Origin of the sequence: Limnohabitans lacus, from assembly GCF_030053395.1 — a bacterium.
GTDB classification, from domain to species: Bacteria; Pseudomonadota; Gammaproteobacteria; order Burkholderiales; family Burkholderiaceae_C; genus Limnohabitans_A; species Limnohabitans_A lacus.
Genome location: NZ_JASGBH010000010.1, coordinates 1 through 111608, shown reverse-complemented (window position 1 = coordinate 111608; position 111608 = coordinate 1). Strand labels below are relative to the sequence as shown.

Annotated in this window: 109 protein-coding genes and 1 tRNA gene; 36 read left to right on the top strand and 74 right to left on the bottom strand. The window is 60.8% G+C overall.

Features of this window, described 5'->3' with window-relative positions; genetic code table 11:
• Window positions 1-15: 15 nt before the first annotated feature.
• From QLQ16_RS13570 to QLQ16_RS13550, 5 genes are all read right to left on the bottom strand, one after another.
• Window positions 16-975, bottom strand: a complete 960-nt coding sequence (locus tag QLQ16_RS13570) for an AEC family transporter (protein WP_283225198.1) — start codon at window positions 973-975, stop codon at window positions 16-18.
• Window positions 976-1043: 68 nt separating this feature from the next.
• Window positions 1044-3023, bottom strand: coding sequence for a TonB-dependent receptor (locus QLQ16_RS13565; RefSeq protein WP_283225197.1), 1980 nt, complete (start codon window positions 3021-3023; stop codon window positions 1044-1046).
• A 67-nt stretch (window positions 3024-3090) separates the two neighbouring features.
• A complete protein-coding gene (locus QLQ16_RS13560) occupies window positions 3091-3435 on the bottom strand; it encodes a DUF2946 family protein (RefSeq protein WP_283225196.1) in 345 nt (114 codons plus the stop codon).
• 62 nt (window positions 3436-3497) lie between these two features.
• On the bottom strand, window positions 3498-4031 hold the full coding sequence (gene msrA, locus QLQ16_RS13555; RefSeq protein WP_283225195.1) for a peptide-methionine (S)-S-oxide reductase MsrA: 534 nt from the start codon (window positions 4029-4031) through the stop codon (window positions 3498-3500).
• Window positions 4032-4062: 31 nt separating this feature from the next.
• Entirely contained in the window at window positions 4063-4953 is an 891-nt protein-coding gene (locus tag QLQ16_RS13550) for a LysR family transcriptional regulator (RefSeq protein ID WP_283225194.1), read from the bottom strand.
• A 98-nt stretch (window positions 4954-5051) separates the two neighbouring features.
• On the opposite strand from QLQ16_RS13550, the gene QLQ16_RS13545 reads away from it, so the two are divergent.
• The 7 genes from QLQ16_RS13545 (at window position 5052) to QLQ16_RS13515 (ending at window position 13786) form a co-directional block, all read left to right on the top strand.
• Window positions 5052-6239, top strand: coding sequence for an acyl-CoA dehydrogenase (locus QLQ16_RS13545; RefSeq protein ID WP_283225193.1), 1188 nt, complete (start codon window positions 5052-5054; stop codon window positions 6237-6239).
• A 141-nt stretch (window positions 6240-6380) separates the two neighbouring features.
• Window positions 6381-7031, top strand: a complete 651-nt coding sequence (locus QLQ16_RS13540; protein ID WP_283225192.1) for a TetR/AcrR family transcriptional regulator — start codon at window positions 6381-6383, stop codon at window positions 7029-7031.
• On the top strand, window positions 7028-8146 hold the full coding sequence (locus tag QLQ16_RS13535; RefSeq protein WP_283225191.1) for an efflux RND transporter periplasmic adaptor subunit: 1119 nt from the start codon (window positions 7028-7030) through the stop codon (window positions 8144-8146). Before QLQ16_RS13540 ends, QLQ16_RS13535 begins: the two co-directional genes overlap by 4 nt.
• A 12-nt stretch (window positions 8147-8158) precedes the next feature.
• Window positions 8159-11350 (top strand): efflux RND transporter permease subunit, encoded by a 3192-nt coding sequence (locus QLQ16_RS13530; RefSeq protein ID WP_283225190.1) that lies wholly within the window; start codon window positions 8159-8161, stop codon window positions 11348-11350.
• Window positions 11351-11390: 40 nt separating this feature from the next.
• Window positions 11391-12050, top strand: coding sequence for a protein-L-isoaspartate O-methyltransferase family protein (locus QLQ16_RS13525; protein ID WP_283225189.1), 660 nt, complete (start codon window positions 11391-11393; stop codon window positions 12048-12050).
• Between the two features lie 5 nt (window positions 12051-12055).
• On the top strand, window positions 12056-12385 hold the full coding sequence (locus QLQ16_RS13520; RefSeq protein WP_283225188.1) for a rhodanese-like domain-containing protein: 330 nt from the start codon (window positions 12056-12058) through the stop codon (window positions 12383-12385).
• Window positions 12386-12433: 48 nt separating this feature from the next.
• Window positions 12434-13786 (top strand): TolC family outer membrane protein, encoded by a 1353-nt coding sequence (locus QLQ16_RS13515; protein WP_283225187.1) that lies wholly within the window; start codon window positions 12434-12436, stop codon window positions 13784-13786.
• Window positions 13787-13905: 119 nt separating this feature from the next.
• On the opposite strand, the gene QLQ16_RS13510 is transcribed toward QLQ16_RS13515, so the two are convergent.
• The 3 genes from QLQ16_RS13510 to QLQ16_RS13500 are packed head-to-tail and all read right to left on the bottom strand — an operon-like array spanning window position 13906 to window position 17787.
• Window positions 13906-15264 (bottom strand): 3-deoxy-D-manno-octulosonic acid transferase, encoded by a 1359-nt coding sequence (locus QLQ16_RS13510; RefSeq protein ID WP_348534222.1) that lies wholly within the window; start codon window positions 15262-15264, stop codon window positions 13906-13908.
• Between the two features lie 21 nt (window positions 15265-15285).
• Window positions 15286-16359, bottom strand: coding sequence for a glycosyltransferase family 4 protein (locus QLQ16_RS13505; protein ID WP_283225186.1), 1074 nt, complete (start codon window positions 16357-16359; stop codon window positions 15286-15288).
• A 24-nt stretch (window positions 16360-16383) separates the two neighbouring features.
• Window positions 16384-17787 carry a phosphomannomutase/phosphoglucomutase gene (locus QLQ16_RS13500; protein WP_283225185.1) on the bottom strand — a complete coding sequence of 468 codons (1404 nt, stop codon included), beginning with the start codon at window positions 17785-17787 and terminating at the stop codon, window positions 16384-16386.
• A 162-nt stretch (window positions 17788-17949) separates the two neighbouring features.
• On the opposite strand from QLQ16_RS13500, the gene QLQ16_RS13495 reads away from it, so the two are divergent.
• A complete protein-coding gene (locus QLQ16_RS13495; protein WP_283225184.1) occupies window positions 17950-18450 on the top strand; it encodes a methylated-DNA--[protein]-cysteine S-methyltransferase in 501 nt (166 codons plus the stop codon).
• 6 nt (window positions 18451-18456) lie between these two features.
• Window positions 18457-19374: a DMT family transporter gene (locus tag QLQ16_RS13490; protein ID WP_283225183.1), complete on the top strand. Its 918-nt coding sequence runs from the start codon at window positions 18457-18459 to the stop codon at window positions 19372-19374.
• Between the two features lie 10 nt (window positions 19375-19384).
• On the opposite strand, the gene QLQ16_RS13485 is transcribed toward QLQ16_RS13490, so the two are convergent.
• Together QLQ16_RS13485 and QLQ16_RS13480 are read right to left on the bottom strand one after the other, a co-directional pair.
• Complete coding sequence (locus QLQ16_RS13485; RefSeq protein ID WP_283225182.1) at window positions 19385-20446, bottom strand: RNA methyltransferase; 1062 nt, start codon at window positions 20444-20446, stop codon at window positions 19385-19387.
• An 8-nt stretch (window positions 20447-20454) separates the two neighbouring features.
• Entirely contained in the window at window positions 20455-20676 is a 222-nt protein-coding gene (locus tag QLQ16_RS13480) for a SlyX family protein (protein WP_108286412.1), read from the bottom strand.
• Window positions 20677-20732: 56 nt separating this feature from the next.
• Here QLQ16_RS13480 and pth point away from each other — a divergent pair, with 56 nt between their 5' ends.
• The gene (pth, locus tag QLQ16_RS13475) at window positions 20733-21368 is read left to right on the top strand and encodes an aminoacyl-tRNA hydrolase (RefSeq protein WP_283225181.1); all 636 of its coding nucleotides are present in this window, start codon (window positions 20733-20735) and stop codon (window positions 21366-21368) included.
• Window positions 21369-21372: 4 nt separating this feature from the next.
• Here pth and QLQ16_RS13470 read toward each other — a convergent pair whose 3' ends face one another.
• Entirely contained in the window at window positions 21373-21621 is a 249-nt protein-coding gene (locus tag QLQ16_RS13470; protein WP_283225180.1) for a YfhL family 4Fe-4S dicluster ferredoxin, read from the bottom strand.
• Window positions 21622-21739: 118 nt separating this feature from the next.
• Here QLQ16_RS13470 and QLQ16_RS13465 point away from each other — a divergent pair, with 118 nt between their 5' ends.
• The 6 genes from QLQ16_RS13465 to QLQ16_RS13440 all read left to right on the top strand — a co-directional run bounded on the left by QLQ16_RS13465 (window position 21740) and on the right by QLQ16_RS13440 (window position 26848).
• On the top strand, window positions 21740-22582 hold the full coding sequence (locus QLQ16_RS13465) for a 3',5'-nucleoside bisphosphate phosphatase (protein ID WP_283225179.1): 843 nt from the start codon (window positions 21740-21742) through the stop codon (window positions 22580-22582).
• Complete coding sequence (locus QLQ16_RS13460) at window positions 22579-23475, top strand: DMT family transporter (protein ID WP_283225178.1); 897 nt, start codon at window positions 22579-22581, stop codon at window positions 23473-23475. The genes QLQ16_RS13465 and QLQ16_RS13460 overlap by 4 nt, the downstream gene beginning before the upstream one ends.
• Before the next feature lie 6 nt (window positions 23476-23481).
• Entirely contained in the window at window positions 23482-24105 is a 624-nt protein-coding gene (locus QLQ16_RS13455) for an L-threonylcarbamoyladenylate synthase (RefSeq protein WP_283225177.1), read from the top strand.
• Between the two features lie 28 nt (window positions 24106-24133).
• A complete protein-coding gene (locus tag QLQ16_RS13450; RefSeq protein WP_283225176.1) occupies window positions 24134-24802 on the top strand; it encodes a site-2 protease family protein in 669 nt (222 codons plus the stop codon).
• A gap of 36 nt (window positions 24803-24838) precedes the next feature.
• The gene (locus QLQ16_RS13445) at window positions 24839-26158 is read left to right on the top strand and encodes a tryptophan--tRNA ligase (RefSeq protein ID WP_283225175.1); all 1320 of its coding nucleotides are present in this window, start codon (window positions 24839-24841) and stop codon (window positions 26156-26158) included.
• Window positions 26159-26242: 84 nt separating this feature from the next.
• On the top strand, window positions 26243-26848 hold the full coding sequence (locus QLQ16_RS13440; RefSeq protein ID WP_283225174.1) for a response regulator transcription factor: 606 nt from the start codon (window positions 26243-26245) through the stop codon (window positions 26846-26848).
• Between the two features lie 48 nt (window positions 26849-26896).
• Here the strand turns inward: QLQ16_RS13440 and QLQ16_RS13435 are convergent, their stop codons facing one another.
• The 6 genes from QLQ16_RS13435 to QLQ16_RS13410 form a co-directional block, all read right to left on the bottom strand.
• Window positions 26897-27061 (bottom strand): hypothetical protein, encoded by a 165-nt coding sequence (locus QLQ16_RS13435; protein ID WP_283225173.1) that lies wholly within the window; start codon window positions 27059-27061, stop codon window positions 26897-26899.
• A gap of 78 nt (window positions 27062-27139) precedes the next feature.
• Window positions 27140-27230, bottom strand: a tRNA-Ser gene (locus QLQ16_RS13430).
• 37 nt (window positions 27231-27267) lie between these two features.
• Window positions 27268-27723: a hypothetical protein gene (locus tag QLQ16_RS13425; protein ID WP_283225172.1), complete on the bottom strand. Its 456-nt coding sequence runs from the start codon at window positions 27721-27723 to the stop codon at window positions 27268-27270.
• A gap of 31 nt (window positions 27724-27754) precedes the next feature.
• A complete protein-coding gene (serS, locus tag QLQ16_RS13420; protein WP_283225171.1) occupies window positions 27755-29062 on the bottom strand; it encodes a serine--tRNA ligase in 1308 nt (435 codons plus the stop codon).
• 118 nt (window positions 29063-29180) lie between these two features.
• Window positions 29181-30113 (bottom strand): 4-hydroxy-3-methylbut-2-enyl diphosphate reductase, encoded by a 933-nt coding sequence (ispH, locus tag QLQ16_RS13415; protein WP_283225170.1) that lies wholly within the window; start codon window positions 30111-30113, stop codon window positions 29181-29183.
• Entirely contained in the window at window positions 30113-30556 is a 444-nt protein-coding gene (locus QLQ16_RS13410) for an FKBP-type peptidyl-prolyl cis-trans isomerase (RefSeq protein WP_283225169.1), read from the bottom strand. Before QLQ16_RS13410 ends, ispH begins: the two co-directional genes overlap by 1 nt.
• A 130-nt stretch (window positions 30557-30686) precedes the next feature.
• Here QLQ16_RS13410 and radC point away from each other — a divergent pair, with 130 nt between their 5' ends.
• The gene (radC, locus tag QLQ16_RS13405; RefSeq protein ID WP_283225168.1) at window positions 30687-31358 is read left to right on the top strand and encodes a RadC family protein; all 672 of its coding nucleotides are present in this window, start codon (window positions 30687-30689) and stop codon (window positions 31356-31358) included.
• 57 nt (window positions 31359-31415) lie between these two features.
• Window positions 31416-32405 (top strand): adenosine kinase, encoded by a 990-nt coding sequence (locus QLQ16_RS13400; protein ID WP_283225167.1) that lies wholly within the window; start codon window positions 31416-31418, stop codon window positions 32403-32405.
• Here the strand turns inward: QLQ16_RS13400 and QLQ16_RS13395 are convergent.
• The 3 genes from QLQ16_RS13395 to QLQ16_RS13385 are packed head-to-tail and all read right to left on the bottom strand — an operon-like array spanning window position 32402 to window position 35543.
• Window positions 32402-33091: an ABC transporter ATP-binding protein gene (locus tag QLQ16_RS13395; protein WP_283225166.1), complete on the bottom strand. Its 690-nt coding sequence runs from the start codon at window positions 33089-33091 to the stop codon at window positions 32402-32404. The genes QLQ16_RS13400 and QLQ16_RS13395 overlap by 4 nt on opposite strands.
• The gene (locus QLQ16_RS13390; RefSeq protein WP_283225165.1) at window positions 33084-34316 is read right to left on the bottom strand and encodes an ABC transporter permease; all 1233 of its coding nucleotides are present in this window, start codon (window positions 34314-34316) and stop codon (window positions 33084-33086) included. The genes QLQ16_RS13395 and QLQ16_RS13390 overlap by 8 nt, the downstream gene beginning before the upstream one ends.
• Window positions 34317-34328: 12 nt before the next feature.
• Entirely contained in the window at window positions 34329-35543 is a 1215-nt protein-coding gene (locus tag QLQ16_RS13385) for an efflux RND transporter periplasmic adaptor subunit (protein WP_283225164.1), read from the bottom strand.
• A 126-nt stretch (window positions 35544-35669) separates the two neighbouring features.
• On the opposite strand from QLQ16_RS13385, the gene purT reads away from it, so the two are divergent.
• Complete coding sequence (purT, locus tag QLQ16_RS13380) at window positions 35670-36806, top strand: formate-dependent phosphoribosylglycinamide formyltransferase (RefSeq protein ID WP_283225163.1); 1137 nt, start codon at window positions 35670-35672, stop codon at window positions 36804-36806.
• An 88-nt stretch (window positions 36807-36894) separates the two neighbouring features.
• Here the strand turns inward: purT and uppS are convergent, their stop codons facing one another.
• The 29 genes from uppS to QLQ16_RS13235 all read right to left on the bottom strand — a co-directional run bounded on the left by uppS (window position 36895) and on the right by QLQ16_RS13235 (window position 71304).
• Complete coding sequence (gene uppS, locus QLQ16_RS13375; RefSeq protein ID WP_283225238.1) at window positions 36895-37590, bottom strand: polyprenyl diphosphate synthase; 696 nt, start codon at window positions 37588-37590, stop codon at window positions 36895-36897.
• 182 nt (window positions 37591-37772) lie between these two features.
• Window positions 37773-38324 (bottom strand): transcription termination/antitermination protein NusG, encoded by a 552-nt coding sequence (gene nusG, locus QLQ16_RS13370; protein ID WP_283225162.1) that lies wholly within the window; start codon window positions 38322-38324, stop codon window positions 37773-37775.
• A 155-nt stretch (window positions 38325-38479) separates the two neighbouring features.
• On the bottom strand, window positions 38480-38776 hold the full coding sequence (locus QLQ16_RS13365; protein WP_283225161.1) for an H-NS histone family protein: 297 nt from the start codon (window positions 38774-38776) through the stop codon (window positions 38480-38482).
• A gap of 108 nt (window positions 38777-38884) precedes the next feature.
• Window positions 38885-40174: a hemolysin family protein gene (locus QLQ16_RS13360; protein WP_283225160.1), complete on the bottom strand. Its 1290-nt coding sequence runs from the start codon at window positions 40172-40174 to the stop codon at window positions 38885-38887.
• 124 nt (window positions 40175-40298) lie between these two features.
• Window positions 40299-41126 carry a symmetrical bis(5'-nucleosyl)-tetraphosphatase gene (locus QLQ16_RS13355; RefSeq protein ID WP_283225159.1) on the bottom strand — a complete coding sequence of 276 codons (828 nt, stop codon included), beginning with the start codon at window positions 41124-41126 and terminating at the stop codon, window positions 40299-40301.
• A 24-nt stretch (window positions 41127-41150) separates the two neighbouring features.
• Entirely contained in the window at window positions 41151-41789 is a 639-nt protein-coding gene (locus QLQ16_RS13350) for a Smr/MutS family protein (protein WP_283225158.1), read from the bottom strand.
• Between the two features lie 30 nt (window positions 41790-41819).
• Entirely contained in the window at window positions 41820-42224 is a 405-nt protein-coding gene (locus QLQ16_RS13345) for a group II truncated hemoglobin (protein ID WP_283225157.1), read from the bottom strand.
• A 19-nt stretch (window positions 42225-42243) separates the two neighbouring features.
• Window positions 42244-44745: an ABC transporter permease gene (locus QLQ16_RS13340; protein ID WP_283225156.1), complete on the bottom strand. Its 2502-nt coding sequence runs from the start codon at window positions 44743-44745 to the stop codon at window positions 42244-42246.
• A 134-nt stretch (window positions 44746-44879) separates the two neighbouring features.
• Entirely contained in the window at window positions 44880-45767 is an 888-nt protein-coding gene (locus QLQ16_RS13335) for a formate dehydrogenase accessory sulfurtransferase FdhD (RefSeq protein WP_283225155.1), read from the bottom strand.
• Between the two features lie 71 nt (window positions 45768-45838).
• The gene (locus tag QLQ16_RS13330) at window positions 45839-46180 is read right to left on the bottom strand and encodes a hypothetical protein (RefSeq protein WP_283225154.1); all 342 of its coding nucleotides are present in this window, start codon (window positions 46178-46180) and stop codon (window positions 45839-45841) included.
• A gap of 14 nt (window positions 46181-46194) precedes the next feature.
• Window positions 46195-47352: a formate dehydrogenase subunit gamma gene (locus QLQ16_RS13325; protein WP_283225153.1), complete on the bottom strand. Its 1158-nt coding sequence runs from the start codon at window positions 47350-47352 to the stop codon at window positions 46195-46197.
• A gap of 18 nt (window positions 47353-47370) precedes the next feature.
• Window positions 47371-47607, bottom strand: a complete 237-nt coding sequence (locus tag QLQ16_RS13320; protein ID WP_283225152.1) for a hypothetical protein — start codon at window positions 47605-47607, stop codon at window positions 47371-47373.
• 2 nt (window positions 47608-47609) lie between these two features.
• Window positions 47610-48212 carry a formate dehydrogenase FDH3 subunit beta gene (fdh3B, locus tag QLQ16_RS13315; protein ID WP_283225151.1) on the bottom strand — a complete coding sequence of 201 codons (603 nt, stop codon included), beginning with the start codon at window positions 48210-48212 and terminating at the stop codon, window positions 47610-47612.
• 10 nt (window positions 48213-48222) lie between these two features.
• Window positions 48223-51183 carry a formate dehydrogenase subunit alpha gene (locus QLQ16_RS13310; RefSeq protein WP_283225150.1) on the bottom strand — a complete coding sequence of 987 codons (2961 nt, stop codon included), beginning with the start codon at window positions 51181-51183 and terminating at the stop codon, window positions 48223-48225.
• A gap of 29 nt (window positions 51184-51212) precedes the next feature.
• Window positions 51213-51419 carry a formate dehydrogenase gene (locus tag QLQ16_RS13305; RefSeq protein WP_283225149.1) on the bottom strand — a complete coding sequence of 69 codons (207 nt, stop codon included), beginning with the start codon at window positions 51417-51419 and terminating at the stop codon, window positions 51213-51215.
• Window positions 51420-51628: 209 nt separating this feature from the next.
• Window positions 51629-53581, bottom strand: a complete 1953-nt coding sequence (locus QLQ16_RS13300) for a TRAP transporter large permease (protein ID WP_283225148.1) — start codon at window positions 53579-53581, stop codon at window positions 51629-51631.
• The gene (locus QLQ16_RS13295; RefSeq protein ID WP_283225147.1) at window positions 53578-54204 is read right to left on the bottom strand and encodes a TRAP transporter small permease subunit; all 627 of its coding nucleotides are present in this window, start codon (window positions 54202-54204) and stop codon (window positions 53578-53580) included. Before QLQ16_RS13295 ends, QLQ16_RS13300 begins: the two co-directional genes overlap by 4 nt.
• Before the next feature lie 71 nt (window positions 54205-54275).
• The gene (locus tag QLQ16_RS13290) at window positions 54276-55430 is read right to left on the bottom strand and encodes a TRAP transporter substrate-binding protein (protein WP_431310420.1); all 1155 of its coding nucleotides are present in this window, start codon (window positions 55428-55430) and stop codon (window positions 54276-54278) included.
• A 108-nt stretch (window positions 55431-55538) separates the two neighbouring features.
• On the bottom strand, window positions 55539-56165 hold the full coding sequence (locus QLQ16_RS13285) for a TorD/DmsD family molecular chaperone (RefSeq protein ID WP_283225145.1): 627 nt from the start codon (window positions 56163-56165) through the stop codon (window positions 55539-55541).
• Between the two features lie 6 nt (window positions 56166-56171).
• Window positions 56172-58265: a 4Fe-4S binding protein gene (locus QLQ16_RS13280; RefSeq protein WP_283225237.1), complete on the bottom strand. Its 2094-nt coding sequence runs from the start codon at window positions 58263-58265 to the stop codon at window positions 56172-56174.
• On the bottom strand, window positions 58225-58842 hold the full coding sequence (locus QLQ16_RS13275; protein WP_283225144.1) for a DUF3306 domain-containing protein: 618 nt from the start codon (window positions 58840-58842) through the stop codon (window positions 58225-58227). Before QLQ16_RS13275 ends, QLQ16_RS13280 begins: the two co-directional genes overlap by 41 nt.
• Window positions 58839-59396, bottom strand: a complete 558-nt coding sequence (locus QLQ16_RS13270) for a DUF3305 domain-containing protein (protein ID WP_283225143.1) — start codon at window positions 59394-59396, stop codon at window positions 58839-58841. Before QLQ16_RS13270 ends, QLQ16_RS13275 begins: the two co-directional genes overlap by 4 nt.
• A 14-nt stretch (window positions 59397-59410) precedes the next feature.
• A complete protein-coding gene (locus QLQ16_RS13265; RefSeq protein ID WP_283225142.1) occupies window positions 59411-60901 on the bottom strand; it encodes a sensor histidine kinase in 1491 nt (496 codons plus the stop codon).
• 65 nt (window positions 60902-60966) lie between these two features.
• Window positions 60967-63756 (bottom strand): formate dehydrogenase subunit alpha, encoded by a 2790-nt coding sequence (gene fdhF, locus QLQ16_RS13260; protein WP_283225141.1) that lies wholly within the window; start codon window positions 63754-63756, stop codon window positions 60967-60969.
• On the bottom strand, window positions 63753-65462 hold the full coding sequence (locus QLQ16_RS13255) for an NADH-ubiquinone oxidoreductase-F iron-sulfur binding region domain-containing protein (protein WP_283225140.1): 1710 nt from the start codon (window positions 65460-65462) through the stop codon (window positions 63753-63755). Before QLQ16_RS13255 ends, fdhF begins: the two co-directional genes overlap by 4 nt.
• A 6-nt stretch (window positions 65463-65468) precedes the next feature.
• Entirely contained in the window at window positions 65469-66767 is a 1299-nt protein-coding gene (boxA, locus tag QLQ16_RS13250; protein ID WP_283225139.1) for a benzoyl-CoA 2,3-epoxidase subunit BoxA, read from the bottom strand.
• A gap of 309 nt (window positions 66768-67076) precedes the next feature.
• A complete protein-coding gene (boxB, locus tag QLQ16_RS13245; RefSeq protein WP_283225138.1) occupies window positions 67077-68504 on the bottom strand; it encodes a benzoyl-CoA 2,3-epoxidase subunit BoxB in 1428 nt (475 codons plus the stop codon).
• A gap of 90 nt (window positions 68505-68594) precedes the next feature.
• Window positions 68595-70253, bottom strand: coding sequence for a 2,3-epoxybenzoyl-CoA dihydrolase (gene boxC, locus QLQ16_RS13240; protein ID WP_283225137.1), 1659 nt, complete (start codon window positions 70251-70253; stop codon window positions 68595-68597).
• A gap of 136 nt (window positions 70254-70389) precedes the next feature.
• A complete protein-coding gene (locus QLQ16_RS13235) occupies window positions 70390-71304 on the bottom strand; it encodes a helix-turn-helix transcriptional regulator (protein ID WP_283225136.1) in 915 nt (304 codons plus the stop codon).
• A 194-nt stretch (window positions 71305-71498) separates the two neighbouring features.
• On the opposite strand from QLQ16_RS13235, the gene QLQ16_RS13230 reads away from it, so the two are divergent.
• The 3 genes from QLQ16_RS13230 (at window position 71499) to QLQ16_RS13220 (ending at window position 75738) form a co-directional block, all read left to right on the top strand.
• Window positions 71499-73067 carry a 3,4-dehydroadipyl-CoA semialdehyde dehydrogenase gene (locus QLQ16_RS13230; RefSeq protein WP_283225135.1) on the top strand — a complete coding sequence of 523 codons (1569 nt, stop codon included), beginning with the start codon at window positions 71499-71501 and terminating at the stop codon, window positions 73065-73067.
• Between the two features lie 64 nt (window positions 73068-73131).
• The gene (locus QLQ16_RS13225) at window positions 73132-74697 is read left to right on the top strand and encodes a benzoate-CoA ligase family protein (protein ID WP_283225134.1); all 1566 of its coding nucleotides are present in this window, start codon (window positions 73132-73134) and stop codon (window positions 74695-74697) included.
• Window positions 74698-74823: 126 nt separating this feature from the next.
• On the top strand, window positions 74824-75738 hold the full coding sequence (locus QLQ16_RS13220; RefSeq protein WP_283225133.1) for an EamA family transporter: 915 nt from the start codon (window positions 74824-74826) through the stop codon (window positions 75736-75738).
• Here QLQ16_RS13220 and QLQ16_RS13215 read toward each other — a convergent pair.
• Entirely contained in the window at window positions 75704-76642 is a 939-nt protein-coding gene (locus tag QLQ16_RS13215; RefSeq protein WP_283225132.1) for a LysR family transcriptional regulator, read from the bottom strand. The two genes, QLQ16_RS13220 and QLQ16_RS13215, sit on opposite strands and share 35 nt — an antisense overlap.
• Window positions 76643-76744: 102 nt before the next feature.
• Here QLQ16_RS13215 and QLQ16_RS13210 point away from each other — a divergent pair, with 102 nt between their 5' ends.
• A complete protein-coding gene (locus tag QLQ16_RS13210) occupies window positions 76745-77764 on the top strand; it encodes a Bug family tripartite tricarboxylate transporter substrate binding protein (protein WP_283225131.1) in 1020 nt (339 codons plus the stop codon).
• 22 nt (window positions 77765-77786) lie between these two features.
• Window positions 77787-79496 carry an N-acyl-D-amino-acid deacylase family protein gene (locus tag QLQ16_RS13205; RefSeq protein ID WP_283225130.1) on the top strand — a complete coding sequence of 570 codons (1710 nt, stop codon included), beginning with the start codon at window positions 77787-77789 and terminating at the stop codon, window positions 79494-79496.
• Between the two features lie 90 nt (window positions 79497-79586).
• Here QLQ16_RS13205 and apbC read toward each other — a convergent pair whose 3' ends face one another.
• Window positions 79587-80675 (bottom strand): iron-sulfur cluster carrier protein ApbC, encoded by a 1089-nt coding sequence (gene apbC / locus QLQ16_RS13200; protein WP_283225129.1) that lies wholly within the window; start codon window positions 80673-80675, stop codon window positions 79587-79589.
• 98 nt (window positions 80676-80773) lie between these two features.
• On the opposite strand from apbC, the gene metG reads away from it, so the two are divergent.
• From metG to QLQ16_RS13180, 4 genes are all read left to right on the top strand, one after another.
• Window positions 80774-82858: a methionine--tRNA ligase gene (gene metG / locus QLQ16_RS13195; RefSeq protein WP_283225128.1), complete on the top strand. Its 2085-nt coding sequence runs from the start codon at window positions 80774-80776 to the stop codon at window positions 82856-82858.
• Window positions 82859-82872: 14 nt separating this feature from the next.
• Complete coding sequence (locus QLQ16_RS13190) at window positions 82873-84552, top strand: SulP family inorganic anion transporter (RefSeq protein ID WP_283225127.1); 1680 nt, start codon at window positions 82873-82875, stop codon at window positions 84550-84552.
• Window positions 84553-84616: 64 nt separating this feature from the next.
• A complete protein-coding gene (locus tag QLQ16_RS13185; RefSeq protein WP_283225126.1) occupies window positions 84617-84820 on the top strand; it encodes a DUF3460 family protein in 204 nt (67 codons plus the stop codon).
• Between the two features lie 20 nt (window positions 84821-84840).
• On the top strand, window positions 84841-85692 hold the full coding sequence (locus QLQ16_RS13180) for a segregation and condensation protein A (RefSeq protein ID WP_283225125.1): 852 nt from the start codon (window positions 84841-84843) through the stop codon (window positions 85690-85692).
• A 3-nt stretch (window positions 85693-85695) separates the two neighbouring features.
• Here QLQ16_RS13180 and QLQ16_RS13175 read toward each other — a convergent pair whose 3' ends face one another.
• The 4 genes from QLQ16_RS13175 to QLQ16_RS13160 form a co-directional block, all read right to left on the bottom strand.
• Window positions 85696-86694 (bottom strand): NAD(P)H-dependent glycerol-3-phosphate dehydrogenase, encoded by a 999-nt coding sequence (locus QLQ16_RS13175; RefSeq protein ID WP_283225124.1) that lies wholly within the window; start codon window positions 86692-86694, stop codon window positions 85696-85698.
• A gap of 13 nt (window positions 86695-86707) precedes the next feature.
• A complete protein-coding gene (gene secB / locus QLQ16_RS13170; protein WP_283225123.1) occupies window positions 86708-87172 on the bottom strand; it encodes a protein-export chaperone SecB in 465 nt (154 codons plus the stop codon).
• Window positions 87173-87298: 126 nt separating this feature from the next.
• Window positions 87299-87559: a glutaredoxin 3 gene (gene grxC, locus QLQ16_RS13165; RefSeq protein ID WP_283225122.1), complete on the bottom strand. Its 261-nt coding sequence runs from the start codon at window positions 87557-87559 to the stop codon at window positions 87299-87301.
• Window positions 87560-87571: 12 nt separating this feature from the next.
• Window positions 87572-87973, bottom strand: a complete 402-nt coding sequence (locus tag QLQ16_RS13160; RefSeq protein WP_283225121.1) for a rhodanese-like domain-containing protein — start codon at window positions 87971-87973, stop codon at window positions 87572-87574.
• 114 nt (window positions 87974-88087) lie between these two features.
• Between QLQ16_RS13160 and gpmA the strand changes: the two genes are divergently transcribed.
• The 3 genes from gpmA to QLQ16_RS13145 all read left to right on the top strand — a co-directional run bounded on the left by gpmA (window position 88088) and on the right by QLQ16_RS13145 (window position 91159).
• Window positions 88088-88825, top strand: a complete 738-nt coding sequence (gene gpmA / locus QLQ16_RS13155) for a 2,3-diphosphoglycerate-dependent phosphoglycerate mutase (RefSeq protein WP_283225120.1) — start codon at window positions 88088-88090, stop codon at window positions 88823-88825.
• Window positions 88826-88949: 124 nt separating this feature from the next.
• Window positions 88950-90398: a S41 family peptidase gene (locus tag QLQ16_RS13150; protein WP_283225119.1), complete on the top strand. Its 1449-nt coding sequence runs from the start codon at window positions 88950-88952 to the stop codon at window positions 90396-90398.
• 5 nt (window positions 90399-90403) lie between these two features.
• Complete coding sequence (locus QLQ16_RS13145; RefSeq protein WP_283225118.1) at window positions 90404-91159, top strand: HesA/MoeB/ThiF family protein; 756 nt, start codon at window positions 90404-90406, stop codon at window positions 91157-91159.
• A gap of 4 nt (window positions 91160-91163) precedes the next feature.
• Here QLQ16_RS13145 and QLQ16_RS13140 read toward each other — a convergent pair whose 3' ends face one another.
• Window positions 91164-91664, bottom strand: coding sequence for a thermonuclease family protein (locus QLQ16_RS13140; protein ID WP_283225117.1), 501 nt, complete (start codon window positions 91662-91664; stop codon window positions 91164-91166).
• Window positions 91661-92233, bottom strand: coding sequence for a MarR family winged helix-turn-helix transcriptional regulator (locus tag QLQ16_RS13135; protein ID WP_348534221.1), 573 nt, complete (start codon window positions 92231-92233; stop codon window positions 91661-91663). The genes QLQ16_RS13140 and QLQ16_RS13135 overlap by 4 nt, the downstream gene beginning before the upstream one ends.
• A gap of 121 nt (window positions 92234-92354) precedes the next feature.
• Here QLQ16_RS13135 and QLQ16_RS13130 point away from each other — a divergent pair, with 121 nt between their 5' ends.
• From QLQ16_RS13130 to QLQ16_RS13115, 4 genes are read left to right on the top strand one after another with little or no spacing between them, the layout of a single operon-like run.
• Window positions 92355-93314: a Bug family tripartite tricarboxylate transporter substrate binding protein gene (locus tag QLQ16_RS13130; protein WP_283225116.1), complete on the top strand. Its 960-nt coding sequence runs from the start codon at window positions 92355-92357 to the stop codon at window positions 93312-93314.
• Window positions 93315-93332: 18 nt separating this feature from the next.
• Entirely contained in the window at window positions 93333-94298 is a 966-nt protein-coding gene (locus QLQ16_RS13125; protein ID WP_283225115.1) for a Bug family tripartite tricarboxylate transporter substrate binding protein, read from the top strand.
• A 7-nt stretch (window positions 94299-94305) separates the two neighbouring features.
• A complete protein-coding gene (locus tag QLQ16_RS13120; protein WP_283225114.1) occupies window positions 94306-95634 on the top strand; it encodes a sulfatase family protein in 1329 nt (442 codons plus the stop codon).
• Between the two features lie 23 nt (window positions 95635-95657).
• Window positions 95658-97340, top strand: a complete 1683-nt coding sequence (locus QLQ16_RS13115) for a SulP family inorganic anion transporter (RefSeq protein WP_283225113.1) — start codon at window positions 95658-95660, stop codon at window positions 97338-97340.
• Window positions 97341-97363: 23 nt separating this feature from the next.
• Here the strand turns inward: QLQ16_RS13115 and QLQ16_RS13110 are convergent, their stop codons facing one another.
• From QLQ16_RS13110 to nudB, 13 genes are all read right to left on the bottom strand, one after another.
• Window positions 97364-97807 carry an SRPBCC family protein gene (locus QLQ16_RS13110; protein WP_283225112.1) on the bottom strand — a complete coding sequence of 148 codons (444 nt, stop codon included), beginning with the start codon at window positions 97805-97807 and terminating at the stop codon, window positions 97364-97366.
• A gap of 30 nt (window positions 97808-97837) precedes the next feature.
• On the bottom strand, window positions 97838-98533 hold the full coding sequence (locus QLQ16_RS13105) for an aspartate/glutamate racemase family protein (RefSeq protein ID WP_283225111.1): 696 nt from the start codon (window positions 98531-98533) through the stop codon (window positions 97838-97840).
• Between the two features lie 311 nt (window positions 98534-98844).
• Entirely contained in the window at window positions 98845-99351 is a 507-nt protein-coding gene (locus QLQ16_RS13100) for a hypothetical protein (protein WP_283225110.1), read from the bottom strand.
• A 72-nt stretch (window positions 99352-99423) separates the two neighbouring features.
• Window positions 99424-99876, bottom strand: coding sequence for a GNAT family N-acetyltransferase (locus tag QLQ16_RS13095; protein ID WP_283225109.1), 453 nt, complete (start codon window positions 99874-99876; stop codon window positions 99424-99426).
• 4 nt (window positions 99877-99880) lie between these two features.
• Window positions 99881-100354, bottom strand: coding sequence for a pyridoxamine 5'-phosphate oxidase family protein (locus QLQ16_RS13090; RefSeq protein WP_283225108.1), 474 nt, complete (start codon window positions 100352-100354; stop codon window positions 99881-99883).
• Between the two features lie 359 nt (window positions 100355-100713).
• A complete protein-coding gene (locus QLQ16_RS13085) occupies window positions 100714-101808 on the bottom strand; it encodes a DNA glycosylase AlkZ-like family protein (RefSeq protein ID WP_283225107.1) in 1095 nt (364 codons plus the stop codon).
• A gap of 35 nt (window positions 101809-101843) precedes the next feature.
• Window positions 101844-102056, bottom strand: a complete 213-nt coding sequence (locus tag QLQ16_RS13080) for a DUF4287 domain-containing protein (RefSeq protein ID WP_283225106.1) — start codon at window positions 102054-102056, stop codon at window positions 101844-101846.
• 49 nt (window positions 102057-102105) lie between these two features.
• A complete protein-coding gene (locus QLQ16_RS13075; protein WP_283225105.1) occupies window positions 102106-102921 on the bottom strand; it encodes a DUF429 domain-containing protein in 816 nt (271 codons plus the stop codon).
• Between the two features lie 4 nt (window positions 102922-102925).
• Window positions 102926-103348, bottom strand: coding sequence for a BLUF domain-containing protein (locus tag QLQ16_RS13070; protein ID WP_283225104.1), 423 nt, complete (start codon window positions 103346-103348; stop codon window positions 102926-102928).
• Between the two features lie 2 nt (window positions 103349-103350).
• A complete protein-coding gene (gene folE / locus QLQ16_RS13065) occupies window positions 103351-104079 on the bottom strand; it encodes a GTP cyclohydrolase I (RefSeq protein WP_431310421.1) in 729 nt (242 codons plus the stop codon).
• A gap of 84 nt (window positions 104080-104163) precedes the next feature.
• Window positions 104164-105387, bottom strand: coding sequence for a cardiolipin synthase ClsB (gene clsB, locus QLQ16_RS13060; RefSeq protein ID WP_283225102.1), 1224 nt, complete (start codon window positions 105385-105387; stop codon window positions 104164-104166).
• A gap of 4 nt (window positions 105388-105391) precedes the next feature.
• Window positions 105392-106141: an endonuclease/exonuclease/phosphatase family protein gene (locus tag QLQ16_RS13055; protein WP_283225101.1), complete on the bottom strand. Its 750-nt coding sequence runs from the start codon at window positions 106139-106141 to the stop codon at window positions 105392-105394.
• Window positions 106141-106602 (bottom strand): dihydroneopterin triphosphate diphosphatase, encoded by a 462-nt coding sequence (gene nudB, locus QLQ16_RS13050; RefSeq protein WP_283225100.1) that lies wholly within the window; start codon window positions 106600-106602, stop codon window positions 106141-106143. Before nudB ends, QLQ16_RS13055 begins: the two co-directional genes overlap by 1 nt.
• A gap of 41 nt (window positions 106603-106643) precedes the next feature.
• Here nudB and QLQ16_RS13045 point away from each other — a divergent pair, with 41 nt between their 5' ends.
• Complete coding sequence (locus tag QLQ16_RS13045; protein WP_283225099.1) at window positions 106644-107237, top strand: ABC transporter ATP-binding protein; 594 nt, start codon at window positions 106644-106646, stop codon at window positions 107235-107237.
• A gap of 174 nt (window positions 107238-107411) precedes the next feature.
• On the opposite strand, the gene aspS is transcribed toward QLQ16_RS13045, so the two are convergent.
• The 4 genes from aspS to QLQ16_RS13025 form a co-directional block, all read right to left on the bottom strand.
• Window positions 107412-109229, bottom strand: a complete 1818-nt coding sequence (gene aspS / locus QLQ16_RS13040) for an aspartate--tRNA ligase (protein ID WP_283225098.1) — start codon at window positions 109227-109229, stop codon at window positions 107412-107414.
• Window positions 109230-109284: 55 nt separating this feature from the next.
• Entirely contained in the window at window positions 109285-109959 is a 675-nt protein-coding gene (locus QLQ16_RS13035) for a DUF502 domain-containing protein (RefSeq protein WP_283225097.1), read from the bottom strand.
• Between the two features lie 21 nt (window positions 109960-109980).
• Window positions 109981-110289, bottom strand: a complete 309-nt coding sequence (locus QLQ16_RS13030; protein WP_283225096.1) for an FmdB family zinc ribbon protein — start codon at window positions 110287-110289, stop codon at window positions 109981-109983.
• A 103-nt stretch (window positions 110290-110392) separates the two neighbouring features.
• Complete coding sequence (locus QLQ16_RS13025) at window positions 110393-111508, bottom strand: high affinity choline transporter 1 (RefSeq protein WP_283225095.1); 1116 nt, start codon at window positions 111506-111508, stop codon at window positions 110393-110395.
• Window positions 111509-111608: the final 100 nt, after the last annotated feature.

Here is a 111608-nt window from a genome sequence, read left to right as displayed (position 1 = left end):
GCCGCCTGAACCCGTTCAGACTGTGGGCAGCAAAGGCAACACCGCCATCACCAACGACACACTGACCAAGGCCATGGCGGTGGAGACGGCCACGCCGGCGGTGACGGTGTCTTCCTCTTTGCGGTAACGCTGCGAGAACAAAAACACATTGGCCCCGATGGGCAAAGCGGCCACCACCACCATCACCGACAGGTGCAGGCCGCGCATGCCCAGCGCCCATCCGACACCGGCCATGAGCAAGGGGTGGACCACGGTCTTGACCAGAGACAAACGCAGCGCCTCTTTCAGCCGCACCCCGATCGCCGTTTGCGACAAGGTGATGCCCACCAAGACCAGGGCCACCGGGCCGAAAGCGCTGCCCAGCAACTGCAAGGGCTTGTCGACCACCGGATGCAAGCCCCAGCCGGTTTGGGCATAGAGCAGGCCTGCCAAGATGGGCAAGGGCACCGGGTGAAAAATCGCGCTGCGCATGGCCTGCAGCACGGTGGCCAGCATGTGGCGTTGCTCGCCACTTTGGGCCGCTTGTTCGTGCGCCATTTGCAACTCCAGCACCAAGGTGGCCATGGTCAACAAGACCAAAGCGTGCAAGGAGATCAAGGTGAACAGCAAGACCAGGCCCTCTTGCCCATAGGCCAGGCCGATCAGCGGCACGCCGATCATCAAGGTGTTGCTGAAGATGCCCGCCAAGGCCAGCACCGAGGCCCGCGAGTCTCGGCCGTAGACCATCAGCATGGCGAAAAACAAAGCCGCTGCCACCGCGAAATACTGAAATACAGGCCGCAGCTCCAGCAGCTCCAAATGCACCGAGCTCATGGTGCGAAACAGCATGGCTTGGGTCAGCACCAGAAACACCAAGTTGGACAGGTCCCGCACGGCTTCCGGGCGCACCAGCTTGGCGCGCCCGGAAATGAAACCGATGAAGATCAGCAAGACCACGGGCAGCAGCGACGACAGGACGGGGTGGTCAAGGTTCATGCTGCTGATTATCGAGGCCCCTCATGGCGGTAACCCATCGGGTACCACGTAGAGCTGCCGCCCAGCCCTCAGAAGCTGGCCTGCACGCCCAGCTTGAGGCTGCGGCCCGGCAATGGCGATTTGCCAAATGCGGTGGTGGTCAAGATCGAGCTGGCGCTGTAGGCCAGCTGGTGGGTCAGGTTGTCCAAACGGGCAAACCACTGCAGCACCGTGGTGTCGAGCTTTTGACGATAGGACACACTGGCGTTGACCAAGGTGTAGGCCCCGGTGGCCACACTGCCATCGGGCACGCGCTGTTGCGCGGCATGCCAGTCGGCACCCACTTTGGCGCTCCAAGGACCTTGACCATAAACCAGCGTGGCCCCCAAGCGCATGGGTGCGATGCGTGGCAAAGGTTCCCCCGTGCGGATGTTGGTCGCCCGCACGGTGTCGGCACGCCAGTCGAGGTCCAGCGTGGACGCGTTTTGCCACAAGCGCTGACGACCGTTGGCTTCGATACCCCTGAACTGGGCCTTCACGCCTTGGTAATGTTGAACAGGCAAGTCTTCCTCGATCGCGCTGGTGTTCATCAAGCCAATGTAGTTGGCAAACTGGCTGGCAAATGCCGTCACCGCCATGCGGTTCGGACCCGACTTCCACTGCAGACCCCAATCCATGCTGTTGGATTTTTCAACGCCCAAGCTGCTGCTGCCCACTTCCCAAGCATGGGTCGCCAAGTGGGGGCCGTTCGCAAAAAGTTCGTAATCCTTGGGGGCACGCTGTGTCATGGCGGCGTTGCCGCTCAGGCTCCAAGTGGGCGACAACTTGAGCACCGCACCCGCTGCAAGGCTGAAAGGCGAGAAATCGCGGGTGCCGACCTCGAAGCGGTCCAGCGCGGGGTTGCCCAAAGACTGCACCCGCACCGATTCCCAACGCGCGCCGGCATTGAATTGCCCCCAAGTGGTGGGCAACTCCTCGTGCACAAACACGGCCTGACTGCGCGTGCGGCTAAAGGGTGCAAAGGCTTCCTCGCCCACGGCTGAAAAACGGCCCGATTCCACCTGAAAGCCCAAGACACCCTGCCAGCCGGCCACCGGGCGATGCCGCGCCTCCACACGCAGGTCTTGCCCCTTGTTGGCAAACAAGGTGCCCGCCGCACCGTTGTCAAACTCGGTGTGTTGGTAATCGGTGTGGCTCAGGCGGGCTTTGACACGGTCAAACCAGCCCGGCAGTTGGCGCACTTGCCCTTCAAGCGCATAACGGGTGGTCTTCATGCCGATCGTCACCTGGTCTTCGGCCACTGTGCCGTAATCGCTTTGGTAAGTGTTGACCGAGGCGCCCAGGTAGCCATGGTCCCAGAAGGTGCTGGCCCCGATGGCGCCGCCACGGGATTCGCTGGCCGAATTGCAAATGCGACGGGCTTGGGCGGGTGAGCCCGGCTTGTCGCAGGCCAAGGACACGGGCACCCGCACATCGCCGGTACGGCGATCGAAGCCGTCAGCATGCACAGCCCAGCGTTCATTGCCCGATTCCAAAAGGGCTGCGGCGCTTCGCTCTGCATTGCCTGTGGCCGCTTGCAACTGCGCCTTGCCCGACACGCCAGACAAGCCCTCACGCGGGATTCGGTTGTCGATCACATTGACCACCCCGCCCACCGCGCTGCCGCCGTATTGCAAGGCCGCCGCGCCGCGCAAAACCTCGATGCGCTCTGTGGACAACACATCGAGCGGCACCGCATGGTCATAACTCAGGGCCGACACATCCAGGCTCGAAGCATTGTTGTTCAGCACGCGGATGCGGTCGCCGTCCAAGCCGCGGATGATGGGGCGGCTGGCGTTGGGGCCGAAGTAGGTGCTGGCGACGCCCGGCAAGCCGTTCAGGGTTTCGCCCAGCGTGCTTTGCCCGCGTTCGAGCAGATCGCTGCGGCCCATGGCGCTGGCAGGAACGGCGGTTTGCGCGCTGCCCAAAGGGTTGCCGGTGATGATGACTTCGCCAGGCGCGGTTTGCGCCATGGCCGAGCACAGGGCGCAAGCGCCAGCCAGTGCCGAAAATTTGAAATGTGTCTGCATGGTCTGAATTTGAAAAACAAGAACGCGTCTGATCGCCACACGGGCAGATCAGACGGGGATCGTGGGTTCAAATCCAGACAGGGGGTGCGCGCGCCTGTGTGGGCCACCAGGGTTCGGCCGAAAACGTCGATGCTTCTCGAAACACCAGCGCAAGCGCCGGCAGTTGCACCAACACGGGGACCGCAGGCCAGATGGGCAGTGCACTGGCATGGGCCAAATGGTCCAGCACCTGGCACAAACCGGAGCCCATGGCATGGCCATCGTCTTGATCAGCGGCAGCTGCGGACACCGCCGTGACTTGCTGCACCTGGTGCGCGATGCCGTGCCACTGCCCCCAGATCGGCGCCCACAGCAATGCCGCGACCAGCCAAAGGGTCAAGGCAAATCGGCTGCGAAACAAGCGACTGATCATGCGAGGGGGTAGCTAGAACTCAAACAGGCTGAGCTGTCTGACGGGTTGGGCGAATGCTGATTTTATGCCCGCACCAAACGGGCAAAGGTCTGGCGGAACTTGGCCACTTTGGGCGCGGCCACGGCCAGGCAATAGCCTTGGTCAGGGTTGCGCTCGAAAAAGTCTTGGTGGTAGTCCTCGGCCGCGCTGTAATTGGCCAACGGCAACACTTCGGTCACGATGGGCTGGCCAAAAGCTTGCGCGGCGGTCAGCTCGGCGATCAAGGCATGGGCCACCTCGGCCTGCGCGGGTGTGGTGAAGTAGATGCCGCTGCGGTACTGCGTGCCGCGATCGTTGCCCTGGCGGTTCAGTGTGGTCGGGTCGTGGATGACAAAAAGAATCTCCAGCAACTCGCGGGTGCTGACTTGGGCAGGGTCGTATTGCAGCTTGACCACTTCGTTGTGGCCTGTGGTGCCTGTGCAAACGTCCTCGTAGCTGGGGTTCAGCGCGTGGCCGTTGCAATAACCCGACTCCACATCGGTGACGCCACGCACCTTAACGTACACCGCTTCCGTGCACCAAAAGCATCCGCCGCCGAGCACCAATGTCTCTGTCATGTCATCTTCCTTGTCTGATACAGCTGGGCCATTATCCGGCTCGGACAAAGTCGGCGCTGACCGCCTGCACGAAGTCCTTGAGCGCCATCTGGTCGCGGCCGCTGCGCCACAGGCAGCGGGTGTCGTAGCGCACATCGGCCTGCGCCAAGGGCACAAAGGCCACGCCCGCCAGCGCCGACTTTTGCAAAGCCTGCGGCACCAGCGCCACCCCCAGGCCCTGGGACACCAAGGACACCACGCTCAGCCAGTGGCGCAACTCGTGCACGGCGGGGGGCAGCCAACCGGCCTGTTCGCATTCGCTCAAGATGCGGGCGTGGTAGTCGGGCGAGACGGTGCGTGAAACCACCACCAAAGGCTCTCCGCGCAACTGGTCCAGGCCCAAGCTGCTGGCCTGCGCCAAGGCGTGCGATTGCGGCAAACAAGCCACCAAGGGCTGGCTGACCACCAAGACCTGGTCAAAACCGGGCGGCACGCGGGGGGTGTGGACAAAGCCCACATCCAAGCGGTCGCGCACCAGCTCGGACAGCTGCTCGCTGGAACTCATCTCCAACAGCACCAGCTTCAGGCGCGGGTGGCTGGCCTGAAAGCGCGCCAGCAACTGCGGCAGCCCGCAATACAGCATGGTGCCGGCAAAGCCGATGTGCAGCTCACCGGCTTGGCCCTCGGCCACCTCGCGCGCTTCGCGGGCGGCGTCGCTCGCCTGCGCCAGCAGGGCGCGGGCTGCAGGCACAAAGGCCTGCCCAGCGGCTGTGAGCTGCACGCCCCGGCTGTTGCGGGTGAACAGCTGCGCTCCCACCGACGCTTCGAGCTGCTGGATGTTGAGCGACAGCGGTGGCTGCGAGATCGACAGCCGCTGGGCCGCCCGGCCAAAGTGCAGCTCTTCTGCCAAGGCCAGAAAATAACGGAGGTGACGGAATTCCATGTATTAAAAATTTATATTGATGAATCCATAATCAATATTAGACAGCTATTCATGGTGCCCTGACAATCGGGCTCAGGACTTTTTTACGGAGACACCCCATGGCCAACCCCAAAAACACCTTCAACTGGGAAGACCCCTTTCACCTCAGCGCCCAACTGACCGACGACGAGCGCCAGGTCAGCGAAGCCGCCCGCGCCTATTGCCAAGAGCGTTTGCTGCCCCGCGTCAAGGACGCTTTTCTGAATGAAACCACCGACCGCGCCATCTTCAACGAGATGGGCGAGCTGGGCCTCTTGGGCGCGACCATCCCCGAACAATACGGCGGTGCGGGCCTCAACTACGTTTGCTACGGCTTGGTCGCTCGCGAAGTCGAGCGCGTGGACTCGGGTTACCGCTCCATGATGAGCGTGCAGTCGTCCCTGGTGATGGTGCCGATCAACGACTTTGGCACCGAAGCGCAAAAACAGAAATACCTGCCCAAGCTGGCCCGTGGCGAGTGGGTCGGCTGCTTTGGCCTGACCGAACCCAACCACGGCTCCGACCCCGGCAGCATGATCACCCGCGCCAAGAAAGTGCCCGGTGGCTACAGCCTGTCGGGCGCCAAGATGTGGATCACCAACAGCCCCATCGCTGACGTGTTCGTGGTGTGGGCCAAGGACGATGAAGGTGCGATCCGCGGTTTCATCCTTGAAAAAGGTTGGAAAGGCCTGTCGGCCCCTGCGGTGCACGGCAAGGTCGGTCTGCGCGCTTCGATCACGGGTGAAATCGTCATGGACGAGGTCTTCTGCCCCGAAGAAAACGCCTTTCCTGAAGTGCGTGGATTGAAAGGCCCCTTCACTTGCCTGAACAGCGCGCGCTACGGCATCGCTTGGGGCGCCTTGGGCGCTGCTGAAGACTGCTTCTTCCGTGCCCGCCAGTACGTGATGGACCGTCAGCAGTTTGGCCGCCCCTTGGCCGCCAACCAGCTGATCCAGAAAAAACTGGCCGACATGCTGACCGAAATCAGCTTGGGCCTGCAAGGCTGCCTGCGCCTAGGCCGAATGAAGGACGAAGGCACCGCCTCGGTGGACCTGACATCGATTCTCAAGCGCAACAGCTGCGGCAAGGCACTGGACATCGCTCGCCTGGCGCGTGACATGATGGGCGGCAACGGCATCAGCGCCGAATACGGCGTGGCCCGCCACCTGGTGAACCTGGAAGTGGTCAACACCTACGAAGGCACACACGATGTGCACGCCCTGATCTTGGGCCGCGCCATCACGGGCATCGCAGCGTTCTCCAACTGAGCACGCTCACGACCTGCCAAACCCAGGGGCTTCGGCCCCTTTTTTTCGACCTGCGCTTGACGCCAACGTGCGGCGCAACACCTTGACGCTGTGGGACCCAGGCTTTACATTACTAACCAATCAGTCATTAATTGATTTTTTGTGAACGCCACAGAAACCCACGCTCCCCACAAACGCGAACGCCGCAAACAAGACCGCCCCGGAGAACTCCTGGAGGCGGCTTTGGATTTGTTCGTCGAAAAAGGCTTTGCGGCCACGCGTGTGGAAGAAGTCGCCGCCCGCGCCGGTGTGTCCAAGGGCACCTTGTTTTTGTACTTCCCCAGCAAGGAAGAACTCTTCAAGGCGGTGATCATGGAAAACGTGGCCCGCCCCGTGGCCGAGGGCATCAGCGAGGCCGAGTCCTTTGAAGGCAGCAGCGGCGATTTGCTCGAATGGATGATGCTCGAATGGTGGCGCCGCTACGGGGCCACCAAAGCTTCGGGCATTTCCAAACTCATGATGAGTGAGGCGGGCAACTTCCCCGCCTTGGCCGACTTTTTCCGCAACACCGTGATCGAGCCCTCCCACGCCTTGGTGCGCTTCATCTTGCAACGCGGCATCGACCGCGGTGAATTTCGCGCCATGGATATCCATGCGGTCATCCATTCGGTGATCTCCCCCTTGATCTTTTTGGTCATGGAAAAACATGCGCTGGGCGCTTGCGGACAAAGCCCGCATGCGCTGGTGCCCGAAACCTTTTTATCCAACCACGCCGACCTGTTGGTCCGCGGCTTGAAGCCTGAAACCCCATGAAAAAATCTACCCTCTGGATCCTGTCGGGCGTGACGCTGGCTGTGCTGGTGGCAGGTGGTGCCCGCCTGATGAGCCAGCGCAAAGCGGCCACCGCAGCCGCGCCTGCCGTGGTCGTCCCCACACTGGAATTGGCCAAGTCCGACGTCTTCACCGTCAAGACCCAAGCCCTGGCGCTGGGTTTGCCGGTGTCGGGCGCACTCAAAGCCAGCCAAAGCGCCTTCCTCAAGGCCCGCGTGGCCGGTGAACTGGTGAGCCTGTCCGTGCGCGAAGGCGATACCGTGCAAGCCGGCCAAGTCGTGGCACGCGTGGACCCGGTGGAATACCAGGCCCGCCAGCGCCAGGCACAGCAACAAGCTGACTCGGCCAAAGCGCAGGTGGACATTGCCCAGCGCCAATACGACAACAACAAGGCTTTGGTGGACCAGGGCTTCATCTCGCAGACCGCGCTGATCACCTCGCAAGCCAGCTTGAACGGCGCCAAAGCCACCCACATGGCCGCGGTGGCGGCGCTGGATGTGGCCAACAAAGCCATGGACGACGCCAACTTGAAGGCCCCTTTCACCGGGCAGATTGCCCAGCGCTTGGTGCCCCAAGGTGAACGCGTGGCGATCGATGCCCGCATCGTCGAGATCGTCAACCTCTCGCAACTCGAACTGGAAGCCGCCCTGCCCGCCAACGACGCGGCCCAGGTGCGCGTGGGCATGAAAGCGCAGCTGCAAGTCGAAGGGCTGAGCCAGGCGGTCGAAGCGCGCGTCTTGCGCATCAATCCCAGCGCCCAAGCGGGCAGCCGCAGTGTGTTGGTTTACCTGGGCGTGGCCGGTCGCGAAGGTTTGCGCCAAGGCCTGTTTGCCGAAGGCGCTTTGGGCACCCAGACCGTGCAGGCCATGGCCGTGCCCTTGACCAGTGTGCGCACCGACAAACCCCAGCCCTATGTGCAGGTGATCGATGGCCAGGCCGTGCGCCATGTGGGCGTCAAGACCGGCGCCCGCACCGAAGTGCAAGGCCGTGCGATGGTGGCCGTAGAAGGCCTGACCGAGGGCATGCAAGTGCTGGCCGCCAGCGCAGGCGCGGTGCGCGAAGGTGTGCAGATCAAATTCACGGCTGCGGCCCAATAAAAGGCCTCCAGCATGTGGTTCACCCGTGTCAGTCTGAAAAACCCCGTTTTTGCCACCATGGTCATGTTGGCCTTGGTGGTGCTGGGCCTGTTTGCCTACCAGCGCCTCAAAGTTGACCAGTTCCCCAACATCGACTTTCCGGTGGTGGTGATCAGCACCGAATACCCCGGCGCATCGCCCGAGATCGTCGAGAGCGAAGTCTCCAAAAAGATCGAAGAAGGCGTCAACTCGATCGCCGGCATCAATGCCCTGACCTCGCGCAGCTACGAAAACCAGTCGGTCGTGGTGATCGAGTTCCAGCTGCACATTGACGGTCGCAAAGCCGCCGAAGACGTGCGCGAAAAAGTCGCCTCGATTCGCCCGAACCTGCGCACCGAAGTCAAAGAACCCAAGGTGCTGCGATTTGACCCCTCCAGCAAAGCCATCTGGTCGCTGGCCGTGGTGCCCGACACCACCCAGGCCAAAGCCCCCACGGCGGTGGAGATGACCAACTGGTCCGAACAGGTGCTGAAAAAGCGCCTCGAAAACGTGCGCGGCGTGGGCTCGGTCACCTTGGTGGGCGGCACGCGCCGCGAGATCAACCTGTACCTGCAACCCTCGGCCATGGAAGCGCTGGGCGTCACCGCCGACCAGGTGGTGGCCGCCGTGCGCAACGAAAACCAGGACCTGCCGGTGGGCGCGATCCGCTCGCTCGAGCAAGAGCGCATGGTGCAAGTCGAGTCGCGCATGAAGCGCCCCGAAGACTTTGGCCAGATCATCGTGGCCCGCAAAGGCGGCTCGCCGGTGCGCCTGTCGCAAGTGGCGCGTGTCCAAGACGGTGCTCAAGAGGTCGAGTCGCTGGCGCTCTACAACGGCCAGCGCACCTTGCTCTTGTCGGTGCAGAAGTCGCAAGACGAGAACACCATCCAGGTCATCGACGGCTTGATCAAGACCGTGGCCGAGCTGAAAACCCAGCTGCCGGCGGGCATTCGCCTGGAGCCCATCACCGACAGTTCACGGCCCATCCGTGTGGCGGTGGACAACGTTCGCCGCACCCTGATCGAAGGCGCCATCCTGACGGTGCTGATCGTGTTCCTGTTTTTGAATTCCTGGCGCTCCACCGTGATCACCGGCTTGACGCTGCCGATCTCGCTGATCGGCACCTTCATGTTCATGAACATGTTTGGCTTCACCATCAACATGATCACGCTGATGGCGCTGTCGCTGTGCGTGGGCTTGTTGATCGATGACGCCATCGTGGTGCGCGAGAACATCGTGCGCCATGTGCAAATGGGCAAGGACGCCTACAAGGCCTCGTTGGAAGGCACGCAGGAAATTGGCCTGGCCGTGCTGGCGACCACGCTGTCCATCGTGGCGGTGTTTTTGCCGATCGGTTTCATGGAAGGCATCATCGGCAAGTTCTTCCACGAGTTCGGCATCACCATCGTGGCGGCGGTGGGCATTTCGATGTTCGTCAGCTTCACACTCGACCCCATGCTCTCGAGCATCTGGCACGACCCCAGCATTGAGGCGCACGGCAAGCACCACGCCCCCGTGACCCTGTACGACAAAACCATCGGCCGCGTGACCGGCTGGTTTGACACCGGCACCGACAAGCTGTCGGACGCTTACCAAAAAATTCTGGCTTGGTCGCTGGTGCACAAGCGCAAGACCGTGCTGATGGCCATTGGCGTGTTCGTGACCAGCATCTTCATGGTGCCGCTCTTGGGCACCGAGTTCGTGCCCAAGGCCGACTTTTCAGAAACCAGCGTGAGCTTCCAGACGCCCGTGGGCAGTTCTTTGGAAGCGACCGAGGCCAAGGCCCGCCAAGTGGAAGCCATCGTGCGCGAGTTCCCTGAAGTGCGTTACACCGTGACCACGCTCAACACCAGCAACGCGCTGGGCAAAAACAACGCCAGCATGTATGTTCGCCTGGTGGACCGCAAAGACCGCCAACGCAGCGTGGACCAGATGTCGGCCGCCTTGCGCGAGCGTTTGCTGCAAGTGCCGGGCATCACCGTCACCCATGCCGGTTTGCTCGACAGCGTGGGCGGCAACAAACAAATCGAGTTTTCGATCCAAGGCCCTGACCAGCGCGAACTTGAACGCCTGACCCTGCTGGCCATGGACAAGCTGCGCGCCATACCGGGACTGGTCGATTTGGACTCCAGCGTCAAAGCCAACAAGCCCACCATTGCCGTGCAAATGCGCAGCACCGCTGCCTCGGACCTGGGCTTGGGCACCGCGCAAGTGGCTGGCCCCCTGCGCACCTTGGTAGCAGGCCAAACCGTGGGCAACTGGCGTGCGCCCGATGACCAAACCTACGACGTGAACGTGCGCCTGTCGCCCGATGCGCGCAACAACCTGCAAGACCTGGAACGCCTGCCCTTTGCCCTGAGCGCCGCCGATGGCAGCACCCGCACCGTGCGCCTGGGCCAGGTGGCCAAGGTGAGCGAAAGCACCGGCTCCAACCAGATCAACCGCCGTGACCTGACGCGCGAAGTGGCCATCAATGCCAACGTGTACCAACGGGCCGCAGGCCAGGTCTCGGGTGACATCAAGGCCGTGATGGAAGGCCTGAACCTGCCCCCGGGCTACCGCTATCAGTTCAACGGCTCCACCAAGAACATGGCCGAATCCTTTGGCTACGCCCTGTCGGCCCTGGCGTTGGCGGTGATCTTCATCTACATGATCTTGGCCAGCCAGTTCAAGAGCTTTCTGCAGCCCCTGGCCCTGATGACCGCCCTGCCCCTGACACTGATCGGTGTGGTGCTGGCCCTGATGGCCTTCCACTCGACTTTGTCGATGTTCTCCATCATCGGGGTGATCATGCTGATGGGCCTGGTGACCAAGAACGCCATCTTGCTGGTGGACTTTGCCATCCGTGCCCGCGAAGATCAGACGGACACGGACGGCCGCCGCATCCCCGGCATGGAACGCAGCCAAGCCCTCTTGATGGCCGCCAAAGTGCGCCTGCGCCCGATTTTGATGACCACCTTGGCCATGATTTTTGGCATGGTGCCGCTGGCTTTTGCCCTGACCGAGGGCTCTGAGCAACGCGCCCCGATGGGCCAGGCCGTCATTGGCGGGGTGATCACTTCTTCGCTGTTGACGCTGGTGGTGGTGCCGGTGGTGTACTGCTACATGGATGATCTGGCGCAATGGCTGCGCCGAAAAGCCGGTTTGGCCCCTGCGCGTCAGGGCTCTGTGGGCACAGGCCAGTAAAATCGGCCCGATATTGATAAACCCCTCAGGAGTAGAAAAAATGGATTTGAACCAGGCCCGCTTCAACATGATCGAACAGCAAATCCGCCCTTGGGAAGTGCTGGACCCTCAGGTGCTGGACTTGTTGTCGGTGGTTCGCCGCGAAGACTTTGCCCCGCTGGCCCACAAGGCGCTGGCTTTTGTGGACATGGAAATCCCACTGGGCACAGCCGCCAACCAGGTCATGTTGGCCCCACGTGTGCAGGCCCGTTTGCTGCAAGAGCTGGCCCTGAAAAACACCGACAAAGTGCTTGAAATCGGCACCGGCTCCGGCTTCATGGCCGCTTTGATCGCCAGCCAAGCCGCCAGCGTGCTGTCGCTCGAGATCGACGCCGACCTGGCCACCCGAGCCCAAGCCAATTTGCAAAAAGCCGGCATGCACAACGCCACCGTGCGTGCGGCAGACGGCACCCAAGGCGCTCCCGCCGACGGCCCGTTTGACGCGATCTTGCTCAGTGGCTCGGTGGCCCAAGTGCCCACCGCCTTGCTGCAACAACTCAAAGTCGGTGGTCGCCTGGTCGCCATCGTGGGTGACGAGCCCATGATGCGTGCCACCGTGGTCACCCGCAGCAGCGACAGCAGCTTCACCACCGCCGAGCCTTGGGACGTCAACGCCCCCCGCTTGAGCGGTTTCACCGAACCCTCTCGCTTTAGCTTCTGAGCCCCATGCAACAGATCACCCCCGCACAATTGAAGGACTGGGCTGCCGAGCAAAGTCAGCGCCCGGTGCTGCTGGACGTGCGCGAAGCCTGGGAACTCCAAACCGCGAGTGCCCGGCCTGACAGCCTGGACCTGGTGCACATGCCCATGCAAACCATTCCAGCCCGTTTGGACGAACTGGACCGGACACGCCCCATCGCTTGCCTGTGCCACCACGGTGCGCGCAGCCAGCAGGTCGCCCACTTCTTGGCCCAGCAAGGCTTTGAGGTGGTCAACGTGGCCGGCGGCATCCATGCCTGGTCCATGCAGGTCGACCCTACAGTGCCCGTGTACTGAACGCCCTCCTCGCGCTTCGCCTTTTTCAGGTTACCCAGAAAGATCTCCATGCAGACACAACGCGCTTCCTCCTTGTTCCAACGACTGCCGCTGGCCGTGCTTTTGTCTCTGGCTTTTGCCGGCACCAGCCAGGCCCAAAGTCTGGTGGACATGTACGAGATGGCCAAGGGCTATGACGCGGGGTACCAGGCGGCCAAAGCGCAATACCTGGCCAACCAAGCCAAGGCGGATCAGGGTAAATCGGCTTTGTTGCCGACTTTGGGGTTGAATGGCGGTGCAACGCGTTCAGATCGTTCATTGACACCCCAATCCAGTTCCTCCGACTACAGTTACACCACCCAAACAGCGGGCCTCAATGCAAGCCAGCCCCTTTACCGTCCTGCCAACTTTGCCGCTTACCAGCAAAGTCAAAAAACACTCGAGATTGCGCAAGCCGCGTTGAACCAAGCAGAACAAGACCTGATCGTGCGCACGACACAGGCTTACTTCGAAGTCCTGGCTGCCCAACAAAGCCTGACCTTTGTGCAAGCGCAAAAGTCTGCTGTGGCCGAGCAATTGGCCAGCGCCAAGCGCAACTTCGAAGTCGGCACCTCCACCATCACCGACACCCGCGAAGCCCAGGCCCGCTATGACCTGGTCATCGCCCAGGAAATCGCCGCCGACAACGATTTGCGCGTCAAAAAAGTGGCACTTGAATTGCTGGTCGGCAAATCCGGCATCACCCCTTTGAGCTTGAGCCCCCAAGCCAAGCTGCCCCCCGTAACGGGCGCCAATGCCGACGAGTGGATCGCGCAAAGCCTTCAATCTCACCCTGGCATCCAACAGGCCCGAGTGAACCTGGACATTGCCAAACTGGAGACCACCAAGGCCGAAGCCGGCCACAAGCCCACGGTGGATTTCACGCTGGGCTACAACGTGCAGAAGAACATTGGCGGGACATCGGTCACCCCCATTTCAGGCCAAAACCAGATCACCATCGCCAGCGCCGGCATCACCGCCAGCATGCCGATCTTTGCTGGCTTTGCCACGCAAAACCGCATCCGTGAAACCGTGGCCTTGGAAGACAAAGCCCGCAACGATTTGGAAGGCGCGCAGCGCCAAGTTGCCCAAGCCACGCGCACCGCCTATTTGGGCCTGCAATCGGGTCTGGGACAGGTCAAGGCCCTCGAAGCGGCCGAGTCCTCCAGCCAAGCGGCCCTGGATGCCAACAAACTGGGCTACCAAGTCGGTGTGCGCATCAACATCGATGTGCTCAACAGCCAAAGCCAGCTCTACCAGACCAAGCGCGACTTGGCCAAAGCCCGCTACGACGTCTTGCTCGGCCAGCTCAAACTGCGCCAAGCCAATGGCACGCTGAAGGCCGAAGACCTGCAAAGCATCAACGCCTTGCTGCAGAAGTAAACCGCCTCTTCAACCCTCAGCCCTGTCCATCCCCTGCGGTGGGCGGGGCTGAACTGTTTTTGAAGCACTGGATTGCCGCGCTTCGCTCGCCATGACGAATGACAAGATTTGCGGCAGTTTCAAGCGCCGTGGCTCAAGCCGCCGACTTGTGAATCGCTGAGTTGGCGGACGATCTCTTGCGCATAGCGATCGGCTGCACCCCGCCCTTGCGCCACCATGTCCAGCCCCGCTTGCTGCGCCTGCGCCAGAGCGGCGCGGTCGCTCAGCCAAGCCAGCGCCTGGTTCAGGGCACCGTCCATGTCGGCCACGCGCTGCGCAGCTCCAGCGGATTGGGCTTGTTCAGAAGCCTCTGCAAAATTGAAGGTGTGTGGCCCCATGATGATGGGGCAGCCAAAGGCCGCCGCCTCGATCAGGTTTTGCCCGCCCAAGGGCATGAAGCTGCCGCCCAACAAGGCCATGTCGGCCGCATGGAAGTACTGCGGCATCTCCCCCAAGCTGTCGCCCAGCCAAACCTGCGCATCCGTGGCCTGCGCAGGCCAAGCCCCATCGGCAGGCAAGGCGCTGCGCCTGAACACCGAGCAGCCCTTGGCCACCACCTGTTGGTGCACTTCGTCAAAGCGTTGGGGGTGGCGCGGCACCAAAAGCCATAGAACCCCCGCATCGGCAAAGGCTTGCATCCGTGCTGCGTTGGCGGCCAACGCCTCCAGCCACAGGGCTTCTTCGCCTTCTCGCGTGCTGGCCAGCATGATCACGGGGCGCGGCTGGCCCAGGCGTGACCATTGGCTTCGCCACCGCTGCGCGTTGGCCTGCGCCACAGGCTGGGGCTGCACGTCAAATTTGAGGTTGCCCAGCACCGCATCGACCCGCGCACCCAAGGCCCGCAAACGCTTGGCATCGGCATTGGACTGCGCCAGCACGCCACGCAAGCCTCGGTAGGCCGGGCCAGACAACCAAGACCAACGCTGGGCCGAGTGAAACGATTTGTCGTTGAGCCGGGCATTGGCCAAAAACAGCGGCACACCATGAATGCGGCAAGCCTGCACCAGCGAGGGCCAAACTTCCGTCTCCATCAACACCCCGCAGTGCGGCTGGTGGCGTTGCAAAAACCGACGGGTGGCCTCGGGCGTGTCCCAAGGCAGCCAGGCTTGGACATCGCCGGGCTGGAGCAGGGCTTGGCCCTGCGCCCAGCCGGTGGCGGTGCTGTGCGTCAGCAGCAAGCGCATGCCGGGCATGTGCTGGCGCAAGGCGTGGACCAGCAAAGCAGCCGCACGGGTCTCGCCCAGTGACACGGCATGCACCCAGACAGCGCCCGCCTTGACAGGGGTGTCATACACGCCAAAACGCTGGGGTACCTGATGCAAATAGCCGGGCTCTTGCTGACCTCGGCGCTGCAATTTACGGCGCAGCAGAGGCTGCAAAGCCCCCATCAACAGGCCGTAGACGGCCAAAGCACCGCGCTCTCGCCAGGACAAGTTCACTGGTGACAAGGTCGTCAAAACTCAGGCACCTGCAAACAGCTGGGCATACACGCGGCCAATGCCTTCGGCTTCTTTGGCCAAAGAAAACTGGTCCACCACGCGCTGACGCGCCGCTTGGCCCATGCGCAGGGCTTGCTCGCGGTCGCTCAAGACTTGGCGCACGGCTTGTGCCAGACCGGGCGCATCGCCCGTGTCCACCATCTCGCCGGTTTGTCCGGGAATGCTCAGCTGGTCAAACGCGCCGGTGCGCGAGCACACCAGGGCGCATTCGGTGGCGGCCGCCTCAAAAGGCGTCAAGCCAAAGGGCTCGTAACGCGGACAGGCCACACACAGCAGGCAGCGCTGGTACCACAGGTGCACCTGCCCCGCTGGCACTTCGCCCAAAAAGACGATGCGCTCGGACAAGCCTGCGGCGGCGATTTTGGCCTTGAGCGCGTCTTGATACGCCTGGTGCTTGGGCTGGGCCAAACCGGCGATCACGGCAGTGGCGCCGGGCAGGTGGGGCAAGGCCTCAATCATCGCGTCCACAAACACATCGCTGCCCTTGTCGGGGCGCACACGGCCAAACACGCCAATGCCGTACTCACCGGGCAGGCCGGAATCTTTCCAGGCCGTGCGCTTGTCGGCGGGTGGCGAAAAACGCGACAGGTCAATGCCGTGGGGCACCACCGCCGTGGTGTTGGGCACAAACGATGCGGCCAAGGGCGTGGTGGAGATCACCGCGTCCATTTTGGAAATCAACCAACGCGGAAAGGCCCCATGCAGGTGTTGCGCCGCCGAAGTGAAGACCAACTTGATGGGCAAACGCAGCACATCGCGCGCAAAAATCGCGGCCATCATTTCCGGGTCGCGGCGCACATGCCAGATCCGAAACGCTCGCCCCTCAGGCGGCTTGCGCGAGAGATGGATGGCCTCGCGCAGCGTCATGCCGTCGATGCCGTTGGACATGCGGGTGCCGCAAAAACCCAAGCGCCACTGGTGCGCCTGCAGCGGCACCAAGGCGTTGATGGTGGCCGACACGCCGGTGTAGCGTTCCTTGAGGTTGAACACAATGACCTCAGGGTCTTGGCTGAGCACGGCGTTGGCGGGATGCATCTCGGGCTTTCGAAAAAGACGGGGTCAGTGCGCAGCAGCGCCGATCTGCGCATCGGGCTTGACCGAGCGCAGCAGTGCCAGCATGTCGGCTTCGATGCGGTGCAGCGCCGCTTCGGTCTGGCCTTCAAAGCGCAGCACCAGCACCGGCGTGGTGTTCGACGCCCGGATCAGGCCAAAGCCATCGGGCCAGTCCACACGCAGGCCGTCGATGTCTGACACTTTGGCGGGCGCGCTGAAGGTGCTGCCGGCTTTGGCTTGCAGGGCACGCGTCACGCTGTGTGGCTCGCCTTCGGCGCAGGCCACGTTCAGCTCAGGCGTGCTGAAGCTGCTGGGCAGCGCGTTGAGCACCGCGTTGGCATCGGGACGCTTGCTCACGATCTCGAGCAAGCGGCAACCGGCATAGGTGCCGTCGTCAAAACCGTACCAACGTTCCTTGAAAAAGATGTGGCCACTCATCTCGCCGCCCAATGGGGCTTGGCCGCCTGCGGCCTCCACCTCTTTCATCTTGGCCTTAATGAGCGAATGACCGGTCTTGTACATCAGCGCTTGGCCGCCAGCGGCTTCGATGGCCGGGGCCAAGCGCTGCGAGCACTTCACATCAAACAAGATCGTGCCGCCGGGCACGCGCTGGAGCACGTCTTCGGCAAACAGCTGCATCTGGCGGTCGGGGTAGATGTTGTTGCCGTCTTTTGTGACGATGCCCAATCGGTCGCCGTCGCCGTCAAAAGCCAGGCCCAATTCGGCACCAGTCGTTTTGAGGGCTTGCATCAGGTCTTGCAGGTTTTCAGGCTTGCTGGGGTCGGGGTGGTGGTTGGGGAACTCGCCATCGACCTCGCTGAACAACTCGATCACCTCGCAGCCCAGGGCACGGAAGATGCCAGGCGCCGAAGCACCTGCGATGCCGTTGCCCGAGTCCACCACGATCTTCATGGGGCGCGACAAGCGGATGTCGCCCACGATGCGCTGGGTGTAGTCGGCCAGCACGTCCAGGTGTTCCACGCTGCCACCGGCTTGGAGCTGCCAGGTCTCGGCCTCGATCATTTGGCGCAGGGCTTGGATCTCGTCGCCATAAATGGCGCGACCGGCCAGCACCATCTTGAAGCCGTTGTAGTCCTTGGGGTTGTGGCTGCCTGTGACCTGGATGCCGCTTTGGCAGGCGGTGTTGGCCGCAAAGTAGAGCATGGGCGTGGTGGCCATGCCGATATCGATCACGCGGATGCCCGCCGCCACTAAACCGCGAATGAGCGCTGCCGACAAAGCAGGGCCACTCAAACGACCATCGCGCCCCACCGCCACGGTGGTATGCCCTTCGGCCCGCGCAGCGGTGCCAAAAGCCTTGCCCAGGCCCTCGGCGACTTGTTCGTTCAGGGTGGCAGGCACGATGCCGCGGATGTCGTAGGCTTTGAAAATCGAAGGGGTGACTTGCATGGGGACAAAGAGGTGAAAAGAATTGAAAATCAGCGAGAGGCTGATCTAGACATTCTGACTCCATTGTAGGCGGCGGCGGTTCGAAACCGGCCCGAAACCGAGCCTGAGCGGCGCCACAGACGCCCAGCTTCCGCCCCAAGATCTGCCCTTAACATGGACACCATGACGCCTTTGCAAAGTTTGCGCATCGACAGCCCCTTGGGGCCCATCACCTTGGCCGCCACCCCCAGGGGTCTTTGCGGCCTGTGGTTTGACGAGCAGCGCCATGGCCCCAGCGCGGCAACCATTGCGCTTTGGCCGCAGACACCTGAAGCCCCGGTGCTGCAAAGCGCAGCCCAGCAGGTGCAGGCCTACTTGGCAGGGCAGCCCCAGCGCTTTGACCTGCCGCTGGACCTGTCGCATGGCACGGCTTTTCAACAAAAAGTCTGGCAAGCCTTGCTGCTCATCGACGCTGGCCAGACCGCAAGCTATGGCGAGCTGGCCCGACAATTGAACAAACCCCAAGCCGTGCGGGCGGTGGGCGCTGCGGTGGGCCGCAACCCCATCAGCCTGATCGTGCCTTGCCACCGCATCGTGGGCTCACAAGGCCAGCTGACCGGCTATGCTGGCGGGCTTTGGCGCAAAGAAGCGCTGCTTCGTCTTGAAGGCCACTTGGCCAGCTGAACCTGCATGAACACACCCAACGCCAAAGGCTGGCTGGCCGATTTTTTGATCCTGTCCGCCATCTGGGGCTCCTCGTTTTTGTTCATGCGCCTGGCCTCTGCCGAACTGGGCGCCCTGCCCACAGCCGCCTTGCGCGTGACCATCGCCGCTTTGTTCCTGCTGCCCCTGCTGTTGGCCAAGGGCCATGGGCCGACCTTGCGGCAACACTGGAAACCGATTTTCTTTGTCGGACTGCTCAACAGCGGTATCCCGTTTGTGCTGTATTCCTTTGCGGTCTTGCACATCAGCACGGGCTTGTCCTCGATCTTGAACGCCACCGTGCCTTTGTTTGGGGCGCTGGTGGCCTGGGCCTGGCTGGGCGACAAACCCACTGTTTCGCGCAGCGTGGGCCTGGCCATCGGTTTTGGCGGCGTGGTCTTGCTGGCGGGTGGGCAAGCGAGCTTCAAGCCCAATGCCTCGGGCATCGCGCCAGCCTGGGCCGTGCTGGCCTGCCTGGCCGCCACCACCTGCTACGCCCTGTCGGCCAGCTTCACCAAAAAGCACATCCCCAGCTTGCCGCCGCTGGTGACGGCCACGGGCAGCCAGCTGGGTGCCAGCCTGGCCTTGGCCGTGCCTGCCCTGTGGTTCAGGCCCGAGCACCTGCCCAGCGCCACCGCCTTGTGGTCGCTGATCACGGTGGGCGTGCTGTGCACCGGGGTGGCTTACATCTTGTATTTCAAGCTGATTGAAAATGCCGGCCCTGCCCGGGCCCTGACGGTGACCTTCTTGGTGCCGGTTTTTGCCATTGCCTATGGCGTGCTGCTGCTGGGCGAGTCGGTCACCGCCTGGATGGTCGCTTGTGGTGCCGTGATTTTGGTGGGCACGGCGCTGTCCAGTGGGCTGGTCAAGCTGCCGGGGCGTTGGACAGGGAAAAGTCGGACCTGAAGGTACCGACCTACGGGGCAGTGGGAGTCGCCAACTTCAGCCCCGCAATGGCAATTTTCACGGGCTGCACGCGCTGCACATCCCGCGCCCGCAGCTGGCCGCAGCCGCCGTCCACATCCTGCCCCGCTGACTGGCGCAGCTTGGTCAGCACGCCGCGCTGGTGCAAGGTGCGGGCGATCTCGGCGGCGCGCTCCCAGCTGGGCCGGGCATAGGGCAAGTCGGGCACTGCGTTGTAGGGGATCATGTTCATCAGCGCGTATTTGCCCTGGAGCAAACGCACGATGCCTTCGATTTCTTCTTCGCTGTCGTTCACGCCCTCGATCAGCGTCCACTGGTACTGGATCGGGTAGCCGGTCGCACGGGCATAGGCCTCACCGGCTTCCACCAAGTCTTGCGGGTCAAAGCGTGGCGCACGCGGCAACAGCTGCGCCCGCAGATCGGCCCGTGTGCTGTGCAGCGACAGCGCCAGCGCGGGCTTGACACGGCCTTGCGGCAAACGCGCGAACACCCGCTCGTCACCCACCGTGGAAAACACCAAATTCTTGTGCCCGATGTTGCCCACCGTACCCAAAAGGTCGATGGCCTCCATCACTTGGTCCAGGTTGTGCGAAGGCTCACCCATGCCCATGAAGACCACTTTTTTGACCGGCCTGAGTATGCGGGCCAAGGCGACTTGCGCCACGATCTCAGCACTCCCCACCTGGCGAATCAAGCCCTCGCGGCCGGTCATGCAAAACACGCAGCCCACCGCGCAGCCCACTTGGCTGGACACACACAGGCCATCGCGGGGCAGCAACACGCTCTCTACCGTCTGACCATCATTCAGCCCCACCAGCAAACGGGCCGAGCCGTCTTGCGCGGGGTGCTGTTCACGCAAGGTGGCCAGGCCTGCCAAGGTGTCACTGAGCGAGGGCAAGGCATCGCGTACGGTCGTGGGCATGAAGCTTTCCAGCGGCCTGCGACCGCTGTTTTGGGGCTTGGCTTGCGTCCACAGGCGCAGCACACGCTGCTCGTGACGTTCGTTCGCACCCAAGGCGCGCAAATGGTCACGGATGTCCTGAATGCTCCACATGGCAGGGCTCAGTAATGTGGCGGGATCTCGTCGCGCAGGTTGCGCACTTCAGCGCCGCCACCCGACTCGGGCAGGCGATCACGCATCTGTCGCAGCTCCTGAATCAGCGCGTCAATCTGTTGCTGCTGGCGATACACCTGCGCGTTGAGCTGATCGAGCAAGTCTTCGGTAAAGCCCGCCTTGATCTCCAGATCAACCAGGCGGTTTTCAATAGGGGTTGGAATGTCCATGGGCTGTATTGGACCTGATTTTTGCAAGGCCCTGCACCCAAGGATAATCACACCCCATGATCAAACTCCTGGTTGGCCTGGGCAATCCTGGCTCTGAATACGAAGACACCCGCCACAACGCCGGTTTCTGGTGGATCGACGCGGTGGCCCGCGAGCTCAAGGTCTCGCTGGTGCCCGAGCGCAGCTACCACGGCCTGATGGCCCGCACCACCGTCAAGGGCCAGACGCTGTGGCTGCTGGAACCTCAGACCTTCATGAACCTGTCGGGCAAATCGGTCAGCGCATTGGCGCGGTTTTTCAAAATCCAGCCACAAGAAATTTTGGTGGCGCACGACGAGCTGGACATCGCCCCCGGCGAAGCCAAGCTCAAACTGGGCGGCAGCCATGCGGGGCACAACGGTTTGCGCGACATCCACGCCCAGCTGGGCACAGCCGACTATTGGCGCTTGCGCATTGGGGTGGGCCACCCGGGCGTGAAATCCGAAGTGGTCAGCTGGGTGCTCAAAAAACCCATGGCCGAGCACCGTAACGCCATCGAAGACAGCATTGCGCGCTCGGTGAAAGCCTTGCCTTTGCTGCTGGACGGCGAGATGGAAAAAGCCATGGCTCTGATCCACACCAGCAAGCCGCCGCGCCCCAAACCACCCAAGCCCCCCAAAGCGGTGCCGCCTGAGGCCACAGACGCGGCTTGATCGCTCACTGACCCTGCAAGCGGCGGTACTTGGCCCAGAGGGACTCTGGCGCTTCGATGTGCTGCGGGTTCACTGGAATGCAGGCCACAGGGCAGACCTGCACGCACTGGGGCTCGTCGAAATGGCCCACGCACTCGGTGCATTTGGCGGGGTCGATTTCGTAAATCTCCGGCCCCAGATAGATCGCCTGGTTCGGGCACTCGGGCTCGCACACATCGCAATTGATGCATTCGTCGGTGATCATCAAAGCCATGTGCTTGGCTCCTCAGGGGTCGCATTCGGGTTCATGTCCCCCATTATCGGTCAGGCCCTGCGACCCGCCCAGCGGCAGGGCTGTTGGCAAGGCCTAAAATAGACGCGTGAAAACCTACATGAACGCAGACCTGCACTGCCATTCCGTTGTCTCTGACGGCACCCTCACCCCCGAAGTTCTGGCCGAACGCGCCAAAGCCAATGGGGTCGAGCTCTGGGCCTTGACCGACCACGACGAAGTGGGCGGCCAAGACCGGGCCCTGGCCGCCGCCCGCGCTTGCGGCATGCCCTACCTCACCGGCACCGAGATCTCGGTCACCTTCGCCAACCAAACCGTGCACATCGTGGGCCTGGGCTTTGATGCCCACCACACGGGCCTGGTCGAAGGCCTGCGCCGCACGCGCGGTGGCCGCAGCGAACGCGCCCAAGAAATGTCCGATGGCCTGGCCAAAGTCGGCATCTTGAACGCCTATGAAGGTGCCCTGCAGTACGTGGGCAACCCCGAATTGATCTCGCGCACCCACTTCGCTCGCCATCTGGTCGAGACCGGCGTGTGCTCAGACACCCCCGAGGTGTTTCGCAAATTCTTGACCGAAGGCAAGCCGGGCTACGTGCCGCACCGCTGGGCCCGCCTGCAAGACGCGGTGCAGTGGATCACCGATGCCGGCGGCATGGCCGTGATCGCGCACCCTGCACGCTATGGCTTCACGCCCAACGAAGAGTACGCATTGTTCAGCGAATTCAAGACGCACGGCGGACGCGGCGTGGAGGTCATCACCGGCAGCCACTCCTCGCAAGAAGCGGTGCGCTACGCTGAAACGGCTTTGGAGTTTGGCCTGGCTGCATCGCGCGGCAGCGATTTCCACAGCCCCACCGAAAGCCGGATCGATCTGGGCACCTTGCCCCTGCTGCCTGGCCAGTTGACCCCTGTGTGGGAACTGCTGGCCGATCGCATCCAGTGAGAAGGCCCACCCACAACACCTTGCAAGGCATCGGCCTGGTGGTCTTGGCTTTGGCCTGTTTTGCCACGCTGGACACCACCACACGGCACATCAGCGCCAGCATTTCTTTGATGGTGGCGCTGTGGTTTCGCTACGCCATCCAGGCCTTGATCACCACCGTGGCGGTTTGGCCCAGCCGTGGCCGCAGGGTGTTCTTGACGCGTCACCCCCGCTTTCAACTGGCCCGTGGCCTGCTGCTGTTTGCCTGCTCCATCCTGGCGTTTTTCAGCCTCAAGTACATGCCGGTGGGCGAGTTCACGGCCATTGCTTTGCTCGCCCCTTTGGTCATCACCGTGTTTGCCGCGTGGAAGCTGAAAGAAAAAATCCGCCCCATGCGTTGGGCGCTGGTGGCCGGCGGCTTCATCGGCACCTTGGTCATCATCCGGCCGGGCACGCACCACTTTGACTGGACAGTCCTGTTGCCCCTGATGCTGGTGGGCACCAACTCGGCCTTCCAGATCCTGACCAGCCACATGGCCAAGACCGAAGACCCGATCACCATGCACTTTTACACCGGCTGGATCGGCACCACCTTGGCCACCGTGGCCCTGCCCTTCGTGTGGGAGATGCCCGCCGACTGGACCGTCTGGTTGCAGCTCTTGATCATGGGTGTGCTGGCCTCGATTGGCCACTTTCTGTTGATCTTGGCTTATGCCCGCGCACCTGCGGCCACGCTCACGCCCTACATGTACGCGCAGATCGCTTTTGGCGTGATCGGCGGCTGGGTGGTGTTCAACCATCTGCCTGACCAGTGGACCTTTGCCGGCATGGCCCTGATCGCAGTCTGCGGTGGGCTGGGGGCCTGGCTCACCGTGCGCGAGAGCCGCGTGACCATCGAACCGATTGAATCCTGAATTGCCATGGCCCAGTTTTTCAGCGTCCACCCCGACAACCCTCAAGCCCGTTTGCTCAAGCAAGCCGTGCAGTTGCTCAACCAAGGCAGCGTACTGGCGGTGCCCACCGACTCCAGCTATGCCCTGGTCTGCCACCTGGACGACAAGGCTGCGGCCGACCAGCTGCGGCGGGTGCGCGGCGTGGACGACAAACACCACCTGACCTTGCTGTGTCGCGACCTGAGCGAGCTGGCCAATTACGCCCGCGTGGACAACAAACAGTTCCGCATCATCAAGCAAGCCACGCCTGGGGCCTTCACCTTCATTTTGGAAGCGACCAAAGAAGTGCCCCGCCGCGTGAGCCACCCGCAGCGCAAAACCATCGGCCTGCGCGTGCCCGATCACAAAGTCCTGCAAGACCTGCTCGAGCTGCACGGGGCCCCCCTGCTGGCCGCCACCTTGATCCTGGCCGGCGATGACGGGCCGCTGAACGTCCCCGAAGAAATCCGCGAACGCCTGGAACACCAAGTGGGCGCCGTCATCGACGCCGGCGCCTGCACCCTGGAGCCCACCACCGTGGTCGACATGACCGGTGACAGCCCCGAAGTCTTGCGCCAGGGACAAGGCGATCCGGCGCTGCTGGGGCTGTGAGCGGCTTGAGGTCTGAGACAATCGGGGAGTGAACATTTCTGACCTCATTCAAACCGTCCTGATCTACGCCCTGCCGGTGATCTTTGCCATCACCCTGCACGAAGCCGCACACGGCTACGCCGCGCAGCGCTTGGGCGATTCGACAGCGGCCATGTTGGGGCGTGTGACGCTCAACCCGCTGCCGCACATCGACCCCATGGGCACGATCTTGATGCCACTGCTGCTGTACTTCAGCACCGGGGGTGCATTCCTGTTCGGTTATGCCAAACCGGTGCCGGTGCGCTTTGACCGATTACGCCACCCCAAGCGCGACATGGTCTGGGTGGCCTTGGCCGGACCTGCGGCCAATTTGCTGCAAGCGCTGCTGTGGGGCATCGCGCTGTATGTGCTGGCGGGTGCCGGCATCACCGAGCGCTTTTTCATCGAGATGTGCAAAGCCGGCATGCTGACGAATGTGGTCATGTTCGCCTTCAACCTGTTCCCCCTGCCCCCGCTGGACGGTGGCCGCATCTTGGTGGGCTTGCTGCCCTGGCGGCAGGCGCTGTTGGTGTCCAAAATCGAGCCCTGGGGCTTTTTCATCGTCATGGCGCTGGTCATCTCCGGTGTGGTCAACAGCCTGTGGATGCAACCGCTGATCGGCATCACCTTTGACCTGCTCAAACTGACCCTGAGCCCCTTGGCCGCGCTGATCCGCTAAAGCCTGAGCCCTGCACCTTATTTGTTGACATTCACCATGACCACTTCCAACCGCACCCGCGTCCTGACGGGCATCACCACCACCGGCACGCCCCACCTGGGCAACTATGTGGGCGCCATTCGCCCCACCGTGCAGGCCAGCCGCAACGCCAACACCGATGGTTTTTATTTCCTGGCCGATTACCACGCGCTCATCAAGTGCGATGACCCGGCCCGCATCCAGCGCTCCACGCTGGAGATTGCCGCCAGCTGGATCGCCTCAGGCCTGGACACCGACAAGGTCACCTTCTACCGCCAGTCCGACATTCCCGAAATCCCAGAGCTGACCTGGTTCCTGACTTGCGTGACAGGCAAAGGCGTACTCAACCGCGCCCACGCCTACAAGGCGGCGGTGGACAAAAACAACGCTGCGGGCCACGACACCGATGCCGACGTGACCGCAGGCCTGTTCATGTACCCTGTGCTCATGGGCGCCGACATTCTGATGTTCAAGGCGCACAAAGTGCCGGTGGGCCGCGACCAGATCCAACACATCGAGATGGCCCGCGACATGGCGTCCAGTTTCAACCACTTGTACGGCGAACACTTCGTCTTGCCCGAAGCCGTGGTCGAAGAATCCGTCGCACTGTTGCCCGGTCTGGATGGCCGCAAGATGAGCAAGAGCTACGACAACACCATCCCGCTTTTTGCACCCGCTGCGCAAATGCGCAAGCAGATCGCCAGCATCGTGACCGACTCCAAGGCGCCTGGCCAAGCCAAGAGCACCGAGGGCTCGGCCCTGTTCCAGATTTACCAAGCCTTTGCCAGCGCCGAAGAAACCGCCGCACTGGCCCAGGCCTTTGCCGACGGCATCGCTTGGGGGGATGCCAAGCAAGTGCTGTTTGAACGCATCGACCGCGAAATCGCGCCCATGCGCGACCAGTACCAAGAACTGATCCACAACCCCGCCAAGCTCGATCAAATCTTGCTGGCCGGCGCTGACAAAGCCCGGCAGATGGCGACGCCGTTCATCCAAGAACTGCGGCATGCCGTGGGCTTGCGCGCTCTGGCCTCTGGCAGCCGTGGTGCGGCCGTCAAAGAGGTCAAAGTGGCCTTGCCCAGCTTCAAGCAATACCGCGAAAAGGATGGGCTGTTTTATTTCAAGCTGGTCGATGCCCAAGGGCAAGTGTTGTTGCAAAGCCATGGCTTTGCATCGCCCAAAGACGCCGGACAGACCATTGGCCGCTTGCAGTCTGAGGGGATAGATGGCCTGCCCGCTTTGAGCGCTTGGCTTGAACCCCTGAGCCCGCAAGCACAATCTCTGCTGGCAGAAAACCTCGCGTTGTTGCAAACTGCCAACGAAAAAACAAAGAAATGATTTTGTCGATTTCAACAATATTTCTGCAAAACTACGAAATAACTGCTATCCTTATACTTTCCGACTAACACCGAGATTCAAATCATGACTGTTTACGTCATCGACGACCATCCACTGATGCGCGACGCGCTGACCATGCTGGTTCATCGCGTCAAACCGGGCCTGAAAATCATCCCCATTCCCAAGCTGAACGTGGTCGAATCCACGGTCGAAAAAAACGGAGCGCCGGAATTGTTTTGTTTGGATTTGCAATTGCCAGACACACTGGGCATGTCCGGCGTTCAACTGATCAAAGCCAAATACCCCGATGTACCCTTGGCCGTCGTGACCAGCTCCAGCGCCAGTGAATTCGAAGAACGTTGCATGCAGGCCGGTGCCGACGTGTTCATCGAAAAATCCAACAGCCCAACGCAAATCATTGCTGCACTGCGTGCCTTGCTGGTCACAGATGAAGCGTCTGCAGACGAGGCCGCCAATCCTGCCGCTGGGCCCACGAAGCTGTCCAAGCGTCAAAAGCAACTGATTTTGATGTTGGACCAAGGCCTGTCCAACCGCGACATTGCCGAAAAGCTCGACATCAGCGAACACACGGTGAAGGTCCACTTCTGGCGCCTGTTTCGCCGCCTGGGCGTCAACAGCCGCACACAGGCGCTGCACTTTGCCCGCACCAACGGCTGGTTGGGTATATAAACCCTGGCCATCGGCCTCAGAAAAAAGCCCCGATCTTCGGGGCTTTTTTTATTTCTTGTTGATGATGTCCGGCGTCACTGCATCGAGCACATTCACGGTGGTCTTGACACCGTACACCACAGCAGAGCCTGCCGCATCGGCGATGGCCAGCAATGTGCAGCCAGACAAAGCCAAAGCGCAGAGCACCACAGCCAGCGATTTCAAAAATTTCATGGTCAATACCTTATTTGTTCGTCGTTGTTTCGATTCAAATTTGCCAAGAAAAAACCCCGCATGGCGGGGTTTTTGTGTTGGCGGAGCAAGAGGGATTCGAACCCTCGATACGGTATAACCGTATACCGGATTTCGAGTCCGGCGCATTCGACCACTCTGCCATCGCTCCTGAGTATCTTGTCGAGCCTGTGATTCTATCAGACCCCTCAGGGCTTTTTGGGCGACATCACTGGGGCATTGCGTGGTGCCATGGTCAAGATGACTTGGCTGTTGACCAGCATGCCGCCATCGATCAATTCCACCGTGGCAGTTCGCTCTTGGCGGGTCAAGACCAGCAAACTGGTTTTGCCACGCACTGCTGAGACCACCGTCCAACCCTGTGCAGGGTAGGTGTCCAAGAAGAAGGCATAAGCCGCATCTGGGTTGCGCCCCACATCGAGCACCACACGCCCGACCCAGCTGTCCCCCGAACCGATGATGAGCGACTGATCGCCCAGCAAGCGAGCGCCTGTGGGCAAACTGAGTTGCCCCAGCAACTGGTTGGCATGGGGGACCTTGCCATCTGCACCCAGGCTGACAGAAGGCGCAGGTGGCGCGCTGGAGCAAGCCGACAGAAAAACCACCAGCAACGCCGCAGCGATGAAAGTCAAACGTGAGGTCACAGGCAGTCTCCTTGAAGGCATTCGTCTGAGGTCAAGCGCTCAAGAGCGCCTGCCCCCCCATGTAGGGGCGCAGCACCTCGGGCACCGTCACGGAGCCATCGGCATTTTGGTAATTCTCGAGGACCGCCACCAGCGCACGGCCCACGGCCAGGCCAGAACCGTTCAAGGTGTGGACCAGTTCGTTCTTGCCTTGCGCGTTTTTGAAACGGGCCTGCAAGCGGCGCGCCTGGAAGGCCTCGCAATTGGACACCGAGCTGATCTCGCGGTAAGTTTGTTGCGCCGGCACCCAGACCTCCAGGTCGTAGGTCTTGGTCGCGCCAAAGCCCATGTCACCGGTGCACAAGCTCATCACGCGGTAAGGCAAGCCCAGCTTTTGCAAGATGGCCTCGGCGTGGCCGGTCATGGCTTCGAGGGCTTCATAGCTTTTTTCGGGGTGCACGATCTGCACCATCTCGACTTTGTCAAACTGGTGCTGACGGATCAGGCCGCGCACATCGCGCCCGCCGCTGCCGGCTTCCGAACGGAAGCAAGGCGTGTGCGCCGTCAACTTGATCGGCAAGTCGCTCTCGGCCACGATTTCATCGCGCACCACATTGGTCAACGTGACTTCCGAGGTCGGGATCAAATACAGGGCCTGGCTTTCCTCGCCCTCTTGGCCGCCTTTGTTGGCAGCAAACAAATCGGCTTCGAACTTGGGCAACTGGCCGGTGCCGCGCAAGGTGTCGGCATTGACAATGTAGGGCGTGTAGCACTCGGTGTAACCGTGCTCACGGGTTTGCGTATCGAGCATGAACTGCGCCAAAGCGCGGTGCAGTTGCGCAATCGGGCCGCGCATGAAGGTGAAGCGCGAGCCTGACAATTTGACACCCGTGTCAAAGTCCAAGCCCAGCTTCTCGCCAATGTCCACGTGGTCTTTGACTTCAAAGTCAAACGCACGCACGGCACCCCAGCGGCGCACCTCCATGTTGCCGTGCTCGTCCTCGCCCACAGGCACGCTCTCATGCGGCAAATTGGGCACCGCCAAGAGCAGGCTCTGCAACTCGGCTTGCAGCACATCCAGGCGTTGGGCCGAAGCCTCCAGCTCGTCTTTGATGGCGCTCACCTGGGCCATCACCGCATCGGCTTCGGCGTGTTGGCCTTTGCCCTTGAGCATGCCAATTTGCTTGGACAGGCTGTTGCGCTGGCTTTGCAACTCTTCGGTGCGGGTCTGCAGCGTTTTGCGCTCGCCTTCCAAAGCGCGGAAGGCGTCCACATTCAGGAATGGCTGGGGATTTTTACGGGTCTGCAAACGCGCTACGGCAGCGTCCAGATCTTTGCGGAGAAGAACAATATCAAGCATCCCCGCATTGTAGTGAACCCCGCTGGCACTCACGTTTGGGGACAGGATCGTCAGGCTTGGCCCGCGATGACATCAGCGCTACATGGGCAGGAGCGCCGCGACAAAGTCTTCCCGTTTTTCAATCCAGCTTCAGACCTTTGGGCAGAGGGAACTTGATGGTTTCCTGGATGCCATCCAAGGTGCGCACCGACACCGCACCCAAATCGCGCAGGCGATGGATCACCGCCTGCACCAGCACATCGGGGGCCGAGGCACCTGCGGTCAGGCCCACTTTGTTCTTGCCGTCAAACCAGGCGGGGTCCAGATCGGCCGCGCTGTCCACCATGTAGGCGGGTGTGCCCAAACGGTCGGCCAGCTCGCGCAGGCGGTTGCTGTTGGAGCTGGTGGGGCTGCCCACGACGATGACCACATCGACCTGCGGGCTGAGCAATTTGACCGCGTCTTGGCGGTTCTGCGTGGCGTAGCAAATGTCTTGCTGCTTGGGCTCGCGCACCTGCGGAAAACGCGCTTTGACCGCCGCCACGATCTCGGCCGCATCGTCCACGCTCAATGTGGTCTGTGTCACCACCGCCAGTTTCTCGGTCTGGGCCGGCTGCGCCTTGGCCACATCGGCCACGTCTTCCACCAAGTGGATGCCGCTGTCGAGCTGGCCCATGGTGCCTTCCACCTCGGGGTGGCCCTTGTGGCCGATCATGATGAACTCGTAGCCTTCTTTGTGCAACTTGGCCAGCTCCACATGGACTTTGGACACCAAGGGGCAGGTCGCGTCAAAAATGCGAAAGCCACGGCGCTCGGCCTCTTGCTGCACCGCCAGGCTCACGCCGTGGGCGCTGAAGATCAGCGTCGCACCTGGCGGCACTTCGGACAACTCTTCAATGAAAATCGCGCCCTTGTCTTTGAGGTCGTTGACCACATAGGTGTTGTGCACGATCTCGTGGCGCACGTAAATCGGACGCCCGAACTTGACCAGCGCGTGCTCGACGATGTCGATCGCCCGGTCCACGCCTGCACAAAAGCCACGCGGCTCGGCCAATAAAATTTCAGAAGTCATCACAGCACCCCGATCAGTTGCACTTCAAAGGTCACGGGCTGACCCGCCAGTGGGTGGTTGAAATCAAACAACACCGCGCCGTCATCGCCCACCTGCACGACCGTGCCGGCATAGGTGCCCATGCCATCGGGCGTGGGGAACTGCACCACATCACCAGCGGCATATTTTTCCATCGGGTCACCCAGCTCGTTGAGCAGCTTGCGCGCCACCCACTGCTGCATGTCGGGGTTGTGGTCACCAAAGGCCTCGCCAGCGGGCAACTCCAGCACCGTGCGGGTGCCCTCGGCCAGGCCCATCAGGCGCTGCTCCATGGCCGGGGTCAGCTCGCCCGAGCCCAACGACAAGGTGGCGGGCTTTTCCAGGAAGGTGTTGATGATGTCCCCCTGTGGCCCTGCCAGGCGGTAGTGAAGCGTCAAAAAAGAACCGGGTTGGACTGTGGACATAAGGGTTTTCTGGAATGCCGCCGAAGCGGGCAAACGGGCATAAAGAAGCCACTATTGTAAAAAGCCAGGCTGACCCGTCCCCTTCATGGGGGCTTGTGGGCCCCAAGGCTGCGCCAGGGAGGGGTTTCAAATGGGCATCAAGGACCTGCCGCCAGATGCGCGGCCACGTGAAAAACTGCTCGATCGTGGCCCCCAGGCCCTGAGCGATGTGGAACTCTTGGCCATCTTGCTGCGCACCGGCATGGCCGGCAAAAACGTGTTCGAGCTGGCGCAAGAGCTGCTGTCTGGCGGTGGCATTGCCGGCCTTTTGCAGGCCACACCGGGCTCGCTGAAAGTGGTCAAAGGCCTGGGGCCGGCCAAACAAGCCGAACTGCTGGCCGTGTTTGAAATCGCCCGCCGCGCCCTGAGCCAGCGCCTGCAAGAGCGCGAAGCCTTTCACACCCCCGACGCGGTCAAGCAATACCTGCAACTGCAGCTGGGCCACAAAAACCACGAAGTCTTTGCCGTGCTCTTCCTGGACAGCCAAAACCGCATGCTGGCCATGGAAGAGCTCTTTCGCGGCACGCTCAGCCAAACCAGCGTCTACCCGCGCGAAGTCGTCTTGCGCGCCCTCCACCACCAAGCTGCCGCCGTGGTGCTCTCGCACAACCACCCCAGCGGCTCGGTCCAACCCAGCCGGGCCGACGAAGCCTTGACCCAAAACCTCAAAGCTTCCTTGGCCTTGGTGGATGTGCGCGTGCTGGACCACATCATCGTCGGCCAAGGGCAATCGCTGTCGATGGCCGAACAAGGCCTGCTGTAAGAAACCGCGCTCGGATGGGGCCGGTAAACTCACGGCTTTTGATATTCTGAGCCGACCATGTCCCATTACCACCTCTACGCCATCGGCAATGCCTTGGTCGATACCGAATACGAAGTCTCTGACGCTTTGTTGCAGACCATGGGCGTGAGCAAACGCCACATGACCTTGATCGACACCGCGCAACGCGCCGAACTGCTGGGCCATGTGCAAGGGCTGCACGCCCGTCGCACCGGTGGTGGCTCGGCCGGCAACACGGTGGTGGCGCTGGCCCAGCTGGGCGGCAAAGCGTTTTACTCTTGCCGCGTGGCCGATGATGAACTCGGCGCTTTCTACAGCCAAGACCTGCAAGCCAACGGCGTGGCCACCAACCTGACCCACACCGCCGCCCAAGAAGGCCAGACCGGCAGCTGCATGGTGCTGGTCACGCCCGATGCCGAGCGCAGCATGTGCACCTTTCTTGGCGCGACTTCGCAACTGGACGCGAGCGCCTTGCACCCGCAAGACATCGCTAAGTCCAAAATCTATTACATGGAAGGCTACCTGGCCGCTTCGCCCACGGGCCTCGAAGCCGGTGTGAAAGGCCGCCAAATCGCCATCGAGCACCAAGTGCAAACCGCCTTGACCCTGAGCGATGTGAGCATGATCAACTTCTGCCGCCAAGGTCTGGAAGCCATGATCGGCAACGGCCTGGACTATTTATTTGCCAATGAAGAAGAAGCGCAAACCTGGTGCGGCACGACCGATCTGGACACCATCATCGGCCAGCTGTCTCAGCTGGCCAGCACCGTGTGCCTGACACGCGGCCCCAAAGGCTGCATCGTGGTGCAAGGCGAGCAGCGCATCGAAGTGCCCGCCGTGCCCACCAAGGCCGTGGACACCAACGGCGCAGGCGACATGTTTGCCGGGGCCTTTTTGTACGGCATCACGCATGGCCAAAGCCCGGCGCAAGCCGCCGCATTGGCCAACCGAGCCGCCGCTGCCGTGGTCAGCCAGCACGGCAACCGCCTCACAGCCGCACAACTGAAAAGCATCGCCACACAGGCTTAAGCCTGAATCAGGCCATCCACCACCTGGATGGTCTTGTCACAGCGCTTGCCCAGTTCGGGGTTGTGCGTGACCAAAAGCACCGTGGTGCCCTGCTCCTGGTTGATGCGGCGCAGCAGCGCAAACACCGCGTCCGCGCTTTTGGTGTCCAGATTGCCGGTCGGCTCATCGGCTAAGAGCAAGGCCGGGTTCATGGCCAAAGCCCGTGCCAAAGACACGCGCTGCTGCTGCCCGCCGCTCATGTTGCCGGCCATGTTGTTCTTCCAGGGCGTCAGGCCCACGCTCTCCAGCAGGGCTTCGGCCCGCTCGCGCATGGCTGGATTGGGGAAACCCGCCGCACCCAGCAGGGGCAGCATCACGTTCTCAAGAGCCGTGAAGGCCGAGATCAGGTGGTGGTACTGGAACACAAAGCCAATGTGGTGCCCGCGCAAGCGCGTGAGGGCCTGGTCGGCCAACAGCGTGGTTTCTTCGCCCGCCATTTGCAACAAGCCTGTTGTCGGCCGGTCCAGCAAACCGATGATGTTGAGCAAAGTGCTCTTGCCCGAGCCCGACGGCCCCATGACCGCGCAAAAGTCGCCCCGGTGCAGCGTCAGGTCAATGCCGTGCAGCACCTCGGTCTCGATGCCGGTGCCCACATTGAAAGCCTTGCGCACCCCCTGCAAGCGCACCACCACCTCCGAATCATCCATGAATGGCCTCCACCGGGTCCAGCCGCGCCGCCCGCAAGGCTGGTGCGTAAGCCGCAGCCAAGCCCGTCAGCGTGGCCAGTCCCAGCGCCAGCACAAACAAGGTCGGGTCGAGCACCAGCGCAAACAGCGGCGTGCCATCGGCATTCAAGGCCATGTGCTGCCACAACACCAAACCCAACGCCCCCACCGCACAGCCCAGCACCGCGCCGCCCCAGCCCAGCAAACCGCCTTGCAGCAAAAACACCCGCAGCACCTGCCCGCGTGAAATGCCCATGGCCCGCATGATCCCGATCTCGCGCGACTTTTGCACCACCGACACCACCAACACACTGGCAATGCCAAAGGCCACCGACAGCCCTACAAAAAAACGGATCGCCGTGTTGGCTGTGCTCTGCGCACTGACGGCCGCAAAGAACTGCGCACCGGTCTTGATCCAGCTGTCGGCCTGCACCCCGGTGGCCGCCTGAATGCGCTGAGCGATGACTTCGGCCGCATACACATCGCGCACCGTGACTTCGATGCTGCTCACACCGCCCAGCAAGCCCAGCAGGCTTTGTGCCGTGCGCAAGCTCACAAAGGTACTGCGCTGGTTGGCACCCTTGTTGCCCAGGTCAAACACGCCGCTGATGGTCAAGGTGGTGGCCACGCCCGCCGCATTGGCCACGCGCAGCTTGTCGCCCACATCCACGCCCAAGTCGCTGGCCAGATCGGTGCCGATCAGCATGTCCTGCCCCGTCAAGCGTGGGGTGCCGCGCACGATTTTTTCGGGCAACTTGACGATCTGGAAATACCCCTCGGGCTCTACCCCCGTCAGGCTGATGGCTCGGCTGGCACTGCCGCGCACCGCCAGCGCCGAACCGCTGACCACCGGAGCCACCACGGTCACGTCGGCCATCTCGCGCACATGCGTGATCAAGGACTGCCACTGATCGATCGACTTGAGCCTTTGCAGTGGCGGCTGCACGATGGCGGCATCCACCTCGCTGGGCGTGGCCGGGCGCAAAGTGCGCGTGACCTCTTTGGGTGGCAAAAGCTGAATGTGCGACTGCGCCGACAAGACCCGTGCGATGAAGTTGCCCTGCAAACCTGCCAGCAGCGCCGACATGAACACGATCACACCCACCCCAATGGCCACACCCACCAAAATGAACACCGTCTGCATGCGGCCTTCACGCAAAAATCGGATCGCCACAATCCATTCAAAAGGCAACCAGGGCTTGAACATGCTCACGCCTGCTCAGGGCTGAGTCCGCACGCGCTGGCCTTGGCGCAAGGTATAGGGCAAAGCGATCACCGCATCGCCCTCGCTTAAACCGTCCAGCACCTCCACCCACGCGCCACCGCGCAAGCCAAGCCGCACCGGGCGGCGCACCGCATGACCTTGCTCGCTGAGCCAAACCCAGGGAGCTGCCAAGTTGATGTCGTTGACATGCCCCACTGGCAGCGCCAGCGCTTGCGGCTTGCGCGCCACCTCCATGTCCACCGACACCGTCATGTCTTGCTTGAGGAATGGCACCGGCTCGGGCAGATCCAGCTTGACCTCCGCCGCGCCCGTCTGGGCATTGATGCCGGGGTTGATGAAAGCCACCTGAGCTTTGAATTTTTGCTGCGGATAGGCATCGGCCGAGGCCAGCGCCTGCTGCCCCACTGCCATCAAGCGCAAATTCTTTTCATCGATCTGCACCACCAGCTGCATGGCCCCCTCGGGCGACAAAGTCATCAACACCTTGCCCGCTTGCACCACATCACCCACCTCCACGCTGCGGCCAATCAGCTGGCCACTCACAGAAGCCTTGATCACCGCATAGCGGGCCTTGGCGCTGACCACCTCGGCGTTGGCCTGCGCCTCGGCCACAGCGCCCACGGCCAAGCTGTGCTCAGCGCCACCAGCCTGGGTCGAGGCCACTTGTTTTTGTGCAGCCAACACCTGGGCATCGGCCAAGGCCAAGGCCTTGCGCGATTCGTCCAGCGCCGCCTGGCCAATGAAGCCCTGCTCGAACAAAGTCAGATTGCGTTGCCAGCTGGCCCGCGCCGTGTCCAGACTGGCCTGCGCCTGCCGCAGGGTCTGCTGCAGCACCGGCCCTTGCACGTCGTTCAACTGCCGCAACCGACCCTGCGCTTGCATCACGGCCAGCTCGGCCTGCCGCTTTGCAGACTGCAACTCGGTGCTGACCAATTCGATCAGCACATCCCCCACTTTGACGGCCTGTCCTTCGGCCACAGGCACACGCGCCACGGTGCCGGTGATTTGCGCACCAATGTCCACCCGGTGCGGCGTCTCTACACGGCCACTGGCCACCACCGTTTGCAGCAAATCACGGCGTTGCACCGCCTCGGTCTGCACATGCGGACCCATCCACCAGCGCAGCAAAGCCACGCCCAGCAACAGGGCGAGTAAGCCCAACCACAATTTGCCGCCATGTCGGCGCATCCAAGTCCAAACAGCATTCATGCGAACCATTGTGGGAAGCTGCTTGGCGGTTACACATGATGCAGGTCAAGAACACCGCATGTGCAGGTTGTGTGTCAGGCAACTGAGCAACAATGGTGTTGTCCCCTTATCTACCCCTTTACCCTTATGAAAAAAATACTGCTTTTGGGTTCCGGTGAACTCGGCAAAGAATTCGTCATCAGCGCCAAGCGCCTGGGCTGCCACGTCATCGCCTGCGACAGCTATGCCGGCGCCCCGGCCATGCAAGTGGCCGACGAGTTTTGCGTGTTCAGCATGCTCGACGAAGCGCCACTGCGTGCAGCCATCGCCAAATACCAACCCGACCTGATCGTCCCCGAGATCGAAGCCATCCGCACCGAAGTGCTGCTCGATGTGGAAAAACAAGGCTTTGAAGTCATCCCCAGCGCCCGCGCTGCCAACCTGACCATGAACCGCGACCGCATCCGCGACGTGGCCGTGGGCCTGGGGGTGCGCACCGCCAAATTCAGCTATGCCGAATCGGCCGAAGAGTTGATGGCCCGCGCCACCGAAATCGGCTTTCCCGTCGTCATCAAACCCGTCATGAGCTCGTCCGGCAAAGGCCAAAGCGTGGCCAAGACCGCCGCCGACATCCAAGCCAGCTGGGACTACGCCTGCGCCGGCATGCGCGGCGACCGCCAGAAAGTCATCGCCGAAGAGTTCATCCATTTCGAATTTGAAATCACCCTTCTCACCGTGCGCCAACGCCATGGACAAACCCTGTTTTGCCCGCCGATTGGCCACGTGCAAGAGCGCGGTGACTACCAATACAGCTGGCAACCCCAAGGCATGAAGCCCGAGCAAATCCAAGCCGCACAAGACATGGCCGAAAAAGTCACCACCGACTTAGGGGGAGCGGGCTTGTTTGGCGTGGAGTTTTTCGTCACGAAGGACGAAGTCATCTTCAGCGAACTGAGCCCCCGCCCGCACGATACCGGCATGGTCACGCTGATCAGCCAGAACCTGAGCGAGTTCGACCTGCACGCCCGTGCTGTACTGGGCTTGCCGATCCCCGTGATCGAGTGCGTCGAAGGCGCCAGCGCCGTGGTGCTGGCCGACAAGGAAGGCAAAGACCCGAAATTCACTGGCGTGGAAGCCGCGTTGAGCGAACCCGGCGTGGACGTGCGCATCTTCGGCAAGCCCACCACCCGGCCCTATCGCCGCATGGCCGTGGCCTTGGCCAAAGGCCCAGGCGCCCTTGAACGTGCCCGAAATGCTGCCGCCCAGATCCACGTGCTGGTCTGATCCCGCACCAACGCCACTCGGTTCAGCGCTTACGGGCGCTCAGGCAGATCACGGCAGATGCAGGCTCAGGCGTGCGGCTAACGCCCCATCAGATGGGCGCCGACGAACCAAATCGGCGGTCACGGTGCTGAAACCAGTCGATGGCCTTGGTCAAGCGCTTGGGGGTGAAGTCGGGCCACAGGTCATCGGTATAGAAGAGCTCGGCATAGGCCGCTTGCCAGAGCATGAAGTTGCTGATGCGCGACTCACCGCCGGTGCGGATGAGCAAATCCACCTCCGGGGCATAAGAGGTGCTCAGGTGTTGCGCCAAGGCTTCTTCCGTCAAATCTTGCAGACTTTGACCGGGGTGGGCGCTTTGCCATGCCTGCGCAGCCTGGATCATGTCCCAGCGGCCACCGTAGTTGGCACACACCGTGAGGGTGATGGCTTGGTTGGCCGCAGTCATGGTCTCTGCCCGAACAATGAGCTCTTGCAGCGCTGGAGAAAAGCGTGATTTGTCACCGACAACTTTGAGGCGAACGCCGTTCTCATTCATGCTGTCAACCTCTTTTTGCAAGTAGGTCATGAACAAGCTCATGAGGCTGGAGACTTCTTCTTCAGGGCGTTTCCAGTTTTCGGTGCTGAAGGCAAACAAACTCAGATGCGCAATGCCCTGCGCCGCGCAGCTGCTGACGATGTCGCGCACCCGCTTGGCCCCTGCTGCGTGGCCCAGGGCTGCAGGCAAGAAGCGTTTTTTGGCCCAACGACGGTTGCCGTCCATGATGATGGCAATGTGCTGAGGCAGTGGGTTATGGGGCGTGGGCGTGGACAAAGGACGAATACAAGTGAATGAATATAGATTTTAGTGGCCTTGCCTGACGGTGGGTTTAAACAGGGGACCGGCGCACCGGGCTCACGCCATCCAGGCAGAAACTGCGGGTGGAGACACGGCAGCCCTTGCGTGAAAAGCAACGCGATGGCCCCCAGTCAAACGTCGGTCACTTCGACCTGGTGGTGCTCCACCTGGACCACGGTAGGGCGGCCAAGGATTTCAAAGAGAACGGCGACGCGTTTGCTGGACACACTTTGGATCAGCCCTTCCACATCACCCAAGGCCGTGTGTTTGAGGCGCACGGTTTGACCGGCCTTGAGGTTGCTCAATTCAACAAGCGTGGCTTGGTTGCGGTCTTCTTCCATGAGGCGAATGCGTCGCACGAGGTCATCATGGAGCAAGGCCGGCTCAAACCCAAAGCGGACGATTGTGGCCACGCCTTTGGTGCTCCGCACGACCGAGATGCTTTGCTCTGCCCGACGGGGTCGAAAAAGGATGTACCGCGGGAACATGGGCTCAAACAACGCGACAGGACCTTGCTCGGTTTTTTTGAACTTCTTGTAGCGGGGCAAATAAGCTTCAAATGACTGCTGCTCGAGATTGAGCTGAGCGATTTGCTCTTGCCTTGGTTTGGTATAGGCCAAATACCAACGGTTTTGCTCTGGATTTTCTTCAAGGTTCGGCAGATGGGATGGCACAAGGGACATGAATCAAGAGAAGGGGCAATATTTCAGATGGATTTTGATCGACTTTATCACTGCTTTTGAAAAAGTTTTGCGTTTTAAAAAACCAATAAAAAACCCCGCCTGGGCGGGGTTGGTGACACCAGTTTAGTCGTGTCTGTGAGGGCAAGGCCGGAAAGTCAGGCGATCAAAAACTGATTGCGGTCTTTGCCGTCGATCCATTTAGGGGCTTTGCCACGGCCAGTCCAAGTTTGACCGGTGGCAGGGTCACGGTATTTGGCAGCCACTTTGCTGGCAGGCTTGCTGGCAGCTTTGGCACCACGACCTGGAAAAATGTCATTGGCCGTCAAGCCATACTCGGCCACCAGTTCGCGCACTTTGGCGACGGCTTCCGAGATTTCGCGCTGACGGGCAGCGGCAATCGCTTGTTCGAGGGCTTCACGCTGTTGCAAAAGATCTTTGTAGCTTTGGCTCATCACAACTCCTGAATAAATAATAAAGATGCTTGAATATACCCGATTTAATTGAATTCACATGTGATTTTCAATTAAATCGAATGAGCACAAAAGATTATGAAAAAAGCATTAATGCTTTCGGGTGGCCAACACTTTGTCAATACGCCTGCCATCCAAATCGACGATTTCAAATACCCAGTCGTCCAATTCAATGCATTGGGTCACCACGGGCAGTTGTCCCAATACATACAAAAGCAATCCCGCCAGCGTGTTGTAACGGCCTTTGTCCTCGGCAGGTAAATCCTTGATGTCCAAACGCGATTTGAGCTCATTGACAGGCATCAGACCGTCCAGCAGCCAGCTGCCATCGGCCCTTTGGTTAGCCCAGGCATCGGTTTGGGTCTCGGGTTTGAGCTCTCCGGTGATGGCTTCAAGCAGGTCAAGTGGGGTCAACAAGCCCTGCACTTCGCCATATTCGTCCACCACAAACATCATGCGGCTGGGCTGGTCGCGCATTTGCTCGAGCAGTTCCATGCCGGTCAAGGTTTCGGGCACAAAGTGTGCGGTCTGCGCGTGGTGATCCAAGGTGAGCGCATCGTCGGCAGGCAAAGACAGCAATTGCGACACACTGATCACGCCCTGCACGTGGCCGAGGTTTTCGCGGCAAACGGGGTACCACGAGTGATTGCCCTCGACGCGCATCTGGTTGATGCGCTCCATGGCTTGGCGGGTGGTCAAGCTCGCTTCTAGCCACTGGATGTCACCACGCGGTGTCATCATGGAAGTCAACGGCCGGTCGTCCAGGTGGAACACATTGCGCACCATCTGATGCTCGTGCTCTTCGATCAGGCCCGCGCTCACGCCTTCGGCCAGACTGGCGGTGATTTCTTCTTCGGTGACTTCCTGGCTGCCCTTGCTGTCGATCCGCATGAGTTTGAGCATGCCTTGCGTTGACAGCGAAAGCAGCTTCACAAACGGTCCAGCCACCTTGGCGAGCCAGGCCATGGGGCGAGCGACCACACGGGCTACAGGCTCGGGGTAGAGCTGCCCGATGCGCTTGGGCACCAGTTCCCCAAAAATGATGGTGGTGAAGGTGATGAGGGTCACCACAATGGCCGTGGCACTGACGCTGGCCGCCGAGTCGCTGAGGCCCCAACCGACCAGCACCTGCGCCAACGATGCGCTGAATGCAGCTTCGCCCACAATCCCGTTGAGAACACCGATGGAGGTGATGCCCACCTGAACTGTGGAGAGGAATTGCGTGGGTTCTTCTAGCAGCTTCAATGCGGCCTGCGCACCTTTGTCACCGCTTTCTTCCAAGACCGCCAAACGCGCCTTGCGACTGGAGGCCAGCGCCAACTCCGACATGGCAAACACGCCGTTGAGCAAGGTGAGAAAAGCGATCAGCAAAAAGTCCATACCGCCATTGTGCCAAGGATGTGCGGCAGCCCCCCTTTGCGGTCATTTTGCGTGGCGGCCAGGGCGATAGGTCCAGTGCCATCTGATCGCCATTGCGCGCGATGCATGACGGCAAAGCGGTGGATCACGCCGCTTGCTGAGCCTGGGGACAGTTGACCTGAATCAGTTCGTGCGCCCCACTGGCCTGCCAACGCAAGGCGCTCAGGCAGCCGCCCCAGACGCAACCGGTGTCCAGCGCCAGCACATCCATGCGGCCCAGCCAACCCAGCGTGGACCAATGACCGAAGGCGATGGGCACCTGCGCGGTTTGCCGACCCGGCACATCGAACCAGGGCATGAAGCCTGCAGGGGCAGCGTTGGCGCCTTCTTTGGCCTTGAATTCCATGACGCCATCAGCCGTACAAAAACGCAGGCGCGTCAACGCATTGACGATCACGCGCAGACGGTCGATGCCTTGCAGATCGTCGCGCCAGGCATCGGGCTGGTTGCCATACATCTGGTGCAAAAACTCGGTCAACAATGGACTGCGCAAAACGTCTTCGAATTCTGCCGCGAGGGCCAATGTTTGATCGACTGACCATGCTGGCAAAACACCCGCGTGGACCATCAAGATGCCGTGGGCATAAATGGCCATGCGCTGGTGACTCAGCCAATCGAGCATGGCGCTGCGATCTGGGGCTTGCAGCAAGTTGTCCAGCGTGTCTAGGCGCTTGTAGGGGCTGGCCCCAGCGGCCACGGCCAGCAGGTGCAGGTCATGGTTGCCCAACACGCACTGCACCGATGAGCCCATGGCCATCAGGCGGCGAAGCACGCCGGCTGAATCAGGTCCGCGGTTGACCAAGTCGCCCAGCACATACAACTGGTCTCGGCTGGGCGAAAACGCCACTTGCTGCAGCAAGCGCTCAAGGGGCCCGTCACAGCCTTGGATGTCACCGATCAAATAAACAGACATGGAGAACTCAGCCGATCCAGTGGTTCAACCTGCAGGCTTGAGCAGCACCACCAAGGCGCCTGCACCGCCCTCAGCGGGTTTGGCTTGCACAAAGGCCATGACCTGGTTTTTTTGCACCAGCCAGCTGTGCACCTTGGACTTGAGCACCGGCGTCTTGCCGGGTGAGCCCAGACCTTTGCCGTGCACCACGCGCAGGCAACGCAGGCCATGGCGATGGGCATTGCGGATGAATTCGGCCAAAGCCACACGCGCCTCCTCGGTGCGCAGGCCGTGCAAATCGACCTCGCCTTGTATGGCCCAGTCGCCTTTGCGCAGTTTGTGCGTCACATCGCGCCCGATGCCGGGGCGGCGAAAGCTCAGCATTTCATCGGTGTCGAGCAAAGTGCTGGCGTCGAACTCGTCGCTGAGTGCATCGCGCAGCACAGCTTGCTCGTCTTTTTGGCGCTGCTTGGCCACAGGTGCGACGATGGTTTTGGGAGCCGGTGCCCTGGCCGACTCGGGCATGCGCTTGACTGTACCCACCGCCCGCTCAAACAGCTTGGTTTCGGCCTCGCGCTGACGCTCCGCTGCAGCGCGGGCAACGGCTTCGGCCTGCGCCTTTTCTTGGGCCACGGCCAGTTGTTTCTGGACCTTTTTGAGGTCTTGCAGCGAGTTGATTTTCACCAGATGTCCTGTGTGCTTGAGGCGTGGCGATCAAGCGCCACGGTTGCGCATCCAGTCGGCGGTCTGGAAGAAACTTTTGACCAAGCGTTCACGCAAGACCGGGTCGACACCGGTTTCGCCCATGGCCTGGTCCATGCAGGCGAGCCATTGGTCGCGCTCGAGGATGCCGATTGAAAAGGGCATGTGCCGCATGCGCAAGCGCGGGTGGCCAAAACGTTCAATGTAATGATCGGGTCCGCCAAGCCAGCCAGACAAAAACCAGCTCAGTTTGTCTCGAGCGTCTTGCAGCGTGCTGCCGTGCGCAGCCCGCAATGCGGCGTAGGCCGGCTCCAAATCCATCAGGTCATAAAAGCGGTCCACCAGAGCCCGAACGCGGTCTTCACCGCCGATCCATTCAAAGGGCGTGTCGAACGGCGGTTTTTCTTCGATTTGCATAGGTGGCTATTGTGCCGCTTCACAGCGCACGCAAAGTTTGCATCACAGGCTGGCGCAGCACCCCAGACAGACTCAGACTGCCAGCCACCCAAGCCAATAGGGCACCCAGCGCCCCTCCGGCCAGTGGCGCCCAAAGTGGTGGCGCCCAAGCGAATTCAAAGGCAAAGCGGGCCAGCGCCCAGCCCACCACCAGCGCCATGCTGCTGGCCATGAAACCGGCCAGCCAGCCAATACCCAACAACTCGGTGCGCTGCACTTGCGCCAGCAGCTGCCGGCTGGCACCCAGCGCACGCATGATGGCGTATTCGTGCTCACGCGCCTGCCGGCTCGCGCCCACAGCCGCCAACAAGACCATCACACCTGCCGCCAAAGTAAAGCCAAACAAATACTCCACCGCACGGATGACTTGGTCCATCACACGCTGGACTTGGGCCAGGGTGCTGCGCATGTCCACGCTGGTGATGTTGGGAAACTGCTTGACCAAGGCGTTCTCAAAACCATTGGCACCTTCAGGGCTGCGAAAAGCGGCCATGTAGGTCATAGGCAAGTCGGGCATCTGCGCCTGCGGAAACAACATGAAAAAGTTGGCCCGCATGGACGCCCAATCCACCTTGCGCAACGAGGTGATGCGGGCCTCGCGCGATTGCCCAGCGATGTCAAAGCGCAAGGTGTCGCCGAGCTTGAGGCCCAGGGTCTCGGCAATGCCTTGCTCGACACTGAGCCCATCGGCTTCGCCGCTGACCCAGCGACCGGCCGTGAGGGGGTTGTGTTCGGGCAAAGTGTCGCTGTGCGAGAGGTTGATCTCGCGGTCGATCAAGCGTTTGGCGCGGTCCGCGGTGAAATCGTTGGGGCCCACTTCGCGCCCGTTGATGGCCACCAGCCGCCCACGGATCATGGGGAACCAGTCGGGCGATGACACACCCGAGGCTTGCAAGCTGGCCAAAAAATCCTGCGCTTGTTCGGGCTGCACGTTGATCACAAACCGGTCGGGCGCATTGGCCGGTGTGGCCTGTCGCCAGCTGGCCACCAGATCGGTGCGCAGCAGCACCAGCAAAGCCAGGGCCAACAATCCAACCGACAAAGCGCTGACCTGCACCACCGCAAACACCGGCCGCGCCGCCACCTGGCGCGTGGCCAAGCGCAGCCAAGCCGGGGCTTGCTCGCCAGGCACTGTGCGGCGCAGCAAGCCCAGCGCCAAAGCCGCCAGCCCAGCAAAGACCAGCAAGGCCAGCGCAAAGCCGCTCACCGTGATGAGCCCCAAGGTCAAGCTGCGGCTGACCATGAGCAGCGTCAAGGCAAAACCGGTAAGCCCCATGGCCAGCACCAGCACGGAGCTGGTTTGCAGGCCCCCCAGGTCACGGCGGATCACGCGCAGGGGCGGCACCTTGGCCAATTGCAGCACCGGGGGCAAGCCAAAGGCCACGAGCAAGGTCAGGCCCATGCTCATGCCCATGAGGGCAGGCCAGGCGGTGGCGTTGGGCAGTTGCGTCTCGACCAAGCCAGCCAAGAGCTGCACAAAGCCCAGGTGCACGCCGTAACCGATCAACACGCCCAGTGCGCTGGCGATCAGGCCTGCGCCCAAAAACTCCAAGCCGTAGCTCAAGCTGAGTGTGCGCTGGCTTTGACCCAACACCCTCAAGAGGGCACAGGCGTCGAGTTGCCGCTCGGCGAAACTGCGCGACGCCAGCGCCACAGCGACCGCACAGAGCAATGCCGCCAACAAGGCCACCAAGTTCAAAAACTGCGAAGCGCGGTCCAAGGTCTGGCGCATTTCGGGGCGGCCGGTGTCCAGCGACTCGATCTGCACGCCGCGCACATGGCGGGCATCGACCTCGGTCTTGGCCCAGGCCACAAACGCATCGGCTTGGGGCCCCGCCACAGCCATGCGCCAGGTCACGCGGCTGGCCGGTTGCACCAGTCCAGTGGAGGGCAAATCGGCCGCGTTGAGCATGACACGCGGCGCAAAGTTCATGAATCCCGCGCCACGGTCGGGCTCGCGCACGATGGTGGCGCTGATGCGCAACTGGCGATCGCCCAAGCCCAGCATCTGGCCGGTTTGCAGGTTCAAGGCTTCAAGCAAGGCCGGGTCCACCCAGACCTCTCCGGCGGGTGGGATGCGGACTGGGCTGGCACTGACTTCCAAGCGACCGCGCAATGGGTAACCGGGCTCCACGGCCTTGAGGGCGACCAGCCGACTGGCACCGCCCTGCTCGGGCAAGGCCCGTGCCATGGTGGGGAAGCTGACGTTGGTGTTGGTTTGAAGGCCCAGCTGACGGGCTTGCTGTGCAAAGGCTTCGGGCGTGCGTTGGTCACTGACCACGACCGCGTCACCGCCGAGCAGTTGCCGCGCGTCGCGCCACAAACCGCCTTGCAGGCGATCGGCCAAAAAACCCACCGCTGTGAGCGCGGCCACCGCCAAGGCCACCGAGAGCATCAACAGCCGCAATTCGCCAGCCCGCAGGTCGCGCCACAACTGCCGGGCGCCCAGCGCGAGTCCGTGTTTCCATCCTTGTGAGTTCATGCAGCGACCTTACCGCACATTGCAATCACGGCAAGGGCCAATGGAATTGGCAAGGCCATACCATCACCCGGCACGTTCGACTGCATCCACCGAGGGAACGTCAGCAGCCCAATCGCTGAACCGTGCTCAGCGATTCAGCTGACTTGGACCAGCTCGGGTTGCCAAATCAGGCGCTCGGGGGCGCTGAAGCACAAAAAGCGTTTATTGGTGGCGCGGCCGATGGCGCACAGGCCCAGGCGCTTGGCCACATCCAGCCCCATTTGGGTGATGCCGCTGCGCGAGACCACCACCGGGATGCCCATTTGGGCGGACTTGATGACCATCTCGCTGGTCAGGCGACCGGTGGTGTAGAACACTTTGTCTTGGCCACTGATGTCGTTCATCCACATCCAGCCCGCAATCGTGTCCACCGCGTTGTGGCGGCCGACATCCTCGACAAACTTGAGCATCTCATCGCCCTGAAACAAGGCACAACCATGCACCGAGCCAGACGATTTGTAGGTGGTTTCCTGCAAGCGGATGGCATTGACCAGACCGTACAGCTGGCCTTGGGTGATGCGGGCTTCGGGTAAGGCGATCTCGTCGATGTGGGCCATCAGATCGCCAAAGACGCTGCCTTGGCCGCAACCGGTGGTGACCACGCGATCTGCGCTGCGCTGCGGCGCCAGTCTGGCACCTGGTCTTGTTTTGACAGCGGCCACGCCGGGTTCACCGGTTTCGCCCACGCCGATCGTCCAATCGACCGTGATGGACTCGATCTGCTCGACCGCGTCGATCAAGCGCTGGTTGCGCAAAAAGCCCAGCACCAGGTGCTCGGGCTCGGCGCCCAGGGTCATCAGCGTGACGAGCTCTTTCTTGTCGAGGTAAATCGTCAGCGCCCGCTCTGCGGGGATGGCGGTGTCTGAATGTTCGCCAAATTCGTTGCACACCTGCACCGTCCGCGTGAGGGACTCATGCGATTGGGTGATGCGGGGTTTGAGGGCCACAGGGGCCTCGGTGGATTCGGTCAAAACAGCAGGCATGGCAGGAGCCTAACGCAAAAATCCCCCGCCGGTGAGGACGGGGGACAAACAGGGATGGGCTCGAAAAAAGATCAGCCTTTTTTGGCCGGTGCGGCTGCAGGCGCTGCGGGTGCGGCAGGGGCTGCGGGGGCCGCTGCTTGCTCGGCTGGCTTGTAAGCACCTGGGTCCACACAAGCGGGTGTCGCGGTGGGTGGGTTGGTTTTGGCACCGGTCGTTTTGGCCGTCTTGTAGTAGTGGGCCGCGACTTTTTCTCGCGACTTGCACAGCTGGAAGTCGGCCACTTTGTTGCCGTGGGCAGTTTTGGCAGCCGCTTCGGCGGCCTTGGCCTTGGCTTCGTCGCTGGGTGCGGGCAGTTTGGCAACAGCGCCAAAGCTCAGGGCCAGCGCGGACAAAACAAGCAGGGTCTTTTTCATGGTTTTGCTCCTGTTCAAGCCGATGCGGCCTTGGAGGTGGCAGCCGGTGCTGCCGCTGTGGGGGGCGTGCGTTGGGCCGGGATCTTGCCGGCTTTGATGTCGTCGTACCAAAGCTCGTGGTGTTCTTTGGCCCAGGTCTCGTCCACATAGCCTTCGCGCATGGCGCTGTAGGCGCCGCGCATGCCGATGGTACCCATGTAGATGTGTCCCAAGAACATCGCCATCATCAAGAAAGTGGCCACAGCGTGCACCATGTGGCTGATCTGCATGGTGGCGCGCTCATAGACCAAGCCAGGGATCAGATTGTCGAGCACCAAGCCCGAAGCCACCACCACCAGACCGAGGAAGAACACACCCGACCAGAACAGGATTTTTTCACCGGCGTTAAATCGGTGCGAAGGCACTTCGGTACCCGACACCAAACCACCGCCTTTGAGGATCCAGGTCAAGTCTTCTTTGCTGGGGATGTTGTCGCGCACAAAGGTCACGATGACGATCACCAAGGACACCGCAAACAGCGGGCCTGCAAAGTTGTGGATGTTTTTCAGCGCATACGTCAGCCAGCCAAACAAGGCCGTGCCGATGACAGGCAAGATGAAAAACTTGCCAAAGGCCATAACGATGCCCGAGATGGCCAAGGCGCAAAACGCGATCGCATTGGCCCAGTGGGCCGAGCGCTCAAAAGGCGTGAAGCGCTCGATCTTGCGGCCGGTCTCCTGACCATGCAATTCGATGGTGCCTTTGCGCCAGTAAAACAGCGCAATCGCGCCCAGCACGATCAAGATCAGCGAACCGCCGTAGGGGATCAGGTACTGGTTACGCACCTGGCGCCAAGCTTCACCGGCGTTGGTCAAACGCGAGCCGGGGTACTGCACAAATTTCTGAATCAAATTGCCGGCTTCAGGGGCTTCGCTCGCCGGCAAGCTGCTGTAACCCGTCACGCCCTGCCCCACCTGACGCCACATGGGCGCGTTGTTGCCGGGCTGGACCTGAGCACGCTCGGCATTGCTCTGGTGTTTGTATTTCGGATCGGTATCGGCGCTGGGTGCGACTTGGAAGATGTTGGCGCTTTTAACGCCCATACCCTCGGCTGCCGGTGCTGGGGCTGCCGTTTGGGCCGCAGCGCCCAAGGCCAACAAGCCCAGACCCAAAGTGATGATCAAGCGACGCATGATCGGCTCCTCATGCGCTCACTTGGGAGCGCGTTGGTGATCGTTCATGCCGTAATTGGCACGGGCCTTGAGGTGGTTGGACCAACTGTCGTGGTCGCCAGCCTTCCAACCTGGCTCGGTGAAGGCGGCCACACCGGTGCCTGCTTGCGCAGGTTGATCGCTGCGGATGCCCATTTTGTCTTGTGGTTTTTCGCCGCAGGCCGACAAAGCCAATGCAGCGCTCACCAATGTGGCAGAAACCAATGTGCGTTGCATGATCAGGCTCCTTGCTTGGCGGCTGTGCCGTAGGCGGTGCCCCAGCCCCAGACTTCAGCGCCCTTGCCACGCTGGACCACGCGGCTGCGGAAAATGTCAGAGACCACGTCGCCGTCACCGGCCAGCAAAGCCTTGGTCGAGCACATCTCGGCACATGCAGGCAGCTTGCCTTCGGCAAGGCGGTTGCGACCGTATTTGTCGAACTCGGCTTGGCTGCCATGCTCTTCGGGGCCGCCGGCGCAGAAGGTGCACTTGTCCATCTTGCCGCGCACACCAAAGGTGCCTTGACCTGGGAACTGTGGCGCGCCAAAGGGGCAAGCATACGAGCAGTAGCCGCAGCCGATGCAGACGTCTTTGTCGTGCAAGACCACGCCTTCGTCGGTCTTGTAAAAACAGTTGACGGGGCAAACGGCCATGCAAGGCGCGTCAGAGCAGTGCATGCAAGCCACCGAGATGGACTTCTCGCCAGGCACACCGTCGTTGAGTGTGACCACACGGCGGCGGTTCACACCCCATGGGACTTCATGTTCGTTTTTGCAAGCGGTGACGCAGCCGTTGCATTCGATGCAGCGCTCGGCATCACAGATGAATTTCATTCGTGCCATCGTGTTCTCCTCAAGCCTTCTCGATGTTGCAGATGGTGGTCTTGGTCTCTTGCATCATGGTGACGCTGTCATAACCGTAGGTGGTGGCGGTGTTGACCGCTTCGCCACGCACCACAGGGGCTGCACCCTTGGGGTAATAAGCCAGCATGTCGGCGCCTTGCCAGCGACCTGAGAAGTGGAAAGGCATCCACACCGTGCCGCTGTCCACGCGCTCTGTCACCATGGCTTGGACGTTCAAACGGGCCCCGGTGGCGCCGAGCAACCAGACGCGGTCGCCATTGCGAATGCTGCGATCGGCCGCCGTCTTGGGGTTGATCTCGACATAGGCTTCTTGCTGCAGTTCGGCCAGCCAAGGGTTGGAGCGGGTTTCTTCGCCGCCGCCTTCGTACTCGACCAAGCGGCCAGAGGTGAGGATGAGCGGGAACTTCTCGTGCGCCTTGTCGGCGATGTTTTTGTCCTGCACGGTTTTGTACAGGGTGGGCAGACGCCAGAAAGCTTTCTTGTCGTCGTGCGTGGGGTACTTGGCCATCATGTCTGGGCGGGTGCCATACAGCGGCTCGCGGTGCTGCGGGATGGGATCGGGGAAGTTCCAGACCACGGCACGCGCCTTGGCATTGCCAAAGGGGTGGCAGCCATGGTTTTGCATGAACACACGGATCATGCCGCCTGAGCTGTCGGTCTTCCAGTTCTTGCCTTCGGCCTTGGCTTTTTCAGCATCGGTCAACTCGTCCCACCAGCCCAGCTTTTTCAGCAGGATGTGGTCAAGCTCTGGATAGCCCGTGGTGATGTCCGCGCCTTTGGAGTGCGAGCCATCTTCAGACAGCAAGCTTTTGCCTTCGCGCTCCACACCGAAGTTGGCGCGGAAGTTGCCGCCGCCGTCCATGACGTGTTTGGAGGTGTCGTACAGGTTGGGCGAACCGGGGTGCTTGAGCTCGGGTGTGCCATAGCAAGGCCAAGGCAGGCCGAAGTAGTCACCACCAAAGTCGTAGCCGGTTTCTTTGTCTTTCCCGCCTTTGGCCTTCAGGGTCTTCACATCGAACACATGCATGTTCTTCATGTGCGCCTTCAGGCGCTCGGGACTTTGGCCGGTGTAACCAATGGTCCAGACGCACTTGTTGATCTCACGCAGGATGTCTTCGGGCACGGGCTCGTCCATGCCTTTGACTTTTTGCATCTTGTAGTTTTTGGACAGTTCTGTTGCAAAGCCCAGTTTGCCGGCCAGCTGATGCATGATCATGTGGTCAGAGCGGCTCTCCCACAGCGGGTCGATGACCTTCTCGCGCCACTGCAAAGAGCGGTTGGACGCGGTGCAGGAACCACTGGTCTCGAACTGCGTGGCAGCAGGCAGCAAGTACACAGCACGGTTGGGGTTGAGGTCTTCGGCTTTGCCGGGCATGGCTGCCATGGCGGCAGTGGCCGATGGGTAGGGATCTACCACCACCAACAAGTCCAACTTGTCCATGGCGCGTTTCATCTCCAGGCCACGGGTCTGTGAGTTGGGGGCATGGCCCCAATAGAAGACGCCGCGCAGGTTGCTGTCTTGGTCGATCAGTTCGTTCTTTTCAAGGACACCGTCGATCCAGCGGGAAACGGTGATGCCGTTTTTACCCATCATGGCGGGGCTGGCGAATTGCTTTTTGATCCACTCGAAGTCCACGCCCCACGCGTTGGCAAAGTGCTTCCACGAGCCTTCGGCCAGACCGTAGTAGCCGGGCAGCGAGTCGGGGTTGGGGCCGACGTCGGTTGCGCCTTGCACGTTGTCGTGGCCACGGAAGATGTTGGTGCCGCCGCCGGTCTTACCGACGTTGCCCAAGGCCAATTGCAAGATGCACGATGCACGCACGATGGCATTGCCGATGGTGTGCTGGGTCTGACCCATGCACCAGACGATGGTGCCGGGGTTGTTCTCATGCAGCATCTTGGCGATCTTGAAGACTTGCTCTTCTTTCACTCCGCAAGCTTCTTCCACTTTGTCGGGTGTCCACTTGGCCATGACATCGGCCTTGACGGCGTCCATGCCGTACACGCGGTCGTTGATGTATTTTTTGTCTTCCCAGCCGTTCTTGAAGATGTGGTACAGCACACCGAACAGGAAAGGAATGTCGGTGCCCGAGCGGATGCGCACGAACTCATCGGCCTTGGCGGCGGTGCGGGTGAAGCGTGGATCGACCACGATCATCTTGCAGCCGTTTTCCTTGGCATGGAGCATGTGCAGCATGGACACGGGGTGGGCTTCTGCGGCATTGGAGCCGATGTACAAAGCGACCTTGCTGTTTTGCATGTCGTTGTACGAGTTGGTCATGGCGCCGTAGCCCCATGTGTTGGCCACACCGGCCACGGTGGTGGAGTGGCAAATGCGGGCCTGGTGGTCGCAGTTGTTGGTGCCCCAGAAGCTCACAAACTTGCGCAGCAAATAGGCTTGTTCGTTGTTGTGCTTGGAAGAGCCCACAAAGTAGACGCTGTCAGGGCCACTGGCTTTTTTCAGCTCCAGCATCTTGGCGCTGATCTCGGTCAGTGCTGTGTCCCAGCTGATGCGCTCGTATTTGCCGTTGACCAGCTTCATCGGGTAGCGCAGGCGGTATTCGCCGTGGCCGTGCTCGCGCAAAGCAGCGCCCTTGGCGCAATGGGCGCCCAAATTGATGGGCGAATCGAACACGGCTTCTTGGCGAACCCAAACGCCGTTTTCAACCACGGCATCGACGGCGCAACCGACCGAACAGTGGGTGCACACGGTGCGCTTGACTTCGACCTTGCCTTTGCCGATGTTGTCCACACCAGCGGCCGCATGGGCTTTTTGCACAAGGCTCAGTTGCGAAGCGGCCAGGCCCACGCCGACGCCCAGACCCGAACGGCGCAAAAAGCTGCGGCGGTCCAAAGTAGGCAGCGCTTGCGACAAACCGCGGCGCAAGCTGTGGATGAAGGGGGAAGAATCGGCACCGGCTGCGGTGCTGGACTTTTTGGTCAACAACATCGAGGTCTCCAGTTGGGGGATTTGATAGATCAGATACGGGTGGTCTTGTAATACTGCTGAACGTGTTCGCTCAGCGTGTATCCACCACCGCGCTCGGGCTTGGGCAAGGCGTTTGTCGCGGGCAATTGTTTTTGAATCACGCCCGGCAAGACGCTGCTGGCCGCGGCCACAGCACCAACGGTGGCCGCGCCTGCAAACATGCTGCGGCGAGAAAGATGAGAAGTTTTGGAAGACATGAAAGACTCCAGAAAAGTTACACGAAAACCCAGCCCAACTTAGGCACTGTTTTGCATAGGCCAAATGGTAGCCAACTTGATCCAGTTTCTCAAAGTAGAAACCCTTACAAGCAGTCGCCTACAGAACTCAAATCACGCCTCGAGTCTGAAAAAAACGCGCAGCATGTTCATGCTGCGCGCTCTGGCTAACTGACTTTTTCACAATCAGATCATTTGTACAACACTTCAGGCAACCACATACCGATGGCGGGGAAAACGTACAACAAGACGATCGCGAAGACTTGGATGGCCATGAAAGGCAGCATGCCGGCGAAGATCTGGTTCAAGGTGACATGCGGTGGGCTCACACCCTTCAAGTAGAACGCCGCCATGGCCACGGGTGGACTCAGGAAAGCAGTCTGCAAGTTCAAAGCCACCAACAAACCAAAGAACAGCGGGTCGATGCCAAAGTGAGGCAACAAAGGGATGAAAATCGGCATGAAAATCACGATGATCTCTGTCCACTCCAATGGCCAGCCCAGCAAGAAGATGACCACTTGCGCCAGGATCATGAACTGCACCGGGGTCAGGTCCATGCCCAGCACCCAAGTGTTGATGATCTCCTGACCACCCAGCAACGCAAACGCCGCAGAAAAGATGCTGGAGCCTACGAACAACCAACACACCATGGCGCTGGTTTTGGCCGTCAGGTAGACCGACTCGCGCAGCACCACATAGTTCAGACGTCGGTACGCTGCAGCCAGCAACAAACCGCCCAACGAACCCATAGCAGCCGCCTCGGTGGGCGTGGCCAATCCAAACACGATGGTGCCCAGCACCGCCAAAATCATCAGCGCCAAGGGGAAGAAAGACCCCAACAGCATCTTGAAAATTTCCAGACGAACAAAGCTGAAATAGGCGTAGAAGATGGCCAGTGCCACAGCGCAGCTGGCCAGGGCAATCCAAAACGACGTTGGCGCAGGCTCGCGTTCTGCGGGGCTGACTGGACTTTCTGCCGATGCACTGACCGCGGCAGGTGCAGCGTCTTTGGCAGGCTCTGCAGCCGTCACCGCATCGGCCTTGGCCACTTCGGCCGTACCCGGTGGGGGTTTCAAACCTTCGGCTTCGGGTTCAGCCAAGCCGCTGACGTTGTCACCCTCTTCTGAAGTCTCAGCCGAATCTGCCAGCTCACCGCCCATGGCCACCACACCTTCGACGGTTTCGGGCGGCAAAGGTGCAGTCACTTTGAGGTAGATCGTGCCCATGATCAAAGCCACCGCCAAAGCAGGCAACAAGGCAATGCCCAAATGGTTGAGCAACTCACGCATCGGCACAGCCGCATTGCGCTTGCCTTTGATGGCACCGATCAGGCCTGGCAAAACATTGCTGCTGACTTCTTTGGACACCACTTGTGCAAAGGCAGGCAAAGGCACGATGCGGTCTTCAGCCGACATGGGAGGAGCCATGCTCGGTTTGATCTTGGCGATGACCACGACGTACAACACATACAAAGTGGCCAGCATCAAGCCTGGGAAAAACGCACCGGCGTACAACTTGACCACCGACACACCCGCGGTTGCGCCGTACACAATCAACATGACCGACGGCGGAATCAAAATACCCAAACAGCCCCCAGCGGTGATGGCACCTGCCGACAGCTGCACGCTGTAACCTGCGCGCAGCATGGCGGGCAAGGCCAACAAGCCCATCAGCGTCACCACAGCGCCCACAATGCCGGTGGCCGTGGCAAAGATGGCACAGGTCACGATGGTTGCAACGGCCAAGGAGCCCGGCACGCGGGCCATGGCCAGGTGCATGCTCTTGAACAATTTCTCGATCAGGTTGGCACGTTCGATGAGGTAACCCATGAACACAAACAAGGGGATCGAGATCAGCACGTCATTGGACATGACCGAATAAGCCCGCTGCACCATCAGGTCAAGGGTTTGCTGAACCGCCAAATCAGGGTTTTGGCTTTTGTAGGCGATCCACGCAAAGATCATGCCCATGCCCATCAAGGTGAAAGCCGTTGGAAACCCCAACATGATCGCCACCACCACCAAAGCCAGCATCAACAAGCCCAAGTGACCATTGGTCATCTCAGAAGGTGCAGGCAACAAAACAAAGGCCGACAACACGACCAAGGCCATGATCGTCAGGCCGAACCAGACTTCTTTTTTCATTTGTGAGTTCCCTTGCCTGCTGTCACCAGCACATCCAGCTTGGCGATGTCTTCGTCTTTGACGTTGACCATTTCTTTGAGTTTTTCAACATCGACTTCGTCCACATCATCACCACGCGATGGCCATTCACCTTGCTTGATGCAAACAATGCAACGGACGATTTCCACCAAGCCCTGAGCCAACAGGAATGCACCCGCGATGGGCAAGATGGTCTTGAAGGGGTACACCGGCGGCCCGTTGGCCGTGATGTTGGAATGCTCGTTGATGGCCCAGGATTCAGCGGCAAAACCGTAGCCAGCGTAAGCCAACGCCACGACACCTGGAATGAAGAAAAGAATGTACAAAATGAGGTCAAACCAGGCTTGCACGCGAGGTGGAAAAAATCCGTACAACACGTCACCGCGCACATGGCCATTTTTAGACAGGGTGTAAGCACCGGCCATCATGAAGAGCGACCCGTACATCATGCTCATCACATCAAATGCCCACGGGTGGGGATCGTCCAGCGCATAACGGGAGAAAACCTCCCACGAAATCATGAGCGTCAAAGCAACGATGAGCCAAGAAAAAAACTGGCCAATCCAGGTGCTGACCCTGTCGATGAAAAGCAATAAATTCTGCATAAGTCAATCACATAAATAAATCAGCCATCCGGTGTTGCCGGATGGCTGATGGGGAGGCTCAACTTAAAAAATCAGGCCTTTTTGGCGCCGAAGAAGTGGTTCACGGCCATGCGGCGGCTGATGTTGGTGTCTTGGTCCCACTTCACAGCACGTGCTGCGAATGCTTTTTGCGAAGCCACGATTTCCTTGAACAGTGGGTTCTCAGCAGACTTCTTCTCGAGGATTTCAGACCAAATTTTCAGCTGCTCTTGCAAGATCGCGTCAGGGGTTTTGTAGAACTTGACCTTGTCTTTGGTTTGCAATTCCACGTAGTCCTTGGAGTAACGATCTACAGCTTTCCAAGACATGTCAGCAGACGCCGCTTCGGTGGCGCCAGCGATCACGGCCTTCAGCTTGGCAGGCAAAGCGTCGTACTTGGTTTTGTTGAACATGATCTCGAAGGTCTCGGCGCTCTGGTGGTAGCTTTGCAGCATGCAGACCTTGGAGACGTCAGGGAAGCCCAAAATGCGGTCAGAGGTGGCGTTGTTGAACTCAGCGCCGTCCAGCAGGCCACGGTCCATCGCAGGGACGATCTCGCCGCCTGGCAGTGCGTTCACGGCAGCACCCATGGCGGTGAACAGGTCAATGGCCAGACCGTTGGTACGGAACTTCAAGCCCTTGAAGTCAGCCGATTTGGTGATCGGCTTTTTGAACCAACCCAGTGGCTGGGTGGACATGGGGCCGTACAAGAAAGACTGCACGTTGCCGCCGATGGAGGCGTACAACTTGGCCAGCAGCTCAGCGCCACCACCGTATTTGTGCCAAGCCAAGATCATGTTGGCATCCATGCCGAAAGCAGGACCCGAGTTCCACAGGGCCAAAGCGTTTTGCTTGCCGTAGTGGTAGCCCAACACACCATGACCACCGTCCAAAGTGCCTTTGGACACAGCTTCGAGCAAACCGAAAGCGGGCACCACGGCGCCAGCAGGCAAGACTTCGATCTTCAGATCGCCGCCGGTCATGTCGTTGACTTTTTTGGCGTAGTCGAGCGCGTACTCGTGGAAAATGTCTTTGGCAGGCCAAGTGCTCTGCCAACGCATGTTGATCGGGCCGGTCTGGGCTGTGGCGATCATGGGCGCGGACATGGCACCAGCGGCAATGGCTGCGCCTTTGAGCAGGTTACGGCGGCGTGGGGTTTGGTTGTCTGTCAAGATGAATCTCCATTCGTTGTGAAACTTCCAAGCCATGCGTGCGGCCCGGTCGTTTCATTATTGAATGCCGATTTCCAATGCAGCTAAGTACAAACCCGCGAAAGGCCCGTCTTATTTCTCAACAGGCTTTGTAGTTTTTTTCAATCAGGCCATCAAATCAAAGCCCTGCACTTCCACGCTCAGGAAAGCCTCTGTGAAAGCGGCCACACGGGCATAGAAATGGGCTTGCGGATGCTGCATCAAGACCTGACACAACTGCGACACCCAAGGCTGCAGGTGCTGCGAGAAAAAGGCTTGCTGATGGCTCAGGTTAGAGACCGACACGTCTTCACCTGCAATCAAAAACCGCATCACTTCCAGCACATAGGCCACGTGGTCCTCGGTCTCGGACATGTCGTCGCTGCGACCCAAACCCAGTGCGGCCAAATCGTCACGCAACTTGACCAGCGGTTTTTCATTCAAAAAACCGCTCAGGTAATGGGACCCGAACAGGTACACCTCGGGCTTGCCCACCCCCCCGAACAAAGCGGTGTACTCGGCCGCCAGCTGCGGCTGACTCAAATCGCGCGCCGATGCCACGAGCTCTCGCCAAGACTCTTCGAGAAAAGCCCCGGCATTGGGCGCCTCGGTCACGGCCACCCGAAGTTGTGACAGCAATTCAGGCGAAGGTGCTTGGTAATAAAGCGCGGAAAGCAGACCGTAAATTTCGGCACGCGCGGTTTCTTCGTCCAGCGATCGGCTGGCTGGGGACAAATGCAATTCAGAGCTCATGGCCAATCAATTCAGGGGTTTGTCGCCCGCCATGCGGACCTGGTTTTCATCGGTGAACATGTCCACCACGCGGCAGTCGCCGCACATCTTCAGTCGCTCCAATGCCGGGCCCTGGAACATGCTGTGTCCCGCCAGTCGGCCCAGCATGGTCTCGATGGCCTTGACAGTGCCAAAGGGCTTGCCGCAGCGCACGCAGCCATAAGGCGGGCTGTTGTGCATCACGCGGGCTTGGGTGCGATCGGGCAAAAGCGAGAAACGCGACTGCAAGCTGATGGCGTTTTCGGGGCAGGTTTTGGCACACAGGCCACACTGCACGCAGTTCTTTTCGATGAACTTGATCTCGGGTTGCTGCGGGTTGTCTTGCAAAGCCGATGAAGGGCAAGCGCCCACACAGCTCATGCACAAGGTGCATTTGCTGCCATCGACGGTGATGGTGCCCAAAGGCGAGCCCGCCGACGGCAAGGCGATGGCTGCAGGTGGCGAGGCCTGCGCCTTGACCGGCGCATGGGCCATCAGGTGGTCCAGCGCCAACTCGAGGTTGCTGCGCTTTTCAGCCTGCACCGCATGGCGGGCTGCAGCTGCCGGACCGGCTGGCGCTTTGACCGCACGGCCTGACAGGCGCTGCAAATCGGCATCGAGCGAGGCGGCGCTGCCCACTTGCAACAACTCAAAGTGCAAGCCTTCGTAGCCCAAGCCGTTCAAGAGGCTTTGGGCCACGGCCATTTGTTCTTGCAAGGCGATTTTGTACTGCGGTGCTTCTTCGTCGGTCAGCATGACCAGCACCTGCCGTGCACCATAGGCCACGCACGAAAGCCACAACTCCAGACCCACGCTGGCGGTGTGCCACAGGGCCACCGGCATCACACGGGCGGGCACGCCTTGCATGACTTTCAGTTGTGCACCGCGGCCCAACTCGTCAAGCATCGCCTGGCCCTTGTCTTGGCTGTGCAGCAAGAGGGCGGCATCGCGGCCGCCGGCCGCTTGGTAGGCACTCACAAGCGTGCGGATTTTTTCGCCCTGCTCTGAGGGGCGCGGGTAGGCATAGGTCAAAGCCCCTGTGGGGCAGGCTGTGGTGCAGGCCCCGCAACCCACGCACAGGTTGGGGTTGACCTTGATTTGCTGGCGCGACTTGTCCGAGCTGATGGCCTCGGCCGAGCAGATGTCCACGCAGGCATTGCAGCCGACTTGTTCGTTGCGGCTGTGGGCGCAGAGCTTTTGCTTGTAGGCAAAAAAGCGGGGCTTTTCAAACTCGCCCACCATCTCGCGCAGCTGGAGCAAGGTTTTCAGGTCCTGCCCGTCCCAGCGGAAATAGCCTTGCGGCAGAGCATGCGACGTGAAGGTGGGTGAAGCGTTGGCACCGCGCAGGTCCAGCACCACATCGAAGCGGGCGCTTTGCGTTTGGGGCTCGCGCATGAAGTTGATGGCCCCGACGGCGTCGCAGGCTTTGACGCAATCGCGGTGCGAGGTGCAGCGCGACAGGTCGATTTGGTAGTCCAGCCCAATGGCCTGCTCGGGGCAGGCGGCCACACACGCGTTGCAGCGGGTGCACAGGTCCAGGTCGATCGGGTTGCTGGCATCCCAGCGCACATCGAAAGCACCCAGCCATCCACTCAAGCTTTGCAAGCGCCCAGCCATGACTGGGTAACGGCGCTCTTGTGCGCCACCCGCCTGGCCTGCGCCTTGGGCCCAGATCGTCACTTGCATCGCATCGGCCAGCAAGGCCGCCGCCCGTTCTGCAACATCGATGGGCCCCAAGATCAGCAAGCGGCCTTCGCTTTTGTAGGTGACGGTGGGCACCGGCTCGGGTTCGGGCAAACGCGCTGCGGCCAGCAAGGCGGCCATCTTGGGGGTGGCGTGAGCGGCTTCTGCGCTCCAGCCACCCGTCTCGCGGATGTTGACAAAGCGGATCGGCGAGCTGGCGCCTTCGGTCTGCTCGGCCAGCTCGGTGAACAAACGCTTTTCTTGGGTACAGGCCACCACCACGGGCTGACCGCTTTTCACGGCACGTTGGAATTCGCCGGCTTCGCGGCGGCACAGTGTGGTGTGGAGAATGAAGTCTTCACCCAGCGCCTGGCCCAGCTTCTGGGCCTGCAGGGGCATGGTTTGGTTGCAATTGCAAATCAGGGTTGTCATGTTCGCTTGGGAGCAGATCGGGCTCAGTCGAATTGACTGGCAATGGCGCAGACTGTGCCACAAGCGAGGGGCTTTGCATGTCCGGCGCGTGCAACTCAGGGTTTTCCTCGAGCAAAGACCCTGACGTGGGGCGGGGCTCAATGATTTCAGGCACCAACTTCATGGCCTGGGCACTGACCATTTTTTCGAGCATGCCCGCCGGCAAAGGGTCGGCGATGGTGTAGTCACCGATGTAAATGTCCAAGCCATCCATCACGTTGAAATGCGGATCGGCAAACAGTTTTTTGACGGCCAGGTTGCGCACATCGGCAGGCACGCCTTGGCGCATGAACGCGCCAAACTCCGATTCAGGCGTGAGGGCTTGTGCATCTGCAAGAGTGGGCAGGGGCGCCTCAGGGACTGCTGGTGCAGGCACCGGCTCGGGCACCGCTTTCGGTGGTGCGTTGGCGTTGTGACGGCCCACAGTCTCGGGCTCTGGGAGGGGCAGGCCTTGAGCGGCTTCTTGTTTGCGGCGTGACCAGCGGCTGAAAAAGTGATCGCTCATGCGCCCTGCCCTGCGCCGCCTTTGCGCTTGTCGGTGGTGCTCACCGATGCCGGTTGGCCAAAGCGGTCGGTCAGGCCGCGAAAGCTTTGCGGGCGTTGGCGTTTTTTGACTTCGGGCACGTAGTGGTGCTGGGCAAAAGCCAAGGCCCACTGCACCACATCGGCAGGCGCTGGGATGGTCTCGACGGTTTCTTGCGCATCCAGCCAGCGCCCTGCATCGTGGTAGCTCAAGCTGACGGCTTGCGGCTCGGCGCGTGGGGCATGGCCTTCGTGATCAATCATGCGCCACATCACAAACCAGCAAGGTGTGGGCGAGGTGGCATTGAGCCAATAACCCTCAGCGTCATCGGGAAACAAGGCCACGGACCAGTTGGGGAAAAGCCATTGCGCATGGTCTTCAGTCTCGCGCAGGCAACGCACCTCGTCGCCAAAACCTGCTTCGTGCAGGACCACATCGTCCAGCACCCAGCGATGGCTTTGCCAGCGCGCCATGGGACCCTGCACCGGTTCGCGGCGCATGAGCACGGAGACTTGGACTTGTGGCGAATCAGACATCAGCGGATTGTCGCTCAGTCTTTCAAGACATATTCCGTCGAGGGCAATCGCAAGGTGAAGACCGATCCTTGACCGGGTCGGCTTAAAAAGGTCAGGGTGCCGCCATGAGATTCGACGATGGACTGACTGAGCCACAAACCCACGCCCATGCCATCGAACTTGGTGCTCTTGAAAAGACTGAACACTTCGATTTGTTTGTCCAAGGCAATGCCGGTGCCGTTGTCTTCGATTTCCAACTCGATAAAACCCTGCGTCACGATGCCGCGGATTTGCAGCAGCCGTTCACGGTGCTCGATGTCGCGCAGTGCATCGATGGCATTGCTCACCAGATTGAGGACCACTTGCTGCAACTGGGTGGCATCACCCGTCAGGCGAAAACCATCGTCAAAGGTGGTGAAGATGCGCACCTTCTGATGCACCATCTTGACTTGCACGATGTCCAGCACGTCCAGCACCAATTGCTTGAAGTCCAGTTTGGCAAATTCGCCCTTGCTCATGCGAAACAGGTTGCGCAATTTGCGGATGATGTCGCCAGCCCTTTGGGTGTCGCTCACGATGTGACCGGCCACCGCATCAACAAGGGGCAAATCGGCAGGCCCCGCACCCACGTGTAATTTTTTGATCTGAGACTGGATCAACTCGGCATGCAACAAAGTGGCCGCCAAGGGTTGGTTCAATTCATGTGCAAAGCTGGCCACCAAGGCCCCCATGCCCGCACTTTTGTTGGACAAGGTCAGCTGGCGAATGATCTCTTCGCGCTCGGCCAGCAAACGCGACAGGGCCTGTGAATGTTGCTCGGCCAAGGCGGTGTGTTCTTGTTCTCGGGCCAGCTGCGCCTGGGTCGCGATTTTTTGACGGTGCGCCTTGTCGATGAACAACTGCATGAAGCCCACGGTGAGCAGGATGATCCCCGTGAATTGCCCGGCGAAGACCACGACGTGGTCCCACGAAGCTTGGTACAAGTCGTCCGAGCCGAAGCCCGTCATCATGGCCAAGGCCTTGATGCCCAAAGACCCCGACAAAACCAAGCCCGCCCAACGGATCGAGGTGGCGCCTATGCTGTCGTGGCTTTGTGCCATGCGGCGACCTGAGCCGTAATACTCCAGACAATTGATGGCGTAAAAAGAGTAAAACAACACCATGAGGGTGCTTTCGGGAACGCCCGAAAAATGCAGGCTGTAGCTCAGCGCCAAAAACGCGACGTTCGCCAGACCCGACAGCCACAGCCAGCGCGCATCGGCGGGCCCATCGATGGAGCGCAAAGCCACTTGTCGGCCCCAATTGCCCAGCCCCATGAGCAGCTGACCCCACACCACAATCAGGTCGGTGGCCATCAGGCCCCGACTGCCCAGCACGCACAAGCTCAGCGCACTCATGATGCCCGAGACACTCCACATGACCGCCACACGGCTGCGAAAACGTGCCAGACCATACCAGAGCGCCACGTGCAGCATCAGGTACAAAAATGCATCCACCCAAAAGATGGTTTGCACATCGATTTTCAAAATGTCTCCTTGGCCCGTCGTGTGCACCACTCGGCCAAGGCCGAGTGCTTATTTCTTGCCGCTGATTATGCGGTCAAGGTCAGGGCCTGGATTTGCACCGCGCAGTATTTGAACTCAGGGATCTTGCCAAAGGGGTCAAGCGCTGCGTGGGTCAACTCATTGGCTGCCGCCTCCACATAGGCAAAGGGCACAAAGACGGTGCCCACCGGCGTGCCCTCGTCGCAGCGCAGCTGCAGCTCAATGGCCCCTCGGCGCGAGGCGACGCGCACCGTCTGTCCCGCTTGCAAGCCCAAACGGCGCAGGTCGGCCCCGCACATGGACGCGGTGGCTGCGGGCTCCAGCGCATCGAGCACCGTGGCGCGTCGGGTCATGCTGCCGGTGTGCCAATGCTCCAGCTGACGGCCGGTGATGAGCACAAAGGGGTAGTCGGCATCGGGCCGCTCGGCCGCTGAGATGAGCTCGGCGGGCACCAGCCAGACACGGCCGTCTTTCGTCGGGAAATGGTCATGGAAGACGATGGGCTGACCCGGGTCTTCGGCATTCACGCAGGGGTAAGTCACCGAGCCCGCATTGAGCCGTGCCCAGTCGATGCCGCCAATGGTTGGGGCCATGGCCTGGCGCATTTCTTCATAAACCTCGGCCACACCATCGTGTTCGCCCGCATACAGCCAGTTCAGGCCCATGCGTTCGGCGATCTGCTGGATGATCCACAAATCGGGTTTCGCATCGCCCGGCGGCAGCACGGCCTGACGGCCCATCTGCACCGTGCGGTCGGTGTTGCTGACCGTGCCGGTTTTTTCGGGCCAGGCGCTGGCAGGCAGCAGCACATCGGCCAGCCATGCGGTTTCGGTCAAGAAAATGTCTTGCACCACCAGGTGCTGCAAGCTGGCCAGCGCGTGGCGGGCATGGTTGAGGTCCGGGTCGCTCATGGCCGGGTTCTCACCCATGATGTACATGCCGCGCACCTTGTGCGGGTCAGTGTCAGGCGCGAGTGCCTTGTTCATGATCTCGACCACGGTGTAACCGGGCTGGTCGTCCAGCTTCGTGTCCCAGAATTTCTCGAACCAGTCATGCGCCGACTTGTCGCTCACACGCTGGTAGTTGGGGTACATCATCGGGATCAGGCCCGCGTCGCTGGCGCCTTGCACGTTGTTTTGGCCGCGCAGCGGGTGCAGGCCGGTACCGGGACGGCCGATCTGGCCAGTGATGCTGGCCAGGGCGATCAGACAACGCACGTTGTCGGTGCCGTGCACATGCTGGCTCACACCCATGCCCCACAAAATCATGGCGGCCTTGGCGCTGGCATAGGCCCGCGCCACTTCACGGATGGTGTCTGCGGGAATGCCGCACACCGCACTCATGGCTTCGGGTGTGTAGTCCTGCACATGGGCTTTGAGTTCGGCCACGTTGTCGGCACGATCGCGCAAGAAACTTTCGTCGCACAAGTTCTCCGTCACGATGACGTGGAGCATGGCGTTGAGCAGCGCCACATCGGTGTCGGCCTTGAACGGCAGGGTACGCCAAGCGTGACGCCCGATGTCGGTGATGCGCGGATCGGCCAGCACGATGCGTGTGCCGCGTTGGGCGGCGTTCTTCATCCAGGTGGCAGCCACCGGGTGATTGGCCGTGGGGTTGGAGCCGATGACGATGATGAGGTCTGAATGCTCGACATCGCGCACCGGGTTGCTCACGGCCCCCGAGCCCACGCCTTCGAGCAAAGCCGCGACGCTGGACGCGTGGCACAGGCGTGTGCAGTGGTCCACGTTGTTGCTGCCAAAGCCGGTCCGCACCAGCTTCTGGAACAAATAGGCTTCTTCGTTGCTGCCTTTGGCCGAGCCGAAACCGGCGAGCGACTTGGGGCCATGTTGGTGACGCAAGGCATTGAGTGGCTGGGTCGCCAGATCAAGGGCTTCTTGCCAGGTTGCTTCGCGGAAGACTTCGCGCCAGTCGGTGTGCCCGTCCATCAGCTCGAGGTCTTTGGCCACGCCCTCTTTGCGAATCAGCGGTTGCGTGATCCGGTCGGGGCTGTGGATGTAGTCCATGCCAAAGCGGCCCTTGACGCACAAGCGCCCTTCGTTGGCGGGGCCTTCGCGGCCCTTGACGCTGATGATCTTTTCATCGCGCACCTGATAAGTGACCAGGCACCCCACGCCGCAAAACGGACACACGGAATCGACTTGGCGGTCCACCTTTTGCGGCCCCATGTGGCTCTTGGGCATGAGCGCGCCTGTGGGGCAGGCCTGTACACATTCGCCGCAGCCCACACACGAGCTGCCACCCATCGGGTCGGCCAGATCAAACACCACCTGCGTGTGCGCACCGCGAAAAGCCAGGCCGATCACATCGTTGACCTGCAAGTCGCGGCAGGCCCGTTCGCAGCGGTTGCATTGGATGCAGGCATCCAGATTCACGGCCATGGCCGGATGCGACAGGTCGGCGGGCACGGCCTCACGTTTGAGCGCGGCCAGTTGCGGGCGCACCTGCACGCCGTGGTGTTCGGCCCATTGGCTCAGCTCGCCATGCGGGGCTTCGGCCCGATCGTCCAGCCATTTGTGGCCCTGCTCGGGCAGGTCGGCCAGCAGCATTTCCAGCACCATCTTTTGGCTTTTGACGGCGCGCTCGCTGTTCGTCTGCACCTGCATGCCGGGCGTGGCGCTGCGGCAGCAGCTGGGGGCCAAGGTGCGTTCACCATCAATTTCGACGACACAAGCGCGGCAGTTGCCGTCAGGTGCCAAGCCTTCTTTGTGGCACAGGTGCGGGATGGCAATGCCCAATTCTTGGGCGATGTTGAAGATGCTTTTTCCGACGGGCGCTTCAATGCTTTGGCCATTCAGCGTGAATTGAATCGTGTTCATGCCGCCCCCACTTCGTGCGGAAAGTAATCCAGCACACAACGGATCGGGTTGGGTGCGGCTTGCCCCAAGCCGCAGATGGATGCATCGCCCATGACCTGCGCCAGATCTTGCAAAGTGTCGGCATCCCAGACTTCAGCGCTCATGAGCTGCGCGGCTTTGTCGGTGCCCACACGACAAGGCGTGCATTGGCCGCAGCTCTCATGCGCAAAAAACCGCATCACGTTCAGCGCCGCTTCGCGGGCGCTGTCGTGTTGGCTCAGCACCATCACAGCCGCCGAACCGATGAAGCAGCCATAAGGCTGTAGCGTGTCAAAGTCCAGCGGCACATCGGCCAAACGCTCGGGCAAGATGCCACCACTGGCGCCACCGGGCAGGTAGGCATACAGCGTGTGCCCCTCGGCCATGCCGCCGCAGTGTTCATCGACCAGTTCGCGCAGGGTGATGCCCGCAGGTGCGAGTTTCACGCCCGGGTGCTTCACGCGCCCGCTGACACTGAAACGGCGCAGGCCTTGGCGGCCGTGGCGGCCGTGCGATGCAAAGCTGTCAGCGCCTTGCTCCAGTAGTTCGCGAACCCAGTACAGGGTCTCGAAATTGTGCTCCAGCGTGGAGCGACCGAACAGACCGACCTCGGCGATGTAGGGCGGGCGCAGGCGCGGCTCACCGCGTTTGCCTTCGATGCTCTCGATCATGGCGGACTCTTCGCCGCAAATGTAAGCGCCCGCGCCACGGCGCAGCTCGATGCGCGGCAAGGCGCAAGGCGGCTGGGCTTGCAGATCGGCCAAAGCTTGCGTGAGCAGCACACGCGCTTCGTGGTACTCGTCACGCAGGTAGATGTAAACCGCCTCGCAGCCCACCACATTGGCGGCGATCAAGACACCTTCCAAAAAACGGTGCGGGTCGGCTTCCAAACAGGTGCGGTCTTTGAAGGTGCCGGGCTCGCCCTCGTCGATGTTCACGGCCATCAGGCGCGGGCCGGGTTGGCTGCGCACGATGCGCCATTTGCGCCCGGCTGGGAAACCCGCACCGCCCAAACCCCGCAAGCCCGAGGACTCCAAGACCTGGATCACAGATTCGGCATCGCGCTGGCCCGAGGCCACTTGCTTGGCCAATTGGTAGCCTCCAGCTTGCAGGTAAGCCTCCATGCCAATGGCGTCGGGTAAATGATTGGGCGCGGTGTGGTTTTGGTCCACCCGCTGGGCGACAGATTCAGCGGTGGCATGCGCCACAGCCTGCTGACCGACCTGCGCGGCCGGAGCCTGCTCGCAGCGGCCCAGGCAAGGCACGGGCACGACCTTCACGTCCAGCAAATCGTTTTGCAATTGGCGCAGCAAGCTGTCGCTACCGGCCAAGCTGCAGCTCAAGCTGTCGCAGACCCGCACGGTGATGTGCGGGGCGGCTTCGCTGTCTTTCAAGATTTCGAAGTGGTGGTAGAACGATGCGACCTCGAACACCTCGACCACGGACAGCCGCATCTCTGCGGCCAGCGCCACAATGTGGCGCTCGAACAACCCATGGAAATGGTCGTTCAGTTTGTGCAGGTGCTCGATCAGCAGGTCACGGCGATGACCATTGGCGGGTGGTTCACCGATCAGGGCGCGCACCTCGACGCGCGCCTCTTCGGAGGCCTGACGGCCTTTGAGCTGCGAACGCGGTTGGCGCAATTGCGCGCGAACCTGGTCCAGGCCGATGCGGGTGGCGCTCGCCATGCTGGCTCAATAAGTCTCGAGGTGCAGGCGGCCTTCTTTCTTGAGCGCGCCACCGATGGCTTCCCAGTCCAGACCGGCGTTTTGGGCGATGTCACGCAGGGCCATGACCACGCCCTCTTCCATGCTCTTGAGACCACACACATAGAAACAGGTGTTGCCGTCCTTGAGCAGCGCCGCCACATCGGCCGCGCGGTCGCGCAAGGCGTCTTGCACATAGCGTTTGGTTTTGCCGGCTTCACGCGAGAAGGCAAATTCGATGTCGATGAAGTCCTTGGGTAGGTTGTTCAGCGGGCCAAAGTAAGGCAGCTCAGCCGGCGTACGGGCACCAAAGAACAGCATGAGCTTGCCGCCCTCGAACTTGCCGCTGGCACGCAGGCGGCGGCGCCATTCGGTCATGGCACGCATGGGGGCAGAACCTGTACCCGTGCAAATCATGACGATGTTGCTCTTGGGGTGGTTGGGCATCAAGAAGCTCGCGCCAAACGGCCCGATCACTTGCACTTTGTCGCCCACATTCAGGTCGCACATGTAGTTGGAGCCCACGCCGCGCACAGGCTGGCCGTCGTGGTCTTCGAGCACGCGCTTGATGGTCAGCGACAGGTTGTTGTGACCCGGACGCTCGCCATTGCGGGGGCTGGCGATCGAGTATTGGCGCGCATGGTGCGGCTTGCCTTTCGCGTCTTCACCGGGGGGCAAGATGCCGATCGACTGACCTTCGAGCACGGGGAATGGCAGGTTGCCAAAGTCGAGCACGATGTGGTGGGTGTCGTAGTCCTTACCGACTTCGGTCACACGCAGATTGCCGGTGACGGTGGCGGTGATGGTTTTCTCGGCAGCCTTGGGGCCGTAGACGTTGGTGTAGGCGTGGGCGGCCGACCAGGGCGGGATGGTCGCGCCATACTGGGCGGAGTTGAAACCCGAAGCCACTGCGGTGCTGGCAGCCGATGAGGAAGAGGCAGCGGCTTGCACAGCGGCTTGGGCTTCTTCTTGCGCAGCGGCAGCATCGCCACCACACGCCGCAGCCAGTTCTTCGGCGCTGAGTTCAGCCGGCAGTTCGTCCCACTTGAGTTGTTCTTCGATGCTGTAAGCCTTGGACTTGGGCATCATGCGCCAGTTGTCGATCGAGCCGGTGGGGCAAGGCGAGATGCAGTCCATGCAACCGTTACAGATGTCGGCCTTGACCACGTAGTTGAGCGAGTCGTGGGTGATGGCCCCGACCGGGCAGATCGCTTCGCAGGTGTTGCAGCGGATGCAGATCTCGGGATCGATGACGTGCTGTTTGATCAGGGTCGATTCGGTGGTCATGTCACGGCTTTCTTGTGGTTCTTCAGCTTTTTATCTTTTGTTTGACGAGGTCCGCAACGCCATGGCTTGGGGCCGGGCGCTTCATACTGGGGTACCAGAAATCGGCGCCCGGCCCCAAGCCATACCGTCGCTCAGCGCCCGTGCAAAAAATGCAGTCTACCGGCATTGGGTGTGCTTTGCGCACACCATGCAGTCGTCAAAGGCAGGGGCGGGTGACGATTTCTGGTACCCCAGTATGAGGAACCCGCCCCTGCCTTTGACGACTGCCACCCCAAAAATGAGGCAGCAGTCGATCAAAGAATCAACGCATCAGTTGAAGCGGACGTAATCAAAGTCCACGGGCTGACGGTTGATGCCCATGACGGGGGGAGCGATCCAGTTGGCGAACTTGCCGGGCTCGACGACGCGGCCCATCAGGCTGGCCACATAGGCGCGGTCTTCGTTGGTGGGCAGCCACTCGCCCACTTGCGCCATCCACTGCTCGTCGGTCACCACACGGCCATCGGGCGTGATTTTGGAACCCGACAATGAGCCGATGTTGCGGTGGAAAGCCTTGTGCGGTGCGGTCAAAGTGAAAGGAATGCCAGCCTTGCTGATCACACGGTTCCAACGGTCGATGCCGCCTTTGGAGTCGGTGATGTAGTCGTCGCGCAGCACTTCGTTCAAAGCGTTGAGCATCGGCACTTCTTTTTCGACCAACTTGCCTTCTTCGACGGCCAAGATCTTGTAGCTGTTGCCCTTCAAGATGTGGTCGTCGGTGCGTTTGCCTTCTTCGTAACGGCCCTTGAGGCCAGAGCTATAGAAAGTGGCGGCGTTGGACGACTCGTCGGCGCCGAACAAATCGATGGTCACCGAGAAGTGGAAGTTGATGTAGCGCTGAATGGTCGGCAGATCGATCACGCCAGCAGCACGCAGCTTGCCCACGTCGTCGGTCTTGAGCTGGTTCATCACATCCACCGTGCGCTGGATGGTGCGGCTCACGCCGGACTCACCCACAAACATGTGGTGCGCTTCTTCGGTCAGCATGAACTTGGTGGTGCGGGCCAGGGGGTCGAATGCCGACTCAGCCAAAGCGCACAACTGGAACTTGCCGTCGCGGTCGGTGAAGTAGGTGAACATGAAGAAAGACAACCAGTCGGGGGTCTTCTCATTGAAGGCTTGCAAGATGCGGGGGTTGTCTTCGTTGCCGCTGTTGCGTTGCAGCAGGGCGTCGGCTTCTTCACGGCCGTCTTTGCCGAAGTATTTGTGCAGCAGGTACACCATGGCCCACAGGTGACGGCCTTCTTCGACGTTGATTTGGAACAGGTTGCGCAAGTCGTACATGCTGGGCGCTGTCAGGCCCAGGTGGCGTTGCTGCTCCACCGATGCTGGCTCGGTGTCGCCTTGCGTCACGATGATGCGGCGCAGGTTGGCGCGGTGTTCGCCAGGCACGTCTTGCCAAGCTTTTTCGCCGATGTGGTCACCAAAGTGGATCTTGCGGTCTTGCTCGCCAGGGTTCATGAACACGCCCCAACGGTAGTCGCGCATCTTCACATGGCCGAACTGGGCCCAGCCTTGGGGGTCCACGCTCACGGCCGTGCGCAGGTACACGTCCATGTCGGTCGAGCCTTCAGGGCCCATGTCGTCCCACCAGTTGATGAAGTTAGGCTGCCACTGCTCCAGGGCGCGTTGCAGCGTGCGGTCTTCGCTCAGGTTGACGTTATTAGGGATCTTTTCGCTGTAGTTGATACCGGACATGAGAGTCTCCAGAAATGAAAAAGCAACGGTGGGGTCAAATTTCGGTTGCAGCGTGGACCACCGGGCACCGCACTGCACAACGCAAAAACATCAAACGCGGTTCAAATCAAATTGAACTTTTTCGCCTTTGCCATAGACCTTCAGGGCACCTTTTTCGCCGACGGCGTTGGGGCGCTGGAAGATCCAGTTTTGCCAGGCGGTCAGGCGACCAAAAATGCGGGTGAGCATGTTTTCTTGGCTGGCGAAACGCAAATTGGCTTCCAGACCGGTCAGCGCGTCAGGCGACATGGAAGAGCGCTCTTCCAGGGCCAAGCGAATTTCATCCGCCCAGTCGATGTCGTCAGGTGCTGCAGTCACCAGGCCCAGGGCCAGAGCGGCATCAGCATCCAAGGCCTTGCCGATGGCGCCGCGTGCAGCTTCCATGGCGGGCACTTCTTCGTAGAAGCGGCGCTGCAAACGGGTCTGGTCGTTGACCATGGGGAAGAAACCGAAGTTCATTTCGTTCAGTTGGATCTTGGGGGCCTTGGCTTCGTCATCTGGCAAGGCCAACATGTAAGCGCGGTCGGCGCAGAAAGCCAGTTCGGCGAGTGTGCCCACAAAACAAGTCCCCTCTTCGATCAGGGCGAACAGGCTGCGCGAGGTCACGTCCATGCGGGCCAAGGTGCGGCGCAGGTGGCCGATGGTCTCGCGCACAAACCAGTGGTCTTTGTTCGCCAACATCGTGGCATCGGACGCCAACACGGCTGCCGCGTCGCCCGAGGTCTTGAGCACCCAGGTGCCGATGTCGAGTTCGTTGGTGCGCATGTGCAGGATGGCGTCGTCCAGTTCGCGCACCATTTGCAGCGGCCACCAGTTCATGCCTGCGGCTTCGATGCCAGCGATGTCGGTGGGCTGCGCTGTGGCAGGGGCCTTGACGGTGAAGGTGGCGATGCGCTTGGCGCGGTCGATGTCCACGGTGACGTTGGTGTAGCTCAGCGCGTCAGCAGCAATGGTGCGGTTCAACGGTGTGAGTTCCACGCCCTTGACGCCAACAGGGCGGATGCTGCCAGCGGCCAGTTGGGTGGCACGTGCTTTGACCACATCTTTGAACACAGCGGGCTTGGCGATCGAATCGACCAGACGCCAGTCCACGGCTTTTTGACCACGCACGCCTTCCACGCTGGTGCAAAAGATGTCGGCCAGGTCGTGGCGCACATGGCGCTTGTCGGTCACGCGGGTCAGGCCGCCGGTGCCAGGCAACACGCCCAGCAAGGGCACTTCTGGCAAAGACACGGAAGATGAACGGTCATCCACCAAGACAATGTCGTCGCAGGCCAGGGCCAGCTCGTAGCCGCCGCCAGCGCAAGCGCCGTTCAGGGCAGCGACGAATTTCAGGCCGTCGTGCTTGCTGGAGTCTTCGATGCCGTTGCGGGTTTCGTTGGTGAACTTGCAGAAGTTCACTTTCCAGCCATGGGTGGAGACACCCAACATGAAGATGTTGGCGCCGGAGCAGAACACGCGGTCCTTCAAGCTGGTGACCACCACCGAGCGCACTTCAGGGTGCTCGAAACGGATGCGCTGCAGCGCGTCGTGCAATTCGATGTCCACACCCAGGTCGTAGCTGTTGAGCTTGAGCTTGTAGCCAGGACGAATGCCGGCGTCTTCGTTGATGTTGATCGACAAGGTGGCGATCTCGCCATCAAAGGCCAGGTTGATGTGCTTGTACTGCGAAGGGTGGGTTTGGTAATTGACCAACAAAGCTTCTGTCATGGTGTGTCTCCGGTTGAAATCAGGTTGAGTGGGTGAACAAAGTGGCACTTCAGCGCCGATGGGATGAAGTTTATTGCATCCCTCTGCCCAAAACAATCTGCACTTTACTGCATTTTGTAGGTGTTTACCCTAGGAACTAAACCTGCAAGGCCAAATGCTGCCTGACGGTCGCACGCAAAGCGGCGAAAGCCTGGTCTTCGGTGCGTGTGCTGGTGTTGATGGCCAGGTCGGCCTTGGAATAAAAGGCCGAGCGGCCTTCCAAAATGCGCTTGAGGTCCTCCATGGCCTCACGGCTGGCGGCCATGGGGCGCATGTCGCCTTGGGCGGCCACACGGCTCATGTGATCGGCCGCATCGGCCTGCAACCACACGGTGGTGCAGTGCGACAACAAGAGGTTGAAGTTGGCCGAATCCGAGACCAAGCCACCGGGTGTGGCGATGACCACTTCGGGGTAAATCTGAATCGCTTCTTCAAGGGCGCGGCGCTCGTAACGGCGGTAGGCGTTGGCACCGTACAGGTTGTGGATCTCGCTGATTTGGCAGCCGGCAAATTGTTCGATTTCGCGGCTCAGTTCAATGAAGGGAAAGCCCAGATCATCGGCCAGGCGCTGGCCCAGCGCCGTCTTGCCCGCTCCACGCAAGCCCACCAGCGCGATGCGGTTTTGGCGTTCCATGGCGGTGCCACCCTCGCCCAGCATCTCGCTGATCTGAAGGCGTGCGCGGCGCAAATCGGCTTCGCTGCGCTTGCCCAGCAACTCGCGAATGAGCAGCCATTCTGGCGAAGAGGTCGTCACATCGCCCAGCAGTTCCGCCAAAGAGCACTGCAGGGCCTGCGCCACTTGCAAAAGCACCAGCACCGACACATTGCCGGTGCCGTATTCGAGGTTGGCCAAGTGGCGCTCGGAGACCTCGGCCGCCAAGGCCACGGCGCGGCGCGTCATGCCCTTGCGCGAACGCAGGTTGCGCACACGCTCACCCAGGGATTCCAGAAAGGGGCTGCGTTTTTGGCCTGGCGCTTGCAGGCTTGTCTCCGTCAATTCTTCAGACGACATGGGGAACCTTTGTCTCTTTATTCGGGAATACCCTAGGATTTCCCGCTGGTCAAAACATGCACTTTATTGCATACTCCTGCCAAGCAGAATAATGCATCAACCCGTGTTTATACCGCCAACTGCGGGCCCCGAACAGATTTTTGTTGCATGTCCTGCACATGCCCATCCCTGCAACCTCTTTTGAAATGCCGTTCATGACCACTTTGCTCCCCAACTTCTTCGCAGGCCGCTGGCAAACCGGCACTGGCATTGGCACGCCCCTGTTCGACCCTGTGCTGGGCAACGAGTTGGCCCGCGTGTCGAGCAGCGGCATCGATTTGGCCGAAGGTTTTGCCTTTGCCCGCGAACAAGGCGGCGCTGCCTTGCGTGCCCTGAGTTACGGCCAACGCGCGGGACTGCTCACACGCATCACCGAGGTTCTGCAAGCCAACCGCGACGCCTACTACGAGATCGCCACCGCCAACAGCGGCACCGTGGCCAAGGACTCGGGCGTGGACATCGATGGCGCCATCTTCACCCTGGGCTACTACGCCAAACAGGGCGCGGCTCTGGGCGACGCCACGCTGCTGCTCGACGGCGAGCGCATCCGCATGGCCAAAGACCCGGCATTTCAGACCCAGCACATCCAGGTGCCCACACGCGGTGTGGCGCTGTTCATCAACGCTTTCAACTTCCCCAGCTGGGGCCTGTGGGAAAAAGCCGCACCTGCACTGCTGTCGGGCGTTCCAGTCATCATCAAACCCGCCACCGCGACCGCTTGGCTGACCCAGCGCATGGTGAAAGACGTGGTCGATGCCGGCGTGCTGCCCGTGGGCGCGCTGTCGGTCATTTGCGGCTCGTCCGCTGGCCTGATGGACCAGCTGCAAGCCTTTGACGTGGTCAGCTTCACCGGCTCGGCCGAAACCGGCCAAATCATCCGCAGCCACCGCGCCGTGACCGAGCTGTCGGTGCGTTGCAACATCGAAGCCGACAGCCTCAACAGTGCCCTGCTCTCGCCTGCTGCCACGGCCGACAGCGAAGCCTTCAAGCTGCTGGTGGCCGAAGTGACCCGCGAGATGACCGTCAAATCGGGCCAAAAATGTACCGCCATTCGCCGCGTGTTTGTGCCGCGTGCGTTGTATAAAGCAGCCGCAGACGCCATTGGCGCACGCTTGGCCAAAACCACCGTGGGCAACCCGCGCAACGAAACCGTGCGCATGGGCGCGCTGGTGAGCCAAGAGCAAAAAGCCAGCGTGCTGGCGGGCCTGGCCCAGCTGAGAACCGAAGCCACCGTGTTGTTCGATGGCAGCGCCGCTGGCTTGGTGGACGCCGATGCATCGAGCGCCTGCGTGGCCCCGGTGCTGCTGGGCACCGAGTCGCCCATGACGGCCCAAGTGCTGCACGCGGTTGAGGTTTTCGGCCCCGTGTCCACCCTGATGCCTTACGACAGCATCGACGAGGCCTACGCCATGATCCGTCGCGGCGAAGGCTCGCTGGTGTGCTCGGTGTACAGCGAAGACCCCGCCTTCACCGCGCAAGCCTCGGTGGAGCTGGCCAGCAGCCACGGCCGTGTGCATGCGATTTCGCCCGATGTGGCGGCCCTGCACAGCGGCCACGGCAACGTGATGCCCATGAGCCTGCACGGCGGCCCTGGCCGTGCCGGTGGCGGCGAAGAGCTGGGTGGCCTCAGAGCCCTTAACTTCTACCACCGCCGCACAGCGGTGCAAGGCAGTCCACTCGCCTTAGACGCTTTGACGGCTCAAGGCGGCAAACTGGCGCTGTAAAGGCATTGTCAGATCGCCCCACACACGACACACTGATCCCACAAGAATTCGACCGGAGACACCCATGACACGCCCCGTGACCCCACCGCCTGCAGCCTTCAACTTTGCACAGCACCTGATCGCCACCAACGCCTCACGTCCAGGAAAGACGGCCCTGATCGACGACTTGGGGTCGATGACCTACGGTGAACTGACCGAACAAATCCGCCGCTTTGCGGGTGGCCTGCAAGCTCTGGGCCTCAAGCGCGAAGAGCGCGTGCTCTTGCTGATGCAAGACTGCAGCGACTGGGTGGTGGCCTTTTTGGGCTCGCTGTATGCAGGCGTGGTGCCGGTGGCCGTCAACACGCTGCTCACGGCCGAAGACTACGCCTTCATGCTCAGCAACAGCCGCGCCCAAGCCGCTTTGGTGTCCAGCGCCTTGCTGCCCACCTTGCAAGCCGCCTTGGACTTGGGCAAGACCGAGGTCCAGCATGTGGTGGTGTCTCGCCCCCAAGCGCCCTTGACGCAAGGCCAGCTCAACATGGCCGATTGGGTGGCGCAAAGCACCGCGGTGTTGCCTGCCCAGACCCTGGCCGATGAACCGGCTTTTTGGCTATACTCCTCGGGCTCGACCGGCAAACCCAAGGGCACCGTGCACAGCCAAGGCAATCTCTATTGGACCGCCGAGCTGTACGGCAAGGGCGTATTGAACTTGCAGGAAAGCGACACCGTCTTCTCTGCCGCCAAGCTGTTCTTTGCCTATGGCCTGGGCAACGCGCTCACCTTCCCCCTGAGCGTCGGGGCCACGGTGGTGCTGATGGCCGAGCGCCCCACCCCGCAAGCGACCTTCAAGCGTCTGGTGGACCACCAACCCACGGTGTTTTACGGCGCCCCCACCGGCTATGGCGGCATGCTGGCCAGCCCCGACCTGCCGGCCCAAAGCCAGGTCGCGCTGCGCCTGTGCTCGTCGGCGGGCGAGGCGCTGCCACGTGACATTGGCGAGCGCTGGACGGCCCACTTTGGCTGCGAAATCATCGACGGCATCGGCTCCACCGAAATGCTGCACGTCTTCTTGTCCAACCGCCCCGGCGATGTGCGCTACGGCACCACCGGCAAGGCCGTGCCCGGCTACGAGGTGCAGTTGCGCAACGAAGACGGCAGCGTGGTCACCGGCCACAACGAGATCGGCGACCTCTACATCCAAGGCCCCAGCAGCGCCCTGATGTACTGGAACAACCGCGAAAAATCGCGCGACACCTTCCAAGGCGTGTGGACCAAGAGCGGCGACAAGTACACCCGCGACCCCGACGGTTACTACACCTACGCGGGCCGCAATGACGACATGCTCAAAGTCAGCGGCATTTATGTCTCGCCCTTTGAAGTCGAGGCCACACTGGTGCAGCACCCGGCCATTTTGGAAGCGGCTGTGATTGGCAAAGAAGACACCGACGGCCTGACCAAGACCAAGGCTTTCATCGTCCTCAAAGCCGGCCAGAGCCTGACGCAAGAAGAAGTCAAAGCCTTCGTGAAAGAGCGCCTTGCGCCCTACAAATACCCGCGCTTCATCGAGTTTGTGGCCGAGCTGCCCAAGACGGCCACCGGTAAGATCCAGCGCTTTCGTTTGCGCGACCTGGAAAAGTCAGGCGCCTGAAGGCGCGTCACGCAGGGCACAGGGAACCCAGAACCTGGCACTTAAGATAAAAAGCCACAAGTGAGCAACTTCTTGTGGTTTTTTTAACCTTGATGCCTGCAGTGTTTTACTTGTGGCTTGTCGAAAATGCCCTCTACTTTTTCTGTCAAAGACTACCTCTGCGCTTTGGGTGTGATCCTGATCTGGGGCACCAATTTCGTGGCGATGAAATTCGGTCTGAAGGACTTCACGCCATTTCAAATGGGCACAGGACGCTATCTGGCTGCGGCTTTGCCCCTGGTGTTTTTCATTCGACAACCGGCACTGCCGGTTCGATGGATTCTGCTCTATGGCGTGTGTCAAGGTTTGGGGCAATTTGGACTTCTGTTCCTGGCACTCAAACTGGGCATGACCGCTTCGCTGGCATCGGTGTTGATGCAAACGCAAGTGTTTTTCACTGCGCTCTTTGGCATGGCTCTGCTGCATGAACCTTTGGGGCGTGAGAAAAAATTCAGCCTGGGCCTGGGTGCTCTGGCACTGACTTGCTTTGGCATGGGCGTCCAGGCCGGAACATCCACAGGGGTCACCTGGCCGGGCTTGCTCTTGAATCTGGGGGGAGCCGCCATGTGGGCCATCTCGAACATCGTTGTGCGTAAAGCACAGCAATCCCACCCGTCTGGACCTGGCTACGACCCGGTGGCATTTGTGGTCTGGAGCTCGACGGTGCCCATCATTCCCTTTGCTGTATTGAGCTGGGCATTTGATCCCACGCCAGGTTGGGAGCAACTGCGTGAGATCGGATGGGTCAGCTGGGTCTCGATCCTCTACCTGGGCTGGTTTGCCACCGTGATCGCATACGCTCTGTGGACCGGCCTGCTCAAACGCCATCCGGCCAATCAAGTGGCGCCTTTGAGCCTGGGCGTGCCCGTGATCGGCCTCGCAGCAGGGGCCGTGGCTCTGAATGAAGTCATCAGTGGCTGGCAGTGGGCAGGCATTTCTCTGACACTGCTGGCTTTGCTGGCCAATTTCAGACCTTCGCTTTTTCAGCGGGGTCGGCATTGAGGCGCAACACCTGCTCAATTTTCCCGATCAACCACACGGCGGCCGGTGAAAGCACCCGCCCCTGCGCGTGGATAAGGGCAGTGGCCAAAGGCTCTGCAGCGGCATAGCGCACATGCGGCAATACCGCAAATGAATCCTGCAATGAAGCCACGGGCAAGGCTTCATGGGTGGCAAACAGAACACAGTCACTCTCTAGCATGACTTTTTGAAGCACCGCCACACTGTCACAGCTCATCCCGATGGGCAACTCTTCGTGGGAGTCCAACTGATAAACCTCCGTCAAGGACTGCCGGGCTTGCAAAGGCAATAAAGGGCCGATCAGCTTGTATTGCCGCAAAGCCATGCGCTGAGAGCGTTCGTCCAAACCGAGCAAGGGGTGGCCATGACGCACAAAAAAACCAAACCTCTGTGGTGGTAGGGGATGCACCACGAAGTCCGCGGGTGGAGGCAGGCTGTGGGTCAGTGCCACCACGAAATCGAGCTCGTTGCGCTCCAATTTGGACCGAAGCCGTTGCCAGTTACCAATGTCCACATCGACCGTCAGGCCGGGCTTTTCTTGGACCTGCTCAATCAGCACACGGGTCAGAAAAGCTTCAGCAGGAAACACCCCTACGCCGAAATTCACATGTCCGCGGTCCATGCCGACCAGTTGACGGGCCTCGCGTCGAAGGTTTTCGGCATCGCCCAACATCCGCAGGGCACGGGGCAAGAGTCGCTGCCCAGCATCCGTCAGATTCACCCCTTCCTGGGCACGATTGAACAGCAGCAGCCCCAATGAGTCCTCCAGTGTCTGGATGCTGCGCGTCAAAGCCGGTTGCGTCAGGTTCAGGCGAAGCGCTGCCTTTAAAAAGGATTTTTCCTCCGCAATGACGGCGAAATGTTCAAGTCTTCGCAGGTTAAGCATATAAAAATATTTTATTTATTTCATATTTTTTTGCAATTGTTTTTATTCAGCAGACCCCCTAAGCTGAAAGCTGAACAACCCGAAAAACCACAGGAGACAAACATGGCATTACCTTGCACGGCGTTCACACCCGGGCGCAGAAAGACTTTGGCGGGCGCGCTGCTCGCAGTCCTTTGCATGGGCCCTCTGACTGGCCTGGTCTGGGCGCAAGACGCTGTCTGGCCAACGCCTGGCAAACCGGTTCGAATCGTATTGCCTTTTCCGGCGGGCTCCGGAACGGATGGCTTGGCCCGCACGATCGCACGCAAGCTCAACGACGAGACAGGCGGGAATTTCGTCGTGGACAACAAACCCGGCGCTGGCACCTTGATCGGTGCTCAGGACGTGGCCCGGGCCAGCAACGATGGTCATACCCTGCTGTACACCATCGTGGTCACGCACACCCAAAACCCGCACCTTTACAGCAAACTGCCCTACGACCCCTTCAAGGACTTCACGCCCATCATGCAAGTGGCCCGGTCGGCCACCGTGTTGGTGGTCAACAAGGAGTCGCCTTTCAACTCGGTGCGCGACATGGTCAACTACGCGCGCAGCAACCCTGGGAAACTGAACTTTGCTTCTTACAGCCAGGGGTCCACATCGCATTTGAACGCCGAGATGCTAATGTTGCGCAGCAACACCCAAATGGTCCATGTGCCCTACAAGGGCACGCCCGACGCCACGCGGGCATTGATGGCAGGCGATGTGCAGTTTTATTTTGATGGCACAGCCACCGCCGTGGAAGGCGCCAAAGCGGGCCGATTCAAGCTGCTGGCTGTTGCCGCAGACAAACGCCTGAGCGTGCTGCCCGACTTGCCTACCATGACCGAAGCAGGCGTAGAGGGCATCGACATTGTGGGCTGGCAAGGCTTCTTTGCACCCGGCAACATGTCTGCAGCATTGGCCAAAAAAATCTCTGACACCGTGGGTCGCGCCCTGAAATCATCCGAGGTCAGTCAGATGATCGCCAACCAGGGCAATGAAGTCAGCGGCGCTGGACCCGAAGAATTTGCACGCATCGTCAAACGCGACCACGAGCGCTGGGGCAGCGTGATCAAGCGCCTGAACCTCAAACTCGACTAACCCCCAACACAAGGACAATTCCATGCACGATACCGTGATCCGAGGCGGCTGCCTCATAGATGGCACTGGTGCCCCCGCAGTGGCTGGCGACATCGCCATCGACAATGGCACCATCACCCAAGTCGGCGGCAAAGCTGGCGCAGCCCGCCGCACCATCGATGCCCAAGGTGCTTTGGTCACCCCTGGATGGATCGACATCCACACCCACTACGATGGCCAGGCCACATGGGACCCCTACCTCTCCCCCTCGACTGCGCACGGCGTCACAAGCGTGGTCATGGGCAACTGCGGCATGGGCTTTGCCCCGGTCAAACCGGACAAGCGCGACTGGTTGATATCGGTCATGGAGGGCGTAGAAGACATCCCCGGAGCGGTACTGTCCGAGGGCATCGAGTGGGACTGGGAAACCTTCCCCCAGTACATGGACGCGTTGGCACGACGCCCCAAAGCCCTTGACATTGCCACCCAAATCCCCCACTCGGCTGTGCGGGCTTATGTGATGGGCGAGCGCGGCATACAGCACGATGAAACCACGCCCGACGATTTATTCGAAATGTGTGCCATTGTGCGCGAGGCCCTCAAAGCAGGCGCCTTCGGTTTTTCTACATCGCGCACCTTTCTGCACAAATACGATCAACGCAAATACCCGCCCGGCACCTTTGCTACGGGGGAAGAGATCTCCACCCTGGGCCAAGTGCTGGGCGAGGTGGGTCACGGCGTATTCCAGATGACCTCCAACCACATCTCCATGCACCACGAGATCCCTTGGATGCGCAATTTGGCCCTCAAAAACAAGCTGCCCGTGCTCTTCAACCTGCAGCAGACCGACCCGGCCCCCGATTTGTGGAAAGACATTCTGGGGACCCTCAAGGAAGCCCATGCGCAAAACATTCCCTTGTATGGCGGCGTTTGCGGACGACCCGTGGGCCTGCTGTTTTCATGGCACAGCAGCTTGCACCCCTTCGTCGTGAGCCCGGCTTACCTGGAGATCGCCAAGCTGCCTTGGCCTGAGCGCATCGCACGGCTGCGCCAGCCCGAGGTGCGTGAAGCCATCCTGACCGGCGAACGCCTGCGCACCGATGAGCGTATGCGAACCATGTTTGGCAACTTCCACAAAATCTACCGCCTGGCCGACAACCCCGACTACGAGCCCGAAGCCAGCGAAAGCGTGCAGGCCATGATGCAGGCTCAGGGCCGCAGCGGCCTCGAAGTTGTCTACGACCTGATGATGGAGCGAGACGGCATGGCCATGCTGTATTACCCGAGCTTCAACTACTCATATGGCAATCTGGATCACCTGCATGAATGGTTGCAGACCGATGTGACCGTCAACAGCCTGTCCGATGGTGGAGCGCACTGCAACTACATCTGCGACGTGAGCATGCCCACTTTCATGCTCACCCACTGGAGCCGTTCGCGCACAAGGGGCGGCAAATTCAGCGTGGAAGCCATGGTCAAGCGTCAGACCCTGGATACCGCACGCATTTACGGCATGCACGACCGCGGCACGCTGCAAGTCGGCAAAAAAGCAGACATCAACATCATTGACTACGAAAAATTGCGCCTGTATGCCCCAGAGATGGTCTACGACCTGCCTGCGGGTGGACGCCGCCTGACACAGCGCTGCGACGGTTACTTGGCCACCCTCGTGGCCGGGCAGACCATCTTCGAGAACCAGCAAGCCACAGGTGATTTGCCGGGCCAACTGCTGCGGGCCGGTCAAAAAAGCTGACGCCTGAGGCTCGATGCAAAAGGGGCGCCTCAGGGCGCCCCTATTTCATGGACAGAACGCCGTGTTCTGGGCGCATGGCCAAGCCTCTGATCAGGTGTCCTTGCTGATCTTGATGCTGGGGAACTTGCTGGAGAAGTCTTTGGCCTTGGCCGCGATCTTGATCGCCACTTGTCGGGCCACTGCCTTGTAAATCTGAGCCACCTCGCCATCGGGGTCGGACACCACGGTGGGTTTGCCGGTGTCGGCCTGAAGTCGGATTTGCATGTTCAAGGGCAAGGCGCCCAGGTAATCAATGCCTTTGTCGGCCGCGTAACGCTTGCCGCCGTCCTCGCCAAAGATGTGTTCCACATGACCACAGTTCGTGCACACATGGACCGCCATGTTCTCGACCAGGCCCAAAATCGGCACGCCCACTTTTTCAAACATCTTGATGCCTTTTTTCGCATCCAACAGGGCGATGTCTTGCGGGGTCGTCACGATCACCGCGCCGGTCATGGGCACGCGCTGGGACAGCGTCAACTGAATGTCACCTGTGCCAGGCGGCATGTCCACGATCAAATAGTCCAGGTCTTTCCAATGGGTCTGGCGCAGCAGCTGCTCCAACGCCTGGGTGGCCATGGGGCCGCGCCAGATCATGGCTTCGTCTTGGTCCACCAAAAAGCCGATCGACATGACCTGCACGCCGTAGTTTTCCATGGGCTCCATGGTCTGACCGTCCTCGCTCTCGGGGCGGCCTTCGATGCCCATCATCATGGGTTGGCTGGGGCCGTAAATGTCGGCGTCAAGCAAACCGACCTTGGCACCTTCGGCCGCCAGCGCCAGCGCCAGGTTGACGGCGGTGGTGCTCTTGCCCACGCCGCCCTTGCCCGAGGCCACGGCCACGATGTTTTTGACCTGCGGCAACAAGGCCACGCCGCGCTGGGCTGCGTGGGCCACAATTTTGCTGGTCACATTGGCCGAGACGTTGCTCACGCCGCTCACCGATTTGGCCGCCGCGATCAGCGCCTGGCGCAAGGCCGGGATCTGGCTCTTGGCGGGGTAACCCAATTCCACGTCAAAAGACACATCGCCGCCTTCGACGGCGAGGTTTTTCAAGGCTTTGGTGGAAACGAAGTCTTTGCCGGTGTTCGGATCGATGACGGCTTGCAGGGCTTGCAGGAGTTGTTCGGTGGTGGCCATGTGGGGTTGATCAATGCTTTCCAAGGATGGCAGGCAGTTTAACGATATGCGGGCCCTAAACCTCTAAAATCGAACATTCCCCTACAAGTTGTCCCACCATGTCTGCCCCCAACGCGCCCCGCCAGCTTTTTGTCACCACCGCCTTGCCGTATGCCAACGGCAACTTCCACATCGGCCACATCATGGAGTACATCCAGGCCGACATCTGGGTGCGCTTCCAACGCATGCAGGGCAGCCAGGTCAACTTTGTCGGTGCCGACGACACGCACGGCGCACCCATCATGATCGCCGCCGAAAAGGCCGGCAAAACACCCCAGCAGTTCGTGGCCGACATCGCGGCAGGACGCAAACCCTATTTGGACGGTTTCCACATCCAGTTTGACAATTGGCACAGCACCGACGCCCCCGAAAACCACGAGCTGGCCCGCCAGATCTACCGTGACCTGCGCGACCGCGCCGATGGCTCCCTGATTGAAAGCCGCTCGATCGAACAGTTCTTTGACCCCGAAAAGAACATGTTCCTGCCCGATCGCTTCATCAAAGGCGAGTGCCCCAAGTGCCACGCCAAAGACCAGTACGGCGACAACTGCGAGGTCTGTGGCGCGGTCTATGCCCCCACCGATCTGATCAACCCGTTTTCGGCCCTGTCGGGTGCCAAGCCCGAGCTCAAAACCTCAGAGCACTTTTTCTTCAAACTGTCTGACCCGCGTTGCGTCGAGTTTTTGAGCAACTGGACGCAAGACGGCAAGCTGCAACCCGAAGTGGCCAACAAGGTCAAAGAGTGGTTCAGCGTGCGCACCAACCCCGACGGCAGCACCAGCGACGGCCTGGGCGACTGGGACATCTCGCGCGACGCGCCCTATTTCGGCATCGAGATCCCTGATGCGCCGGGCAAGTACTTTTATGTCTGGTTGGACGCGCCTGTGGGCTACCTGGCGTCCCTGAAAAACCTGCTGGACAAACGCGGCGAAGACTACGCCGCTTACATGGCCAACCCGAACTTGGAACAGATCCACTTCATCGGCAAAGACATCGTCACCTTCCACACCTTGTTTTGGCCCGCCATGCTGCACTTTTCGGGTCGCAAGACGCCCGACAAGGTCAACGTGCACGGCTTCCTGACGGTGAACAACGGCGAGAAGATGAGCAAGAGCCGTGGCACCGGCTTGGACCCCCTCAAATATTTGAGCCTGGGCATGAACCCCGAATGGCTGCGCTACTACCTGGCGGCCAAGCTGTCGGCACGCAACGAAGACATCGACTTCAACGCCGAAGACTTCATGCTGCGTGTCAACTCAGACCTGATTGGCAAGTTCGTCAACATCGCTTCGCGCTCGGCCGGTTTCATCACCAAGCGCTTTGAGGGCAAGCTGGGTACTGTGAGCGCCGACGGCCAGGCCCTCTTGGCCGCATTGAAAGCCGCAGCCCCCGGCATTGCCGCACTTTACGAAGAGCGCGAGTACGGCAAAGCCCTGCGCGAAATCATGCTCTTGACCGACAAGGTCAACGCCTACGTTGACCAGAACAAGCCCTGGGAATTGTCCAAACAAGAAGGCCAGGAAGCACGCCTGCACGATGTGTGCACCGCTTGCATCGAAGCCTTCCGCCTGCTGAGCTTGCAGCTCAAGCCCGTTCTGCCCGCCTTGGCCGCGCAGGTAGAGGCCTTCCTGAATGTGTCGCCCTTCACCTTCGGCCAAGCCCAAGAATTGCTGGGTGCGGGTCACGCCATCAACGCCTACCAACACCTGATGCAACGCGTCACCCCCGAGCAACTCGAAGCCTTGTTCGAACCACCGGCCGTGGTCGAAGAAAAGCTGATCCCCGGCGGCGAAGAGATCGCACCGACCATCAGCATCGACGACTTTGCCAAGGTGGACCTGCGCATCGCCGAAATCGTCCACTGCGAGCCGGTGGAAGGCTCGGTCAAGCTGTTGCGCCTGACCCTGAACGTGGGCGAAGGACGCACGCGCAATGTGTTCAGCGGTATCGCCAGCATGTACCAACCCGAAGACCTGATCGGCAAGCTCACCGTGATGGTGGCCAACCTGGCCCCGCGCAAGATGAAGTTTGGTGTGAGCGAGGGCATGGTGCTGGCCGCCAGCCACGCCGATGAAAAAGCGGAGCCCGGCATCCACGTGCTGCACCCCTGGCCTGGCGCTAAGCCCGGCATGCGCATCCACTGACCAAGGGGCTGTGCATGAACCGGCTGCAAGCAACCCATTTTTTCCGCCCCCGTTTGCTCGACAGCCTGGTTGGCTACAACCGCCAAAAACTCACGCAAGACATCGGCGCGGGCATCACGGTGGGGATTGTGGCCTTGCCCCTGGCCATGGCCTTTGCCATCGCTTCGGGCCTCAAGCCCGAGGCCGGTTTGTTCACCGCCATCATCGCGGGCTTTTTGATCTCGGCGCTGGGCGGCAGCAAGGTGCAGATCGGCGGCCCGGCGGGCGCTTTCATCGTCATTGTTTACGGCATTTTGGAGCGCTACGGCCTGGCCAACCTGATCCTGGCCACGGCCATGTCGGGCGTGGTGCTGTTCTTGATGGGCTTGTTCCGCTTGGGCACACTGATCCGATTCATTCCGGTGGCTGTGGTGATTGGCTTTACCAATGGCATCGCGGTGCTGATCATGCTCTCGCAGGTCAAGGACTTTCTGGGCCTGCCCGTCAAAGCCATGCCGGCTGACTTTTTCGGCATGCTGAGCACCTTGCACAGCCATCTGAACCAAACCAATCTGGCCGCCTTGCTGGTGGCGCTGGGCTCGCTGTCCTTGTTGGTCGGCTGGATGCGGCTGGGCCGCCGCCTGCTGGAAACACCCCACCAATGGATCAGCACCATCCCCGGCTCCATCATCGCCTTGGTGTTTGCCACGGCGGCCACCACCGGCCTGTCTTTGCCGGTGGACACCATTGGCAGCAAATTTGGCGGCATCCCGGCCACTTTGCCCATGTTCCATTGGCCCGAATTCAGTTGGGACAGCGCCCGCTTTTTGATCATGCCCACGCTCACCCTGGCCTTGTTGGGAGCCATCGAGTCGCTGCTGTGCGCCCGCATTGCCGACAGCATGGCCGACGACCGCCACAACCCCAACCAGGAGTTGATGGCCCAGGGCATTGCCAACTTCGTGACGCCCTTTTTTGGCGGCATGCCCGCCACAGGCACGATTGCCCGCACGGTGACCAACATCAAAAGCGGCGGCGTCAGCCCCATCGCGGGCATGGTGCATGCGCTCACGCTGCTGGGCGTGGTGCTGGTGGCTGCGCCGCTGGCCGGGCATATTCCGCTGCCTGCACTGGCGGCCATCTTGATGTTCGTGGCCTGGAACATGGGCGAATGGCGCGAATTTTGGTTGCTGCGCCAGTACCGCACGCCCTACCGCATCACGCTGTTGGCGGTGTTTTTCCTCACGGTGGTGTTTGACCTGACGGTGGCTGTCGAGGTCGGCCTGGTGGCCGCTTGCCTGACCTTCATCTACCGCATCTCCAGCCTGAGTCGCTGCGAAGCGGTCAAGGCAACCGATCACCCGAACATGGTCGGCCAAGAGGCGCACATCCAGGCCTGGCGTTTGTATGGCGCCTTGTTTTTTGGCGCGGTCAAGTTGATCGAAGAGATCGAAGACAAGCTCCACACCCCGGTGCTGGTGATCGATCTGAAAAACGTGATCTATGTGGACTCTTCCGGCGCAGACGCCCTGATGAACCTGATCCACACCTGCCGCAAGAAAAATGTCCAGCTCATCGTGTGTGGCCTGCTGCACCAGCCGCTGGACATTGCGCGTCGCTCGGGCCTGATCGAGCACCTGGATGGCCAGCTCGAAGTCGACTTGCCGGCTGGTTTGGCCCGTGCAGTCAGCCTGGCGAACCAGCTGGACCGGTAAAATGGCCCATGACCGAGTCTGACAGGCTATGCCCGAAGACCTTTTGCATTCACCGAAAAACACCATGTCCATCTTCCGCCGCCCCGACTACCAGTCCGACACCACCCAGTTCATTAACCAGCTCAAGACCCAACGCCCCGAGCTGGACGCGCAGCAGCAAGAAGGCCGTGCCCTGCTGTGGGACAAGCAACTGAGCCGCGACGAGCAGCAAGCCTTCAAGGCCGGCCGCGTGGCGCAAAAACCCTACGTTTACCAAAACCAAGCCTGAGCCGAACCCGCGCATCGACCATGAGCACCGAGCCCACCGAGCTGCCCCCCGCATTGGACAGCGCCCCCGCGCCCATGCCGCAGGTGGTGGACCAGGTGGCTTTGGCCCGCCTGTATGGTGAGCCCTTGTTTTCGATGCCCACCGACCTGTACATCCCACCGGATGCATTGGAGGTGTTTTTGGAGGCCTTCGAGGGGCCCTTGGACTTGCTGCTGTACTTGATCCGCAAGCAAAACTTCAACATCCTCGACATCCCCATGGCGGCGGTGACCCGCCAGTACCTGAGCTATGTCGATGAAATCCGCCAGCACAACCTGGAGCTGGCGGCCGAATACCTGCTGATGGCGGCCATGCTGATCGAGATCAAATCGCGCATGTTGCTGCCACCCAAAAAAGTGGCCGAAGGCGAAGAAGCCGAAGACCCTCGGGCCGAGCTGGTGCGCCGCCTGCTCGAGTACGAGCAGATGAAGCTCGCCTCGATGCAGCTCAATCAGATCCCGCACTATGGGCGTGACTTCATCAAGGCCGAAGTCTTCATCGAGCAAAGCCTGCAACCGCGCTTTCCAGAGGTGAACCTGGACGAGCTGCAATCGGCCTGGCGCGACATCATCAAACGCGCCAAACTGGTCCAGCACCACAAGATCAGCCGCGAAGAACTGAGCGTGCGCGAGCACATGAGCATCGTGCTCAAGCACCTGCAAGGCCGCAAGTTTGTGGAGTTTGAACACCTGTTCGACCCCACCTTGGGCGTTCCGGTGCTGGTGGTGACCTTCATCGCCCTCTTGGAGTTGGCCAAAGAAACCCTGATCGAGATCACCCAGGCCGAGGCCTTTGCGCCGATCTACGTGCGGCTGGCGTACACACCCAACTGAGTTTCAGACCGATTCGCCGCGTGGGCCCCGACCCATGAGCACCTGCACCGCTTCGCGCGCTTGCAGTCGGCCATCCAAAAGTGCGACCACGGCTTCGGTGATGGGCATGTCGACACCCAAACTTTGTGCCCGTTGCGCCACAGTACGGGCGCTGTAGACGCCTTCGGCCACGTGACCCAGGGAGTCCACGGCTTGTTCCAAGCTCATGCCTTGCGCCAAGGCCAAACCCACTTTGCGGTTGCGGCTCAAATCGCCCGTGGCCGTCAACACCAAATCGCCCAAGCCCGACAGGCCCATGAAGGTTTCAGGCTTGGCGCCCAGAGCCAAGCCCAATCGGGTCATTTCGGCCAGGCCGCGTGTGATGAGTGCAGCGCGGGCATTGAGCCCCAGGTCCAAGCCATCGCACAGGCCTGTGGCAATGGCCAACACGTTTTTAACGGCACCGCCCACTTCCACGCCCACGATGTCATCGTTGGCATACACACGCAGGGCCGCACCATGGAAGGCTTGCACCAGCGCGTCGCGCACGGCGGCATGGCCGCTGGCGGCCACCAAAGCAGTGGGCTGGCTGCGCGCCACTTCCAGGGCAAAGCTGGGGCCACTCAAGGCGCCCGCTTGCATGGATGGGGCCACTTGGGCCTGCACCTCGTGGGGCATGAGGCCGGTGCCGGATTCAAAGCCTTTGCACAGCCAAGCCACGGGGCCAGGCACAGTGTGCAAGGCCTGCAGGGTGCTGCGCAAGCCCGACATGGGCGTGGCCACGATGAAGAGGTCTTGGGCTTCGGCTTGTGCCACCACTGGGGCCAATGGGCCGCTCAGAATGTCAAGCTGGGAAGGCAAATCGATGCCCGGCAAATAGCGGGCGTTTTGGCCTTGGGTGCGCAAGGCATTGGCTTGCACCTCATCACGGGCGTGCAAGCGCACCTCGTGGCCGCTCAAGCGGCAAGCGGCCATGGCCATGGCCGTGCCCCAGGCGCCTGCGCCAATGACCGTGATGCGCATGCGCGGCGACCGCTTACTGCTGGGTCGCAGCGGCGGCTTGGGCTTGTTGCTGCTCGTACATGGCCTGGAAGTTGATCTCGGCCAAGTGGACTGGAGGGAAGCCAGCGCGGGTGATCAAGTCAGCCACGTTGCCACGCAGGTAGGGGTAAACGATTTGGGGGCAAGCGATGCCCATGATGGCGCCCATCTGGTCTTCGGGCACGTTGCGGATTTCAAAAATGCCGCCTTGCTTGCACTCGGCCAAGAACACGGTCTTGTCACCGATCTTGGTGTGCACGGTAGCGGTCACGCAAACTTCAAACACGCCTTCCGCGGCAGGGGTGGCTTCCACGCCCAATTGGATGTCCACGTTGGGCTGCTGCTGCTCGATCAAGATGGCGGGCGAGTTGGGTTGCTCCAGCGAAGCCTCCTTGAGGTAAACGCGTTGGATTTGAAACACAGGAGTTTCGGCTTCGGAGGTGGTGTTGGTATCGGTCATCTCAATTCCCTGGGGACACAAAAATCATGCGGCCCGAAATGGGCCGCATATGAAAGAAAACAACAGAATTATCCGCGATCAGGACGCCCATTTTGAAAAGGCACTTCCTGTGGAAACCCTAGGGGCTCAAGCGCCTTGCAACAAAGGCACCAGGCCGCCTTTGGCGTCCAGCGCCATCAGGTCGTCGCAGCCGCCCACATGGGTGTCGCCCACATAGATCTGGGGCACGGTGCGGCGGCCGGTGATTTGCATCATGTGGTCCCGCTGGGCGGGATCCAGGTCGATGCGAATTTCCTCGATCTGCGCCACGCCCTTGGCCTTGAGCACCTGCTTGGCGCGGATGCAGTAGGGGCAGACGGCGGTGGTGTACATCTTGACGGCTTGCATGGGGCTTCCTCTTTAGACTTTTTCGACAGGCATGTTGGCCGCTTGCCAAGCCTTCAGGCCACCGGCAAGCGACTGCACGTTCTCGTAACCGAGCTTTTGGGCTGTTGCGGCTGCACGGGCAGAGCGGGCACCCACTTGGCACACCATCACCACCGGGGTGGCTTTGTTCTTGACCACCTGGGCCAGCTTGGCTTCCAGCTCGCTCAAAGGCAGGTTTTTGGCACCGATCACATGGCCTTGGGCGAACTCATCGGCAGAGCACACATCGATCACAACGGCTTTTTCACGGTTCATCAGCTGCACCATGTCTTGAGGGCTCAGGCCCGAGCCTTTGCCCAAGGTGGGCACGATCAAAGCCACGCCAGAGGCCAAGGCCACGGCGATCAACATCCAGTTATCGAAGAGAAAGTTCACGAATCAGACCTTTGTAAGGCATCAAAAACATCGGCCCGTCAGCGGGCCGCCAAGCCTCGATTCTAAAATGGCGGCCTTGTCCCTTGTTTTTCACAGCTACTGCTGCCTCTCACCATGTACAAACTTGTCCTGATCCGCCACGGCGAATCCACCTGGAACCTTGAAAACCGCTTCACCGGCTGGACCGATGTGGACCTGACCCCCACCGGCGTGAGCCAAGCCATGTCGGCCGGCAAACTGCTTAAAGCCGAAGGCTGGGACTTTGACCTGTGCTACACCTCGGTGCTCAAGCGCGCCATCCGCACTCTGTGGCTGACCCTGGACGAAATGGACCGCACTTGGCTGCCCGTGGTCAAGGACTACCGCCTGAACGAGCGCCACTATGGGGGCCTGCAAGGCCTGAACAAGGCCGACATGGCCAAGCAATACGGCGACGAACAAGTGCTGGTCTGGCGCCGCAGCTACGACACCCCGCCCCCGGCTCTGGAAGCGACCGACCCCCGCTGCGAACGCAGCGACCGCCGTTACCCCAACCCCGAAGCCGTGCCCTTGACCGAGTGCCTCAAGGACACCGTGGCCCGCGTGGTGCCCTATTGGACCGAGACCATCGCCCCCAGTATCCAATCAGGCAAGCGCGTGCTGATCGCTGCCCACGGCAACTCGATCCGCGCCCTGATCAAATACCTGGACGGCATCTCCGACAGCGACATCGTCAGCCTGAACATTCCCAACGGCATCCCGCTGGTGTACGAACTGGACGAAAACCTCAAGCCCATCCGCCATTACTACCTGGGCGACGCTGCCGCTGCTGCGGCAGCCGCCGCCGCCGTGGCCAGCCAAGGCAAGGCCTGATGGCCCTCTGAGCGGCAGACTTAGCCGCCTGGGGTCTTTACTTGAAATTACAGGCCCTCCCCAACAGGGGCTGGGCCTGCGGTGTATATTGACCTGAATCTCCTACAGGGAACAGACAAGCAATATGGGACAGAAACTCAAGATCGTCGGTTGGCTGAGCGTAGGCGCTTTAGCTGGCGCACTGACCACCGTGTCACTGCAAACCGTGGCACGCGGCAATATGGCGCCATTGCCACTCGAAGAGCTGCAACAACTGGCCGCCGTTTTTGGCATGGTCAAAAGCGACTACGTCGAGCCGGTGGACGAGAAAAAACTCATCACCGAAGCCATCTCTGGGATGGTCGCGAGCCTGGACCCGCATTCGCAGTACTTTGACAAAAAGAGCTTCAAGGAATTTTCGGAAGGCACCTCCGGCAAATTTGTCGGCGTGGGCATCGAGATCAGCCAGGAAGACGGCCTGATCAAGATCGTCTCGCCCATCGAGGGCTCGCCGGCCGACCGCGCTGGCCTCAAAACCAATGACCTGATCACCAAGATCGACAGCACCGCCGTCAAAGGCCTGTCGCTGAGCGAGGCGGTCAAACGCATGCGCGGCGAGCCCAACACCAAAGTGGTGTTGACGGTATTCCGCAAAGACGAAAGCCGCACCTTCCCGGTGACCATCATCCGTGAAGAAATCAAAACGCAATCCGTCAAAACCAAGCTGATTGAACCCGGCTACGGCTGGGTGCGTGTGTCGCAGTTCCAAGAACGCACGGTGGAAGACTTTGCCCGCAAAGTCGAAGAGATGGTCAAGCAGTCGCCAGGGCTCAAAGGCCTGGTGCTCGACTTGCGCAATGACCCGGGTGGTTTGCTTGACGCCGCAGTGGCTTTGTCGGCTGCTTTCTTGCCCGAAAACGTCACCGTGGTCACCACCAACGGCCAGCTCGAAGAAAGCAAGTTCACCTACAAGGCCTCGCCGCAGTTCTGGCGCCGCAGCGCCAGCAACGACCCGATCCAACGCCTGACCCAAGCCACCGGCGGTGTGCTCAAAAAAGTGCCCTTGGTGGTACTGGTCAACGAAGGCTCTGCATCGGCCAGCGAGATCGTGGCTGGCGCCTTGCAAGACTACAAACGCGCCACCTTGATGGGCAGCCAGACCTTTGGCAAGGGCTCGGTGCAGACCGTGCGCCAGCTTGGCCCTGACACCGCCCTGAAGATCACCACCGCCCGTTACTACACCCCCAATGGCCGCGCCATTCAGGCCAAGGGCATCGTGCCCGAGGTGATGCTGGACGAGACCGCCGAAGGCAATCTGTTTGCCGCTTTGCGCACCCGCGAAGCCGATCTGCAAAAGCACCTGTCCAACGGCAAGGAAGAAGAGAAGAAAGACCCCGAGCGCGAGAAAGCCCGCGAAGAGGCCTTGAAGAAACTCGAGGAAGACTCCAAAAAATCACCGGCCGAACGCCGTCTGCCCGAGTTCGGCTCTGAAAAAGACTTCCAGCTGCAACAAGCCCTGAACCAGCTCAAAGGCTTGCCCGTCAAAGCCAGCACCACCCTGTCTGAACGCAAGGCCGAGAAAAAAGACGAGTGAGCGCGATGGATGACACCCAGCTGTTGCGCTACTCGCGCCACATCCTGCTCAATGAACTGGGCATCGATGGCCAGGAAAAACTGCTGGCCTCGCATGCCCTGATCATTGGTGCAGGCGGCTTGGGTTCCCCCGTCAGCCTTTACCTGGGCAGCGCGGGCGTGGGCCGCATCACGGTGGTCGACCATGACCAGGTGGATGCCACCAATTTGCAGCGCCAGATCGCCCACACGCTGGACCGCGTGGGGCAAAACAAAGCCGATTCGGTGCGCACCGCGATTGCCCAAATCAACCCCGATGTGCAGGTCACACCCATCACGCAGCGGGCCGATGCGGCCTTGCTCGACACGCTGGTGGCGCAAGCCGATGTCGTGATCGACTGCTGCGACAACTTTGAAACCCGCCATGCCGTCAACCGCGCTTGCGTTGTGCACGGCAAACCCTTGGTCTCGGGCGCGGCCATCCGCATGGACGGTCAGGTCTCGGTGTTTGACAGCACCCACGCCGATGCGCCCTGCTATGCCTGCGTGTTCCCACCCGAGCAAGTCCCTGAAGAAACCCGCTGCGCCACCATGGGCGTGTTTGCGCCACTGGTGGGGATCATCGGCACGGTGCAAGCAGCAGAGGCGCTGAAAATCTTGAGCGGCATGGGCAGCCACATGGCCGGCCGCCTGTTGATGCTCGACGGCCGCGACCTGTCGTGGACCGACATCCGCATGGGCCGCAACGAACATTGCCCCGTCTGCGCCGCACACCGCGCCTGAGCTTTCAATTCACAGGGGCATGGCAGCTGCCATGGAACTTGCGAAACACCGCTGGCGTCATCGCCGTCTCTGAAGCACCGAACAAGCCGCGCTTGTCTTCTTGGGCCCGCTTTTGCAGCTTGGCATAAGGCCCCGCCCCTGCGCGGTAGCGGTAAGCCCAAGCCATACCGGTGCGCACCATCTCTGCGCCCAGGTCCACCCCATCGATGCTCACTTGCGCGACCTGCCGGCCGTAATGGTCTTGGCCAAATTCACGGACCTGCACCGTTTTGCGCATGGCCAGCCGGATCATCGCGTCCCGTGCGGCCTCGCCCCCTGGCTGACAACTCTCGGGCGCATCGATGCCATCCACCCGCACCTTGACGGGCTCTTTCTGGCCTTGCGGCACCAAAAGCAAAGTGTCCCCATCCATCACCCAGCTCACCCAAGCCGTGGTCTCGGTCGGCTCCGCGAACCCGAGGGCAGGCCAAACCAGCAGGCACAGCCACAAGCCACGCGCGATCACGGCCGATCCCTTGTCAATGCCTGCTTGGGCTTGGCCGCAAGCGCTGACGCAGTCCGGCCACGGCGGCGGTCTGCCTTGGGCAAGTCGGGGCTCATGCTGGCTTGCACGGCCAAGGCCTGCACCCGCAAGCGCTCCAGCGCGTCGTCCAAACTGGCGGCTTCTTCGTGCGAGAGCACCGACAGGATCTGGCTGTTGATGGCCTGGATTTGCGGCATCAGTTGGGCGTACAGCACTTGACCCTCGGGGGTCAGGCTCACGCGCACACTGCGCCGGTCGTGCGGCAAAGCGGTGCGCTCGATCAGTTGTTTGCCCAGCAAGGCCGTGATCGTCCTGGAAGTGCGGGCCCGATCGCGGTGCATGCGTTCGGCCAACTCTGAGGGCAGCAGGCCACCCGGGTAACCGTGCAACTGCGCCAGCAAGCCCCACTCGCGCCGCGTGATGCCGTAGCCGCCTTCGCACAAACGCACCACCACCGCGCCTGCGGCAGCCGTCAAGTGGCTCAGCCGGTACAGCAGCAAATCATCCACCGAGGCGAGGCGTTGTGAAGGAGACAGCGACATCAAGGGCATCAGGGTTTTCAGGGGGGATGGTTGATTAGATCAATCACCACAAACAAGCCTACATTGTGGGGCAGTCCATGCGGGGGTTCACCCCATGCGCAGTCCAACCCCCAATGAGGAATCGCCGAACATGCTCACACTCACACGCCGCACCTTGAGCCTTGCGCTGTTGACCTTGGCCAGCCTGGGCGCGCAAGCGCAAGACAAACCGCCTTTGAAAATCCTGGTGGGCTTTCCGCCTGGGGGCTCGGCCGACGTGATCGCCCGCATCGTGGCCGATGCACTGCGCGATGACTTTGGCCCCATCGTGGTGGACAACAAGCCCGGTGCAGGCGGACGCATCGCCCTGAACATGGTCAAAGCCGCCAAACCCGACGGCCAAACCGTCATCGTGCTGCCCAGCGGACCGATGGTGCTGTTCCCGCACGTTTACAAAAAGCTCGACTACGACGCGGTGAAAGACTTCACCCCCGTCTCGCAAATCGCCCGCTTTCAATTTGGCGTGGTGGCAGGTCCTGCTTCGGGTGTCAAAAGTGTGGCCGAGATGCTGGCCAAAGCCCGGGCCAAGCCCGGCGAAAGCAGCTACGGCACGCCCGGCGCGGGCACCCTGCCCCACTTCATGGGCGTGCTGATGGAGCAGTCTGCAGGCGTGCAACTGAACCATGTGCCGTTTCAAGGCGGCGCCCCGGCCAATAACGCTTTGCTGGGCGGTCACATCGACTACAAGTTCGATGTGGTGAGCGAAACCGCCGAGCTGCACCACAGCGGCAAGGCCCGCATCATCGCCGTGACCGGCAGCAAACGCGACACGCAAGTGCCCGAGGTGCCCACACTCAAAGAGGCAGGCATCAACATGGACGCCACCGCCTGGTTTGCCATGTATGGCCCCGCTGGACTCAAGGGCGAGGCCTTGGCGCGTTTGGAAAAAGCCATGGTCAAAATCGTGCGCGAGCCGGCCATGAAAGACAAGCTGGTCAAGCTGGGCTACGAGCCTATCGGCTCCAACTCGGCCGATCTGGCCGCCGCCCAAAAAGCCGACCTGAACCGTTGGGAAAAACCCATCAAAGCCACCGGCGTGCAACTGGACTGATCACCGAAGGAAGACCCCATGACACTGCGTCGCACACTCTTGCTGGCCAGCACAACATGGATGCTGAGCACAGCGGCCTTCGCCCAAACAGCGCCCTGGCCCAACAAGCCCGTCAAGTTCATCAACAGTTTCCCGCCTGGCGGGCCGTCCGACATCCTGGCCCGTGCCGTGGGCGATGTGCTGCAAAAGCAATTCAACCAAGCCTTTGTGGTGGAAAACAAGGCCGGGGCCTCGGGCAATGTGGGGGCCGATGTGGTGGCCAAATCAGCGCCTGATGGTTACACCTTGCTCTGGGGCATTGACACCACGCACACCATCAACCCGCACATCTACAAGGTGATGCCTTTCAAGGACGCGGACCTCAAACCGCTGGTGGTGATCTCCAGCTCAGGTTTGCTGCTGGGCGTGCACCCCGGCACTGGCATCAAGTCGGTCAAAGACTTCATGCAAACCGCACGCGAGCGCAGTCTGAACTTCAGCTCGGGCGGCAACGGCTCCCCCGGCCACTTGTGGGTCAACATGGCCAACCTCTCGGCGTCCACACGCCTGGTGCACATCCCTTACCGGGGCAATTCACCGGCGGTGATGGCGGTGGTGGCCGGTGAGGTGGACGGCGGCACACTGGCCACGCCCGGCATGCTGCCGCAAGTCAAAGGCGGCAAGATCAATGCACTGGCGGTGACCAGCAGCAAGCGTTCGCGCCTGGCCCCTGAAGTGCCGACCGTGGCCGAGGCTGGTTTCAAGGACTTGGAGAGCGAAGTGCTCTACGTGGTCATGGCCCCAGGCAACACCCCCGAGCCCTTGATGCAAACCATGGCCAAAGCCATCACCGATGCGATGGCCCGGCCCGAACAACAAGCCCGGCTGAGCGATCTGGACATGGCCTACGAAGGCCTGACCGGATCGGCCGCCGCTGCCCGCCTGAAAAAACTCTCTGACCAATACGGCCGCATCATCCGCGCCACCGGCATGAAGGTCGACTGAAACCCCCATGACACAACGCCCCAACATCATCTTCATCGTGGCCGACGACCTCGGCTTTGCCGATCTTGGTTGCTACGGCGGCCGCGACGCGAAGTTCGGCAAGGTCTCGCCCGTGCTCGACCAACTGGCTGCAAGCGGCCTCAAATTCACGCAGGGTTATTCCAACTCCCCCGTGTGCTCGCCCACCCGCTTTGCACTCATGACCGCCCGCTACCAGTACCGCCTGCGCGGTGGGGCTGACGAGCCCATCAACAGCAAAAGCAAAGGCAGCACGGTGCTAGGCCTGCCGCCTGAGCACCCCACGCTGCCGTCCCTGCTCAAAGCCAGTGGTTACCGCACGGCGCTGATCGGCAAATGGCATTTGGGCTACCCGCCCCACTTCAGCCCGATCAAGTCGGGCTATGAAGAGTTCTTTGGACCCATGTCGGGCGGCGTGGACTACTTCACCCACGCCAGCAACAACGGCACGCACGACCTCTACACCAAAGAAGAAGAAAAGCACGAAGACGGCTACCTGACCGATCTGATTTCGCACAAGGCGGTGGACTTTGTCGAGCGCATGGCCCCTGGCGCTGCGCAAGGCACGCCCTTCTTTTTGAGCCTGCACTACACCGCGCCGCACTGGCCCTGGGAAACCCGCGAAGACCATGCGCTGGCGGCACAAGTCAAGGACAACCTGTTTCATCTGGATGGCGGCAACATCCACACCTACCACCGCATGATCCACCACATGGACGAAGGCATTGGCTGGGTGGTCGATGCTTTGAAAAAAACCGGGCAACTCGACAACACCCTGATCGTCTTCACCAGCGACAACGGCGGCGAGCGTTTTTCTGACAACTGGCCTTTGGTGGGCGGCAAGATGGACCTGACCGAAGGCGGCATCCGCGTGCCGTGGATCGCGCACTGGCCCGCCGTGATCGCGCCCGGCGGCACATCGACCCAGCAGTGCATGACCATGGACTGGTCGGCCACCATGGTCGAGCTCGCTGGCGCCAAGGCCCATGACGACTTGCCCTTTGACGGCGTGTCCATGCTGCCGGTGCTGCGCGACGCCCAACACGCGTTTGAGCGGCCGCTGTACTGGCGCATGAACCACCGAGGCCAGCGCGCCTTGCGCATGGGCGACTACAAATACCTGCGGGTGGACGGCAACGATTACCTCTTCAACATTCCGGCCGACGAACGCGAACGGGCCAACCTCGCCAAGCGCGAACCCGAGCGCCTGCAAGCCCTGCGCGAAGCCTGGGAAGCTTGGGACAAGACGGTGCCCGCCATCCCCGAAGACGCAACCATCAGCCTGGGCTACTCTGTCAAGGACATGCCACAGCGCTGAACCCCAGCCGACTAAGATAGGGCATGGATTTGCAACGCTTTTTGACCTACCGTACCTGGCCCAAACTGACACCTGCGTTGGCCCGCACCGAAGTGCTGGCCGGGCTCACGGTGGCCCTGGTGATGGTGCCGCAGGCCGTGGCCTATGCGGGCCTGGCGGGCATGCCGCTGGTCACGGGCCTTTACACCTGCTTGGTGCCGGCTTTGCTGGCGGTGTTGTTGGGCAGTGCCAACCGCTTGTCGGTCGGCCCCGCTGCACTGACCTGTGTGCTGATCGGGGCATCGCTCACGGGCATGGCCGAGCCCGGCTCCGCCGAATGGGTGTCTTTGGCAGTGTGGCTGTCGCTCTTGTCGGGTGGCATACAGCTGCTTTTGGGATTAGGCCATTACGGCTGGTTGATCAACCTGGTCAGTTCACCCGTGATGATGGGCTTTACCCAGGCAGCTTCGCTGCTGATCATGGCATCGCAAGTGCCGGCGCTGCTGGGCGTGAAGACCTGGCAATGGGATGTTGCCAGCTGGAGCAGCTGGCTGACGGACTGGCCAGCGCTGTTTGGCCTGGGCAGTTTGGCGGTGTTACTTTTGCTGCGGCGCTACAAGCCGCGCTGGCCGGGCGTCATGCTGGTCATGGCCTTGGCCTCGCTCTTGGGCTATGTCACAGGCTACGAACAACATGGGGCCGTGGTCGGCTTGCTGCCTTCGGGCTTGCCCGATGTTTACTGGCCGCACTGGCCGGGCCTGGAGATGCTCAACCAGCTTTGGGTGCCGGCCATGGTGATCGCCTTGGTGAGCTTTTTAGAGACCGCCTCCAGTGCCCGCATCGAGTGCCAGCGCGATGGCAAACGCTGGGACGACAGCACCGAATTGTTTGCCCAAGGCCTGGCCAAACTGGCCTCGGCTTTTTCAGGCAGCTTCCCGACCAGCACCTCGTTCTCGCGCTCCGCCTTGATGCTGTATGCCGGTGCACGCTCGGGCTGGGCGGTGGTGGCCTCGGTTGGTTTTGTTTTGTTGGCTTTGCTGCTGCTGATGCCTGCCTTGCAATACGTGCCGCGCTCGGTCATGGCAGCTGCGGTGATCGTGGCGGTACTCAACCTGTTCCAGCCGCGTCAATTCCTCAAGCTCTGGCGCATTGACCGCGTTGAGACCATGACAGCAGCGGTCACCTTCGCCATCACCTTGGCCACAGCGCCGCGGATTTATTGGGGCGTCATGGCTGGTGTGCTGGTGGGACTGAGCCACTTTTTGCACACCCGCTTGCACCCGCGCATCATCGAAGTGGGCCTGCACCCCGACGGCAGCTTGCGCGACCGGCACCTGTGGAAGCTGCCCCCCTTGGCACCCCATTTGTATGCCTTGCGCATGGATGCCGAGCTCGACTTTGCTGCGGCCAGCGGCTTTGAACGCGCCATTGCCGAGCATTTGGCGCTGCACCCCGATGTGCAGGACGTTTGCCTGTTTGCCCAGCCCATCAACCGCATCGACGCGACCGGCGTGGAAACCTTTGGTCAGCTACAGCGCCAACTGGCCAGCCGAGGCATCACGCTGCACATCAGCGGCATCAAGCTGCCGGTGGAAACCGCCTTGAAACGTGCAGGAGAACTGCCTGAAAGCGCACAGCTGAAGCTGTACCGCACCGACGCCGACGCCTTGCAAGCCCTGCGCCAATTGGCGCCCCTGCCCAATGACATCGCGGCTGCGGCCATTTGACGAGCAGATGCGCTAAGCCGCGCTCAAGCCGGAATTTCGGCCTCGACCAACAGCGCCAGCAAATTCAAAGACTCTTGCCAGCCCAGACAACACATCTCGGGCGGGATCATCTCGGGGATGCCCGACTGCTCGATGTTCAGCTCGGTCCCCACCAGCACAGGTTTGAAAGTGACCGTCGTGGTCATCTGCCCGGGCAAATTGGGGTCATCAAAGGTGTCGGTGTGGCTCAAGCGCTCTCCCGGCACCAGCTCCAAAAACGTGCCGCCAAAGCTGTGCGACTGGCCATTGCCCAGGTTGGTGAACGACATGCGGTAGCCGCCGCCCACTCGGGCATCCATCTCGTGCACCCGACCGGTAAAACCATGCGGCGGCAACCACTTGACCATGGCATCCGGATCGATGAAGGCGCGGAAAATCCGATCAGCGGGGGCACGCAGGACGCGTTGAAAACGGACGGTGTGGGTCATGGGAACTCCTTCAAAACATCAAGCGATAGCTTAATCGGTCAATGCCCAATCGACAGCGGCTTGTGCATGCAAAGCGGTGGTGTCAAACAAGGGCACCGGACTGTCTTGGGCGCCCACCAACATACCGATTTCGGTACAGCCCAAGACGATGGCCTGCGCGCCCTGAGCCACCAGATCTTCGATAACTCGGCGGTAGACACCCCGCGAAGCATCACAAACATGGCCTAGGCACAGTTCTTCGTAAATGATGCGATGCACATCGGCACGGCCATCAGCCTCGGGGACCATCACCTCCAAGGCATATGCATCTCGCAGGCGTGATTTGTAAAAATCCTGCTCCATCGTGAAACGCGTACCCAACAAGCCCACCCGCGTGAACCCTTGCGCCACGATGGCCTTGGCCGTTGCATCGGCGATGTGCAGCAGGGGCACCTGCACGGCCGCTTCGATGGCCGGGGCCACCTTGTGCATGGTGTTGGTGCAAAGCACCAGTGCTTGGACACCCGCAGTCTGCAAGGTTTGTGCGGCCTGAGCCAACAATGCCCCCGCAGCAGCCCAATCTCCGCCCCGCTGCAATGACTCGACCTCTGCAAAATCCACGCTGTACAAAATAAGCCGCGCCGAGTGCAAGCCACCCCTGTGCGCTTTTACGCTTTCATTGATGAGTCGGTAATACGGCAATGTGGACTCCCAACTCATGCCACCGATCAAACCCAACATTTTCATGGTCTGTCCTTCGGATTCATTGGTCTGCTGTATCGGCACAGCCATCGTCATTCGCCCTTCACTGATTCGTGAAGATGACTGCAAATAAGGGGGGGACAGAGGCCTCAACAACATGATGGTTCTTCCTAAAATAATTGTTATGGAAACACCTCTGTTCATGCACCCATACTCTGGATTCCCAAAAACCTTGAGCGAACTAATTCACAGCAAAGGAAAAACCTCAATTGGCACCCGCGTGATGCGGCGTGGCCCAAGCACTTGAATCCAGCTTGATTCACTGCAATTCATGAATGACATTCAAGATCACCTCGTCAAAATCGGGCTGGTTGTTTGAGCCCCCTCAGCAAGGGAAGGGCCGATTCTTCGGCTATCTCTTGGAGTACATAGTTATGGCTTGCCGTAGACAGCGTATTTCCGTAATAAGTCTCTGAGCCACTGATCAATGTCGCCATCACAACAGTCCGCCGCCCCGACTCGATGTTGACATTGAGTTCGTTGGCTCGGATTGAAATCTTGGGGCCCAAGGTCCAATTCAAATTGTTTTTGATCGACACTTTGATGACCCCTTCGGGCAAATTCTGCACTGTATATAAGCCATTGACTGTGCTGTCGTACTTATAAAGAATTTTTCCACATGGCTTGTCGTTACAGCTGACGATGACGGGCATCAGCAGCTTCACATCATCTTTTTTGGCGTTGAAAATAATGAGCTGTCCTTTTCCCGCATCGATCGACGGATATCGTTCAAAAGGCTCACCCACTGTCGTGCAAGCAGGCAAAAGACATGCAATCAATAATGCAAAAATAATTTTTTTCATAACTTCAGTCCCCCATTAAAAATCCAAATACTCAGCAGCACACGTTTGCCGTCCAGTCATATCCTGTTTGCTTTATTTCAAAGCCAAGTGATACGCCAAAAACTTTTGATCACGCCCCCAACCTTGCGATTCGTACAAAGCTTGGGCAGAAGTGTTGTCTACGGCTGTACTCAATGACAGGCGGATGGCACCCAATTGCTTCGCGTGGGCAGCTGCGGCATTCAACAGAGATTGCCCCACCCCTAGGCGCCTGGCCCTTGGCACCACGTACAAATCATTGAGCACCAACACCCTGGCCATCGATACCGACGAGAAGCTGGGATACAGCTGGGTGAACCCCACCGCCAGACCCTCCGATTCGGCCAAGAAGATGGTTGACTGCCCGTGTTCAAAACGGGCCTGCAGGAAAGCACGAGCAGCAACCACGTCGCTGGGCTGGCCATAGAACTGGCGGTAGCCGTCGAACAAGATCGCCACCGCTTCCAAGTCCTTCCATACCGCTTGACGAACGAGAATTTCACTCATGAATTCACTCCTGCTTGTGTTGAACACCATAAGCTTTCATCGCTGATGCGATTTGCGATGGCTCCGTTGTTACTTGCGGATAAAAGCGGTAACTGGGTGCGACGATGGGGGCCACTGACGTGACGCGGATGACGAGCACGCTCTGAATAACAAACCGTTGCCCCACCATGGCCAACAGCGGTGCGGCCCAGTGGGAGAAGGCCGGTTCATCGGCGCACACCGCATGCGCATTGCCTTTGAGCTTGAAGCCCTTTTGCACGAACACATCGACAAAGCTCAGGCACACCAGTGGCTGCTGCGCGATGTTGCGCGCACTCAAAGGCGAAGCAATGTGGGCGACCACCACATGCTCGTCGTCAACAATGGCCCAGACCTCTTTGGGCGAGACATTGGGCTGACCATCGGCATCGACCGTGGCCAACCAGCACAACACGCTGCGGCGGGCGGCTTCTCGGACAGCTGGATTCAAAAGAGACATGATCGATGGCGTGAATGGAAAAGCACTCTGAAGGACCGCTTTTCAGCGAACCAAGTGATGGGTCTTCATCGTATCTCTTGTTGCTGATTTTTTAATTACAAAGACATCATATTTATTCATTGTCTGATGTTTCTGGGATGCTGGCGGACTTGACGGTGGTACACCTTGGACGTGAAAACGCGATGCGCATCATCAGCTTCAGGCCCACCAGCAGTGACAAAGAATCCACCTCCATCCGCTTCGATCGGGACGCACTGGCCCCCTTTCGTGCAGAGACTCTGGCTGGCTGACCCGCATGAATACATGCGTTGCATGAGAGACTCAAGATGCGCACGACTGCGTGACGCGGCATCTGGAAATCAAGCTTCTTGTAACCTCAAAAAAACTGACATGCGGTGCAGCTCATCGTCCAGTGCCACAACAAAAGCATTCTCCTGTGGGGCTGCATTCACAAAGCCGACGTCGGGCGTCAGCACACCCGACTTGGCACTGACATTGGCCCACCCAATGACCTGATCGCGCCAGAGCAAAGGCATGGCGTAGTGGCCTCGCACACGCTTTGCAGCGGGCGTGTAGGCCTCAAAACGGTAGGCCCAACCCCACAACTGCTCAAAGCGGCGCCGATCCCACACCACCGGGTCAAAGGGTGCCAGCAATCGCACTTGATCCTCCACGCCGTCACGACCCGATGCCGGGTTTTCGCCTTCGGGCCACAGCCAAGTTGTGCCATCCACTTCGGCAGTGGGCAAGCGCAGGCGCGCTCGCTGCAGCATGGCTTGGCGGTGTTGTCGCCACTGCGGAATGCCGCCCGCCAGCAGACTGACCAACTGCCCCAGACTGGCTGCAGGCAAAGGGGCGTATTTGGCCACGATCACATCCACCAGTGCGTCCATACTGGCCTCGGGACCCTGCCCGCTCGGTTCATGCGTGCGCACGGCATACAGGCGCTGACCGCCCTCACGCCGCACCACGCGCAACAGGCCACGGTAGTGCATGCCTTCGAGCAACTGGGTGCTGGCTTTGCTGTTGCCGCCAAACCAGTTGACCACGCGGCCATGGTCAAAGTGGGCATCCACTTGCGCAGGCCGGACAACACCGGTCTCTCGCACAAAAGCCAACACCTCTTGGGCTTGCTTCATACGCGCAGCCGACCACACGATTCGGGCCGTGCGCGGGTGCATCAGGTGGTGCACGTCACGCCGTACAAAACCATAATTGACGAAAAAATCTTCCTCGATGGGCAGCTTGGGGTAGCGCGACTCCAGATCCCCGACCCGATAACCCGCCACACGGTGGCGCAGCGTCAAGTCTTGTGCACGGGCAGGCGCACGCAGTGGGTCAGCCTGCACAAAGCCCAGGCGTTGCAAGGCCTTGGGCAAGGTGGTGGGCACGAACAGGCTGCGTGCCACGGCATAGCGGCGCAACTGATCCAGAGTCAACACAGGAAATGCCATGGCCGCATCATGACGCAGACATACCGCATGGGCTGTTATTGCTTGGCCGCCATCCAATACGCCACGATGGCATTGGCATGCCCGTGGCCCATGCCGTGCTCGGTCTTGAGCCAGGCCACCATTTCCATGTGCTTCATGCCCTCGCAGGACTGGAGCAAGTCCAGCCAATGCGCGATGGGCTGACCGTACTTCTTCTCGATGGACGGGAAATACGAAGCGGGTCCTTTGGGTTTTTCGGGGGTGGTCATGCTCGAAGCTCTCCTATTTTTTCAGCATTTTCCAGCATGCCAAAGCAAGTCACGCCGTAACGATCCAGCCTTCCAGCGGGTCACAGGGCGGCAAGCCGTATTGCGGGTGCCCCGCTTCATGTTGCTGCTGCGCCCAGGCCGCTTGCATCAGGCACAGGGTGGCGTCGAGGGCGTCACCGCTGGCGTCATCGGCAAGCCGCCCCAGCAGCGCGTTGCTGGCCACCAGGCGAAGGCCTAGGCGTGTTTGACCGCGCTCCAGTGCGCCCAACAGTTCACGCCGGGCCAGCAGGCGCTCGGGGGTTTGTTTGGCTTTGTCATCGCTTTTGTAGCTGGTGTTGCCCAGCACTTCGCGGGCCAACAGGCCGGGGTAGGCCTCCAGCGCCACGCGGCGCATGTCACCCGCATGCAGGCCGGGCAGGTGCACACCAGCTTGACGCAACAAAGGCACGCCCGCATGCAGCATGTAAGCCACAGGTGGGTTCACCCATTTCATGGATGGGCTGGAGCCAGCGGGCTTGTCGGCCGCGCGGTGCGCGAACTTGCCGCCCACCGGGCGGGCGTTGCAAAACGCAGCAAACTGTTCGCGAATTTGGGCTCGCTCCAAGGCGCAGTAATGGTCCATGCAAGCGGCCCAGTCGGTGGGCCAGCCCAAGGTCTCGACCAGTTCACGCGGCAGACCAAAAGGCAAGTCAAAACCACCCACCCAGTCGGCCGGCTGCGCCAGCCAGTTGCCAAAATCGCTCAGCGTGTCAAAGGTGTGCAAGGCCTGCAGCTGCACCCGGCCCTGCCGGGCTTGGCCCAGGGCCAGCACGATGGGTTTGCGTTTGGAGGGGCTGCTGGAGAAGTCGCAGCCAATCAGCTGCATGCGTTCAGGCGCGACCGATGATGGACGCGGTGGCCATCAGCTCTTCGAGCAGGGCCAGCGAGACCTTGCCCGAGACGCTGTAGGGGTCCAGCTCGGCGCGCTCAGAGTATTTGAGCAAGATGTTGGTGTTGACGCGTGAGGCATCGACCTGGCCCATGGTCCAGCCACCAAAGCGGCGCTCAGAGATTTCTTCGTAGTGCAGCAAGACCACATCTTTGTGCCGAGGGTCTTTTTGGATGTGACCGTACAGCTCGCTCACGGCATTGCGGCCACCTTCGATGGCTTGCAAGAAGATGCCGCCGCCGTAGCACAGGATGCCGGTGATCCCGCTGGTTGGGTTGAACTGGCGGGACTTGGTCAAAATAGACTCGATGGTCTCTGGGCTCGAGTCCACCACTCGGCTGGCGTAAAGCAGGCGTACCAACATGGTCAGTTCTTTCCAGGAATCAGGGACAAAAATTCACGGCGCAGGTTCGGGTCCTTCAAGAAGGCACCGCGCATGACCGAATTGATCATCTTGCTGTCCATGTCTTTCACGCCGCGCCAGCCCATGCAGTAGTGGCTGGCCTCCATGACGATGGCCAGGCCATCGGGCTGGGTTTTGCGCTGGATCAGGTCGGCCAGTTGCACCACGGCTTCTTCCTGAATCTGGGGGCGGCCCATGATCCATTCGGCCAGGCGGGCGTATTTGGACAGGCCGATCACGTTGGTGTGTTCGTTGGGCAGCACGCCAATCCAGATCTTGCCGATCACTGGGCAAAAGTGGTGGCTGCAAGCGCTGCGCACCGTGATGGGGCCAACGATCATCAGTTCATTGAGGTGCTCGGCATTGGGGAACTCGGTGATCTCGGGACCGTCCACATAGCGGCCTTTGAACACTTCCTTGAGGTACATCTTGGCTACACGGCGGGCGGTGTCGCCGGTGTTGTGGTCGTTGACGGTGTCGATCACCAGGCTGTCGAGCACGCCTTCCATCTTGGCGGTCACTTCGTCCAGCAGCTTGTCCAGCTCGCCGGGTTCGATGAATTCGGCGATGTTGTCGTTGGCGTGGAAGCGCTTGCGGGCCGCGTGGATGCGCTCGCGGATCTTGACGGAAACGGGAACGCCCTCGTCGTCGTTCGTGGCAGCAGAAGCAGTCATGGCATCTGGGGTCTTCATTAACATGACAAGGATCGTACCAGCGATTGCACCGCGCAGTCTGTGGCCATGGCAACGCCCATGCCTGACACAAGGGCTAGGCGCTCAATAACGGTTCCCACTCAAGAGCAGCGCCAAGCGCATCAGGCCAAATGCAATCCGGTCGCGCAGCCGCTGGCCCCAGGGCCGCTGCGTGTACTGCTCGGCCACCACCGGGGTGCTTTGCGTGTCCATGGCCTTGCACAGACAACGGTGCAGTTGCTGGGCAAAGGCTTTATCGGCCACCACCACATTGGCCTCTCGGGCCAGCAGCAGGCTCAGTGGGTCCAAGTTGGACGACCCCACCGTCGCCCAGGGGCGGTCGTTGTCTGGGTCCACCACCGCGACTTTGGCGTGCAGGTAGCTGGCTTCGTACTCGTAAATCTCCACGCCTGCGGCCAAGAGCACCCCGTAAACCGGGCGGGCTGCGTGGTACTGCATGAAGTATTCGTAACGCCCCTGCAAGAGCAAGCGCACCCTGACACCGCGCCGCGCTGCATGGATCAAAGCCTGTCGCAAACGGCGACCCGGCAAAAAATAGGCACTGGCTATCACCACCTCGTGGCGTGCGTTGCCAATGGCTTTGCGGTAAGCCCGCTCGATTTGCCGGCGGTGCAGCACGTTGTCACGGAGCAGCAATCCGGCCTTGGCCACGATGTGGGATGCGCCACCGGGGAACTTGTCGCTCGTCCATGGCAAATGCAACCCCGCCGCACGGAACGAGCTGAAGGCCTCTGGAAAGTGCTGCTGGCGCACATGCTTGACGCCCTCGATGCGCCACCACAGCTGGGTCATGGTTTCCTGCACCTGTTGCACCAGCGCACCTTGGGCGCAGACCGCAAAGTCAAGCCTCGGCTCGGCAAGGGTGCCGTGGTGCGGGTCGTACCAATCGTCCAGGATGTTGATGCCGCCGCAAAAAGCCAGGTGGCCATCCACCACGCACAGCTTGCGGTGCAGACGCCGCCAACGGCTGGGGATCAACAAGCCCAAAGTGCCCAGTGGCGAATAGATCTGACACTGCACACCGGCCTTGTCAAAACGCTCGCGCCACGCCTCAGGCAGGCTGGGCGTGCCCACCCCGTCCACCACCAGCCACACGCGCACGCCGCGCAAAGCGGCACGCTCCAGCGCTTGCGCCACAGTCTCCGCTGCGCCATGGAAGTCAAAAATGTAGGTTTCCAGATGCACCTGCGAACGGGCCTCGTCCATCGCCAAGACCAGCGCTTCAAAGTAAGCCTGACCCCCTTCAATGAGCCGGATCTGGTGACCGTCAAGCAGGTTGTAGCGCATGGCCCTAGTCCCAAGCGAACTCGGCCACCAAGGGCAGGTGGTCCGACATGCGGGGCCACACGCGCCCAGAAGGGGCCATGGCGTGCACAGGCTTCAAGCCCCGCGCATACACATGGTCCAGCTGGTTCAGCGGCAAGCGGGCGGGGTAGGTTGGCGTGGGTTGCTCGCGCCACTCGGCAAAGCCTGCGGCCACCATGCGCCGGCCCAAGCCCGTGCCCCAGTCGTTGAAGTCACCCGCCACCAGCACCGGCGCATCGGCCGCGATGTGGCTTGCGATGTAGTCCAGCAAAGCCTGCGTCTGCCGCAGCCGACTGGCAGGCACCAGGCCCAGGTGCACCACGACCACATGCACCACGCGGTCCACCACCTGCACCTCGGCGTGCAAAAAACCACGTTGTTCAAATCGATGGTCCGAGATGTCGCGGTGCTGCTGCGACAAGACCGGCCAGCGCGAGAGCATCGCATTGCCATGTTCGCCATGGCGTGTGGTCGCGTTGGTGCGATACACCGCTTCGTAGCCTTCCGGGGCCAGGTAATCGGCCTGCGGCAGGCTCGGCCAGTGAGAGAAGAAGCGCTCCTCGCGGCGGTTCATGCGCCGCACCTCTTGCAGGCAGACGATGTCGGCGTCCAACTGCTCCACCGCGTGGCCGATGTTGTGGATCTCCAGCCGCCGCACAGGCCCCAGGCCTTGCACGCCTTTGTGGATGTTCCAGGTGGCCACCCGCAACGTGGGGTGTTCGTGGCGCTGAGGCATCACGCGCCCTCCACAAAGCGCGGCAGCATCAAGATCGCCTCGGCATTTGACGGCGAAAAACACGTGTCTGCCGCCTGCTGCCAATGCAACCATTGCCAGTCGGTGTGCTCGCACGGACTCAAGGTGACCGGTGTGCCTTCGGGCACCAAAAGACCAAACACCCGCTCGGTGTTGCGGCTGACCTCGGGCGCATACCGCCAGCGCCAAGCGGGGTAAATGTCGTAGGTGTTTTCCAGTTGCCAGTCTTGCAGTTGGCAGTCGGGGTGCAGCGCGTCGATGCCGGTTTCTTCGTGCACCTCGCGCACCGCGGTCTCGGCCCAGTCCTCGTGCGGGTGGTCCTTGCTGCCAGTGACCGATTGCCAGGTGCCCGCGTCCACCCGGCGGATCAGCAAGACCTGTTGGCTGGGGGTGTAGATCACCACCAGCACGGATTCGGGGATTTTGTAATCGATGGAAGTCACCACACCATTCTAGGCAGGCCGCGCCTTGCTAGGATGGCGGCATGTCTTCCTCCTCACACACTGTCATTGAGACCTCCGCATTGAGCGGCGGACCGGGTGCCCAACCCCTCATCCACAACCTGACGCACAGCTGGACCGCTGGCGTGCACGCCATTTGCGGCGATGAAGGCACGGGCAAAACCACCTTGCTGAGGCTCTTGGCAGGTGATTTGGCTCCCATGGCCGGCAGCGTGACAGTGCCCACAGGCGGCGTTTTCTGGATGGACTTGAAAGGGCCCGAGCACGACCCAACCACCGTCGAGGCCTGTTGGGCGGACCTGCGGAAACATTGGCCAGATTGGGACGAAGCGCTGCTGCAAGACTTGGCCGAGACATTGGACATGGACAAGCATCGGCACAAACGTCTGGAGATGCTGTCCACCGGCAGCCGCCGCAAGGTGATGCTCATCGCCGCCCTGGCCTCAGGCGCCGCCGTGACCTTGTTGGACCAGCCCTTTGTTTCGCTGGACCGCATCTCGATCCGCACGATCTTGGATTTCTTGGCCGAAGCCGCCGAACACACCAGCCGGGCATGGATCGTGGCGGACTACGAAGTGCCAACGGATGTTCCTTTGGCGAGTGTTTTGAACTTGTAAACCCATCGCGGTTGACACTCTGGGGGTTGGGCGATGGCGTCGCTTGCGGTCCGCAGACCGTGGCCAAACACATTTCAGCGCCTACACATCCTGGAGCATTTCAAGCTCCAGTGCAGGTCCCACAACAACAAAGCCACCCGAAGGTGGCTTTGTTGTTTGAGCGCTGGGGCTCGATCAGGCGGCTTTGACAGCGTCCGGATTGCGCAAGCGGATGTGCAGTTCGCGCAATTGCTTTTCGTCCACCACGCTCGGGGCCTGGGTCAGCAAGCACTGGGCGCGTTGGGTCTTGGGGAAGGCGATCACGTCGCGGATGGATTCGGCACCGGTCATCAAAGTGACGATGCGGTCCAGACCAAAGGCCAAGCCGCCGTGTGGAGGCGCGCCGTATTGCAGGGCGTCGAGCAAGAAGCCGAACTTGAGCTGGGCTTCTTCGGGTGTGATCTTCAAAGCGTCAAACACTTTTTGCTGCACGTCAGCGCGGTGGATACGGACGGAGCCGCCGCCCATTTCCCAGCCGTTGAGCACCATGTCATAGCCCTTGGAGATGCACTTCTCGGGCGCGGTGACCATCCAGTCTTCGTGGCCGTCTTTGGGCGCGGTGAAGGGGTGGTGCACAGCGGTGTACCGTTGGCTTTCGTCGTCGAACTCGAACATCGGGAAATCAACCACCCACATCGGGGCCCAGCGGTCTTCGAACAAGCCGTTGGCTTTGCCAAAGGCGCTGTGACCGATCTTGATGCGCAAAGCGCCGATGGCGTCGTTGACGATTTTTGCCTTGTCGGCACCGAAGAAAATCAGGTCGCCGTTTTGGGCGCCCGAACGCTCCAACACAGCATTGAGGGCCGTATCGTGGATGTTCTTGACGATGGGCGACTGCAAACCTTCACGGCCTTTGGACAGGTCGTTGACGCGGATGTAGGCCAAGCCCTTGGCGCCGTAGATCTTCACGAACTCGGTGTAGGCATCGATCTCGCCACGGCTGATGCCGCCGCCTTCGACCGAACCATGGGGCACGCGCAGGGCCACCACGCGGCCGCCCTTCATGTTGGCAGCGCCCGAGAACACCTTGAAGTCCACATCGCCCATGACGTCGGTCACTTCGGTGAACTGCAGCTTCACGCGCAGATCAGGCTTGTCCGAGCCGTACAGGTGCATCGCGTCTTGGTAGGTCATGACGGGGAACTCGCCCAAGTCCACGCCGATGGTCTTTTGGAACACGCGCTTGATCATGCCTTGGAACATGTCGCGGATTTCTTCTTCGGTCAGGAACGATGTTTCGATATCGATCTGGGTGAATTCGGGCTGGCGATCGGCACGCAAGTCTTCGTCGCGGAAGCACTTGGTGATTTGGTAGTAACGGTCATAACCGGCCACCATGAGCAGCTGCTTGAACAACTGTGGCGACTGGGGCAGCGCGAAGAACTGGCCATCGTGCACGCGGCTGGGCACCAGGTAGTCGCGAGCGCCTTCGGGCGTGCTCTTGGTGAGCATGGGGGTCTCGATGTCCACGAAGCCGTTTTCGTCGAGGTACTTGCGTACTTCCATGGCCACTTTGTAGCGCAGCATCAGGTTGTTTTGCATGTAGGGGCGGCGCAGGTCCAGCACGCGGTGGGTCAGGCGCGTTGTCTCAGACAGGTTGTCTTCGTCGATCTGGAAAGGGGGCGTGACGGAGGCATTGAGCACGATCAGTTCGTGGCACAGCACTTCGATCTTGCCGCTTTGGAGGTTGTCGTTGGTGGTGCCTTCAGGGCGGGCACGGACCACGCCTTTGATCTGCACGCAAAACTCGTTGCGCACATCTTCGGCCACTTTGAACATCTCGGGGCGATCTGGGTCGCACACCACTTGCACATAGCCTTCGCGGTCACGCAGGTCGATGAAGATCACGCCGCCGTGGTCGCGGCGACGGTTGACCCAGCCGCACAGGCTCACGGTTTGGCCGCTCAGGGCTTCGGTCACCAGACCGCAGTAGTGGGAACGCATGTTGGACATCTTGCTTGGCTTTCTAAAACTTCAATGGGTCATCGCCCGGAGGCAATCACAGTGTTCACGAGGTATGTTGGGTGGCCGTGGGTTCAGCCAAAGGGAGGGCATCGGGGCCGCCGGGCACGACCACCCCCATGGAAATGATGTACTTCAGGGCGTCATCGACACTCATGTCGAGCTCGATCACATCGGCCTTGGGCATCATCAAGAAGAAGCCCGAGGTCGGGTTGGGTGTGGTGGGCACATAAATGCTCACCATGGGCTGGTCCAGGTGTTTGGCAACTTCGCCGCCAGGCGAGCCGGTCAAAAAGGCGATGGTCCACGAACCTTGGCGGGGGTACTGCACCAACAGCGCTTTGGAAAATGCATGACCACTGCCCGAAAACAGGGTGTCGGCCACTTGCTTGACGCTGGTGTAGATGGTCCGCACCACGGGGATGCGGTTCATCAGGCTGTCCCACTGGCGCAGCATCCATTGGCCAAAAATATTGGCCACAAACACACCGGTGGAAAAGATCACGATCGCGACCAGCATCACGCCCAGACCGGGCACACCGCGCAAGCCTTCGGCCACTTTGTGCATGCCGGGGATGAGCGAATCGGCCGCGTACAGCACGGCCAAGAAGATGCTGTCGAGCAAGCCGACCAGCCAGGTCAACACCCAAACGGTGATGCCCATGGGCAGCCACACCAGCAGACCGGTGATGAAGTACTGTTTGAAGCTGCGTGTTTTCATGAAGTGGCGATCGGTTGAGGCTCAGTGGCAGGCGCAGGATGTGCCGCAGCCGCCAGCCGCAGCCGGTGTGGAGGAGTCTGTGCTTGCAGCAGGTGCTGGTTCAGAGGCGGCAGGGCTGGAAGCCGCCGCTGCGCCGGTGACGCCGCTGCCGCCTTTGAAATCGGTCGCGTACCAGCCAGAGCCCTTGAGCTGAAAGCCGGGGGCGCTGAGCTGTTTGCTGAACTTGGGCGCACCGCAAGCTGGGCAGTCGGTCAGGGGCGCATCGGAAATTTTTTGCAGAACATCCTTGGCATGTCCGCAGGACTCACACTTGTAGGCGTAAATGGGCATGAAGAGGGCTCTTTTCAGGTTGAAAATTCAAAACCCTCAATTATAGGCGGGGGGGCGGCTATGCAAGCCCCGCCAGCGCATGGCGCCCGGTTTCAGCGCCGGTTTATTCCAGCCCCGGCACTTTGTGGTGCCCCGCGTGCTGGTTGCGCAGCCACTGCGGCGCCCGTGAGCCCAGCCACATGCCCGCCAAACTGGCCAAGACACCGGCCAACTGGGCGGGGAAATCTTCGCCCCAGGGCGTGAAGGTGAACACCAGCCAGGTCAACAGACCCAGCCCAATGGCCAGCAAGGCGCCTTGGGTGGTCGCTTTGGACCAGTACAGGCCAAAAGCCAAAGGCACAAAAGCACCCACCAGGGTGACTTGGTAGGCCCCCGAGACCATCTCATAGATCGAGGTGCCCTGCATGGCGATGGCATAGGTCAGCACCAAGACGCTGAACACCAGCACCGTGATGCGCATGGCCTTGAGCTCTTGGGCGTCGGTTTGGTTCGGAAAGAACTGGCGCCAGATGTTTTCGGTGAAGGTCACGCTGGGGGCCAGCAAAGTGGCCGAGGCGCAGGACTTGATGGCCGAGAGCAAAGCGCCAAAAAACAGCACCTGCATGATGAAAGGCATCTTGGTCATGACCAGGGTGGGTAGGACTTTTTGCGGGTCTTCGGCGATCAGTCTGGCGGCCTCTTCGGGCATGATGATCATGGCGCTGACCACCAAAAACATGGGCACAAAAGCAAACAGGATGTAGAAAATGCCGCCGATCACGGGGCCTTTGGTGGCCGCGAACTCGCTGTTGGCCGACATCACGCGCTGAAACACGTCTTGCTGCGGAATGGAGCCAAGCATGATGGTGATGGATGCGGCAAAAAAGAAAACGATGTCTTTGAAGTTGGGCTCGGGCCAGAACTTGAACATGTCCTGGCTGACGGCCAGTGCCAGCACCTTGTCGGCGCCACCGGCCTGGTGGCCGGCAAATACCGCCAAGATGGCCAGACCCAGCACCAAGATGATCATCTGCATGAAGTCGGTGATGGCCACCGACCACATGCCACCAAACAAGGTATAGGCCAGTATCGACACCACCCCAATCACCATGCCCATGGGCAAGCTGATGGCCCCGTCCGACAAGACGTTGAACACCAGGCCCAAAGCCGTGACCTGGGCCGAGACCCAGCCCAGGTAACTGACCATGATGATGACCGTGACCTGCCCCCTCTGAGCCATACCAAACCGATGGAACTGAGTCCGCTAATTTTGGAGAATGGCGGATATGAAGACCACACGATTTACCGACGAGCAGATCATCGGATTCCTCAAGCAAGCT

What these genes read in the sequence shown, in the direction of transcription:
- QLQ16_RS13570 (WP_283225198.1), bottom strand. Translation starts at nt 975, where the DNA reads ATGAACCTTGACCACCCCGTCCTGTCGTCGCTGCTGCCCGTGGTCTTG.
- QLQ16_RS13565 (WP_283225197.1), bottom strand. Translation starts at nt 3,023, where the DNA reads ATGCAGACACATTTCAAATTTTCGGCACTGGCTGGCGCTTGCGCCCTG.
- QLQ16_RS13560 (WP_283225196.1), bottom strand. Translation starts at nt 3,435, where the DNA reads ATGATCAGTCGCTTGTTTCGCAGCCGATTTGCCTTGACCCTTTGGCTG.
- msrA (WP_283225195.1), bottom strand. Translation starts at nt 4,031, where the DNA reads ATGACAGAGACATTGGTGCTCGGCGGCGGATGCTTTTGGTGCACGGAA.
- QLQ16_RS13550 (WP_283225194.1), bottom strand. Translation starts at nt 4,953, where the DNA reads ATGGAATTCCGTCACCTCCGTTATTTTCTGGCCTTGGCAGAAGAGCTG.
- QLQ16_RS13545 (WP_283225193.1), top strand. Translation starts at nt 5,052, where the DNA reads ATGGCCAACCCCAAAAACACCTTCAACTGGGAAGACCCCTTTCACCTC.
- QLQ16_RS13535 (WP_283225191.1), top strand. Translation starts at nt 7,028, where the DNA reads ATGAAAAAATCTACCCTCTGGATCCTGTCGGGCGTGACGCTGGCTGTG.
- QLQ16_RS13530 (WP_283225190.1), top strand. Translation starts at nt 8,159, where the DNA reads ATGTGGTTCACCCGTGTCAGTCTGAAAAACCCCGTTTTTGCCACCATG.
- QLQ16_RS13525 (WP_283225189.1), top strand. Translation starts at nt 11,391, where the DNA reads ATGGATTTGAACCAGGCCCGCTTCAACATGATCGAACAGCAAATCCGC.
- QLQ16_RS13520 (WP_283225188.1), top strand. Translation starts at nt 12,056, where the DNA reads ATGCAACAGATCACCCCCGCACAATTGAAGGACTGGGCTGCCGAGCAA.
- QLQ16_RS13515 (WP_283225187.1), top strand. Translation starts at nt 12,434, where the DNA reads ATGCAGACACAACGCGCTTCCTCCTTGTTCCAACGACTGCCGCTGGCC.
- QLQ16_RS13505 (WP_283225186.1), bottom strand. Translation starts at nt 16,359, where the DNA reads ATGCATCCCGCCAACGCCGTGCTCAGCCAAGACCCTGAGGTCATTGTG.
- QLQ16_RS13500 (WP_283225185.1), bottom strand. Translation starts at nt 17,787, where the DNA reads ATGCAAGTCACCCCTTCGATTTTCAAAGCCTACGACATCCGCGGCATC.
- QLQ16_RS13495 (WP_283225184.1), top strand. Translation starts at nt 17,950, where the DNA reads ATGACGCCTTTGCAAAGTTTGCGCATCGACAGCCCCTTGGGGCCCATC.
- QLQ16_RS13490 (WP_283225183.1), top strand. Translation starts at nt 18,457, where the DNA reads ATGAACACACCCAACGCCAAAGGCTGGCTGGCCGATTTTTTGATCCTG.
- QLQ16_RS13485 (WP_283225182.1), bottom strand. Translation starts at nt 20,446, where the DNA reads ATGTGGAGCATTCAGGACATCCGTGACCATTTGCGCGCCTTGGGTGCG.
- QLQ16_RS13480 (WP_108286412.1), bottom strand. Translation starts at nt 20,676, where the DNA reads ATGGACATTCCAACCCCTATTGAAAACCGCCTGGTTGATCTGGAGATC.
- pth (WP_283225181.1), top strand. Translation starts at nt 20,733, where the DNA reads ATGATCAAACTCCTGGTTGGCCTGGGCAATCCTGGCTCTGAATACGAA.
- QLQ16_RS13470 (WP_283225180.1), bottom strand. Translation starts at nt 21,621, where the DNA reads ATGGCTTTGATGATCACCGACGAATGCATCAATTGCGATGTGTGCGAG.
- QLQ16_RS13465 (WP_283225179.1), top strand. Translation starts at nt 21,740, where the DNA reads ATGAACGCAGACCTGCACTGCCATTCCGTTGTCTCTGACGGCACCCTC.
- QLQ16_RS13455 (WP_283225177.1), top strand. Translation starts at nt 23,482, where the DNA reads ATGGCCCAGTTTTTCAGCGTCCACCCCGACAACCCTCAAGCCCGTTTG.
- QLQ16_RS13445 (WP_283225175.1), top strand. Translation starts at nt 24,839, where the DNA reads ATGACCACTTCCAACCGCACCCGCGTCCTGACGGGCATCACCACCACC.
- QLQ16_RS13440 (WP_283225174.1), top strand. Translation starts at nt 26,243, where the DNA reads ATGACTGTTTACGTCATCGACGACCATCCACTGATGCGCGACGCGCTG.
- QLQ16_RS13435 (WP_283225173.1), bottom strand. Translation starts at nt 27,061, where the DNA reads ATGAAATTTTTGAAATCGCTGGCTGTGGTGCTCTGCGCTTTGGCTTTG.
- serS (WP_283225171.1), bottom strand. Translation starts at nt 29,062, where the DNA reads ATGCTTGATATTGTTCTTCTCCGCAAAGATCTGGACGCTGCCGTAGCG.
- ispH (WP_283225170.1), bottom strand. Translation starts at nt 30,113, where the DNA reads ATGACTTCTGAAATTTTATTGGCCGAGCCGCGTGGCTTTTGTGCAGGC.
- QLQ16_RS13410 (WP_283225169.1), bottom strand. Translation starts at nt 30,556, where the DNA reads ATGTCCACAGTCCAACCCGGTTCTTTTTTGACGCTTCACTACCGCCTG.
- radC (WP_283225168.1), top strand. Translation starts at nt 30,687, where the DNA reads ATGGGCATCAAGGACCTGCCGCCAGATGCGCGGCCACGTGAAAAACTG.
- QLQ16_RS13400 (WP_283225167.1), top strand. Translation starts at nt 31,416, where the DNA reads ATGTCCCATTACCACCTCTACGCCATCGGCAATGCCTTGGTCGATACC.
- QLQ16_RS13395 (WP_283225166.1), bottom strand. Translation starts at nt 33,091, where the DNA reads ATGGATGATTCGGAGGTGGTGGTGCGCTTGCAGGGGGTGCGCAAGGCT.
- QLQ16_RS13390 (WP_283225165.1), bottom strand. Translation starts at nt 34,316, where the DNA reads ATGTTCAAGCCCTGGTTGCCTTTTGAATGGATTGTGGCGATCCGATTT.
- QLQ16_RS13385 (WP_283225164.1), bottom strand. Translation starts at nt 35,543, where the DNA reads ATGAATGCTGTTTGGACTTGGATGCGCCGACATGGCGGCAAATTGTGG.
- purT (WP_283225163.1), top strand. Translation starts at nt 35,670, where the DNA reads ATGAAAAAAATACTGCTTTTGGGTTCCGGTGAACTCGGCAAAGAATTC.
- nusG (WP_283225162.1), bottom strand. Translation starts at nt 38,324, where the DNA reads ATGTCCCTTGTGCCATCCCATCTGCCGAACCTTGAAGAAAATCCAGAG.
- QLQ16_RS13365 (WP_283225161.1), bottom strand. Translation starts at nt 38,776, where the DNA reads ATGAGCCAAAGCTACAAAGATCTTTTGCAACAGCGTGAAGCCCTCGAA.
- QLQ16_RS13360 (WP_283225160.1), bottom strand. Translation starts at nt 40,174, where the DNA reads ATGGACTTTTTGCTGATCGCTTTTCTCACCTTGCTCAACGGCGTGTTT.
- QLQ16_RS13355 (WP_283225159.1), bottom strand. Translation starts at nt 41,126, where the DNA reads ATGTCTGTTTATTTGATCGGTGACATCCAAGGCTGTGACGGGCCCCTT.
- QLQ16_RS13345 (WP_283225157.1), bottom strand. Translation starts at nt 42,224, where the DNA reads ATGCAAATCGAAGAAAAACCGCCGTTCGACACGCCCTTTGAATGGATC.
- QLQ16_RS13340 (WP_283225156.1), bottom strand. Translation starts at nt 44,745, where the DNA reads ATGAACTCACAAGGATGGAAACACGGACTCGCGCTGGGCGCCCGGCAG.
- QLQ16_RS13335 (WP_283225155.1), bottom strand. Translation starts at nt 45,767, where the DNA reads ATGCCTGCTGTTTTGACCGAATCCACCGAGGCCCCTGTGGCCCTCAAA.
- QLQ16_RS13330 (WP_283225154.1), bottom strand. Translation starts at nt 46,180, where the DNA reads ATGAAAAAGACCCTGCTTGTTTTGTCCGCGCTGGCCCTGAGCTTTGGC.
- QLQ16_RS13325 (WP_283225153.1), bottom strand. Translation starts at nt 47,352, where the DNA reads ATGCGTCGCTTGATCATCACTTTGGGTCTGGGCTTGTTGGCCTTGGGC.
- QLQ16_RS13320 (WP_283225152.1), bottom strand. Translation starts at nt 47,607, where the DNA reads ATGCAACGCACATTGGTTTCTGCCACATTGGTGAGCGCTGCATTGGCT.
- fdh3B (WP_283225151.1), bottom strand. Translation starts at nt 48,212, where the DNA reads ATGGCACGAATGAAATTCATCTGTGATGCCGAGCGCTGCATCGAATGC.
- QLQ16_RS13310 (WP_283225150.1), bottom strand. Translation starts at nt 51,183, where the DNA reads ATGTTGTTGACCAAAAAGTCCAGCACCGCAGCCGGTGCCGATTCTTCC.
- QLQ16_RS13305 (WP_283225149.1), bottom strand. Translation starts at nt 51,419, where the DNA reads ATGTCTTCCAAAACTTCTCATCTTTCTCGCCGCAGCATGTTTGCAGGC.
- QLQ16_RS13300 (WP_283225148.1), bottom strand. Translation starts at nt 53,581, where the DNA reads ATGAAAAAAGAAGTCTGGTTCGGCCTGACGATCATGGCCTTGGTCGTG.
- QLQ16_RS13295 (WP_283225147.1), bottom strand. Translation starts at nt 54,204, where the DNA reads ATGCAGAATTTATTGCTTTTCATCGACAGGGTCAGCACCTGGATTGGC.
- QLQ16_RS13290 (WP_431310420.1), bottom strand. Translation starts at nt 55,430, where the DNA reads ATGGCTTGGAAGTTTCACAACGAATGGAGATTCATCTTGACAGACAAC.
- QLQ16_RS13285 (WP_283225145.1), bottom strand. Translation starts at nt 56,165, where the DNA reads ATGAGCTCTGAATTGCATTTGTCCCCAGCCAGCCGATCGCTGGACGAA.
- QLQ16_RS13280 (WP_283225237.1), bottom strand. Translation starts at nt 58,265, where the DNA reads ATGCCCCTGCAGGCCCAGAAGCTGGGCCAGGCGCTGGGTGAAGACTTC.
- QLQ16_RS13275 (WP_283225144.1), bottom strand. Translation starts at nt 58,842, where the DNA reads ATGAGCGATCACTTTTTCAGCCGCTGGTCACGCCGCAAACAAGAAGCC.
- QLQ16_RS13270 (WP_283225143.1), bottom strand. Translation starts at nt 59,396, where the DNA reads ATGTCTGATTCGCCACAAGTCCAAGTCTCCGTGCTCATGCGCCGCGAA.
- fdhF (WP_283225141.1), bottom strand. Translation starts at nt 63,756, where the DNA reads ATGAACACGATTCAATTCACGCTGAATGGCCAAAGCATTGAAGCGCCC.
- QLQ16_RS13255 (WP_283225140.1), bottom strand. Translation starts at nt 65,462, where the DNA reads ATGGCGAGCGCCACCCGCATCGGCCTGGACCAGGTTCGCGCGCAATTG.
- boxA (WP_283225139.1), bottom strand. Translation starts at nt 66,767, where the DNA reads ATGACCACCGAATCGACCCTGATCAAACAGCACGTCATCGATCCCGAG.
- boxB (WP_283225138.1), bottom strand. Translation starts at nt 68,504, where the DNA reads ATGTCCGGTATCAACTACAGCGAAAAGATCCCTAATAACGTCAACCTG.
- boxC (WP_283225137.1), bottom strand. Translation starts at nt 70,253, where the DNA reads ATGACAGAAGCTTTGTTGGTCAATTACCAAACCCACCCTTCGCAGTAC.
- QLQ16_RS13235 (WP_283225136.1), bottom strand. Translation starts at nt 71,304, where the DNA reads ATGTCGTCTGAAGAATTGACGGAGACAAGCCTGCAAGCGCCAGGCCAA.
- QLQ16_RS13230 (WP_283225135.1), top strand. Translation starts at nt 71,499, where the DNA reads ATGACCACTTTGCTCCCCAACTTCTTCGCAGGCCGCTGGCAAACCGGC.
- QLQ16_RS13225 (WP_283225134.1), top strand. Translation starts at nt 73,132, where the DNA reads ATGACACGCCCCGTGACCCCACCGCCTGCAGCCTTCAACTTTGCACAG.
- QLQ16_RS13220 (WP_283225133.1), top strand. Translation starts at nt 74,824, where the DNA reads ATGCCCTCTACTTTTTCTGTCAAAGACTACCTCTGCGCTTTGGGTGTG.
- QLQ16_RS13215 (WP_283225132.1), bottom strand. Translation starts at nt 76,642, where the DNA reads ATGCTTAACCTGCGAAGACTTGAACATTTCGCCGTCATTGCGGAGGAA.
- QLQ16_RS13210 (WP_283225131.1), top strand. Translation starts at nt 76,745, where the DNA reads ATGGCATTACCTTGCACGGCGTTCACACCCGGGCGCAGAAAGACTTTG.
- QLQ16_RS13205 (WP_283225130.1), top strand. Translation starts at nt 77,787, where the DNA reads ATGCACGATACCGTGATCCGAGGCGGCTGCCTCATAGATGGCACTGGT.
- apbC (WP_283225129.1), bottom strand. Translation starts at nt 80,675, where the DNA reads ATGGCCACCACCGAACAACTCCTGCAAGCCCTGCAAGCCGTCATCGAT.
- metG (WP_283225128.1), top strand. Translation starts at nt 80,774, where the DNA reads ATGTCTGCCCCCAACGCGCCCCGCCAGCTTTTTGTCACCACCGCCTTG.
- QLQ16_RS13190 (WP_283225127.1), top strand. Translation starts at nt 82,873, where the DNA reads ATGAACCGGCTGCAAGCAACCCATTTTTTCCGCCCCCGTTTGCTCGAC.
- QLQ16_RS13185 (WP_283225126.1), top strand. Translation starts at nt 84,617, where the DNA reads ATGTCCATCTTCCGCCGCCCCGACTACCAGTCCGACACCACCCAGTTC.
- QLQ16_RS13180 (WP_283225125.1), top strand. Translation starts at nt 84,841, where the DNA reads ATGAGCACCGAGCCCACCGAGCTGCCCCCCGCATTGGACAGCGCCCCC.
- QLQ16_RS13175 (WP_283225124.1), bottom strand. Translation starts at nt 86,694, where the DNA reads ATGCGCATCACGGTCATTGGCGCAGGCGCCTGGGGCACGGCCATGGCC.
- secB (WP_283225123.1), bottom strand. Translation starts at nt 87,172, where the DNA reads ATGACCGATACCAACACCACCTCCGAAGCCGAAACTCCTGTGTTTCAA.
- grxC (WP_283225122.1), bottom strand. Translation starts at nt 87,559, where the DNA reads ATGCAAGCCGTCAAGATGTACACCACCGCCGTCTGCCCCTACTGCATC.
- gpmA (WP_283225120.1), top strand. Translation starts at nt 88,088, where the DNA reads ATGTACAAACTTGTCCTGATCCGCCACGGCGAATCCACCTGGAACCTT.
- QLQ16_RS13150 (WP_283225119.1), top strand. Translation starts at nt 88,950, where the DNA reads ATGGGACAGAAACTCAAGATCGTCGGTTGGCTGAGCGTAGGCGCTTTA.
- QLQ16_RS13145 (WP_283225118.1), top strand. Translation starts at nt 90,404, where the DNA reads ATGGATGACACCCAGCTGTTGCGCTACTCGCGCCACATCCTGCTCAAT.
- QLQ16_RS13135 (WP_348534221.1), bottom strand. Translation starts at nt 92,233, where the DNA reads ATGCCCTTGATGTCGCTGTCTCCTTCACAACGCCTCGCCTCGGTGGAT.
- QLQ16_RS13130 (WP_283225116.1), top strand. Translation starts at nt 92,355, where the DNA reads ATGCTCACACTCACACGCCGCACCTTGAGCCTTGCGCTGTTGACCTTG.
- QLQ16_RS13125 (WP_283225115.1), top strand. Translation starts at nt 93,333, where the DNA reads ATGACACTGCGTCGCACACTCTTGCTGGCCAGCACAACATGGATGCTG.
- QLQ16_RS13120 (WP_283225114.1), top strand. Translation starts at nt 94,306, where the DNA reads ATGACACAACGCCCCAACATCATCTTCATCGTGGCCGACGACCTCGGC.
- QLQ16_RS13115 (WP_283225113.1), top strand. Translation starts at nt 95,658, where the DNA reads ATGGATTTGCAACGCTTTTTGACCTACCGTACCTGGCCCAAACTGACA.
- QLQ16_RS13110 (WP_283225112.1), bottom strand. Translation starts at nt 97,807, where the DNA reads ATGACCCACACCGTCCGTTTTCAACGCGTCCTGCGTGCCCCCGCTGAT.
- QLQ16_RS13105 (WP_283225111.1), bottom strand. Translation starts at nt 98,533, where the DNA reads ATGAAAATGTTGGGTTTGATCGGTGGCATGAGTTGGGAGTCCACATTG.
- QLQ16_RS13100 (WP_283225110.1), bottom strand. Translation starts at nt 99,351, where the DNA reads ATGAAAAAAATTATTTTTGCATTATTGATTGCATGTCTTTTGCCTGCT.
- QLQ16_RS13095 (WP_283225109.1), bottom strand. Translation starts at nt 99,876, where the DNA reads ATGAGTGAAATTCTCGTTCGTCAAGCGGTATGGAAGGACTTGGAAGCG.
- QLQ16_RS13090 (WP_283225108.1), bottom strand. Translation starts at nt 100,354, where the DNA reads ATGTCTCTTTTGAATCCAGCTGTCCGAGAAGCCGCCCGCCGCAGCGTG.
- QLQ16_RS13085 (WP_283225107.1), bottom strand. Translation starts at nt 101,808, where the DNA reads ATGGCATTTCCTGTGTTGACTCTGGATCAGTTGCGCCGCTATGCCGTG.
- QLQ16_RS13080 (WP_283225106.1), bottom strand. Translation starts at nt 102,056, where the DNA reads ATGACCACCCCCGAAAAACCCAAAGGACCCGCTTCGTATTTCCCGTCC.
- QLQ16_RS13075 (WP_283225105.1), bottom strand. Translation starts at nt 102,921, where the DNA reads ATGCAGCTGATTGGCTGCGACTTCTCCAGCAGCCCCTCCAAACGCAAA.
- QLQ16_RS13070 (WP_283225104.1), bottom strand. Translation starts at nt 103,348, where the DNA reads ATGTTGGTACGCCTGCTTTACGCCAGCCGAGTGGTGGACTCGAGCCCA.
- folE (WP_431310421.1), bottom strand. Translation starts at nt 104,079, where the DNA reads ATGAAGACCCCAGATGCCATGACTGCTTCTGCTGCCACGAACGACGAC.
- clsB (WP_283225102.1), bottom strand. Translation starts at nt 105,387, where the DNA reads ATGCGCTACAACCTGCTTGACGGTCACCAGATCCGGCTCATTGAAGGG.
- QLQ16_RS13055 (WP_283225101.1), bottom strand. Translation starts at nt 106,141, where the DNA reads ATGCCTCAGCGCCACGAACACCCCACGTTGCGGGTGGCCACCTGGAAC.
- QLQ16_RS13045 (WP_283225099.1), top strand. Translation starts at nt 106,644, where the DNA reads ATGTCTTCCTCCTCACACACTGTCATTGAGACCTCCGCATTGAGCGGC.
- aspS (WP_283225098.1), bottom strand. Translation starts at nt 109,229, where the DNA reads ATGTCCAACATGCGTTCCCACTACTGCGGTCTGGTGACCGAAGCCCTG.
- QLQ16_RS13035 (WP_283225097.1), bottom strand. Translation starts at nt 109,959, where the DNA reads ATGAAAACACGCAGCTTCAAACAGTACTTCATCACCGGTCTGCTGGTG.
- QLQ16_RS13030 (WP_283225096.1), bottom strand. Translation starts at nt 110,289, where the DNA reads ATGCCCATTTACGCCTACAAGTGTGAGTCCTGCGGACATGCCAAGGAT.
- QLQ16_RS13025 (WP_283225095.1), bottom strand. Translation starts at nt 111,508, where the DNA reads ATGGCTCAGAGGGGGCAGGTCACGGTCATCATCATGGTCAGTTACCTG.